General features: G+C 60.8%; 112 protein-coding genes, 1 tRNA gene and 4 pseudogenes (2 of these 117 only partly in view). 39 read left to right on the top strand and 78 right to left on the bottom strand.

Annotation, left to right across the window (positions count from 1 at the left end; translation table 11 throughout):
- The 6 genes and pseudogenes from QE453_RS14050 to QE453_RS14030 all read right to left on the bottom strand — a co-directional run.
- Positions 1-647 carry the 5' portion of a porin gene (locus QE453_RS14050; RefSeq protein ID WP_022555897.1) on the bottom strand. It extends 445 nt beyond the left edge of the window, so 647 of the gene's 1092 nt are visible here — the first part of the coding sequence; the start codon lies at positions 645-647; its stop codon lies beyond the left edge, outside the window.
- 238 nt (positions 648-885) lie between these two features.
- Positions 886-1140: a hypothetical protein gene (locus tag QE453_RS14045; protein ID WP_144115307.1), complete on the bottom strand. Its 255-nt coding sequence runs from the start codon at positions 1138-1140 to the stop codon at positions 886-888.
- Between the two features lie 18 nt (positions 1141-1158).
- Positions 1159-2253 (bottom strand): porin, encoded by a 1095-nt coding sequence (locus tag QE453_RS14040; protein WP_022555896.1) that lies wholly within the window; start codon positions 2251-2253, stop codon positions 1159-1161.
- Positions 2254-2721: 468 nt separating this feature from the next.
- Entirely contained in the window at positions 2722-2844 is a 123-nt protein-coding gene (locus QE453_RS14035) for a hypothetical protein (RefSeq protein WP_022555894.1), read from the bottom strand.
- Between the two features lie 89 nt (positions 2845-2933).
- A pseudogene (locus tag QE453_RS25265) lies at positions 2934-3050 on the bottom strand (APH(3') family aminoglycoside O-phosphotransferase); the annotation flags it as partial.
- Between the two features lie 260 nt (positions 3051-3310).
- Positions 3311-3401, bottom strand: a tRNA-Ser gene (locus QE453_RS14030).
- 163 nt (positions 3402-3564) lie between these two features.
- Here QE453_RS14030 and QE453_RS14025 point away from each other — a divergent pair.
- Positions 3565-3906: a hypothetical protein gene (locus tag QE453_RS14025; RefSeq protein ID WP_004440887.1), complete on the top strand. Its 342-nt coding sequence runs from the start codon at positions 3565-3567 to the stop codon at positions 3904-3906.
- A gap of 88 nt (positions 3907-3994) precedes the next feature.
- Positions 3995-4171, top strand: a complete 177-nt coding sequence (locus tag QE453_RS14020) for a hypothetical protein (RefSeq protein WP_004440886.1) — start codon at positions 3995-3997, stop codon at positions 4169-4171.
- Here QE453_RS14020 and QE453_RS14015 read toward each other — a convergent pair whose 3' ends face one another.
- Together QE453_RS14015 and QE453_RS14010 are read right to left on the bottom strand one after the other, a co-directional pair.
- Complete coding sequence (locus QE453_RS14015; protein ID WP_309777313.1) at positions 4172-4972, bottom strand: HpcH/HpaI aldolase/citrate lyase family protein; 801 nt, start codon at positions 4970-4972, stop codon at positions 4172-4174.
- Positions 4973-4979: 7 nt separating this feature from the next.
- Positions 4980-6197, bottom strand: coding sequence for an FAD-dependent oxidoreductase (locus QE453_RS14010; RefSeq protein ID WP_309777312.1), 1218 nt, complete (start codon positions 6195-6197; stop codon positions 4980-4982).
- A 324-nt stretch (positions 6198-6521) separates the two neighbouring features.
- On the opposite strand from QE453_RS14010, the gene QE453_RS14005 reads away from it, so the two are divergent.
- Positions 6522-6869, top strand: a complete 348-nt coding sequence (locus tag QE453_RS14005) for a hypothetical protein (RefSeq protein WP_004440878.1) — start codon at positions 6522-6524, stop codon at positions 6867-6869.
- Between the two features lie 160 nt (positions 6870-7029).
- Complete coding sequence (locus QE453_RS14000) at positions 7030-8142, top strand: pyridoxal phosphate-dependent aminotransferase (protein WP_309777311.1); 1113 nt, start codon at positions 7030-7032, stop codon at positions 8140-8142.
- A 307-nt stretch (positions 8143-8449) separates the two neighbouring features.
- Here QE453_RS14000 and QE453_RS13995 read toward each other — a convergent pair whose 3' ends face one another.
- A complete protein-coding gene (locus QE453_RS13995; protein ID WP_004440874.1) occupies positions 8450-8713 on the bottom strand; it encodes a sel1 repeat family protein in 264 nt (87 codons plus the stop codon).
- Positions 8714-9314: 601 nt separating this feature from the next.
- On the opposite strand from QE453_RS13995, the gene QE453_RS13990 reads away from it, so the two are divergent.
- The 7 genes from QE453_RS13990 (at position 9315) to QE453_RS13960 (ending at position 13208) form a co-directional block, all read left to right on the top strand.
- The gene (locus QE453_RS13990) at positions 9315-9653 is read left to right on the top strand and encodes a DUF2147 domain-containing protein (protein WP_004440872.1); all 339 of its coding nucleotides are present in this window, start codon (positions 9315-9317) and stop codon (positions 9651-9653) included.
- A gap of 159 nt (positions 9654-9812) precedes the next feature.
- Positions 9813-10409: a hypothetical protein gene (locus QE453_RS13985; protein WP_220359793.1), complete on the top strand. Its 597-nt coding sequence runs from the start codon at positions 9813-9815 to the stop codon at positions 10407-10409.
- 141 nt (positions 10410-10550) lie between these two features.
- A complete protein-coding gene (locus QE453_RS13980; RefSeq protein WP_035210174.1) occupies positions 10551-10733 on the top strand; it encodes a hypothetical protein in 183 nt (60 codons plus the stop codon).
- 10 nt (positions 10734-10743) lie between these two features.
- Positions 10744-10917 (top strand): hypothetical protein, encoded by a 174-nt coding sequence (locus tag QE453_RS13975; RefSeq protein WP_004440867.1) that lies wholly within the window; start codon positions 10744-10746, stop codon positions 10915-10917.
- A 103-nt stretch (positions 10918-11020) separates the two neighbouring features.
- Complete coding sequence (gene amn / locus QE453_RS13970) at positions 11021-12526, top strand: AMP nucleosidase (RefSeq protein ID WP_207588903.1); 1506 nt, start codon at positions 11021-11023, stop codon at positions 12524-12526.
- Positions 12527-12591: 65 nt separating this feature from the next.
- Positions 12592-12822 (top strand): type II toxin-antitoxin system VapB family antitoxin, encoded by a 231-nt coding sequence (locus tag QE453_RS13965; RefSeq protein WP_004440864.1) that lies wholly within the window; start codon positions 12592-12594, stop codon positions 12820-12822.
- A complete protein-coding gene (locus tag QE453_RS13960; protein ID WP_004440862.1) occupies positions 12819-13208 on the top strand; it encodes a PIN domain nuclease in 390 nt (129 codons plus the stop codon). The genes QE453_RS13965 and QE453_RS13960 overlap by 4 nt, the downstream gene beginning before the upstream one ends.
- A gap of 3 nt (positions 13209-13211) precedes the next feature.
- Here QE453_RS13960 and QE453_RS13955 read toward each other — a convergent pair whose 3' ends face one another.
- From QE453_RS13955 to QE453_RS13945, 3 genes are all read right to left on the bottom strand, one after another.
- A complete protein-coding gene (locus QE453_RS13955; RefSeq protein ID WP_004440860.1) occupies positions 13212-13682 on the bottom strand; it encodes an OsmC family protein in 471 nt (156 codons plus the stop codon).
- Between the two features lie 61 nt (positions 13683-13743).
- The gene (locus QE453_RS13950) at positions 13744-15117 is read right to left on the bottom strand and encodes an aspartate aminotransferase family protein (protein ID WP_309777309.1); all 1374 of its coding nucleotides are present in this window, start codon (positions 15115-15117) and stop codon (positions 13744-13746) included.
- A gap of 186 nt (positions 15118-15303) precedes the next feature.
- Positions 15304-16212 carry a diacylglycerol kinase family lipid kinase gene (locus tag QE453_RS13945; RefSeq protein WP_309777308.1) on the bottom strand — a complete coding sequence of 303 codons (909 nt, stop codon included), beginning with the start codon at positions 16210-16212 and terminating at the stop codon, positions 15304-15306.
- Between the two features lie 239 nt (positions 16213-16451).
- Here QE453_RS13945 and QE453_RS13940 point away from each other — a divergent pair, with 239 nt between their 5' ends.
- Entirely contained in the window at positions 16452-17696 is a 1245-nt protein-coding gene (locus QE453_RS13940; RefSeq protein ID WP_309777307.1) for an MFS transporter, read from the top strand.
- A 247-nt stretch (positions 17697-17943) separates the two neighbouring features.
- The gene (gene mgtE, locus QE453_RS13935; RefSeq protein ID WP_004440855.1) at positions 17944-19317 is read left to right on the top strand and encodes a magnesium transporter; all 1374 of its coding nucleotides are present in this window, start codon (positions 17944-17946) and stop codon (positions 19315-19317) included.
- Between the two features lie 225 nt (positions 19318-19542).
- On the opposite strand, the gene QE453_RS13930 is transcribed toward mgtE, so the two are convergent.
- Entirely contained in the window at positions 19543-20379 is an 837-nt protein-coding gene (locus tag QE453_RS13930; RefSeq protein WP_022555883.1) for an undecaprenyl-diphosphate phosphatase, read from the bottom strand.
- A gap of 122 nt (positions 20380-20501) precedes the next feature.
- Positions 20502-20891 carry a helix-turn-helix domain-containing protein gene (locus QE453_RS13925; protein ID WP_309777306.1) on the bottom strand — a complete coding sequence of 130 codons (390 nt, stop codon included), beginning with the start codon at positions 20889-20891 and terminating at the stop codon, positions 20502-20504.
- A 103-nt stretch (positions 20892-20994) separates the two neighbouring features.
- Between QE453_RS13925 and QE453_RS13920 the strand changes: the two genes are divergently transcribed.
- Positions 20995-22011, top strand: coding sequence for a zinc-binding alcohol dehydrogenase family protein (locus QE453_RS13920; RefSeq protein WP_309777305.1), 1017 nt, complete (start codon positions 20995-20997; stop codon positions 22009-22011).
- Positions 22012-22096: 85 nt separating this feature from the next.
- On the opposite strand, the gene QE453_RS13915 is transcribed toward QE453_RS13920, so the two are convergent.
- The 3 genes from QE453_RS13915 to QE453_RS13905 form a co-directional block, all read right to left on the bottom strand.
- Entirely contained in the window at positions 22097-22837 is a 741-nt protein-coding gene (locus tag QE453_RS13915; RefSeq protein ID WP_107340944.1) for a pentapeptide repeat-containing protein, read from the bottom strand.
- Positions 22838-23188: 351 nt separating this feature from the next.
- Positions 23189-24853 carry an electron transfer flavoprotein-ubiquinone oxidoreductase gene (locus tag QE453_RS13910; RefSeq protein ID WP_006699372.1) on the bottom strand — a complete coding sequence of 555 codons (1665 nt, stop codon included), beginning with the start codon at positions 24851-24853 and terminating at the stop codon, positions 23189-23191.
- Between the two features lie 655 nt (positions 24854-25508).
- Entirely contained in the window at positions 25509-26429 is a 921-nt protein-coding gene (locus QE453_RS13905; protein WP_112766903.1) for a cation diffusion facilitator family transporter, read from the bottom strand.
- Between the two features lie 180 nt (positions 26430-26609).
- On the opposite strand from QE453_RS13905, the gene QE453_RS13900 reads away from it, so the two are divergent.
- Positions 26610-27398, top strand: a complete 789-nt coding sequence (locus QE453_RS13900) for an SDR family oxidoreductase (RefSeq protein WP_004440837.1) — start codon at positions 26610-26612, stop codon at positions 27396-27398.
- A gap of 13 nt (positions 27399-27411) precedes the next feature.
- Here the strand turns inward: QE453_RS13900 and QE453_RS13895 are convergent, their stop codons facing one another.
- A complete protein-coding gene (locus QE453_RS13895; protein ID WP_162699447.1) occupies positions 27412-28389 on the bottom strand; it encodes a diguanylate cyclase in 978 nt (325 codons plus the stop codon).
- 414 nt (positions 28390-28803) lie between these two features.
- On the opposite strand from QE453_RS13895, the gene QE453_RS13890 reads away from it, so the two are divergent.
- From QE453_RS13890 to QE453_RS13880, 3 genes are all read left to right on the top strand, one after another.
- A complete protein-coding gene (locus QE453_RS13890) occupies positions 28804-30111 on the top strand; it encodes an Hsp70 family protein (RefSeq protein WP_309777301.1) in 1308 nt (435 codons plus the stop codon).
- 43 nt (positions 30112-30154) lie between these two features.
- Positions 30155-31054: a uracil-DNA glycosylase family protein gene (locus QE453_RS13885; RefSeq protein WP_006699367.1), complete on the top strand. Its 900-nt coding sequence runs from the start codon at positions 30155-30157 to the stop codon at positions 31052-31054.
- Positions 31055-31206: 152 nt separating this feature from the next.
- Positions 31207-31398, top strand: coding sequence for a hypothetical protein (locus tag QE453_RS13880; protein ID WP_004440829.1), 192 nt, complete (start codon positions 31207-31209; stop codon positions 31396-31398).
- 253 nt (positions 31399-31651) lie between these two features.
- Here the strand turns inward: QE453_RS13880 and QE453_RS13875 are convergent, their stop codons facing one another.
- Positions 31652-32587, bottom strand: coding sequence for a DMT family transporter (locus QE453_RS13875; RefSeq protein ID WP_004440828.1), 936 nt, complete (start codon positions 32585-32587; stop codon positions 31652-31654).
- 438 nt (positions 32588-33025) lie between these two features.
- Between QE453_RS13875 and pepN the strand changes: the two genes are divergently transcribed.
- From pepN to QE453_RS13860, 3 genes are all read left to right on the top strand, one after another.
- On the top strand, positions 33026-35674 hold the full coding sequence (gene pepN / locus QE453_RS13870) for an aminopeptidase N (protein WP_244405104.1): 2649 nt from the start codon (positions 33026-33028) through the stop codon (positions 35672-35674).
- A gap of 134 nt (positions 35675-35808) precedes the next feature.
- Positions 35809-36129, top strand: a complete 321-nt coding sequence (locus QE453_RS13865) for a carboxymuconolactone decarboxylase family protein (protein ID WP_309777299.1) — start codon at positions 35809-35811, stop codon at positions 36127-36129.
- Positions 36130-36365: 236 nt separating this feature from the next.
- Positions 36366-38702 carry a PAS domain-containing sensor histidine kinase gene (locus QE453_RS13860; protein WP_244405105.1) on the top strand — a complete coding sequence of 779 codons (2337 nt, stop codon included), beginning with the start codon at positions 36366-36368 and terminating at the stop codon, positions 38700-38702.
- Between the two features lie 192 nt (positions 38703-38894).
- Here QE453_RS13860 and QE453_RS13855 read toward each other — a convergent pair whose 3' ends face one another.
- Positions 38895-41864: a bifunctional [glutamine synthetase] adenylyltransferase/[glutamine synthetase]-adenylyl-L-tyrosine phosphorylase gene (locus QE453_RS13855; protein ID WP_309777296.1), complete on the bottom strand. Its 2970-nt coding sequence runs from the start codon at positions 41862-41864 to the stop codon at positions 38895-38897.
- A gap of 317 nt (positions 41865-42181) precedes the next feature.
- Here QE453_RS13855 and QE453_RS13850 point away from each other — a divergent pair, with 317 nt between their 5' ends.
- Positions 42182-43045, top strand: coding sequence for a MipA/OmpV family protein (locus QE453_RS13850; RefSeq protein WP_309777294.1), 864 nt, complete (start codon positions 42182-42184; stop codon positions 43043-43045).
- A 60-nt stretch (positions 43046-43105) separates the two neighbouring features.
- Here QE453_RS13850 and QE453_RS13845 read toward each other — a convergent pair whose 3' ends face one another.
- The 20 genes and pseudogenes from QE453_RS13845 to QE453_RS13750 all read right to left on the bottom strand — a co-directional run bounded on the left by QE453_RS13845 (position 43106) and on the right by QE453_RS13750 (position 62548).
- Positions 43106-44515, bottom strand: a complete 1410-nt coding sequence (locus tag QE453_RS13845; protein WP_113382151.1) for a HAMP domain-containing sensor histidine kinase — start codon at positions 44513-44515, stop codon at positions 43106-43108.
- Positions 44516-44524: 9 nt separating this feature from the next.
- Positions 44525-45283 (bottom strand): response regulator transcription factor, encoded by a 759-nt coding sequence (locus tag QE453_RS13840; RefSeq protein ID WP_004440811.1) that lies wholly within the window; start codon positions 45281-45283, stop codon positions 44525-44527.
- Positions 45284-45540: 257 nt separating this feature from the next.
- Positions 45541-47094, bottom strand: a complete 1554-nt coding sequence (locus tag QE453_RS13835; RefSeq protein ID WP_022555870.1) for a Do family serine endopeptidase — start codon at positions 47092-47094, stop codon at positions 45541-45543.
- 153 nt (positions 47095-47247) lie between these two features.
- Positions 47248-47703, bottom strand: a complete 456-nt coding sequence (locus QE453_RS13830) for a cytochrome c-type biogenesis protein CcmH (protein WP_042936866.1) — start codon at positions 47701-47703, stop codon at positions 47248-47250.
- Positions 47704-47888: 185 nt separating this feature from the next.
- Positions 47889-49880, bottom strand: coding sequence for a heme lyase CcmF/NrfE family subunit (locus QE453_RS13825; RefSeq protein ID WP_004440801.1), 1992 nt, complete (start codon positions 49878-49880; stop codon positions 47889-47891).
- On the bottom strand, positions 49877-50389 hold the full coding sequence (gene ccmE / locus QE453_RS13820) for a cytochrome c maturation protein CcmE (RefSeq protein ID WP_244405108.1): 513 nt from the start codon (positions 50387-50389) through the stop codon (positions 49877-49879). The genes QE453_RS13825 and ccmE overlap by 4 nt, the downstream gene beginning before the upstream one ends.
- Positions 50386-51549 (bottom strand): c-type cytochrome biogenesis protein CcmI, encoded by a 1164-nt coding sequence (ccmI, locus tag QE453_RS13815; protein ID WP_309778163.1) that lies wholly within the window; start codon positions 51547-51549, stop codon positions 50386-50388. The genes ccmE and ccmI overlap by 4 nt, the downstream gene beginning before the upstream one ends.
- 160 nt (positions 51550-51709) lie before the next feature.
- A complete protein-coding gene (locus QE453_RS13810; protein ID WP_037091716.1) occupies positions 51710-52138 on the bottom strand; it encodes a membrane protein in 429 nt (142 codons plus the stop codon).
- 104 nt (positions 52139-52242) lie between these two features.
- Positions 52243-53644 (bottom strand): annotated as a pseudogene (locus tag QE453_RS13805) (ATP-binding protein).
- Positions 53634-54305 (bottom strand): response regulator transcription factor, encoded by a 672-nt coding sequence (locus tag QE453_RS13800; protein ID WP_003509815.1) that lies wholly within the window; start codon positions 54303-54305, stop codon positions 53634-53636. The pseudogene QE453_RS13805 and the gene QE453_RS13800 overlap by 11 nt, the downstream one beginning before the upstream one ends.
- Before the next feature lie 91 nt (positions 54306-54396).
- On the bottom strand, positions 54397-54651 hold the full coding sequence (locus QE453_RS13795; protein ID WP_003497070.1) for a hypothetical protein: 255 nt from the start codon (positions 54649-54651) through the stop codon (positions 54397-54399).
- Between the two features lie 140 nt (positions 54652-54791).
- Positions 54792-54998, bottom strand: coding sequence for a hypothetical protein (locus tag QE453_RS13790; protein WP_004440775.1), 207 nt, complete (start codon positions 54996-54998; stop codon positions 54792-54794).
- A 30-nt stretch (positions 54999-55028) separates the two neighbouring features.
- Positions 55029-58832: a glycoside hydrolase/phage tail family protein gene (locus tag QE453_RS13785; RefSeq protein WP_309777290.1), complete on the bottom strand. Its 3804-nt coding sequence runs from the start codon at positions 58830-58832 to the stop codon at positions 55029-55031.
- Between the two features lie 17 nt (positions 58833-58849).
- Positions 58850-59284: an NlpC/P60 family protein gene (locus tag QE453_RS13780; RefSeq protein ID WP_207588866.1), complete on the bottom strand. Its 435-nt coding sequence runs from the start codon at positions 59282-59284 to the stop codon at positions 58850-58852.
- Positions 59281-60165, bottom strand: coding sequence for a DUF2163 domain-containing protein (locus QE453_RS13775; RefSeq protein ID WP_004440768.1), 885 nt, complete (start codon positions 60163-60165; stop codon positions 59281-59283). Before QE453_RS13775 ends, QE453_RS13780 begins: the two co-directional genes overlap by 4 nt.
- Positions 60162-60800, bottom strand: a complete 639-nt coding sequence (locus QE453_RS13770) for a TIGR02217 family protein (protein WP_037091534.1) — start codon at positions 60798-60800, stop codon at positions 60162-60164. Before QE453_RS13770 ends, QE453_RS13775 begins: the two co-directional genes overlap by 4 nt.
- 113 nt (positions 60801-60913) lie before the next feature.
- On the bottom strand, positions 60914-61495 hold the full coding sequence (locus tag QE453_RS13765; protein ID WP_309777289.1) for a phage tail tape measure protein: 582 nt from the start codon (positions 61493-61495) through the stop codon (positions 60914-60916).
- Positions 61496-61539: 44 nt separating this feature from the next.
- Complete coding sequence (locus QE453_RS13760; RefSeq protein WP_082074340.1) at positions 61540-61785, bottom strand: rcc01693 family protein; 246 nt, start codon at positions 61783-61785, stop codon at positions 61540-61542.
- Positions 61782-62141: a gene transfer agent family protein gene (locus QE453_RS13755; RefSeq protein WP_004440758.1), complete on the bottom strand. Its 360-nt coding sequence runs from the start codon at positions 62139-62141 to the stop codon at positions 61782-61784. The genes QE453_RS13760 and QE453_RS13755 overlap by 4 nt, the downstream gene beginning before the upstream one ends.
- The gene (locus QE453_RS13750) at positions 62141-62548 is read right to left on the bottom strand and encodes a phage major tail protein, TP901-1 family (RefSeq protein WP_309777288.1); all 408 of its coding nucleotides are present in this window, start codon (positions 62546-62548) and stop codon (positions 62141-62143) included. Before QE453_RS13750 ends, QE453_RS13755 begins: the two co-directional genes overlap by 1 nt.
- A gap of 89 nt (positions 62549-62637) precedes the next feature.
- On the opposite strand from QE453_RS13750, the gene QE453_RS13745 reads away from it, so the two are divergent.
- Positions 62638-63837: an MFS transporter gene (locus tag QE453_RS13745; protein ID WP_037091718.1), complete on the top strand. Its 1200-nt coding sequence runs from the start codon at positions 62638-62640 to the stop codon at positions 63835-63837.
- A gap of 6 nt (positions 63838-63843) precedes the next feature.
- Here the strand turns inward: QE453_RS13745 and QE453_RS13740 are convergent, their stop codons facing one another.
- The 11 genes from QE453_RS13740 to QE453_RS13690 form a co-directional block, all read right to left on the bottom strand.
- The gene (locus QE453_RS13740) at positions 63844-64239 is read right to left on the bottom strand and encodes a DUF3168 domain-containing protein (RefSeq protein ID WP_004440751.1); all 396 of its coding nucleotides are present in this window, start codon (positions 64237-64239) and stop codon (positions 63844-63846) included.
- The gene (locus tag QE453_RS13735) at positions 64236-64577 is read right to left on the bottom strand and encodes a phage head closure protein (RefSeq protein ID WP_309777287.1); all 342 of its coding nucleotides are present in this window, start codon (positions 64575-64577) and stop codon (positions 64236-64238) included. The genes QE453_RS13740 and QE453_RS13735 overlap by 4 nt, the downstream gene beginning before the upstream one ends.
- 3 nt (positions 64578-64580) lie before the next feature.
- Positions 64581-65150 (bottom strand): head-tail connector protein, encoded by a 570-nt coding sequence (locus tag QE453_RS13730; RefSeq protein ID WP_037091540.1) that lies wholly within the window; start codon positions 65148-65150, stop codon positions 64581-64583.
- Positions 65151-65320: 170 nt separating this feature from the next.
- Positions 65321-66589, bottom strand: coding sequence for a phage major capsid protein (locus QE453_RS13725; protein WP_072494178.1), 1269 nt, complete (start codon positions 66587-66589; stop codon positions 65321-65323).
- 31 nt (positions 66590-66620) lie between these two features.
- Positions 66621-67211 (bottom strand): HK97 family phage prohead protease, encoded by a 591-nt coding sequence (locus QE453_RS13720; protein ID WP_309777286.1) that lies wholly within the window; start codon positions 67209-67211, stop codon positions 66621-66623.
- A 28-nt stretch (positions 67212-67239) separates the two neighbouring features.
- Positions 67240-67560, bottom strand: a complete 321-nt coding sequence (locus QE453_RS13715) for a DUF6107 family protein (RefSeq protein ID WP_003509186.1) — start codon at positions 67558-67560, stop codon at positions 67240-67242.
- A gap of 187 nt (positions 67561-67747) precedes the next feature.
- Positions 67748-68914 carry a phage portal protein gene (locus QE453_RS13710; protein ID WP_042936777.1) on the bottom strand — a complete coding sequence of 389 codons (1167 nt, stop codon included), beginning with the start codon at positions 68912-68914 and terminating at the stop codon, positions 67748-67750.
- Positions 68915-69153: 239 nt separating this feature from the next.
- Positions 69154-69462 carry a Dabb family protein gene (locus tag QE453_RS13705; RefSeq protein WP_006700091.1) on the bottom strand — a complete coding sequence of 103 codons (309 nt, stop codon included), beginning with the start codon at positions 69460-69462 and terminating at the stop codon, positions 69154-69156.
- Between the two features lie 58 nt (positions 69463-69520).
- On the bottom strand, positions 69521-70159 hold the full coding sequence (locus QE453_RS13700; protein ID WP_309777285.1) for a hypothetical protein: 639 nt from the start codon (positions 70157-70159) through the stop codon (positions 69521-69523).
- 557 nt (positions 70160-70716) lie between these two features.
- Positions 70717-71976 carry a DNA-packaging protein gene (locus QE453_RS13695; RefSeq protein ID WP_072494175.1) on the bottom strand — a complete coding sequence of 420 codons (1260 nt, stop codon included), beginning with the start codon at positions 71974-71976 and terminating at the stop codon, positions 70717-70719.
- The gene (locus QE453_RS13690) at positions 71973-72500 is read right to left on the bottom strand and encodes a hypothetical protein (RefSeq protein WP_174150790.1); all 528 of its coding nucleotides are present in this window, start codon (positions 72498-72500) and stop codon (positions 71973-71975) included. The genes QE453_RS13695 and QE453_RS13690 overlap by 4 nt, the downstream gene beginning before the upstream one ends.
- Before the next feature lie 341 nt (positions 72501-72841).
- On the opposite strand from QE453_RS13690, the gene QE453_RS13685 reads away from it, so the two are divergent.
- Entirely contained in the window at positions 72842-74482 is a 1641-nt protein-coding gene (locus QE453_RS13685; RefSeq protein ID WP_309778160.1) for an alpha/beta-hydrolase family protein, read from the top strand.
- A 23-nt stretch (positions 74483-74505) separates the two neighbouring features.
- Here QE453_RS13685 and QE453_RS13680 read toward each other — a convergent pair whose 3' ends face one another.
- The gene (locus QE453_RS13680) at positions 74506-75345 is read right to left on the bottom strand and encodes an SDR family oxidoreductase (protein WP_309777284.1); all 840 of its coding nucleotides are present in this window, start codon (positions 75343-75345) and stop codon (positions 74506-74508) included.
- Between the two features lie 143 nt (positions 75346-75488).
- On the opposite strand from QE453_RS13680, the gene QE453_RS13675 reads away from it, so the two are divergent.
- The gene (locus QE453_RS13675) at positions 75489-75857 is read left to right on the top strand and encodes a helix-turn-helix domain-containing protein (RefSeq protein WP_004440721.1); all 369 of its coding nucleotides are present in this window, start codon (positions 75489-75491) and stop codon (positions 75855-75857) included.
- A 230-nt stretch (positions 75858-76087) separates the two neighbouring features.
- Here QE453_RS13675 and QE453_RS13670 read toward each other — a convergent pair whose 3' ends face one another.
- Positions 76088-76519 (bottom strand): Lrp/AsnC family transcriptional regulator, encoded by a 432-nt coding sequence (locus tag QE453_RS13670; RefSeq protein WP_004440719.1) that lies wholly within the window; start codon positions 76517-76519, stop codon positions 76088-76090.
- 123 nt (positions 76520-76642) lie between these two features.
- Between QE453_RS13670 and QE453_RS13665 the strand changes: the two genes are divergently transcribed.
- Positions 76643-77743: a saccharopine dehydrogenase family protein gene (locus tag QE453_RS13665; RefSeq protein ID WP_004440717.1), complete on the top strand. Its 1101-nt coding sequence runs from the start codon at positions 76643-76645 to the stop codon at positions 77741-77743.
- A gap of 143 nt (positions 77744-77886) precedes the next feature.
- On the opposite strand, the gene QE453_RS13660 is transcribed toward QE453_RS13665, so the two are convergent.
- Entirely contained in the window at positions 77887-79347 is a 1461-nt protein-coding gene (locus QE453_RS13660) for a protein adenylyltransferase SelO family protein (protein ID WP_309777283.1), read from the bottom strand.
- 171 nt (positions 79348-79518) lie between these two features.
- Between QE453_RS13660 and QE453_RS13655 the strand changes: the two genes are divergently transcribed.
- Both QE453_RS13655 and QE453_RS13650 read left to right on the top strand, forming a co-directional pair.
- Positions 79519-81237, top strand: coding sequence for a glycoside hydrolase family 32 protein (locus tag QE453_RS13655; protein WP_309777282.1), 1719 nt, complete (start codon positions 79519-79521; stop codon positions 81235-81237).
- 72 nt (positions 81238-81309) lie between these two features.
- Positions 81310-81483, top strand: coding sequence for a hypothetical protein (locus tag QE453_RS13650; protein WP_309777281.1), 174 nt, complete (start codon positions 81310-81312; stop codon positions 81481-81483).
- A 19-nt stretch (positions 81484-81502) separates the two neighbouring features.
- On the opposite strand, the gene QE453_RS13645 is transcribed toward QE453_RS13650, so the two are convergent.
- The gene (locus QE453_RS13645) at positions 81503-82888 is read right to left on the bottom strand and encodes an MFS transporter (protein WP_309778158.1); all 1386 of its coding nucleotides are present in this window, start codon (positions 82886-82888) and stop codon (positions 81503-81505) included.
- Between the two features lie 176 nt (positions 82889-83064).
- Between QE453_RS13645 and QE453_RS13640 the strand changes: the two genes are divergently transcribed.
- Positions 83065-83313, top strand: coding sequence for a hypothetical protein (locus QE453_RS13640; RefSeq protein WP_004440706.1), 249 nt, complete (start codon positions 83065-83067; stop codon positions 83311-83313).
- Here QE453_RS13640 and QE453_RS13635 read toward each other — a convergent pair.
- The 8 genes from QE453_RS13635 to QE453_RS13600 all read right to left on the bottom strand — a co-directional run bounded on the left by QE453_RS13635 (position 83310) and on the right by QE453_RS13600 (position 89565).
- Complete coding sequence (locus QE453_RS13635) at positions 83310-83480, bottom strand: type II toxin-antitoxin system RelE/ParE family toxin (RefSeq protein ID WP_234823758.1); 171 nt, start codon at positions 83478-83480, stop codon at positions 83310-83312. The two genes, QE453_RS13640 and QE453_RS13635, sit on opposite strands and share 4 nt — an antisense overlap.
- 219 nt (positions 83481-83699) lie before the next feature.
- Complete coding sequence (locus tag QE453_RS13630; protein WP_006700082.1) at positions 83700-83900, bottom strand: heavy-metal-associated domain-containing protein; 201 nt, start codon at positions 83898-83900, stop codon at positions 83700-83702.
- Between the two features lie 46 nt (positions 83901-83946).
- Complete coding sequence (gene cueR / locus QE453_RS13625; RefSeq protein WP_004440702.1) at positions 83947-84369, bottom strand: Cu(I)-responsive transcriptional regulator; 423 nt, start codon at positions 84367-84369, stop codon at positions 83947-83949.
- Entirely contained in the window at positions 84366-86951 is a 2586-nt protein-coding gene (locus QE453_RS13620; RefSeq protein WP_309777280.1) for a heavy metal translocating P-type ATPase, read from the bottom strand. The genes cueR and QE453_RS13620 overlap by 4 nt, the downstream gene beginning before the upstream one ends.
- A 21-nt stretch (positions 86952-86972) precedes the next feature.
- Entirely contained in the window at positions 86973-87380 is a 408-nt protein-coding gene (locus tag QE453_RS13615) for a YkvA family protein (RefSeq protein WP_309777279.1), read from the bottom strand.
- Positions 87381-87447: 67 nt separating this feature from the next.
- Positions 87448-88056 (bottom strand): class I SAM-dependent methyltransferase, encoded by a 609-nt coding sequence (locus tag QE453_RS13610; protein WP_045532444.1) that lies wholly within the window; start codon positions 88054-88056, stop codon positions 87448-87450.
- A gap of 34 nt (positions 88057-88090) precedes the next feature.
- Complete coding sequence (gene blaOXA, locus QE453_RS13605) at positions 88091-88915, bottom strand: class D beta-lactamase (RefSeq protein ID WP_309777278.1); 825 nt, start codon at positions 88913-88915, stop codon at positions 88091-88093.
- Between the two features lie 170 nt (positions 88916-89085).
- Complete coding sequence (locus QE453_RS13600; RefSeq protein WP_003497144.1) at positions 89086-89565, bottom strand: YcgN family cysteine cluster protein; 480 nt, start codon at positions 89563-89565, stop codon at positions 89086-89088.
- Between the two features lie 253 nt (positions 89566-89818).
- On the opposite strand from QE453_RS13600, the gene QE453_RS13595 reads away from it, so the two are divergent.
- The 3 genes from QE453_RS13595 to QE453_RS13585 all read left to right on the top strand — a co-directional run bounded on the left by QE453_RS13595 (position 89819) and on the right by QE453_RS13585 (position 95105).
- Positions 89819-92011 (top strand): transglycosylase domain-containing protein, encoded by a 2193-nt coding sequence (locus QE453_RS13595; RefSeq protein WP_035210867.1) that lies wholly within the window; start codon positions 89819-89821, stop codon positions 92009-92011.
- 330 nt (positions 92012-92341) lie between these two features.
- Complete coding sequence (locus tag QE453_RS13590; RefSeq protein WP_309777276.1) at positions 92342-93784, top strand: alginate export family protein; 1443 nt, start codon at positions 92342-92344, stop codon at positions 93782-93784.
- A gap of 25 nt (positions 93785-93809) precedes the next feature.
- On the top strand, positions 93810-95105 hold the full coding sequence (locus tag QE453_RS13585; protein ID WP_309778156.1) for a serine hydrolase: 1296 nt from the start codon (positions 93810-93812) through the stop codon (positions 95103-95105).
- A 244-nt stretch (positions 95106-95349) separates the two neighbouring features.
- On the opposite strand, the gene QE453_RS13580 is transcribed toward QE453_RS13585, so the two are convergent.
- On the bottom strand, positions 95350-96249 hold the full coding sequence (locus tag QE453_RS13580; protein ID WP_022555839.1) for a LysR family transcriptional regulator ArgP: 900 nt from the start codon (positions 96247-96249) through the stop codon (positions 95350-95352).
- A 103-nt stretch (positions 96250-96352) separates the two neighbouring features.
- Here QE453_RS13580 and QE453_RS13575 point away from each other — a divergent pair, with 103 nt between their 5' ends.
- The 3 genes and pseudogenes from QE453_RS13575 to QE453_RS13565 all read left to right on the top strand — a co-directional run bounded on the left by QE453_RS13575 (position 96353) and on the right by QE453_RS13565 (position 98201).
- Complete coding sequence (locus tag QE453_RS13575) at positions 96353-96961, top strand: LysE/ArgO family amino acid transporter (protein ID WP_004440685.1); 609 nt, start codon at positions 96353-96355, stop codon at positions 96959-96961.
- A 110-nt stretch (positions 96962-97071) separates the two neighbouring features.
- The gene (locus QE453_RS13570) at positions 97072-97659 is read left to right on the top strand and encodes a DUF1214 domain-containing protein (protein WP_006700073.1); all 588 of its coding nucleotides are present in this window, start codon (positions 97072-97074) and stop codon (positions 97657-97659) included.
- A pseudogene (locus QE453_RS13565) lies at positions 97652-98201 on the top strand (DUF1254 domain-containing protein). The gene QE453_RS13570 and the pseudogene QE453_RS13565 overlap by 8 nt, the downstream one beginning before the upstream one ends.
- Before the next feature lie 19 nt (positions 98202-98220).
- Here the strand turns inward: QE453_RS13565 and QE453_RS13560 are convergent.
- Entirely contained in the window at positions 98221-98409 is a 189-nt protein-coding gene (locus QE453_RS13560; RefSeq protein WP_004440680.1) for a hypothetical protein, read from the bottom strand.
- A gap of 553 nt (positions 98410-98962) precedes the next feature.
- On the opposite strand from QE453_RS13560, the gene QE453_RS13555 reads away from it, so the two are divergent.
- The gene (locus tag QE453_RS13555) at positions 98963-99898 is read left to right on the top strand and encodes a DUF2336 domain-containing protein (protein WP_309778154.1); all 936 of its coding nucleotides are present in this window, start codon (positions 98963-98965) and stop codon (positions 99896-99898) included.
- 73 nt (positions 99899-99971) lie between these two features.
- On the opposite strand, the gene QE453_RS13550 is transcribed toward QE453_RS13555, so the two are convergent.
- The 3 genes from QE453_RS13550 to QE453_RS13540 form a co-directional block, all read right to left on the bottom strand.
- Positions 99972-100328, bottom strand: a complete 357-nt coding sequence (locus QE453_RS13550) for a DUF1491 family protein (RefSeq protein WP_045532458.1) — start codon at positions 100326-100328, stop codon at positions 99972-99974.
- A gap of 273 nt (positions 100329-100601) precedes the next feature.
- Entirely contained in the window at positions 100602-101504 is a 903-nt protein-coding gene (locus QE453_RS13545; RefSeq protein ID WP_174150784.1) for a peptidoglycan-binding protein, read from the bottom strand.
- The gene (locus QE453_RS13540; protein ID WP_309778152.1) at positions 101476-103008 is read right to left on the bottom strand and encodes a HAMP domain-containing sensor histidine kinase; all 1533 of its coding nucleotides are present in this window, start codon (positions 103006-103008) and stop codon (positions 101476-101478) included. The genes QE453_RS13545 and QE453_RS13540 overlap by 29 nt, the downstream gene beginning before the upstream one ends.
- Positions 103009-103495: 487 nt before the next feature.
- Between QE453_RS13540 and QE453_RS13535 the strand changes: the two genes are divergently transcribed.
- Both QE453_RS13535 and QE453_RS13530 read left to right on the top strand, forming a co-directional pair.
- Positions 103496-103921: a DUF5330 domain-containing protein gene (locus tag QE453_RS13535; protein ID WP_004440675.1), complete on the top strand. Its 426-nt coding sequence runs from the start codon at positions 103496-103498 to the stop codon at positions 103919-103921.
- Positions 103922-104100: 179 nt separating this feature from the next.
- Positions 104101-104517 carry a SufE family protein gene (locus QE453_RS13530; RefSeq protein ID WP_309777273.1) on the top strand — a complete coding sequence of 139 codons (417 nt, stop codon included), beginning with the start codon at positions 104101-104103 and terminating at the stop codon, positions 104515-104517.
- 3 nt (positions 104518-104520) lie between these two features.
- On the opposite strand, the gene QE453_RS13525 is transcribed toward QE453_RS13530, so the two are convergent.
- A complete protein-coding gene (locus QE453_RS13525; protein ID WP_309777272.1) occupies positions 104521-105342 on the bottom strand; it encodes a DUF6456 domain-containing protein in 822 nt (273 codons plus the stop codon).
- On the bottom strand, positions 105335-105757 hold the full coding sequence (locus QE453_RS13520; protein ID WP_004440668.1) for a helix-turn-helix domain-containing protein: 423 nt from the start codon (positions 105755-105757) through the stop codon (positions 105335-105337). The genes QE453_RS13525 and QE453_RS13520 overlap by 8 nt, the downstream gene beginning before the upstream one ends.
- Before the next feature lie 96 nt (positions 105758-105853).
- On the opposite strand from QE453_RS13520, the gene QE453_RS13515 reads away from it, so the two are divergent.
- Positions 105854-106039 carry a hypothetical protein gene (locus tag QE453_RS13515; protein ID WP_153776748.1) on the top strand — a complete coding sequence of 62 codons (186 nt, stop codon included), beginning with the start codon at positions 105854-105856 and terminating at the stop codon, positions 106037-106039.
- Positions 106040-106239: 200 nt separating this feature from the next.
- Here the strand turns inward: QE453_RS13515 and ros are convergent.
- The 8 genes and pseudogenes from ros to QE453_RS13475 form a co-directional block, all read right to left on the bottom strand.
- Positions 106240-106669: pseudogene (gene ros / locus QE453_RS13510) on the bottom strand (MucR family transcriptional regulator Ros).
- Between the two features lie 432 nt (positions 106670-107101).
- On the bottom strand, positions 107102-107431 hold the full coding sequence (mnhG, locus tag QE453_RS13505) for a monovalent cation/H(+) antiporter subunit G (protein WP_004440653.1): 330 nt from the start codon (positions 107429-107431) through the stop codon (positions 107102-107104).
- On the bottom strand, positions 107431-107817 hold the full coding sequence (locus QE453_RS13500; RefSeq protein ID WP_006700067.1) for a cation:proton antiporter: 387 nt from the start codon (positions 107815-107817) through the stop codon (positions 107431-107433). Before QE453_RS13500 ends, mnhG begins: the two co-directional genes overlap by 1 nt.
- The gene (locus QE453_RS13495) at positions 107814-108293 is read right to left on the bottom strand and encodes a Na+/H+ antiporter subunit E (RefSeq protein ID WP_006700066.1); all 480 of its coding nucleotides are present in this window, start codon (positions 108291-108293) and stop codon (positions 107814-107816) included. Before QE453_RS13495 ends, QE453_RS13500 begins: the two co-directional genes overlap by 4 nt.
- Positions 108290-109855, bottom strand: a complete 1566-nt coding sequence (locus tag QE453_RS13490) for a Na+/H+ antiporter subunit D (protein WP_309777271.1) — start codon at positions 109853-109855, stop codon at positions 108290-108292. Before QE453_RS13490 ends, QE453_RS13495 begins: the two co-directional genes overlap by 4 nt.
- Before the next feature lie 19 nt (positions 109856-109874).
- Positions 109875-110252: a Na+/H+ antiporter subunit C gene (locus QE453_RS13485; RefSeq protein WP_004440640.1), complete on the bottom strand. Its 378-nt coding sequence runs from the start codon at positions 110250-110252 to the stop codon at positions 109875-109877.
- Positions 110252-110671: a Na+/H+ antiporter subunit B gene (locus QE453_RS13480; RefSeq protein ID WP_309777269.1), complete on the bottom strand. Its 420-nt coding sequence runs from the start codon at positions 110669-110671 to the stop codon at positions 110252-110254. Before QE453_RS13480 ends, QE453_RS13485 begins: the two co-directional genes overlap by 1 nt.
- Positions 110668-111521 carry the end of a putative monovalent cation/H+ antiporter subunit A gene (locus QE453_RS13475; protein WP_309777268.1) on the bottom strand. 1513 nt of this gene lie beyond the right edge of the window, so 854 of the gene's 2367 nt are visible here — the last part of the coding sequence; the start codon falls outside the window, past its right edge; the stop codon is at positions 110668-110670. Before QE453_RS13475 ends, QE453_RS13480 begins: the two co-directional genes overlap by 4 nt.

Genomic DNA, 111521 nt, shown 5'->3' with positions numbered 1-111521 from the left:
CCACCTATACCAGCAGTGATGCCGACGTTGTTGTCGGGTTCCTGCGAAAGCGGGAACAGACCACCGACAGCCGGGCCAGTGATTGTTGCGAACTGGCTACCAGTGCCTTCAAGCTCGTCAACCGAAATGCCTGCCCAGAAAGAACCGGTGTCATAGGTGTAGCGAATGGAGTTGAACAGCGTGTTGGAAGAAAGGAGATCCGTCTCACCGGAGAGATCGTCATCCCACCAGCTGTAGAACTTACCGACGCGCAGGCCACCAAGTTCGATAAACGCCTGACGAGCTTCCACGCCGGAAGAGCCAGACTGTCCGTTTTCTGCATCAGCACGGAATTCGATGAAACCACGCAGAGCGCCGAGCTCGGTGTCGGTACGGGTATCAACGTTAAACTGAGCGCGCGTGAACGAATTCCAATCCGAGGTACCGGACTGGTCGCGACCGAAGTTCGTCTGGAAACGAACGTAACCGCTAAACTTCAGGCAGGTTTCGGTGCCAGGAATGTAGAAGAAGCCGGTACCGAAAGCGTCGCAGACGCGAACATATTCCAGGGGCTCGGGCTCAGCAGCGACGATTGCGTCAGCGGCCTGTGCGCCGGATACTGCTGCGAGAGCCGCAGCGGAGCCGATAAGAAGGCTCTTGATGTTCATGGTTGACCTCCAGTCAAACGCTAATTTGCTAAGCAGCGGGTGGGGAGCGCAGATAGATGCGTGCCGCTTATGGAGTTGATTAGAGCCAAAACCGTGCGGCTCGGCAATCTCAATCATGACAAAAGGAAGACAGTAAGGTGTCCTTAGTTTTTCATTGTTGCGAAATAGCTACAATTCTAATAGCCGCGCCTAAAAGGCAGCGCGCATTCGTTAACAAACCGTTAATTATCGGTGCATTTCAAAACCTTAGCGAGACCCACGGATGCTTGCCCTGGCTGAGGCAGCGACTTCGAAAATCGCCAAAAATCCGGCGAACAATGTTCAGGGCCAAATATCTTGCCGTTTTAATCGTCGCATTTGCACTGGATTCGCCCTCCCGTTCAGCAATCTCGCGAATCACCATTGCACGAAAAACGGCGCCCAGTCCTTTTCTTGAGTCGATATTCCCGCAGGATAACAAAAACCCCGGCATTTCTGCCGGGGCTTCCATCACTCACAATATCAGATCAGATTAGAACGAACGCTGAAGGCGAACGAAGCCCTTCCACTGTTCCTGATCAACATCGTCTTCGTCGTAGTAGTTAACTGCGACCTTCGTGGAGAGACCCTGCGTGATCTTGTAGTCGATCGTCAGGCCAGCCTGCCATGCGTCACGGTCAGACCAGTCGTTGGTGACGATTGCGGTGCGGGTCGTGCCAACAATGCCGATACGGTCAGCAACGTTACCGAAGTACTGAGCACCGGGGGTGATGGTCAGCTTGTCGGTTGCCTTGATTGCGTATTCAGCAGCAACTGCCCACTCGGACTCAGCGTAGTAAGCGTTTGCGCCGGAAGCCCAAACACCAGCAAGACCAAGCGTGCCCGGGCCGAGGTCAGCCGTAGCGATCAGGCGAACTGCGCCTTCTTCCTGGTCGATGTCGTAGCCGCCGATGAGCTGCAGCGAAGCGCCGCCCAGCTTGGCACCGAGGCCGAGAGCGATACCAACGTTGTTGTCAGGCTCCTGCGAAAGCGGGAACAGACCGCCAACAGCCGGACCCGTGATCGTTGCGAACTGGCTACCAGTACCTTCGAGCTCGTCAACCGAAACGCCTGCCCAGAAGGAACCTGCGTCATAAACGTAACGAGCGGAGTTGAACAGAGCGTTCGTGGAGAGAACGTCAGACTCGCCAGAGAGGCCATCGTCCCACCAGCTGTAGAACTTACCGACCTTCAGGCCGCCGAGTTCGATGAAAGCCTGGTCAACAAAAACGCTCGAAGACGAGGACGAGCCGTTGTCAGCATTGCCACGGAAGCCGATGAAGCCACGCAGAGCGCCGAGCTCGGTGTCGGTGCGGGTGTCAACTTCGAACTGAGCGCGGGTGAAGGAATCCCAGTCAGAAACGCCAGACTTGTCACGACCGAAGTCGGTCTGGAAACGAACGTAACCGCCGAACTTCAGGCAGGTTTCGGTGCCGGGGATGTAGAAGAAGCCGGTGCCGAAAGCGTCGCAAACGCGAACGTATTCCAGGGGCTCGGGCTCAGCAGCGACGATGGCGTCAGCGGCCTGTGCGCCGGATACTGCTGCGAGAGCCGCAGCGGAGCCGATCAGAAGGCTCTTGATGTTCATGGTTGACCTCCAGTCAAAGTTTTTAAAAGGGTCTGGGTACTTTCGCTGAAGGACAGCATTCCCTGCCCCATTCCCGTGTTCTCAGAAGCCAAACGATCCACCGCCTCGCTTCTGGTGGTGAAAATACAAAAGGTTTCGCCGCATGCAATCGCCAACATCCGATAAATAGCATTTACGTATATGCTTCATTTCGGTTTGTTGCGGAAACAACACACACCGCCCCGCGGATGGACAAAAGCTTTTACAATACGTTAAGATTTCTGTTGAGAATCCGTTAGTTAGGGCGGTTAACAAGGTATTTCCAATCCACCGGTGTTTTCCGCGATCCCTTGCTACGCAGGCAGCGCTATAGAGATTTTTTGCCTCCGCTGCACACATCGCAGGTGCGGCCGTCATGCGGGGAACGAGCCGGCTTCGGAAACGAGCGCGAGCGGGGAGCGATTCACTGGCAATGATTCGAAAAGCGATTCACCCGCCCTGGTCGATTGCGTGCGGCGACGGTTGCTGTTCGACCGGGTCATTGCCGGACATGGCGTAAGCGATGACCGCGATGAGGATGGCGGCCGCGAGGATGGAGAGAACGAAGCGCATTGTCAGTTACCTTCCGCTGGAAGGCAGCCGAACAAGGTCGAAACACGAAATTTCACGCATTTGCGATATTTGCGGATGATTTGTAGATTAATATCCTGATATCGGTCAGCGATGCCAGCCCGGCCAATGTCAATGAAGCCCGCTATCTCACCTTTATGAATCGGAAGATTATCAAGCGAGAAATCGACATAGGTGGCAACCGAATCAGCTGTAAACGTGAACGATAAAGGCGCTAAATTGCATGCCACACCCGTACGGCGGCGCAGGCCTGTTCCGACTGGTATGGATCATTCATCAGTCTCCATACGGTCTTGACGCCTACGACAAGCCTCTCCCCCGCCTGCCGAAGGGGTGAGTGCCGTGTTCATTGTACGGAACCGGTCCATGAACTCAGTATATGTGGTGTGGGGCTTAAGAAAGGATCAGCGCTTCGACTGCCTGGTGGCGTGCGGTGATCGTCATTAAATGGCGGAGAGGATGGGATTCGAACCCACGATACGCTTTTGACGTATACTCCCTTAGCAGGGGAGCGCCTTCGACCACTCGGCCACCTCTCCGGTGCGGCCTGATTATTGCGTAAGAAAAATGATTGCAAGGCTTTTTCGCCAAGAAGCCAAAAAACCTGTTGGCCAAACGAACCGCGGGTCAAACTTTACGTCCGGTTGCGGAACTTCTTCAGGGCCCGCACGTTTCCGCCACGGTAACAAAAGAGGTGTTCTAATGGCTCAGACCAAACTGAATGTTGTCGAAGACACGATCGAAAACCAGATTGCAGAACTGCGTTCGCAGATCGCGTCCCTGTCCAAATCCGTTTCCGCCCGTGCGGAAGGTGTCGGCGAGGATGCGTCGGAGTTTCTGGATGAGGCGCGCGGCCGCGTTCGCAAGGCGGCGCATAATGTCCGGGCGCAGGGCCAGAATGTCGTGGAAGCCGTGAAGGAAAATCCAGGCACCGCCACTTCCCTGCTGACGATCGTCGGCGCACTCGGTTTTGCGATCGGTTATGCGGTGGGCACAAGCACGCAGCAGAGTTCGTCGAACAGCAGCCTTTATCGCTGGCGCTGATGACGAACGGGCATTAAATCAAGGCAAGGCGGGTTTGCCCGCCTTGCCTTTATGCATTGGCGAAAAAGCAGGAATGAAGGGGGCGAATATGCGGTTCAGCGACGATCTTGAGGCAGCATTGTCTGATTTTGCAAGGGATCACGGCATCGACAGGGACGAGGCAATCCAGCGCATCGTCCGCTCCGCCCTCATCAATGGCGGTTATCTCGCCTCCGGCGAGGAAGGTATTCCGCCGGAGAAGCTGAACGCCAGTAACGACGATTGATCAATATCCCGATCTGGACGGCGTCACTGCCGGCCCACCCTTGTAGCGGGCGGAAAGCGCACGGAGCGTATTGGCGAATTCCGTGACATCGGCTCCCACGGCGACGAACGACGCGCCGAGTTCAAGATAACGGCGATTATAGGTTTCATTGAAGGTGAGGATGCCGGCGGCCTTGCCAGCCGCGACGATTTTCACGATCGCCGCTTCGATAACCGCCTGCACCGCCGCTTCGTCAATCCTTCCCAGATAACCCATGTCCGCGGCGAGATCCGCCGGGCCGATGAAGACGCCATCCACGCCGTCCACCGCAAGAATATTGTCGAGATCTTCGATTGCCGCGCGGGTTTCCGCCTGCACCAGCAGGCAGACGCTGGCAGAGGCGCTGTCGGCATAATCCGTTATCGTATTAAAAGCGGAAGCGCGGGCGACGGCCGCTCCCATGCCGCGAATGCCGCGCGGCGGGTAATGCATGGCGCTGACGAGGGCTTCCGCCTGTGCCGATGAATCGACCATGGGCACAAGAAGCGTGCGGGCGCCAGCATCCAGAAGCTGCTTGATCATCCAGCTCTCGCCGACAGGCACACGCACCACCGGCTCGGCGGCAGAGGTGGCAAGCGCGCGCAGCTGGTCGATGATGCTGCGCAGGTCGTTCGGCCCGTGCTCACCGTCGATCACCAGCCAGTCGAAGCCAGCCGTTCCGGCGATTTCCGCCGCAATGGCCTCGCCCATGTCGAGCCACAGGCCAATCTGCGGCTTGCCGGCATGAATGGCGGTTTTGAAACGGTTTTCGGCAGCGGGCATGATATCCTCAGGAGAGCAGTAATTTCAGATCGGCGGACGGATCCGCCAGGATTGTGCGGTCGGGTTGGGCGGCTGTATCGAGCAGTTTCTTACCCGCAACATAGGCCTTGGCGTCATTGACGGCATCGACAGCCACGAAGCGGCCATCACGGAAATACCAGATGGACCAGCTGCCTTCCCTTGCGCCGGGCCTCAAAATCGTCTCGTCGTAACCGAGGTTGAAGCCGGCGATCTGCAGCTTCACATCGTACTGATCCGACCAGAACCAGGGTTTCGCGTCGTATACCGCTTCCATGCCGGCCAGTACGGCGGCGGCCGCCTCAGCCTGATCGACCGCGTTCTGGACCGATTCGATCCTCACCTGCTGGCCGCGCCAGGGCAGAAGCGCGCAATCGCCCACCGCATGAATGGCGGGGTCGGATGTGCGGGTATATTCGTCAACCACGATGCCGTTACCAACATCGAGACCCGATTCGCGGGCAAGCCGGTCGTTCGGTGTCACGCCGATGCCGACGATGACGAAATCCACGTCGATCGTTGAACCATCCGAAAGTTCGGCCGCAGCAACCCGCCCGTCCATGCCGACGAGGCGCACGAGGCCGGTTTTTTCGCGGATGGAAACGCCCTGGGCCTGATGAATGCCGCGCATGATATCCGCAGTTTCCTTCGCCGCCACGCGCTGGAGAATACGGTCGGCCATTTCGATCAGCGTCACCTCGAGGCCAAGCTTGCGGGCAACGGCGGCAGCTTCAAGGCCAATATAACCGCCGCCAATGACCAGCAGCCTGCGGCCCGGCTTCATCTCCTCCGTCAAGCGGTCGGCGTCGCGCCTGTCACGGACGGTAAGCACGCCGTCGAGATCGCCACCGATGCTGGCGGGCAGCAGCCGGGGCGCGGCCCCGGTCGCAAGAACCAGCCGGGCATAAGAAAGCGTACTGCCATCCTGCATGCGCACGGTCTTGCCGGCGCGGTCTATCTCCTCCACCCAGGTGGAAAGCCGGATATCGACATTGTTTTCGGCATACCATTCTTCCGGGCGGAACATCAGCCGGTCAAAACTCATCTCGCCGAGGAGGTATTTTTTGGAGAGCGGCGGCCGCTGATAGGGGTAGGCATCTTCCGAGCCTATGATGGTGATGGCACGCTCGTCCTTCAGCACACGGAGCTTCGACGCCAGCGCAAAAGCGGCCTGCCCCGCCCCGACGATTACCAGCCTTCCAGTCACTTTCCACTCCCAGGACAATCACAGCCGGCCGATGACGCCCGAGGCTGCGAAGCGATATTGCGCGATCAGGCGTAACGCCAAGTACGGCCGGCGTCAACCGCACGAGGCTCCAGCCCTGTGCAAGCGTGCCCGATTATCAAAACGGGCGCCCCGCCTTCTGCAACCAGTCGAGATAATGTGCGTTTTAAACAGGCGAAACACGGGTTGCGTACACAAAGCTGGCCCATGTCGATACGGACTAGAGACAATTGCGGATATTTCCTTCACGCCCTGGCAAGGAAGCCGCGTTAAAATCAGACGGAAGAGGCAATCCGGGAGGTTGTCATGGCTCTACATATGGATATCGGTCAAAACGTCCCGCAGGACGAGATGTATGAGAAATTTCAGATCGACCGGCCCGGCAAGATCACCTTCATAGGGCACCACCTGAGCGCCAAGGACACCATGCGCTGCCTGGTGCGCACCATTTCGCTCTACGGCGCGGAGCTGGATGTCAGTGCCGATCTGGAAATGCCGGTCAACTTCTATCTGGAAATTCTCGGTATCCGCGACGAAATCGGCTGCACGCTTATCCGCCGGGAAGAGGAAAAAGTGACGATCGGCTTCAACATGCTGATCGATGCCGAATTTCTGCACCATGTCCGCCGGCTGAGCTTCGAGACCAGCGTCTGAGCGGCAACCGCGCGTCAGCCCGCCGATCTTTGCGTTGTTCCGTGGCGAACCAAAAATCTGTTGCCAAACACTCATGGAACCCCCGGGCGCGGCTTGCGTCCGGTTTTTTTGCACCTATTGTGAGCCGGGTTTTCAAACACAGGTCCCGGAACTTCTGTCAATGTCCGCTTTTTCACGCCTCACGCCGCTTGCCGCTTCGCTTCCCTCCACCGTTCCCTTCGTCGGCCCGGAGGCCATAGAAAGGAACCGCGGTTTGAAGGTGGAGGCGCGAATCGGTGCAAACGAAAGCGGCTTCGGCCCCGCCCCATCAGTGCTTCTGGCGATGCGCGATGCGACGGCTGAAACCTGGATGTATAGCGATCCGGAAAATTTCGAGCTGAAGGAAGCGCTTGCCATCCACCACGGGGTTTCGCGCGGTAACATCGCCATAGGCGGCGGAGTGGACGGATTCCTCGGTGAAATCGCCAGGCTGATCGTGGAACCAGGCACGCCTGTTGTCACCTCTTTGGGAGGCTACCCCACCTTCAATTATCACGTGAACGGTTTTGGCGGAAAACTGGTGACCACGCCCTATGTAGACGACCACGAAAACCTCGACGGGCTTCTCGACCTCGTTCACAGGGAAAACGCGCCGCTCGTCTATTTCGCCAATCCGGACAATCCCATGGGAAGCTGGTGGGATGCGAGCGAGGTGGTGGCATTTGCCCGCGCGTTGCCGGAAACCTGCCTGCTCATTCTGGACGAGGCCTATTGCGAAACCGCGCCCGCAAGCGCGGTGCCCGCTATCGACGCGCTGATCGGCCAGCCCAATATACTGCGCATGCGCACCTTCTCCAAAGCCTACGGGCTCGCTGGCGCCCGCGTGGGGTACGCCATCGGTACACTTGGCAATGTCGAAGCCTTCGACAAGATCCGCAACCATTTCGGCATGGCGCGTATTTCTATCGCCGGCGCTTTGGCAGCGCTCAAGGACCAGGCCTATCTGCATGAGGTGGTTGGCAAGATTTCCGAGGCACGGGATCGTATTTCCGCTGTCGCCCGCAATAACGGCCTTTCACCGCTGCCCTCCGCTACCAATTTCGTTACCATCGATTGCCACCGCGACGGCGCCTATGCGCGCGCCATCGTTGACGGGCTGATGGACCATGGGGTTTTCATCCGCATGCCGGGCGTGGCCCCGCTTAACCGTTGCATCCGCGTGAGCGTTGGGCCGGGTGACAAGCTCGATCTGTTCGAGCAGGCATTGCCGAAGGTTCTCAAGGCAGTCGGGTAAGCTCCCAACCCACCCTCATTCCTGTGTTCGTCACAGGAATGAGGGTTGGAAAGTGCCGCGCGTTACACGCATCGAATCAACATCCTCCCGCAAGCCCCTGCGCGAGAATCATTTTCCGGCGAAGACACATTGCAGAACATAAGAAAACCGCGCCGGCCTTGTTCCTGCCGGTCGCGGTTCGATGTGTCAGCGCAAAAGCTTCGATTCGGAGCCCTCGCCGCGTTCCCCTTCGGGTTTTACTTTCGTTTGGCCGGTCGTCGGGACTGGAGGGAACCGGACCGGCAATCTCATGGGTCGCGGGGATGGATCAGTGCATCGTCATCCAGTCGCGGGCGGCGCGAAGGGCTTCGGCCAGTTCCGCTTTCGTCATGTTGCGGGCGAGATCCGCACGGAGAGAAGCCGCTCTTTCCGATCCGCGGATCGCGGCGATGTTAAGCCATTTGTGGGCCGCGATCAGGTCCACCTTGCAGCCCCGGCCGGTCGCATAGACCAGGCCGAGATTGCAAAGGGTGTCGGCGCGGGTTTCGCCACCGGCAGCCATTTCGATATCACTGATGTCAAAGCGTGCCATTGTTTTAATCCCTGTCGTTCTACCTGTTTTCATCGTGCGCCTTCTTGCCGAGGCGTCTTCCGGACTGCCGTCTTTTGCGGCTTTTTTGTCCTTCCGTCCGGCAGGTTTTCCCTGCGCTTTTGATGAGTTCACTATGCCACGAGGCTTTCAACGCTCGCTTAAAAGGCATGATTAATGTGCCGCAAACAAACTGCAAACGATTGGTAAAATTGGGTTTTTGTTAAATATCATTGCCTGCGGAAATTAAGGACTTTCCGGTGAATTTTACGAAAGCTTTACAATTGGATTTAAACCCTTCCTTCACCACGATAAGAACCGCGATTTTCGAAACTACTCTCCTTCGCCCTTCCCGCACACGCCAACGCTGCACCGGCACCGCAAATTTCTGTTTCCTTTTACGTGAACGTCAAATACTATCCGCCCTGCCCGTCACGAGGATAAAACGGGCACGGAAGAGCGCGGTGGGAGGAGCAATCGTTGCACCGCACGGCGGCCGCCGGCCAGAGATGGTGGAGGCATGCCGAAGGGAGTTTGATCTGCGCATCGCGTCCTTGGCCGTTCCGGCCTGGGAAAAGCCTGCGCGAATTTCGGGAGGAATTTCATGAAGCTTATGATGACGATTGCAGCTGCCCTGTTGATGAGCGGCAATATTGCCTTTGCCGCCGAGGCGATCGAAGGCAACTGGAAGACGGCCAGCGGCGAAACCGCCGTGATCGGCCCCTGCGGCGGCGCTTTCTGCGTAACGCTGAAGACCGGCAAGCATGCCGGAAAACAGATCGGCAAGCTTTCGGGAAAGGGAAACAGCTACTCGGGTGAGATCACCGATCCCGCCAATGACAAGACCTATAGCGGCTCCGGCACCGTTTCGGGGAATTCGCTGAGCATGAAGGGTTGCGTGCTGAAGGTTCTGTGCAAATCACAGACCTGGACACGGCTGTAATACAGGGAACGGCAGGCGGGCTTTTGTCCCCCAGCCTGCCGTCTCGCGACGCAGAGCGCGGTGGCTGCCAGGAATCGCGTGCAGGCTGCGAACAGACGTCGCATGGAAACCATATATCCGTTTATTATCGCTGCATCCGATGCCAATGAGAGCAACGATATGCGCCCCACCCTTTCGACAATTCTGATCGCGGGCACCTCGCATGTCGGCAAAAGCACGCTGGCCGGCCTGCTCAGCGAAAGGCTGCGCTGCGAGGCGATATCGACCGACAGTCTCGCCCGCCATCCGGGGAGGCCATGGCCGGGTATTCCGGTGCCGGTTGAGGAATATTACACACAGCTGTCGGCGGATACGATCCACTGGTTTCTCAAGGTCCATCACCAGAACATCTGGCCGCTGATCCGCGCGATGATTGACAGAAGATCCGGCACAGGGACTACGACGATCTTCGAGGGCGCCGCCCTGCGACCGGAGTTCATATCGCCTCTCCTCGACAGCACGGTGGCGGGCGTATTTCTTCATGCCGACAATGATTTTCTTCTCGAAAGAATGCGCTCTGAAGCACGCTACCAAGATGCAAAGGCGAAGAGGCAGCGGATCATGGACGCCTTCATCGAACGCTCGCTACGTGAGAACACCGAGATGCTGGCATCCGCGCAGGAACACCGGGTGCCGATTGTCGACGTGACTCAAGGTGAAGAATTGGAGAAACTGCTAACCGATCTTGCGCCAGGCGCGGACATCCCTCTGTCCTGAAGCTGGACATGCGCACCACTGCGGCATCAATCCGCCATGTCACCGCCCGTTAACATCCCTGAACACCATATGAACCGGGGCCTCAGGGTCCGTTCAGTCCGACTATGGCAAAACTCTGTCCATCAACTCCGATAAAGGGGAATGGACATGACAAAGCTGATCAGCCGACTGGCAATCTTCGCGTTTCTCATGGCGATCTTCGCCATGTCCTTCGCCTCGCTCGTCGTTAATCCGAACCGCAGTTTCCAGCGCGTGAATGCCGGTGCGGCAATCGCCTGCCAGCACGGCCCGGCGCCCGCCGCCAATTGCCCCGTCGTATTGTGAGGACCGGCCAATGACCACCAGTTTTTCCAACGGCCTGTTCTCCGCACTGCGGCTGATGCTGATGGCCTCGATCTTTCTCGGCCCGGTGGCCGGACTTGCGGTTTACAAGGCCGATCCCCGCCCCGCCTCCAAAGGCGCCGGCTTTGTGCTGCTGATGAGCCTGCAGCGCGGCGCGCTCGGCTGAGTTTCTGCCGCGCCAGCATTGTCCGGCTGCATTTTCGCGTTTCTTTTCAGTTTCTTCGTATTTCTGTCGCTTGCCTGTCGAAATTGGCCTCTTATAATGGGCCATGACAATAGCAAAACCAACGATTCCGCCCCTTACCTTCATCAGTCCAGAGCCTTTCGCGCCGCAAACATTCACGGACCCGAAAGAAGCTGTTGCGGCTTTGAGCGCGCTCTACGAACGCAACACAGCGTTCCTGATCAAGTCCTTCACAGACCTTGCCAAGGGCGCGCCGATTGCCGGGCGTTACCGCGCCTGCTACCCCCAGGTCAGCCTCGAGACCGCCACTTTCGGCCATGTCGATTCCCGTCTTTCCTATGGCCACGTAACCGCGCCCGGCGTCTATACGACAACGATCACACGGCCTGAGCTTTTCCGCCACTATCTCAAGGAACAGCTGGGGCTTCTTATGAAGAACCACGGCGTTCCGGTCACGGTGTCGGAATCGGCTACGCCCATTCCGCTGCATTTCGCTTTCGGCGAAGGCGCGTATGTCGAGGCGGCGGCGGCTTCGTCGCTGTCAGACGTGCCGCTGCGTGATCTCTTCGATACGCCCGATCTCAACAATACCGACGATCTCATCGCCAATGGCGAATATGATCAGGTGCCGGGCGAGCCGGCGCCGCTAGCGCCCTTTACGGCGCAGCGCATCGATTATTCGCTGGCGCGCCTCAGCCATTATACGGCGACGAGCGCCAGCCATTTCCAGAACTTCGTGCTGTTCACCAACTACCAGTTCTATATCGACGAATTCGCTGCCTGGGCGAGGCAGATGATGAAGAATGGCGGCGAGGGTTACACGGCCTTTGTGGAGCCGGGCAACATCATCACCCATGCGGGTTCCGACAAGCCCGAGACGGACGCGGTGCTGGCCCGACTGCCGCAGATGCCGGCCTATCACCTGAAGAAAAAAGGTCATGCCGGCATTACGCTCGTCAATATCGGCGTCGGCCCCTCCAACGCCAAGACGATCACCGATCACATCGCCGTGCTGCGCCCGCATGCCTGGCTGATGGTTGGTCATTGCGCCGGCCTGCGCAACAGCCAGCGGCTGGGCGACTATGTTCTGGCCCACGCCTATGTGCGCGAGGACCACGTGCTTGACGACGACCTGCCGGTCTGGGTACCCATCCCGGCGCTTGCCGAAGTGCAGCTGGCGCTGGAAGGTGCAGTCGCCGAAGTCACGGGTTACGAGGGCTTCGAACTGAAGCGCATCATGCGCACCGGCACCGTCGCTACCATCGACAACCGCAACTGGGAGCTCCGTGATCAGGCCGGTCCCGTCAAGCGCCTGTCGCAGTCCCGCGCCATCGCGCTTGACATGGAATCCGCTACCATAGCGGCCAACGGCTTCCGCTTCCGCGTGCCCTACGGCACTCTGCTGTGCGTTTCCGACAAGCCACTGCATGGCGAATTGAAGCTGCCAGGCATGGCGACGGAATTTTACCGCACCCAGGTCGCCCAGCATCTGCAGATCGGCATCCGCGCCGTGCAGAAGCTTGCCGCCATGCCGACGGAAACGCTGCACTCGCGCAAGCTCAGAAGCTTCTACGAGACGGCGTTCCAGTAAAAAGAGATATCGCAGAAGCATGCCTTGGTGTATGATTTTGAAAATCGATACACCAAGGATTATCCATGCGTACGAATATTGATCTTGATGACGCCTTGATCGCCGAAGCGATGGAAATTACCGGCCTTTCGACAAAAAAGGCGACGGTGGAGAAGGCGTTGCGCGATCTTGTAGAGAATCTCGGACGACGCAAAGCGTTGGAAGAACTGAGAGGCATCGGCTGGAGTGGCAATCTGGACGATGTGCGCCGTAGCTGGAGCGTGGACGACATCGAAGCGCAAGACGCCGCGGAATGATAGTCGTCGATACTTCTGTCTGGATTGACTGGTTTCAGAATAAATCCACGCGCCAAGGTAGGATGCTAAATGATATCGGCGATCTGACCGACGTCATCATCGGCGACATTATTCTCCTCGAAATCCTGCAGGGCGAACGCAACGACGATCGGGCGGCGGCGATACATGACCGGTTAAAGCGCTTCGGTTTTGTCTCGATGCTCACGCCAGAACTTGCCGTGAAATCCGCCGCTAACTATCGGAAACTTCGAAGCGTTGGGAAAACCGTGCGTAAAACTCCCGACCTCATCATCGGCACCTACTGTATTGAGCACGGCCATAAGCTGCTGCAAAACGACCGAGACTTTCAGCCGATGGCCGATCATCTCGGTCTGCAACTGGCATGAGTCTCAAACCACCTTCACGGTCCCCTCCACCCGCACCGGAAAATTCACCGACCGCGCGATGAAGCACTTGTCGTGCGCGTCATGGTGCAGCGCATCCGCCCGGGCGGGATCGCCCTTCGAGATGGTGATGACCGGTTTCAGCACCACTTCGCTGAACTGCCCGGCGCCATCCTTTTCCATGACGAGCGTGCCTTCGGCATCGTCGACATAGTCTTCGACGATGATGCCGTTGACCGAGCAGAAATGCAGGTACCAGAGCTTGTGGCAGGCCGAGAGCGAAGCGACCAGCAGGTCTTCAGGATTCCAGCGGGCGGGATCGCCACGGAAGGCCGGATCGGACGAGCCGGCTATATCAGCCTTTCCCTCGGTGGAAATTGTGTAGTCGCGTTCGTAGTCGCGATAGCCCGACGTGCCCTTGCCACGATTACCCGTCCACGTCACCTTCACGGCGTAATGGTGTTCCTGTCCTGCCATTTCAGTCCTCCCTTGGCATCTCTTTTCGCATTCTTTAACGGAAAACCGGTGTCCACTTTCCCTAGAAATGCTCGCGCGTATCACGCAGGTGGTCGAGCCCCTTGCGCAACGTCTCTATGATCTCATCCACTTCCGAACGGCTGATGGTCAGCGCCGGCGAAGCCAGCATTCGGTCGCCCGTTGCGCGCATGACGAGGCCGTTTGCAAGGCAATGATTGCGCACCGTTATACCAACATCGTCCGGCTTGCCGAAGCGTCTGCGGGTCGCCTTGTCCGCCGTGATCTGCAGTCCACCCATCAAGCCGACATTGACGGCTTCGCCCACCAGTTCGTGGTCCTCAAGGCTTTTCCAGCCCTCGGAAAAATAAGGGCCGATATCGTCGCGCACCCGCTCCACCAGACCCTCCGCTTCGATGATGCGAAGGTTTTCCAGCGCGGCGGCGGCGCAGACGGGATGTCCGGAATAGGTGAAGCCGTGGTTGAAATCACCGACCTCGGACAACATCACTTCTGCCACCCGATCCGACACGACCACGCCGCCAATCGGCAGATAACCCGAGGACAGGCCCTTGGCGATGGGGGCAAAGTCCGGCTCCACGCCGAAATACTGGTAGCCGAACCAGGAGCCCAGGCGACCGAAACCGCAGATCACCTCATCGGAGACGAGCAGAATATTGCGCGCTTTGCAGATACGGGCGATTTCCGGCCAGTAGGTCTCCGGCGGGACAATGACGCCACCGGCTCCCTGAATCGGTTCGGCCACGAAAGCAGCAACGTTTTCCTCGCCCAATTCGTCGATTTTCTCATTGAGTTCGCGAGCCACCTTCAGGCCGAATTCGGCCGGAGAAAGATCGCCACCCTCGGCATACCAATAGGGCTGGCCAATATGGGCGACGCCATCGATGGGCAGGCTGCCCTGCTCGTGCATCCACTTCATGCCACCCAGCGAGGCCCCGGCCACCGTCGAGCCGTGGTAGCCGTTGCGGCGGGCGATAACCTTCGTCTTCGCGGGATGGCCGAGGGCCTTCCAGTAGACCCGCGCCATGCGGAACCAGGTATCGGTGGCTTCCGAGCCGGAATTGGTAAAGAATACGTGGTTCATGCCAGGCCCGGCGTGAGAAGCGATCTTCTGCGCCAGCAGCGTCGCGGGCGGCGTGGTGGTGCCGAAAAACGCGTTGTAATAGGGGAGCTCGTTCATCTGACGCCGTACCACATCGGCGATCTCGCGGCGTCCGTAACCGATATTCACACACCAGAGGCCGGCGAAGGCGTCGAGATATTTCCTGCCGGTGCTGTCGTAGATGAACACCCCTTCCGCGCGCTCGATGATGCGGGTGCCGGCGGCGTTGAGCTTGCCCATGTCTGAAAAGGGATGGAGATGATGGGCGGCATCGATGGCAGCAAGGTTGGAGAGGGGGTTGGAGATTTCATTCATGACAGATCGCACTCCCATAGAAGCGACAGCGCGCACGCCATCGCACCCGCCGACCATGGCCGGGCGGCTTCGATTTGGCAAGACTGGAGGTTTTCAGGGGCTAGGGAGGATACGGCATCGCCGCCTGTTTTTCTCCCCGCCAGCAGAAGAACAGGCGGCGATGGCCTAATTCACGGTCGGTTTGCGCTAAGCGAAGAACGCCCGCCCCACCAGCACCTTCAACTCGCCGGCGTGCACTTCCAGTGCCACGTCGCGTTCCATCGGCAGCAGCTCGCCATCGATGACACAGCGGACATCATGGCGTTTCCTGGGAAAATGCAGTTCCACATCCGTCACGGTCATGGCTGTCACGGCGGCATTCTGCTTGAACTTGCCGCGCAGAATATCCAGGGCGAGTCTGGCGACACCGGACGGACGTAACGGATCGGTGAGATAAAAACCCAGATGGCCGCCGGAGACGTTATCCGCCACCAGCAGCGAATTCTGGCCGAATTCATTGTTGGAGACGGAAATGGCCGATACCTTTCGATGCTGCGTCCGGCCATCAACGGTGTATTCCACCTCGAAGACAGGCGGGTTGAGGATGACGCTGATGGCGGCGCGGATGCTCGCCTTGATCTTGCCGAGACGGGAGGCAAAGGCGAGATTGTTTCGATAGCGCACCATGCGCGAATGCAGGCCCGCGGAAAACTGGTGGACAAAGAGGCGGCCATTGGCGCTGGCGATGTCGACACTGGCAATCTCGCCATTCGCCAGCGTTTCCAGCGCCTGACGAATGTCGAGCGGCAGCTTCAGCGAGCGGGCGAAGAGGTTCATGGTGCCGGCCGGCACGATGCCGAGCGCGATGCCCTGTTTCCAGGCAATGCCGGCAGCCGCCGAAATGGTGCCATCTCCGCCGCCGGCAATGATGCCTTCAATGCCCGGCTCCTCGGCGGCGCGTGCCATTTCCTCGACGACGTCCTTTCCGGAGACAAGACGGCAATCGATCACGTGTCCGGCGCGGGTGAAGACCTCGCGGGCATGATCACAATAGGCTTCCATGTCGGTAGTGCGAAATGTGCCGCCGTCACGATTGAAAATTGCAATGAGCTTCATGTTTCCAACCCGGTCCCGTAACATTCGCAGCCGCGCGTAAATGCCTGGCCTTATATAGAGTTCCGAACACCATCGCGTGAAGATCGTCTTTTGCCGAGAATCGCTCTACCGCAACGCATCATTTCATGTTAGAGGTCACTTAAGGTCATTTTCATGACCGCGCATCTCCAGTCAGGGCAGACCGCTCCCATACGGTCTTGCCCTTTTTTCTGTGGGCCCTTCCCGCTTTTCAGGTCACGATGAGCCATTCGAACATCTCCGAAGCCCGCCCTGGCGGGGAGAATGAAACCGTTTACACGGCTGCGCCTGCCGTGGTCCTCTCCCCACTTGCCATTGCGCTTATAGAGCTGGCGCTGGCTGCCGGCGGTTTTGGCATCGGTACCGGCGAATTCGCCATCATGGGCCTTTTGCCCGACGTCGCCTCGACCTATGGCGTCACGGTGCCGGAAGCGGGTTATGTCATCACCGCCTATGCGCTGGGCGTCGTCATTGGCGCGCCGATCATCGCGGTTCTCGCCGCGCGTATCACGCGCCGCACATTGCTTCTCAGTCTGATGGGACTTTTTGCGGCTGGAAACATCCTGAGCGCCGTCGCGCCGGATTTTGTGAGCTTCGCCATTCTGCGCTTCATCACCGGCCTGCCACATGGGGCCTATTTTGGCGTTGCGGCGCTCGTGGCGGCCTCGATGGCGCCAATCCACAAGCGCGCCCGCGCCGTTGGCCGCGTCATGCTCGGTCTCACCATCGCCACCCTGCTCGGCACACCGCTCGCCACCTTCTTCGGCCAGCTACTGTCCTGGCGCGCGGCCTTCATGCTTGTCGGCGGCATCGCACTTCTGACGGTGGCCCTGCTTTGGCTGTTCCAGCCGCGTGACAGGGTGGAAGAAGGCGCCAGCGTATGGCGCGAACTCGGCGCCTTCCGCCGCGTACAGGTATGGCTGACGCTCGCCATTGCTGCCGTCGGCTTTGGCGGCATGTTTTCGGTCTTCAGCTATATCGCGAAGACCACGACTGACGTGGCGATGATGCCGGTTTCTACGGTCTCCATGGTGCTGGCGCTGTTCGGCATCGGCATGAATGTCGGCAATGTCGTCGGCTCACGGCTCGCCGATATCTCGCTCAACGGCACGATTGGCGGCATGCTCGCCTTCAACGTGGTGGTCATGGCTGTTTTCGGCATGACGGCGCAGGATCCCTTCATGCTCTGCCTTTGCGTCTTCCTGATCGGCTGCGGTTTTGCCGCCTGCCCGGCCGTACAGACGCGGCTGATGGATGTGGCGCAGGATGCGCAGACGCTGGCTGCCGCCTCGAACCATTCCGCCTTCAACATCGCCAATGCGCTTGGCGCCTGGCTCGGCGGCCTCGTCATCGCCATGGGCTTCGGTTACGCCTCGACGGGTTATGTGGGCGCCGTTCTTTCCCTACTCGGGCTTGGCGTTTTTCTTGTTTCCGTCACCGTAGAGCGGCGTCAAAAGGCGGCTTGACCCGGCCCTTTCGAAGCTTACGGAAAATTCACAATCGGGCGCTTGACTCTTTCCGGTTTCAGGCGCAACACGGCCTTACGCGCATGCCTTGGGCACGGCGCGGATTTCAACGGAGCATCATTAGATGTCTAGCGACAGTAGCAGTCGATTGCCTTTGCCGAGACCGGCGAACGTGAACTGATCCGACCGCTGTCGGCTCACCACCGCGTTCGCCGTGATCGGCGAATCGACGGAAAGGTGAGCAATCATGAACTTCCACAACCTCTCCCAGAGGGCCAGCAAGGCCGCACGCCTTCTTCGTAGCGGAAATGCCGGCTCCACCACCATTGCCGAACGCGTCGAGCACCTCAACACGCTGGATGTCGGCGCCGCCGCAGCCGCCCTTCTCGCCATGCCGCAGGCAAAGGCCGTCGCCATTCTCGACCGGCCGGAACTGCATGGTGCCGCCGCGATCATAGCCGATATTCCGGTCGAACAGGCCGCGCGCCTCGTCAACCTGATGTCGGACGACCGCGTGGCAGATGTCATGGCGGAAATGGCCGAAGAGCCGCGCGCCAAGCTGTTTGCCCGGCTGGACCGCACCACGGCGCTCTCCATCAAGCACCTGATGGGTTACCCGCCGCGCACGGCCGGCTCGATCATGACCACGGAATTCGTTAGCGTGCCGGACAATTGGACGGTGGAACAGACCCTTTCGCACATCCGCGTCGTCGAGCGGTCGCGTGAAACGGTCTATGCCATCTATGTGCTGGCCGAGGACGGGACGCTAACCACCGTCGTGACGCTGCGCCGCCTTTTGACCGGCGAAGCGGGCGCCTCCATTCTTTCGGTCGCATCCAAGGAAGGCATTGTCTGTGCGAGCCCCCTGATGTCACAGGAGGATGTCGCGCGGCTGATCCGCAAGCACGACCTCCTGGCGCTGCCCGTCGTGGATGACCGCTCGCATATCCTCGGCATCGTCACCGTTGACGACGTGATCGACACCATGATCGCCGATACCACGGAAGACGCCCACAAGTTCGGTGGTATGGAGGCGCTGGGCAAGCCCTACATGACGATCGGCTTTCCGGACATGATCCGCAAGCGCGCCGGCTGGCTCGCAGCACTGTTCCTCGGAGAAATGCTGACGGCCAGCGCCATGCAGCATTTCGAAGGCGAGCTGGAAAAGGCCGTGGTGCTGACGCTGTTCATACCGCTCATCATGTCTTCGGGCGGCAACTCCGGTTCGCAGGCCACCTCGCTCATCATCCGGGCGCTGGCGCTGGGCGAACTGAAGCTTTCCGACTGGTGGCGGGTGCTGCTTCGGGAAATCCCGACGGGCCTGACACTCGGCTGCATTCTGGGCGCCATCGGCTTCCTGCGGCTCACGGTCTGGCAGCAGGCTGGCTTCTACGACTACGGTGAGCACTGGCTGCTCGTTGGTGCCACGGTTTTTGCGGCCCTCGTCGGTATCGTCACTTTCGGTTCGCTCGCCGGCTCCATGCTGCCCTTCGTGCTGCAGCGTCTGCGGCTTGATCCCGCCAGCGCTTCGGCCCCCTTCGTCGCCACGCTGGTGGATGTCAGCGGGCTCGTCATCTATTTCTCGGTGGCGCTGGTGATCTTGAGCGGTACATTGCTCTAAACACAAAGGCCCGTTCGAAAGAGCGGGCCTTCTACATTTCGCGGCACGTCATAATCTCTCCTCCGTCATGCCGGACTTGATCCGGCATCCAGCCACGGCGCGTCTGCGCCGTGAGAAGGGTCTTTTGCGATCAATGACTTGATCGCGCTGGACCCCGGATCTAGTCCGGGGTGACGGCGTGCGGATGATGCAACTCTGCCAAAAGCATGGTTCCTGGAAAGCCCCTCACCCACCTGCGTTGATCACGCCCGTTCCCAGCAGCCCCAAAAGAATGACGCCGATGACCACGCGGTACCAGACGAAGGGCATGTAGCTTTTGGTCGAAACCAGCTTCAGGAAAACGACGATAACGGCGTAACCGACAATGAAGGCGATCAGGGTCGCGAGGCCTGTCGGGCCCCAGCCCACCGGATTGTCTTCGCCGATGCTTTTGAACAGCTGGTAGAAACCGGAGCCGAAGACGGCGGGTACGGCGAGCAGGAAGGAATAACGGGCCGCCGCCTCGCGGGTATAACCCAGAAGCAGGCCGGCGCTGATGGTGCCGCCGGAACGCGAAACGCCGGGGATGAGCGCCATGGCCTGCGCGAAACCGAAGAGGATACCATCACGCCAGATCAGCTGGTTGAGCTTGTAGCGCTTTTTCCCGATCCTGTCGGCGACGCCAAGAACGATACCGAACACGATCAGCATCACGGCAGTAATGTAGAGGTTTCGGAGCGAATGCTCGATGGCGTCCTTGAAGAGAAGGCCGAGCAGCACGATGGGCACGGAGCCGACGATGATCAGCCAGCCGAGACGTGCATCGGCCTTGTCATAGGGGCCGAGACGAAGGTTTTGCCGGAGCCAGGCGGCAGCGATCCGCATGATGTCGGACCAGAAATAGACCAGCACGGCCATTTCCGTGCCGATCTGGGTAATGGCGGTGAAGGCAGCGCCGGGGTCGGCGCCGGAGGGCAGGAACTCCCCGGCGATCCTCAGATGCGCGCTCGACGAAATTGGGAGAAACTCCGTAAGTCCTTGCAAAAGACCGAGAAATCCGGCCTCCATCCAACCCATGCTCATGTGCTTTGATGTCCCTGCTGCGAATCGAGATGGCAGCATTATGCATCAATCGGGGCAAATCCGTGTTGCATCGCACCATGAAAAATGATGTCCACGGCACGTGCTCTTACCCGTGATTTCTTTCAGGCCGCCTTCTCCGCCACCTGCGGAAGCTGCGTGTATTTCGCGCCGTTTTTGCAGACGACGTGCGCATCGCCCCAGCTTTTCAGTGCCGAAATCACCTGTCGCATCGTCTCGCCAAGCGGTGTCAACGCATAATCCACGCGCGGCGGCACGACGGGGAAAACGGTCCGCGAAATCAAACCCGCCTCCTCCAGTTCCCGTAGCTGCTTGGTCAGCATGCGCTGGGTGACACTTGGAATATGGCGGCGCAGTTCGTTGAAGCGCAGTGTCCCCTCATTGATGAGGTGATAGAGGATCACGCCTTTCCATTTGCCATCGAGAAAACTCAGGGCCGATTCCACCGGGCAGCCGGGAAAGTTGCCGGTGAGCTTGGCGCGTGGTCGCGACATCACAGTATCCTTTTTGTATGTATCATCACAAAATGTGCATTCTTGCGATCGTTGTTCATATGTATCAAGTAAGAGGCACGCAAACAAGCAAAGGAGACTTTTCATGCGCGCCATCGGTTACAGGACGAGCCAGCCCATCACTGCCAAGGATGCCCTCATCGACATCGATCTGCCCCAGCCGGAAGCGAAGGGACACGACATTCTGGTGGAGGTGAAAGCCGTTTCGGTAAATCCCGTCGATACCAAGGTGCGTCGGAACCAGTCGCCGGAAAACGGCGATGCCCGTGTCCTCGGCTTCGATGCAGCGGGTGTGGTGAAGGCCGTTGGCGACAAGGTTTCGCTGTTCAAACCGGGTGATGAGGTGTTTTACGCCGGCGTCATCAACCGTCCCGGCTCCAACAGCGAATTCCATCTGGTCGACGAGCGCATCGTCGGTGCCAAGCCGAAGTCCTTGAATTTCGAGGAAGCCGCCGCGCTGCCGCTGACCGCCATCACCGCGTATGAGACCCTATTCGACCGGTTGCGGGTGAATGAGCCGGTTCCGGGTGCAGCCAGCGCCGTTCTCGTCATCGGCGGCGCGGGCGGCGTCGGTTCCATCGCCGTTCAGCTTCTGCGGGCGCTGACCGACCTGACCGTGATCGCGACTGCCTCGCGGCCGGAAACGATCGAATGGGTAAAGGAACTCGGCGCGCATCACGTCGTGGATCACAGCAAACCCATCGCGCCGCAGGTGGAAGCGCTTGGCCTTGGTGCGCCGGGCTTCGTCTTCTCCACCACCCATAGCGACATCCACGCGGCCGACAGCGTGGCGACCATCGCACCGCAGGGCCGTTTCGCCCTGATCGACGATCCGGCTGGCGGTTTCGACATCATGGCGTTCAAGCGCAAATGCATATCCATCCATTGGGAAATGATGTTCGCCCGCGCCGTTTTCCAGACGCCTGACATGATCGAGCAGCACAAGCTGCTCAACCACGTGGCCGAGCTTGTCGATGCCGGCAAGATCAAGACGACGCTGACCGAGGTTTTCGGCACCATCAATGCCGCAAATCTTATCAAGGCGCATGCACTGATCGAGAGCAACAAGGCCAAGGGCAAGATCGTGCTTTCGGGCTTCTGATCGCCGATGAAGCGTTCGCATGGCGAACGCTTCCCTTCCGCTTACGGCGAGGTTCGGGCCGCGCGCAAAACCGCGCGGCCTTTTATCACTCGTCGTCGGGATCGTCCGGGCACGGCCAGGAGGCGGGCGCCGTCAGGCCATTCGGCAGTTTGGTCTTGGCGTCGCCGCAGGCGATGTCGATCTGTTTCTGGTCAAGGCCGGTGGCCGTGGAAAGATCGACCCCCTCAATCCGAGTCAGCAGCAGGAAGGCGCTGGTGAAATCGACAGGGCCACCCAGCTTCGCGCCACCGAACCGGGCCCGCGACAGGTTGGTGAGCGAGAATTTCGAGCCGTTCAGCGTTGCGCCCTCGAAATCGGCGCGGCCGAGTTCAGCCTTGGTGAAATCCGTGCCGTCCAGCTTGGTGTTTTCGAATTTGGTTCGCTGCATTTCGGCATTCACGAATTTCGCGTTGGTGGCGTCGGCGGCGGAAAAATCGCTTCGATAGGCTTCCACCTTCGTCAGATTGGCGCCCTGAAGGTTCGCCTCGCCAAGGGCAGCGCGGATGAGCTTGGCCTTCTCAAGGTTAGCGCCCTTCAGCGACGAACCGCGCAGATCCGTATAAGTGAAATCCGTACCGTAGAGCATCGCCGAGTCGAGATTGCTGCCGCCCAGCATCAGGAGGCGCTTGTTGCATTCGCGCCAGTCTATGCCGGCCATGGCATCGGAACGACAGCTCGCGGCAGCCACCGGATTGCCAGTGAAAGAAAAGGCAGCCATCGCAAGCGCCGCGACGCTGCCAGCCAAGCCTGTCTTCCGCACGATATTCAGCCTTTGAAAGCCGGACATTCCTTCACTCCCTGCCGTCTGGCGACGGCACCTAGGACCATATGCACGTTCAAGGCGTTATCGCATTCACTGCCCGCGATCCACAGGCCACATGATGCTACAACACCCCAACATCCTATATGTAAGAAATCGAAGAGCAATCCACAAATACTGACGGGAAAGAGGGCAATGGCGCTGCTCTGGTGCCGTGGCAGACACAATGAACCAGGCGGACCGACGAGCTGCATGACCGCGACGAGCTTTCGCCGACGGAAACGGCGCCCCGCAGAGTATCCGTCCACCTATCGTAAAATCACCCGTTGCAGATGCTCGGGACAAGCCCGAGCATCATGAGGCAGGATCGCTTCACCGTCACATGTTGGCGTAAACCGGCCCCTCGCCGCCCTGCGGCGGCACCCAATTGATGTTCTGGTTCGGATCCTTGATGTCGCAGGTCTTGCAGTGCACGCAGTTCTGGGCGTTGATGACGTAGACTTCCTGGCCGTCCTTCTCCACCCACTCATAAACGCCGGCTGGACAATAACGCGTGGAGGGACCGGCAAAGACGTCGTGTTCGGAGCGCTTCTGCAGCTCCATGTCCTTCACCTGAAGATGGACCGGCTGGTCCTCTTCATGGTTGGTGGACGACAGGAAGACGGAGGACAGGCGGTCGAAGGTCAGAACGCCATCCGGCTTCGGATAGGCGATCGGCTTGTGTTTGGAGGCGGGCTCCAGGCTCTGCGCATCCGTCTTGCCGTGCTTCAGCGTGCCGAAGAAAGAGAAACCGAACAGCTGGTTCGTCCACATGTCGAGACCGCCGAGGCCGACGCCGATGAGCGTGCCGAACTTCGACCAGAGCGGCTTGACGTTGCGGACCCGCTTCAGGTCCTTTCCGATATCGCCTTCGCGCCATTCGGCCTCGATCTCGGTAACCTCGTCATGGGCGCGGCCGGCGGAAATCGCCGCGGCGATCTTTTCCGCCGCGAGCATGCCCGAGAGAACCGCATTATGGCTTCCCTTGATGCGTGGCACGTTGACGAAGCCGGCGGAACAGCCGATCAGCGCGCCGCCCGGGAAGGTGAGCTTCGGCACTGACTGGTAACCACCTTCCGTGATGGCGCGCGCGCCATAGGAAATGCGCTTGCCGCCCTCGAACGTATCGCGGATCGCCGGATGCGTCTTGAACCGCTGGAATTCCTCGAAGGGATAGAGATAGGGGTTCTTGTAATTGAGATGCACCACGAAACCGACGGCAACGAGGTTATCTTCCAGGTGATACAGGAAAGAGCCACCGCCGGTCTTGAAGCCGAGCGGCCAGCCGAAGGAGTGCTGCACGAGGCCCTGCTTGTGCTTCTCCGGCTTGACCTGCCAGAGCTCCTTGATGCCGATGCCGAATTTCTGCGGCTCGCGATCTTTGGACAGGTCGAATCTGGAAATCAGCTGCTTGGCGAGCGATCCGCGCACGCCCTCGCCGATCAACACGTATTTGCCGTGCAGTTCCATGCCACGGGTGAAGTTCGGGCCCGGCTCGCCATTCTTCTCGATGCCCATATCGCCGGTGGCAACGCCGATGACAGCGCCTTCGTCGTTATAAAGCACTTCCGTGGCGGCAAAGCCCGGATAGATCTCGACGCCGAGCCCTTCCGCCTTTTCCGCCAGCCAGCGACAGACGAGGCCAAGCGAGACGATGTAATTGCCATGATTGTTCATCAATGGCGGCATCATGGCGTTCGGCAGGCGGATGGAGCCCGCCGGCCCCAGGAACAGGAACTGGTCGTCCTTGACCTCGGTCTTGAAGGGATGCCCCTCCTCGTCGCGCCATCCCGGCAGCAGCCTGTCGATGCCGATGGGGTCGACCACGGCGCCGGAGAGGATGTGGGCACCGACTTCCGCGCCCTTTTCCAGCACGACGACCGAGAGCTCCGGCTCCACCTGCTTCAGCCGGATTGCGGCGGCAAGACCGGCCGGACCCGCACCGACGATAACAACGTCGAATTCCATCGCTTCGCGTTCGGGCAGTTCCATCGCTTCCGTCATTTCCATCCTCTCAGATCGCCGGTCCCATCCGGCTGTTGTTATCGTCTTTTCCACACCTGCGACGCACCGCCTGCGCCGGACAAAAAGTCCATCCGCGACACCGTATCCATCAGCATCCGTCTTTGCAAAGCGGCACGCCTTTGTCGAGCTTCTATAGCGGCAAAACATGTCGCACGCCAGTCAATTGTCAGACAACCTGATGATTGTTTATTACTTTTACGTTCACGTAATAATGAGGATATGATCGACGGGGGAATGCGTCAAGGGTTGCGGGCATTGGGCAGGCATAGCCCGCCTATAATCAGGCGGCCAAAAGCGATTGATGGGCGGGCCGATCGCATGACAAGGGAGATCGCGACCGCATCTGCGTCAATATGGCCGGTGTCGGACGCAGCGGTTTTGAGCTAATATTCCCAAGAAATATATCGTCACGTCATAGCTGGAATATCTGAAATGTGGGACTTCTTCCCTATCGTCTTCTTGCCGTTCAAAATTCTCGTATTGGGAACGGGCATGTTCTTCGCCATCAAATGGCATCATGATCAGGCGAAGAAGGAAAACGAAACCAAGGGACCGTAAGCGCCGCCAGTTTTAAAGGCGCGGGCCGCTTGGCCCACCCCCGGGGACGAAGCAGATCTTGCTTTCCACACCCCGCTCAAACAGCCCATTCTTCATCCGTCGTGAACACGATCGTCAGCCAACGGTCACTCCCCTCGCCGCCTATCGCTTCGCCGATCTCGTCGCGGATCGCATCCCATTCCTCAAGGCGCCGCGGCGGCCAGTTTCTGGGAACAATGAAGAAGAGTTCGATCTGGCGGCCGCGGCCAACCCGGGCCACATAGGAGTAATGCGAGGAAAAGCCGAACTTCGCCACGACCTCCCCCGCCACCCTGTCGACATGCTGTTTGAACTCCAGCGGGGTGACAAGAAGTATGTCGGCCAGCGCCTGTTTCACATTGCCGAGCGGCATGGGAATGATGACGAGGCAGACCAGCGCCAGCACGGCCGGGTCGACATAGGGCGACAGCCATGCCTGCGACGTTCCCGTCAGCCCGTAACCGATGGCGAAAGCGATGAACAGCGCCACGCTCAGCAGCGCGCTCATCAGCCAGCTTTTGGCGTCCAGCGCCACGAAGGCGGATTTCAGCCGTTGGTTCTGCCGTTTGACAAACCATGCCATGGCGAGCGAGACGGCGAAGCTGACGAAGGTGACGATGATGGCGTAATCGAACTCGATCGACCGGCCGCCATCCATCAGGCTGTCGATGGCATTGATGAGCGCGTAAATCGCCGCCCCCATCAGAAGCGTGCCGTTGAGTCCGAGCACCATTGGCTCCAGATGCCAGAAGCCCATGGTGAAGCGCTCCACCAGCCGGCCGCCCGGCCTGGGTGCCGCGGCGGCGGAGATCAGCCGCGCCACGAGCAATGCGAGCACCGTCATGAAAGCATCCGTCAGGGCGTAGACACCGTCGAAGACGACCGCGAAGGAGCCGGAAAACAGGCCCGCCCCGATGCCGAACAACGCCAGCAGAACCGTGACGGCAATCGAGAATTTCAGCAAAGATTGTTCTGTCATGACACTTGTTCGACCTTCAAAACCGGGCCCGCCTTCACAGGGGGATTTTGCTTTTCCTCGAATCGAGAAAACGCCTAACTCTCTGTTTCGGCGCATTTCCAGACGGAAAACCGGGGTCCACTTTTCCTGGAAATGCTCTATAAACACCACATACAGCACTCACAAGACAGGACAAAACCCATGGATTTCGGCATTTCCGGCAAACGCGCCCTCGTTCTCGCCTCTTCACGCGGCCTTGGGCTTGGCATTGCGACGGCGCTGGCAAAGGAGGGTGCAAATGTCCTTCTCGTCGGCAGGAGCGGTGAAAAGCTGGAAGCGAACTGCAAGGCCATCAACGCCCTTGGCAAAGGCAAGGCCGACTGGGTTTGGGGTGATCTTGCCGACGACAATTTTGTCGAGGCCATGGTTCAGGCCGTCAGGGAAAAGCTCGGCGGCATCGACATTCTCGTCAACAATACCGGCGGCCCGACGCCGGGCCTCGCTCAGGAGATGACGGCGGAGAAGCTGGATACGTTCTTCCAGTCGATGGTGCTGCGGGTCATCACGCTGACCAATGCGCTTCTGCCCGGCATGAAGGAGCAGGGTTTCGGCCGCATCCTCACCGTCGCCTCGTCAGGCGTATTCGAACCGATTGCCAATCTTGCCCTTTCCAACACGTTGCGCGGCGCGCTTGTGGGCTGGAGCAAGACGCTGTCCTCCGAAGTGGCCGGTTTCGGCATTACCTCAAACCTGCTTCTGCCCGGCCGCATCCACACCGACCGCATCGATGAGCTCGATGGCGCCAATGCAAAGCGTCTCGGCAAGAGCATCGAGGAAATCCGCGAGGCCTCGGTCAAGAGCATTCCTGCAGGCCGCCTCGGCACGGTGGAGGAGTTCGCTGCCGCCGGCGCTTTCCTCTGCTCGGTGCCCGCAAGCTACATCACCGGCACGATGCTCAGGGTGGATGGCGGCGCGGCAAAGTCGAACTGACGACTGGGTGCTGTCACGACGCCGTTCCGTAAATCACGTAGCGGTTCCGCCCGGTATTCTTGGCTTCATAAAGCGCGGTATCGGCGTGGCGCAAAACGTCGCTTGTACTCTCCCCGGGATTGGCAAAGGCGATCCCGGCGGAGCAGCTGTAGCGAAACTCGGGCATGTCGCGCAGAGGGGCTGCATCGGCCAGTGACGACAGGAGCTGCCGCATCAGGCTTTCGGCGCCGTGCATGCGCGAGCCACTGAGCACCAGCAAAAACTCTTCCCCGCCAATCCTGCCGAGAAGGTCGTCACGCCCGGCAGCGGCGGACAGCCGTCCTGCAAAATCTTTCAGCACGAGATCGCCGTAGGCATGGCCGAAGCGATCGTTGACGCTCTTGAAGTGGTCGATATCCATGATGATGACGGCGAGCGCCTGCGCCTTGTTGGGCCCAAGCAGGTGGTTGAGCGCATCCATGGCGTAACGCCTGTTTCCGAGCCCGGTCAGCTCGTCGCTCAGGGCGGATTTCAGCGCCCTGTCCCGCTCCTGGCGCAGATCGCGCAATTCGATGCCAAGTTCGGAAACATCCGTGACGACGCATAGCATCCAGCCTCCCGGCAGCGTGGTCTCGGTCGTCAGTATCCAGCGCCCGTCATTGAGACTGGTCTCAATGGTCCGGAACGGCAGCTTGCCGCGCCTCGTCTTGGCCGAGCGCAGCCAGAGTTCGAAATCCGATGTCTCGATGGCCGTACCGGTCGCGTTGCGAAAACCACTGCGCATCAGTTCCACCCAGCTCGGAAAATCTCGCTGTTCGATACCGAGCGCGGCGCGGAAGGCGCTGTTGGCGAACCGCAACTCATCGCTGCCATCAAACAAAGCGTATCCCTGCTGCGATGCTTCCAGAAGGGCCATGAGCTGCCGGGAGAAAACGCCCATATCGCCTTGAACGACACCGGCATCGTCCGGCGCTGCATCCTCCACTGCATGCTGGCTGATTTTGTGGGGCATATAATTTCCAAAACTAAAAACGACCGAAAACCAAATACAGCATGTCCATATGGACATTCCGAAATTTAATAAATATTTACGCCCGACAGCAAAATGGATACGTCTTCGATCCGCTTACTTCGACAAAGCTGGCTTTAACAGAATTCCCTTAAAGCCGTCGCCTAGAACTACACTGTTCTTTCTTAAAGGAATTGTAATCCCGTTTACCGTGCGTTGCCAGGATTGCCGCAACTTTGCGACTGGCACGCGGGCACGGGCGTTCGACCGAAAAAAGACCCACGGCGCTTGCCATTCCGCCCGCCCTGTGCAATCAACCGCCCTCCTCTGACATCGGGGTGCCAAGAGCATCCCTTATTTTCACGCCGGGCCATCCAAGGCCGGGCGGGTTCTTCTATCGACACAAGGAATATGGCGATGACGCAAAAGCGGGCTCTCGGCCTCGATTTCGGCACGACAAATACGGTCATGGCTCTTTCCGACAATGGCGGCGCAAGCCATTCCATGCGCTTTACCAGCAGCGCCGGTACGGATGACAGCATGCGCACGGCCCTCTCCTTCATGAAGGATGCCGGCCTCGGCGCGGCCGCCCTGCATGTGGAGGCGGGCCACGCCGCTATCCGCCAGTTCATCGACAATGCCGGCGACTGCCGTTTCCTGCAGTCGATCAAGACGTTTGCGGCCTCCCCGCTGTTTCAGGGCACGTTGATCTTCGCCAAGCGGCAGAGCTTCGAGGATTTGATGGAAGTGTTCCTGCGCAAGCTGAAGACCTATGCCGGGACGGAATGGCCCGATGATGTATCGACTGTCATTGCCGGCCGGCCGGTGCGTTTTGCCGGCAGCAATCCGGACGAGACGCTGGCGCTTGCCCGATACAACGAGGCGCTGAGCCGGGCCGGTTTTCCCGAAATCCACTATGTCTATGAGCCGGTGGCGGCCGCTTATTATTTCGCGCAAGAATCGGAAAGCCTGAAGAAGGACGCCAACGTGCTGGTGGCGGATTTCGGCGGCGGCACCACCGACTATTCGCTCATCCGTTTCGAAACCCATGCCGGCAAGCTTTCCGCCACCCCCATCGGCCATTCGGGCGTCGGTGTTGCGGGCGATCATTTCGACTTCCGCATGATCGACAATCTGGTGTCGCCGGAGATCGGCAAGGGCAGCAAGTTCAAGAGTTTCGACAAGGTGCTGGATGTGCCCTCCGGCTATTACGTGAATTTCGGCCGCTGGAACCAGCTGTCGATCTTCAAGACCTCGAAGGAATTCACCGATCTGAAGTCGCTGGTGCGCTCGGCGCTGGAGCCGGAAAAGCTGGAAATGTTCATCGACCTCGTTGAGCATGACGAGGGCTACCCGCTCTATCAGGCTATTTCCGCCACCAAGATGGCGCTCTCCTCGGCGGAAGAAGCGGAGTTCAACTTTGCGCCGCTCGGCAAGGCCGGACGCAAGATGGTGAAGCGCAGCGATTTCAACAGCTGGATCGCCGAGGACCTTGCCAAGATAGAAGAAGCGCTCGACGAGGTTCTGGAAAAGACGCAGGTTGCGCCAGGTGCGATCGACAAGGTGTTCCTGACCGGCGGAACCTCCTTCGTGCCGGCGGTGCGGGAGCTTTTCACCCGCCGTTTCGACGCCGACCGCATCGAAAGCGGCGGCGAGCTGCTTTCGATTGCCCATGGTCTGGCCATGATCGGCGAAAGCGGCGATATTCAGCGCTGGACAGTGTGATTTGCGGGTTCCCCGGGCGGGGAACATGGGGTAATTTCCGCCCATGATCGCCGCTCAAGACCTCTCCCCGGCCGAACTCGCCGCCCTCCTGCATTTCCATGCGGATGCGGGCGTCGACTGGTTGCTGGAAGAGGCGCCCGTAGACCGTTTCGCCGAATTTGCCGCCGCCCGCCCTGCCCGGTCCGCGCCTGTTCAGGCGGCGGCGACATCTGCACGGCAGACTGAAAGGCCCGCGGATCGCGGCGCCGATGTGCCGCAGCGGCAGGGAGCAACGCGCAGTGCTCCCGCGCGCGGAGCGCCGGCAAGTCCAGCCGTTCAGCAGAATGTCGCCATGCCGGATGAGCAGGCGGTGGCAGCGGCGCGTTTTGCCGCAGAAAGCGCGAGATCGCTTGCCGAACTGAAAACCGCGCTCGAGGGTTTTTCGGGGTGCAACCTCAAGAACAGCGCCCGCAATACGATCTTCACCGAAGGTGACGCTTCCTCGGGCATCATGGTCATCGGCCCCATGCCGGATGCGGATGACGATCGCGAGGGCCTGCCCTTTGCCGGCAAGACCGGCCTGCTGCTTGACCGGATGCTGGCGGCCATCGGCCTTGAGCGCAGCACCATCATGCTCGGCAATGTGGTGCCGTGGCGGCCACCGGGCAACCGCCCGCCGACCCAAGCCGAAATGGATATCTGCCGCCCCTTCATCGAGCGCCAGATCGCCCTTGCGGAGCCAAAACACCTGTTGCTTCTGGGCAACTTTACCGCACGTTTCTTCTTTGGCGGCACCGGCACGATCCATACATTGCGGGGACAGTGGCGTGATGTCGCAGCCGGACACCTTGTTTTGCCGGCGCTCGCCAGCCTGCACCCCCAGGAACTATTGAACGCACCGGCCAGTAAGTCCTTGGCATGGCAGGATTTATTGATGTTTCGGGCAAAGATCGCCGAAGGCTGATTGCCTCATTCGTGCTCAATGTAAATGAATTATGAAAATAGCCATGCGCATTACGCATAACAGCGGCGCATTTGGTCAACTTGCCGAATCCATGCTGCGCTGCGATATACGGCCATGTCTTGGGAGGAATTTCGGTTAAAGGAACCAAGGCAATGACCACTCGCTTCCGTCCGGTGCATTCCGGCTTTGAATCGCTCCGCCTGGCGGGCCTCGGCCCTCGCTCCAGTCAGGGCTACCATCGTTTCGGCGCAGCCGCTAACGAACAGTTGACCGCACGCGCTGCCATGCAGCAGGTCCGCGTGACGCGTCCCTCGGCAGTCTTCGCGGATTTCCGCGAGCGCTGAGAAGCACTCAGGCCGGCTTACACCGGCTTACAGATATGATTGCGCGCTGGCGTCTTTCCTCGGGAAGGCGCCTTTTGCTTTTGTGGGTGTACGATCATAAGTCTCCGTCATGCCGGACCTGATCCGGCATCCAGCCAGCCCAAGTCCTTGGGCTGAAAGAACTCCTTCGCCGCGCGGACGCGCGTCGGCTGGATCCCGGCTCAAGGCCGGGATGACGGAAGCGGTTGCCCTGAAACACCGGCAATAGCGCTCCTCACCCCTGCGGCGTCGAGGCCTTGCGCGCCGCGCGTCGCGCCAATCCCAGCTGATGTTCACGGAAAATGATGAAGATGCCGGCCAGGATCACGATCGCCGTGCCGATGAGCATCGTCAGCGTGGGTATGTCTCCGAAAAGGACGTAAGAAACCACGATGCCGAAGACGATGGAACTGTATTCGAAGGGCGCGATGACCGAGACCTCGGCGTGCCGGTAACTCTCCGTCAGGAAGATTTGCGCGACGCCGCCGCAGATGCCGCTGGTTATCAGAAGCAGGGTCTGCGTCACTGTCAGCACGCTCCAGCCGAAGGGAACGCTGATGAGCGACAGCAGGGTGGCGGTGAGCGAAAAATAAAGCACGATGGTTGGCGTCTTTTCCGTTTCCACCAATTGCCGCACCTGGATCATCGCCAGCCCGCCAAGGGCGGCACCACACAGCACGGCAATGGCGCCCAGCCCCTCACCCGCGGCAAACCCGCCTTCCCTGAGAAGCGTCATCTTCGGCCAGAGAATGACCAGCACGCCGATCATTCCCACGAAGACTGCACTCCAGCGATAAATGCGCACCTTCTCATGCAGGATAAAGGCGGCAAAAACCACCGCGAGAAGTGGCGAGGCATAACCGATGGCGATGAATTCCGGCAGAGGCAGCATGGTCAGCCCGTAAAAGCCGCAGGCCATTGAGAGGATTCCAAGAAAACCGCGCTTGAAATGGCCGAGAAGATTGTTGGTGTGCAGCGCACTTGCGAGCGCGTGAAGCCAGGCAAGATAAACGACAATCGGAATGATGGCGAAAGCCGAACGAAAGAAGGTGATCTGGCCGGCCGGCACATCCCCCGCGGCCTTGATACAGGTCTGCATGACAAGAAAAAAGCCAACCGAAATCAGCTTCATGCTGATCCCGCGGAAGGGATTCATCGGTTCGGCGTTCATTAGCAGTTACTCATATCGGCTGCGCAGACACGCCATCGGGAGGTTTCATGCGGGGGAGACGACGCGGGGGAATTGGATTTGCGCAAGGCTAGAGCATTCCTCCGGCGCTTTACAACAAAAATTGTGATTTATCCCTGAATTCGGTTGATGGCGTGGAGAAATCGAAGCCTCGCAAGGCAGGCGCGAAGGCAAAAAGTGGCACGCGCTAAAATTTGAAGAAAATAAAATATAATTTCAGCAATCGTTCAACATTTGCTGCGATGGTCCGTTGGTCCGGCAGCGGGGAGGATCGTCTGCATGGCCGGCAAAGCCTTCCATGGCGGGACAGAATGTCCTCCGACGCGCACATGATCGTGACGAATATTCTACCCATTTTACATCCGGGCCTTATGACGACATGATGCCGGGAAGACCACGCAAAGTTATTCAGGGACAGTCATGCGAACAGACACGGGCCAGATCGTTCACCTGGCGGATTACCGCCCCACCGATTTCGTTCTGGAGCGGGTGGATCTCACCTTCGAACTCGACCCTAAAAATACTAAGGTCGAAGCCCGTCTGATCTTCCACCGGCGCGAAAGCGCCGACCGGCATGCACCGCTGGTTCTTGATGGCGACGAGCTGAAGCTTTCCAGCCTGCTGCTCGACCAGGTGGAGCTGCCCGCCGCTCAATATGAGGCCACACCGGACAGCCTGACCATCCGCGACCTTCCCGCTGAATCTCCCTTCGAGATCTGCGTCACCAATTACATCAACCCGCAGGTCAATACGCAGCTGATGGGGCTTTACCGCACCAATGGCGTTTATTGCACCCAATGCGAAGCGGAAGGTTTCCGCCGCATCACCTATTTCCCCGACCGTCCGGATGTTCTGGCGCCTTATACGGTGACGATCATCGCGGCAAAGGAAGGTAATCCGCTGCTGCTCTCGAACGGCAATTTCCTGGGCGGCGGCAATTACGACGAAGGCCGTCACTTCGCGGCCTGGTTCGATCCGCATCCGAAACCGAGCTACCTGTTCGCTCTCGTTGCCGGCGATCTCGGCGTGGTGGAAGATACTTTCACGACCATGTCCGGACGGGAAGTGGCGCTGAAGATTTATGTCGAGCACGGCAAGGAGCCGCGCGCTGCCTATGCCATGGATGCGCTGAAGCGTTCGATGAAATGGGACGAAGAGCGCTTCGGCCGCGAATACGACCTCGACATCTTCATGATCGTCGCCGTGTCGGATTTCAACATGGGCGCGATGGAGAACAAGGGTCTCAACGTCTTCAACGACAAATTCGTGCTGGCCGACCCGGAAACCGCCTCGGATGCGGACTATGCCAATATCGAGCGCATCATTGCGCATGAATATTTCCACAACTGGACAGGCAATCGTATCACCTGCCGTGACTGGTTCCAGCTGTGCCTGAAAGAAGGCCTGACGGTCTATCGCGATCAGGAATTTTCCTCCGACATGCGCTCGCGGCCGGTGAAGCGCATTGCCGATGTGCGCCACCTGAAGTCGGAGCAGTTCCCGGAGGATTCCGGTCCGCTGGCACATCCGCCGCGCCCGGATACCTATCGCGAAATCAACAACTTCTACACGACGACCGTGTATGAAAAGGGTGCCGAAGTCACCCGCATGATCGCCACGATCCTCGGCGCTGAAGACTTCAAAAAGGGCATGGACCTCTATTTTGAACGCCATGACGGCGAAGCGGCAACGGTTGAGGATTTTGTCAGGAGCTTTGCCAATGCCAGCGGTCGCGATCTATCGCAATTCTCGCTGTGGTACACCGAGGCCGGCACGCCGCTAGTCTCCGTTTCGTCCGCTTACGATGCCGGCAAGGCCACTTTCAGCTTGACGCTGGAACAGACGACCGCGCCGACCCCCGGCCAGCCGGTGAAGCAGCCACGCCACATTCCGCTTTCGCTGGCGCTGATCCTCGATAATGGTCAGATCGCCGAACCGCAGGCCGTCGAAGGCGGCGAGTATCGCGACGGCGTACTTCATTTGACCCAGCGCAACCAGACCTTCTCCTTCTCCGGCATTTCCTCGCGGCCGGTGCTGTCGATCAACCGCAGCTTCTCCGCGCCGATCAACCTGCATTTCGAGCAGAATGCTGCCGACCTGGTGCAGATTGCCCGGCATGAGACGGATATGTTCGCGCGTTTCCAGGCGCTGACCGATCTCGCCCTGCCCGTGCTGATCGCCGCCACCAAGGCGGTGCAGAAAGGCGAAGACGTCCGCACCGATGCCGACCTGATCGCGACGCTCATCGAAATCATCGGCGACGACGCGCTTGAACCGGCGTTCCGGGCGCAGGCACTCGCCCTGCCCAGCGAGACCGATATCGCCCGCGAACTCGGCGGAAACACGGATCCCGATGCCATCCATAAGGCGCGCAACGCCACGATCACGGCGATTGCGACAGCCGGCCAGGACACACTGCGGCGGCTTGCCGACGATGCTGCCAATGGCGAGGCCTACAGCCCCGATGCCGGAAGCGCCGGGCGGCGTTCACTGCGCAACGGTGCGCTGACCTTCCTCGCCTTTGCCGAGGGAACGCCGGAGCGGGCGGCGAAGGCCTACGCCGGCGCCACCAACATGACCGATCTCGCCCATGCACTCAGCGTGCTGACGCAGCGCTTCCCCGACAGCGCGGAAACGAAGGACGCGCTTGCCGCTTTCGAAAAACGCTTCGCCGACAATGCACTGGTGCTCGACAAGTGGTTTTCGCTGCAGGCCGCCATTCCCGGCGAAGGCGCGCTTGATCGTATCAAGGCACTGATGAAATCGAAACATTTCATCGCCACCAATCCGAACCGGGTACGTTCGCTCGTCGGCACGCTCGCCTTTTCCAATCCTACCGGCTTTCACCGTGCCGATGGCGCCGCCTATCGGTTCCTCGCAGAGCAGATCATCGCCATCGACAAACGCAATCCGCAGCTTGCCGCCCGCATTCTCACGTCCATGCGCTCCTGGCGCTCACTTGAGGCAAGCCGCGCCGACCATGCGAAAGCAGCGCTTTCCACCATTGCCGAGGCGAAAGGCCTCTCGACGGATGTAAGCGATATCGTCGGGCGTATCCTGAAGGGCTGACTTTCCGCCGAAGCTCCGACATTCTGACCCATTCCGCGACGCCGTCTTGATTTCCATCAAGGCGGCGTCGTGCATCATGCAGCATCCTTCGTGCGAAGGGCCGCGGTTGGCCCGGGATCAGACAGGAACCTCAGATGACGGATATGTCCAGAAAAAGCGCTTCGTTTCAGCGTTTCATCAGCGATGCTCCAGACCATAAGGCGGCGTGGTTTCAGGCCGTGCAGGCTCTCGGGGCCGCGTCCACGCTCGACGTGAAGACACAGAGCCTGATCTACATCGGCATTCTTGCCGCCCTCCGCCTGGAAAGCGGCATCGGTTTTCATGTGATGGAAGCCAAGTCCCACGGTGCGAGCCGCGACGATATCATCAGCGCGGTGCTCACCGGTCTCCCTGCCGCCGGAAATGGCGTGATCAGCGCGCTTGGCCCTGCTCTCGATGCCTTCGACGGAGCCTGAAACGTTACACGCGGCATTCCCAAGCAGCCGGAATTGAAGCGCCGGCTCACTGTTTTTCTTCATGAATCCCGCTTTCGCCGAAGCGGAAGCAGACTGTCCCGAAAAAATACGGAGTCGGTTCAAGGGGTTAAAATTCTTTTAACTTTTGCCTCTGGACAGGGCGAATCGCATTTGATTCATTAGAGATATTCGAGCGGCGGCGCTTCGAATCACGGGGACATCTAAAAGGCGGGACAATGACGAACGTGCGGCGGGCGACTGCGGGCGATGAGCGGCCGTATGCCAAATTTTCTGATCTAGCGGCCTGGGGCGAAAAGCTTTCCAGTGACCTGATGGGTTTGATGAGCGGCGCGGAACGGCCCATGCCGCAGGTCGAGACCCTGCTGAAGCGCCTCATTCCCATTCTCATCCTCGCATTTCTGGTGGTCGTGGCGGCCTCGCGCATGCTGGGCATCGTCGCCGAATACAGCCGCATGGAAGAAGCCGCCCGCCACTCCACGGCTTTGACGGCGCTGACCGCCAAGGCGGCCCTGCTGAACGACGGCACTGTTTTCACCTCGCAGGACCGCACCCGCGCCGAGGCAAGCCTTGTCGCCGCGTTGCCGCAGGGAAGTCTTGCCGATGGTACCATGGTGCTGCTGTCGGGCAGCAACGGTCGTATTTTTGCCGGTTCCGGCAAGGAGGCAATGCTTTACATTGGCACCTCCCTGCCTGCCCTGCTGCCGGAAATCGCCATCGTGCAGCGTTTTCCCGGCGCTCCCGGAACCATCGAGACCAATATAGACGGCCAGCAGCATTACGCGACGATGATCCCCTTCGGAAACGATGGTGCCATGGTCATCGCGGCGCGGTCCCTGCAGCCGATCCGCTCTTTCTGGCGCAGCGAAATCGCCATGAATGTCACGCTGTTCGCGGGCATTTCCTCCATCCTGCTCGTGGTGCTCTATGCCTATTACATGCAGGTGAAGCGCGCCCGCGATGCCGACGACATCTTCGCCGAATCCAACCTGCGGGTGGAGACGGCGCTCTCGCGCGGCCGTTGCGGCCTGTGGGATTTCGACCTTTCCACCCGGCGCATGTTCTGGTCCGGTTCGCTTTACGAGATTCTCGGTATGCCGCCCAGGGCGACACCGCTCTCCTTCTCCGATGCGGCGCGAATGATGCATTCCGAAGACGGCAATCTCTATGAGCTCGCCCGGGCTGTCGGCTGCGGCAACCTGCGCCAGATCGACCAGATCTTCCGCATGCGCCACACCAAGGGCCATTATGTCTGGTTGCGCGCCCGCGCCCAGGTCATCCGCACCAATAACGGGCCGCGCGTCATCGGCATTGCCATGGATGTCACCGAACAGCACCGCCTTGCACAGCGCTATGCCGAGGCCGACCAGCGGCTTGCCGACGCCATTGAATCCACGTCCGAAGCTTTCGTGCTGTGGGACAAGAACGACCGTCTCGTCATGTGCAATACCCATTACCAGAAGGCCTATGGCCTGCCGGACAGCGTGCTGGTGGCAGGCACGGAGAAATCCACGGTTTATGCCGCAGCAGCCCGGCCGGTCGTCGAACGTCGCGTTGCCGATCCCGATCAGTCCGGCCTGTCCCGCACCACGGAGGTGCAGCTTGCCGACGATCGCTGGCTGCAGATCAACGAACGCCGCACCCGCGATGGCGGCCTCGTCTCAGTCGGCACCGACATCACGCTTCTGAAGCGCCACCAGGAACGGCTGCGCGATTCCGAGCGGCGACTGATGGCCACCATCGGCGATCTCTCCGCCTCGCAGCACAAGCTGGAGCGCCAGAAGACCGAGCTTTCTGACGCCAATGCCAACTACCTTGCCGAAAAAGAGCGCGCCCAGGCCGCCAACCGGGCGAAATCGGAATTCCTTGCCAATATGAGCCATGAGCTGCGCACGCCGCTCAACGCCATCCTCGGCTTCTCCGAAATACTGCTGAACGAGATGTTCGGCCCCGTGGGTTCTCCCAAATATTCCGAATATGCGCGCGACATCCATGACAGTGGCAAACATCTGCTCAACGTCATCAACGATATTCTCGACATGTCGAAGATTGAGGCGGGCCATATGCGCATCAACCGCGAGACCATCGATCTCGCGCCGCTGATCGAAGAGACCCTGCGTCTGACCGCCATCCAGGCCGAACAGAAGAACATCACCGTGCAGCAGAAGGTCTGCGCCGGCCTCACCATGCAGGGCGACCGCCGCGCCATGAAGCAGATCATGCTCAACCTGCTCTCCAACGCCGTGAAATTCACCGGCGACGGCGGCAGCATTGCGCTGCGCACCCATGTGCATGAGGCTGCGATGATACTCACCATCGCCGACACCGGTATCGGCATTCCGACACAGGCGCTGGAAAAGATCGGTCAGCCCTTTGAGCAGGTGCAGAGCCAATATGCCAAGAGCCAGGGCGGCTCCGGTCTCGGGCTTGCGATTTCCCGCTCGCTGGTGAAGCTGCATGGCGGAACGATGAAGATCCGCTCGTGTGAGGGGCGTGGGACGGTGGTGACGATTATTATTCCGCATGCGGCGGGGGGTTGTGGGACGGTGCATTGAAGCTTGGTGGGCGTGGTTCACCCCCCTCTGCCCTGCCGGGCATCTCCCCCACAGGTGGGGAGATAGATATGCGGCAAGGTTTTGCCCATCTCGACGTTAGAGAATGAAGTGGCGATAGCGCATCTTGCCGATCTCCCTCCTTGTGGGGGAGATGCCCGGCAGGGCAGAGGGGGTAAGCCACACCCACCGACATCACCCCCCATTCTTCACCACCGCCACAAACGCCTTCCGCACCGCCTTCGCCAGCCGCTTCACCTCTCCCTCAAGCGTGGAAATATCAGGGCAATCACCTGCCCGGCACACAAGATCGATCAATCCCGCTGGCGCTTCCTTCGGATTGAACGCCCCATCGATACAAAGCCGAACGATCTGCGATATTTCCGTATAAAGCCCCATCGCCGCCATGCAGTCATCGAAGGCCTGCGGCTCCATGACCGGAGCGGCGAGCGCCTGGAGCGCTTCTGCCGTGTTGCGCCCCGGTTCGTGCGCGGCAAGCCCCTTCGCAGGCCCTACCAGCGCCAGATATTGGGCGATGAATTCGAGGTCGATCAGGCCGCCATTGATGAGTTTGAAGTCCCAATTATTTTCCGGCGGTTTTTCCTGCTCGATGAGGCTGCGCATTTCCAGCACATCGGCCGAGACCTTGGCCACATCCCGCTTTTGCGACAGGACGGAAGCAATGATGCGGCGCGCATCTTCCATCAGCGAGGCATCGCCGCAGATCAGGCGGGCGCGCGACAGCGCCATGTGTTCCCAGGTCCAGGCCTCCTCACGCTGGTATTTTTCGAAGGCGGAAATGCGGGTCGCCACCGGCCCCTTGTTGCCGGAGGGGCGAAGCCGCATGTCGACCTCGTAAAGCACGCCTTCTGCCGTCGGGGCCGACAGGGCGGCAATCAACCGCTGGGTCACGCGGGTGAAATAACGCACCACATCGAGCGGTTTTGCGCCGGTCGATTCATGGGCGGCATCATCATAATCGTAAAGCAGGATGAGATCGACATCCGATCCGGCCGTCAGCTCGAAGGAGCCGAGCTTGCCCATTCCCATCACGGCGACACGGCCACCGGGATAGGGCCCATGTGCCGCCTCCATTTCCGCCAGCACCGCATTCAACGCCGCCTCGATCACCAGATCGGCAAGATGGGTGAAAGCACGGGCGGCGACTTCGCCACGGATCGCGCCGGTCAGAAGCCTGACGCCGATGAGGAAGCGCTGCTCGGCGGCAAAGATACGCAGCCGGTCGAGAATATCCTCGTAATGGCGGGCATTGGAGAGGAAACTGCCCATGCGGTGGGCGAGATAGTCTCGTGTCGGGATGTCGCTCATCAAAGCCGGGTCCAGCATGCCGTCAAAGACATGCGGGCGGGCGGCGATGATTTCGGCCAGACGCGGCGCGGAGGACATGATCGTTACCAGCAGGTCGAGCAGCGCCGGGTTGTTGCCGAGCAGCGAGAAAAGCTGGATGCCTGCCGGCAGGCCGGAGAGGAAATTGTCAAAGCGCAGCAGCGCCTCGTCGGCCCGCTTGCTCTCACCAAAGGCGCGCAGCAGGTCCGGCGTCAATTCCGTCAGCCGCTCGCGGGCCTCGACCGACTGAGTCGCCCGGTAACGGCCATTGTGCCAGGTGCGGATGACGCGGGAGATATCCTCCGGCCGCTCGAAACCGAGGGCGGAGAGCGTCTTTAACGTATCGGGATCGTCCTTCTGACCGGTGAACACCAGATTGCCGGCCTCGCCTGACAGTTTCACTTCCTGTTCGAACAGCGCCGAATAACGCCGCTCCACCAGCCGCAGCACCTCTTCCAGCTTTTCCGAGAAGGCCTTGGTATCCTCGAAACCCAGCATGAAGGCGATGCGCTTCAGTTCGGCTTCGGTATCGGGCAGCACATGGGTCTGCTCATCGCGCACCATCTGGATGCGATGTTCCACCTCGCGAAGGAACCAATAGGCATCCGTCAGGCTGTCACGGGTCTCGGCGTCGATCCATTTCGCCTCGGTCAGCGCCGCCAGCGCCTCCTGCGTTGCGCGCACCCGCAGCGCCGGCATTCGGCCGCCGGCGATCAGCTGCTGCGTCTGGGCGAAAAACTCGATCTCGCGGATGCCGCCGCGCCCGAGCTTGACATTGTGGCCCTTCACCGCAATCGCGCCGTGGCCCTTATGGGCGTGGATCTGCCGCTTGATGGAATGAATATCGGCAATCGCCGCATAATCGAGATATTTGCGGAAGATGAAGGGCGTGAGCTCGCGCAGGAAATTCTCACCCGCCTTGATATCACCCGCCACCGGCCGTGCCTTGATATAGGCAGCGCGCTCCCAGTTCTGGCCCCTGCCCTCGTAATAAAGCAGGGCCGCTTCCACGGGGATGGCGAGCGGTGTGGAGCCCGGGTCTGGCCGCAGCCGCAGATCGGTGCGGAAGACATAACCATCGGCCGTGCGCTCCTGCATGATGCGGACCAGACGGCGCATCATACGTCCGAAATTCTCCGTCGCGTCATAGGGGTCGTCCATGATCCCGGCGGAGGGTTCGAAAAACACCACGGCGTCGATATCGGAGGAATAGTTGAGTTCGCGGGCACCGAGCTTACCCATGCCGAGCACGATGAGGCCCGATCCTTCGCTGGGGGCGGCAACATCCTTCAGTTTCAGCTTGCCACTCTCATGGGCCGACAGCAGAAGATGATCGATGGCAGCGGAGAGTGCTGCATCCGCCATGTCGCTCAGCCAGCGGGTCGTGTCACGCGCAGTGAAGATTCGGGCGAGATCGGCAAGTGCCGCGACGAAGGAGAGCCGCCGTTTGGCGATCCGGAGCCTCGACATTACCTCGTTTTCGCTCGGTATGCCGCCGTCCTCTCCCGGTTTCCAGCAATCGCGCGCCTGACGCACGAGATCGGCGAGCAGTGGCTCCAGAGGTTTTGAAATGGCCAGTGACAACAGCCCCTCATCGGCCGCCGCCATGTCGCGCAGGTAGGGGGAGAGCGTGAAGGCCGCGGCAACGAAGTCTTTCAGGGCGCTTTCGTCGGCAAGCAGCGCGGCCACCGCCGGCTCGCTTCTGCCGATGTCTTTCAGAGTGGAGAGCACGGATTTCAGCTCGGTCTGCGTATAGGGGCGGATCACGCCCGCCAGCACGTCATTCAGCCGCCTTTCGGCGCTTTCCGGTTTCGTCAATGCTTCTCTCCCTCTCCCGAGCCCGTTTGTCCTTCGGCCATACCGGATTTTCAGGACGGGCCGCTCTCCCACGGTAGCCATCCTGCCGTTGCATCACCGAAGCCTGCAGGCACATATCACCTGCGTTGTAACAAATGCGGCGCGCTTTGCGATCAGGAAAACCGCTTTTGCCGAATTTTCCGAAACCCTGCTGGCGCGACCACGGTTTCGGCGGCGCATCGCAATGCCGCGTAATGTCTCCGCAATTGTGCCCACGTAGCGTTCTCCTCAACGAAACCCGACTCCCCGGTTTTCAAACACGCGGTGCTGCAACGGATATGATCATGAAACAGATTTTTACAATGAAATGGCAAAAGAGCCTGTGCGCCATGGCGCTTTGCCTGACGGCGCTGCCGGTGGCACAAGCGGTCTACGCGCCGGTTTTCGCCGCCGATATCGGCAAATCGGACCGCATGGCCGATCCGCAGGCCGGTTTCGATAATTCCCGCTACAGCAGTTCCAGCGACTGGAAAATCACGCTCGGTGTCGGCGCCGCCTATGCCCCGAAATATGAGGGGTCGGACAAGCTGGAGGCCGGCCCCGTGCCGCTGGTCTCCGTCGCCTATGGGGACATGTTGAGCATTGATTTCAGCGGCGTCACCGTCAACCTGCTGAACAGCAACGGCTTCCGGCTGGGAGTGAAAGGCGGCTGGGAGCCCGGGCGCAAGGAAAAGGACGACAGGAAAAACCTGCGCGGGATGGGCGATATCAAGGCAGGCGGCGTCATTGGCGGCGTTATCGCCTATGACGCTGAACCCTTCGAAATCTACGCCAAGGTCGACAAGACCATCAATGGCAGCGAGGGCCTGACAGCCACGATCGGCGCCAGCGTTTCCCATAAGGTCGACCAGTTCATCCTCGGAGCGGACCTCTCCGCCACCTGGGCTGACGACAAGCACATGAAATCCTATTTCGGTGTGACCTCGGCGCAATCCGCCCGTTCGGGCCTGCGTCGCTTCGACGCCAAATCCGGCTTCAAGCGCGTCGACGCCAGCGCCTCCGTCACCTACCTGATGACCGAGAACTGGTCGATCACCGGCACCGGAGGCGTCGGTTTCCTGCTGGGCGATGCCAAGGACAGCCCGCTGTCCAAAAAAGATATCCAGCCGTTTGCGATGGTGGGCCTGGCCTACACGTTCTAACGCGAGGATTGTCGTCTGGCGGGGCACAACTCCCCGCCGGAATACACTCGCCGGCTCTCTTCAGCGGCTATTGTCTGGAAAAACCATGGAGACTGTCAGCCCCGGGCAGGCGGCGTTGGAGGCGTCGGTGTCCGAAAGCTCCAGCGACCCGCCATGCAGTTCCATCACCGCCTCCACCAGCGACAGGCCAAGGCCCGTGCCGGGCTTGGAGCGGCTTTCATCCAGCCGCACGAAGCGTTTCAGCACCTCGCCGCGCTTGTCGGCAGGAATACCGGGACCATTATCGGCAACGGAAAGCAGGATTGCGCCAGGGGCCTTTGCCAGACGAACGACGAGTTTTTTGTCACCCTCGCTTTCGCAGGCATATTTCATGGCGTTGTCTATCAGGTTCGAAAGCGCCTGGCCGATCAATTCACGGTTGCCCTTGACGATGAGGCCCTGTTCGATTTCGGTTTCCAGCGCGAGCCCCGCATCCTCGGCCACCGGCTCGTAGAGTTCGGCGCTGTCTTCGGCAATCGCCGAGACGTCCACTTCAGTCATTTCGGCGGCGATGGAACCGGCCTCGACACGGGAAATCATCAGCAGCGCATTGAAAGTGCGGATGAGCTGGTCGGACTCGGCGATAATGCCTTCAAGGGCTGCGCGGCGTTTCGTTTCGTCATCATCGTCCAGTGCCGCGGCGGCCTTGTTGCGCAGGCGCGTCAGCGGCGTCTTCAGGTCATGGGCGATATTGTCGGAAACCTGCCGCAGGCCTTCATTCAGCTTCTCGATGCGGCCCAGCATGGCGTTAAGCGAGCCGGACAGCCTGTCGAACTCATCGCCGGAGCGGCCCTGTGGCAGACGCTGCGAAAGGTCGCCGGCCATGATCTTCTTGGTTGCCGCCGACATGCGGTCGATGCGTTTCAGTGCATTGCGGCCGATGCCGAACCAGATCAGCAGGGCGCCGCCGCTCATGATGGCGAGCGCCACCATCAGGGCATTACGCACCAGGGCGCGGAATTTGGTCGGCTCACCGAGGTCGCGGCCGATCAGGATGCGCAGCCCGTTGTCCAGAACGAAAACATTGGCCGTGGCAAGATGCTGCACGCTGTCGCCGCTCTCGGAATAACGCTCATAACGGAAGGGAAAGCCGGTCCAGCCTTCCTTGTCGAAAACACCGGGCTGCACGGAGGCGACGTTGCCGGCCAGAATTTCACCATTCGGCCCAGCGATGATGTAAAGGCTCGCTCCCGGCTGGCGGGCACGGCGCTCCATCATCCTCAGCAGCGGATTGATACCGCCGCGATTATAGATGCGCTGCACATCCGAGACTTCCTGCAGCACAGCGTCACGCGTCTGCTGGTTCAGCAGCCTTTCGGAAAGCGCAGTGACATAAAAAACAAGGAACGCCGCGCAGAGTGCAAACAGCAGGATATAGAGCGCCGAAAGGCGCACCGCTGTCGACCTGAACAATATTCTGAGGCGGGCCATTTTCGGCAATCAGCCCTCGTCCTTCATCATGTAGCCCGCGCCGCGAATGGTCTTCAGCAGCGGCTTCTCGAAGTCCTTCTCGATCTTCGAGCGCAGACGGGAAACATGCACGTCGATGACATTGGTCTGCGGATCGAAATGGTAATCCCAGACATTTTCGAGAAGCATCGTGCGGGTCACCACCTGGCCGGCATTCTTCATCAGATATTCCAGCAGGCGAAATTCGCGCGGCTGAAGGAGGATTTCCTTGCCACCCCGGCGCACATCGTGGGACAGGCGGTCCAACTCGAGATCGCCGACGCGATAGATCATGTCCTGCTCGGGCTTGCCCTTGCGGCGGCCAAGCACTTCGATACGGGCGAGCAGTTCGGAGAAGGCATAGGGTTTCGGCAGATAATCGTCACCGCCGGCACGCAGGCCGGTCACGCGGTCATCCACCTGCCCCAGCGCCGAAAGGATAAGAACCGGCGTCTCGATGCCGCGGCGGCGCAGTTCGCTGATGACGGAAAGCCCGTCGCGGCGCGGCAACATTCGGTCGATCACCATGACGTCGTAGACATTCTCGCAGCCCATGAACAGGCCGCTTTCACCATCGCTAGCGTGGTCGGCGACGATCCCGGCTTCGCGGAACGCCTTGGTCATATAGGCCGCAGCCTCGAGGTCGTCTTCAATGACAAGAATCTTCATGTGCGGGACAATAGCGCCCTCGCCCTTTTCCGCACAACCGGAAACAGATGCGACAGACATTTCCTGAACCTTGTTTTCCATGAGGTTTCCTCCGCGATACTGCCTGGACCGGCGTTGCGGGTCCTTTCTTCTCCCCGCCGGGGAAGGGTCGGATGAGGGGGCAAGCGCGCTCCTATCGCTACCCTTGCCCCCTCATCCCGCCGCCGCGACCTTCTCCCCCTCGGGGAGAAGAAACAAGTGGCACGCGCTCATTCCATATGTTCTGCCTCGTCCTATAGGCGAGACACATTCCTTAGCGACGCCGGCTCCCGAAAGAACCGGCATCGCCTTTCAGCCTATCAACCCTGGTCGATATCCAGAGCGATGAAGCGGCTGCCGTCATCCGTCTGGATCTGGAACAGCGCCTTGGAGCGTCCGTCTTTCTTCGCCTGCTCGAGGATCTTCTCGATATCGGCGGCGGATGCGACCTGCTGGTTGTTGACCGAGGTGATCTTCTCACCCGTCTTCAGGCCACGGGCAGCGGCATCGCTGTCAGGGTCGACATCGGTGATGGCAAGCCCGTTGCCGTCATCGGCAGGGGCCACCGTCAGGCCGAGGCTGGACAGCACCTTCTCGCTGGAAGACTGACCGCCCTTGTCGTCGTTCTGGCTCGGGGTCGCCTTGGAGGCATCGTCGCTGGCGAGATCACCGAGCGTCACCGTGACCGACTGAGACTTGCCACCGCGCCACAGCGAGATTTCCACCTTGCTGTTCGGCGCCATGCCGCCGATGCGGCGTGACAGGTCGCGGGCATCCTTGACGGGTTCGCCGTTGACGGCGGTGATGATGTCACCCTGCTTGATGCCTGCCTTGTCGCCCGGCGAGCCGGACTGCGGCGAAACGACCAGAGCGCCCTTGGCTTCGGAAAGGCCGAGCGATTCGGCGATGTCCTTGCTGACGGGCTGGATCTGCACGCCGAGCCAGCCGCGCTCTACCTTGCCGTCCTTCTGCAGGTCGGCGATCACGTCCTTGGCGACCGATGCCGGAATGGCGAAGGCGATGCCGACATTGCCGCCCGAGGGCGAGAAGATGGCGGTGTTGATGCCAACCACTTCACCGTTGAGGTTGAAGGCGGGACCGCCCGAGTTGCCGCGGTTCACGGCGGCGTCGATCTGCAGGTAGTCGTCATAGGGGCCGGAGCCGATATCACGGCCACGGGCCGAGATAATGCCGGAAGTCACCGTGCCGCCAAGGCCGAAGGGGTTGCCAACGGCGACGACCCAGTCACCGACGCGGATCTTGCTGTCATCGGCAAACTGAACGTAGGTGAACTTGCGGTTCACATCGACCTTGAGGAGTGCCAGATCGGTGCGCGGATCGCGGCCGACGAGCTTGGCGTCGAGTTCGGTGCCGTCATTCATCACGATAGTATAGGCGGAGCCGTCATCGACGACGTGGTTGTTGGTGACGATGTAACCATCTTCGGAAATGAAGAAGCCGGAGCCCTGAGCGACGGGGCGCAGCGGACCCTTGCCGTCACGGTGGCGATTGGGGCCGCGGTCGGAGCGATCCTGGTTCGGGCCGCCGAATTCCTTGAAGAAGCGCTTGAGCGGATGGTCATCCGGAAGCTGGTCAAGGCCACGGCCACCGAAATTAAAGGAGAAATTGCTGGAATCATCGGAAGCGGGCTGCACGTTCGACTGAACGCGAACGGAGACGACGGCGGGTGATACCGCATCGACCACATTGGCGAAGCTCGGAACCTGCGGCGCAGTCACCTCGACGGGGGCCGCAAAAGAGTGGAGGATAGGTGCGGCAATGCCGGTGGAAAGCATCAGCGCCGCAAGGCCGCCAACCGTCGTGGCCTTCAGGGCTGTCTTCAGCGAGGAATGGCCGTTTTGCGAATGAGACATGGTGTACCTTCTTTCTTCATTCAGACTGGAACCCGTGTGACCGGGGAAGCGGTGGATGATGAAGATATAGGAGGCGACACCTTACGGCGAAGTGTCTGAGGAATGAAAAATCCGTAATGTTGAAAAAGAACCGTGGGAAAAAATGAAAAACAGTTATTTTTCAATGAGGTTGCGAATTCTTTCTTCTTCATCCGCGCTCAGTTTTTGTGGCTGTTCAAGGGTGGCGCGGCGACGCGAAAAGACGAAGACGGCGAAAATTCCCACGAGCGTGAGGCCGATGGGTGCGCCCCACAAAAGCACGGTGCGCAGGCTGAGGCGCGGTTTGAGAAGCACGAATTCGCCATAGCGCGACACGACATAATCGATGACCGCCTTGTCGCTGTCACCCTCGACCAGCCGTTCGCGCACCAGAACGCGCAGGTCACGCGCCAGTTCGGCGTTGCTGTCATCGATCGACTGGTTCTGGCATACCATGCAGCGAAGCTGGGAGGTGAGGTTGCGGGCTCGCTGTTCGAGCACGGGGTCCTTGAGGACTTCATCCGGGTTGAAGGCGGAAGCGGGAAATGCTGAGACAAGCACAGCGAAGAGAAGCAGAAAACCCGCCAGCATCCGAGGCAATCCCGAAAGAGTGCGGCGCATTTCTTCTCCCCGCCGGGGAGAAGGTGGCCCGAAGGGTCGGATGAGGGGGCCCACGCCAGCCATAACTCTCAGTTTATGCGGCTTCCCCCTCATCGCCTCGCTTTGCTCGGCACTTCTCCCCGTGGGGGAGAATAAACCTGCCGCACGCTCCACACTCATTCCGCCGCCTCCGGCATTGCAGCCCGCACCGGCTTCGCCTTGCGATTCGGCGCCCCCACTCTCAATCGCCTGTCCGAGAGAGAAATGAACCCGCCCGCCATCATGAACAGCGTGCCGCCCCAGATGCACAGGATGAAGGGTTTCCACCAGATGCGCACCACCATGCCGCCATCGGCCATGGGGTCACCAAGCGAGACATAGAGCTGGCTGAGACCGAAGGTCAGGATACCGGCTTCCGTCGTCGGCATGCGCCGGGCCGTGTAAAGCCGCTTGGACGACCAGACATCCGCAACTTCCACGCCTGCCTTGCGCACGGTGAAATGGCCGCGATCCTCGGTGAAGTTCGGTCCGACGGCGTGGCGGATGCCGTCGAAGGTCAGGCTGTAGCCGCCCGCTTCCGCCGCCATGCCCTCTTTCATTTCCAGCACCGTCTCGGTCTCATAGGTGGTGACGATGACGATGCCGAGAACGGTGATTCCAAGGCCCATATGCGCCAGCGCCGTGCCGAAGGCCGAGCGCGGCAGGCCTTTGAGGCGGCGAAACGCAATACCGAAAGCGAGCTTGCCGAAATTGGCGCGATACCAGAGATCGGCAAATGCGCCGAGGATCAGCCAGAAACCGGCAGCGATGCCGAGTGCGGCCAGTACCGGGCCGCCATTTTCAATGTACCAGAGCGTCAGTCCCGCCAGAGCGGCGAGCGCTGCCGCCACATAGAGCCGCTGGAATGCGCCCAGGAGATCGCCGCGTTTCCAGGCGAGCATCGGCCCAAACGGGGTGACGATCAGGATCGGGATCATCAGGAGGCCGAAGGTGAGATTGAAGAAAGGCGCGCCGACCGAGATTTTTTCGCCTGTCAGCGTTTCCAGAATGAGCGGATAGAGCGTGCCGATCAGCACGGTCGCGGTGGAGACCGTCAGGATCAGGTTGTTGAGAACCAGCGATCCCTCACGCGAAATCGGCGCAAACAGCCCGCCGGCTTTGAGCGACGGCGCACGCCATGCAAAGAGCGCGAAGGCGCCGCCGATGAAGACGGTCAGAATGCCGAGAATGAAGATGCCGCGGCTCGGATCGGTGGCGAAGGCGTGCACGGAGGTGAGAACGCCTGAGCGAACGAGGAAGGTGCCGAGCAGCGACAGCGAAAAGGTCATGATCGCCAGAAGCACGGTCCAGATTTTCAGCGCCTCGCGCTTTTCCATGACCAGCGCCGAATGCAGCAGCGCTGTGCCGGCAAGCCACGGCATGAAGGAGGCGTTTTCCACCGGGTCCCAGAACCACCAGCCGCCCCAGCCGAGTTCGTAATAGGCCCAGTAGGAACCCATGGAGATGCCGGCGGTCAGGAAGGTCCAGGCGGCGAGCGTCCATGGCCGCACCCACCGCGCCCAGGCGGCATCGATACGGCCTTCCAGCAATGCGGCAACGGCGAAGGAGAAGCAGACGGAAAAGCCGACATAACCGAGGTAAAGCAGCGGTGGATGAATGGCGAGGCCGAAATCCTGAAGGATGGGGTTCAGATCCTGCCCTTCGGCCGGCACCGGCTCCAGCCGCAGAAACGGATTGGAGGTGAGCAGGATGAACAGCAGGAAGGCGACGGAAATCCATGCCTGCACGGCAAGAACATTGGCTTTGAGCGTTTCAGGCAGGTTGCGGCCGAAGGTGGCGACGAGCGCGCTGAAAAACACGAGGATGAGCAGCCAAAGCAGCATGGAGCCCTCGTGATTGCCCCATACACCGGTCAGCTTGTAGATCATCGGCATCAGCGAATGGGAGTTTTCCCAGACGTTGCGCACGGAAAAATCCGAGACGGCATAGGCCCGCGTCAGCGCCGCGAAGGACAAACCAACGAGCAGGAACATCAGCACCGAGCCGAGCGAAGCGATGTCCATCAGCGCCCGGTCGTTGCGGCGCGCGCCGATGACCGGCAGCGTGGACACGATCAGCCCCACGCCAAGCGCCAGCACCAGAACGTAATGGCCGATCTCGTTGATCATTTGGTTGCTCCGGTCTTGTCAGTCGAAGCCGTGCCGGCGGCCGGCGTTGCGGCCGCGGGTTTCTCTCCCTCTGCGCCTTGCTGCCACAGACCCTTGTCCTTCAGCCGGTCGGCAACTTCCTTCGGCATGTAGTTCTCGTCGTGTTTGGCAAGCACGCTGTCGGCCACGAAACCGTGGGTCGCGGCATCGAACGTGCCTTCGGTCACCACGCCCTGCCCTTCGCGGAAGAGATCGGGCAGGATGCCGGTATAGCTGACCGGCACAGTCGCTTCGCCGTCCGTCACCGTGAAGCTCACCGTGCGGCCCTCGCCGCGCTTGATCGACCCTTCCGCCACCAGCCCGCCAAGGCGGATGCGCGTGCCGGGGTTGACGGGCGTTTTTTCCAGATCGGCCGGCATGTAGAAATAGGCGATGGACTGGCCGAAGGCGAACATGACCAGCAGCACGGCCGCCACGATGAAGCTCATGCCGCCGCCGATGATCGCGAGTCGTTTCTGTTTGCGGGTCATTGTGTCACTCCCTGCGGCGCGGCATCCTGTTTCCCGTTCATGCGGATCGGTCCGGCGGAAACGCCGAGTTCCTTCGCCAGCGCCAGAAGCTGCCTGCCCTGCTCACCCTCCGGCGGAAAAGCTTTCAGCCCCGCCCGCAGCGCCTCTCCGGCCTTGGCTTCGTTCTTCAGCACAGAATAGGCACGCACGAGCCGCATCCACCCTTCGAAATCGGCCGGGTTATCCTTCAGCTTGGCGTCGAGGCTCGCCACCATACCTTCAATCATCGCCTGCCGGTCGGTCGCCGTCATGTCTTTTGCCGCCGCCATGTCCTCGGTCGTCGGGCCGGGTGCGGCAGGCTTCGTTTCGCCGCCGGTCCGGGCAATATGCTCGCGCACCAGGGGCAGCCATGGCGCGCCAGCCGGGGCGTCTGCCGCCAGCTGAGTGAAGGCCGCGCGTGCTTCCTCCGCCTTGCCGGCCTGTTCCAGCGACAGCGCGAGATAGAAGCGGGCACGCGGGTTGCCGGGTTTAAGCTTTTCCGCCTCGGCAAATGCATCCCGCGCCGCCTCGATGACGATACCGTCATTGCCGGCCACGAGCGTTTCGCCAAGGCCCGTCAATCGTTCGGCGCTCGGGCCCAGAATGCGAAGCGCATTGCGATAGGCGAGCTCGGCGTCGCCAAGCCGCTGCATCTTGAAATAGATCGGCGCCAGAATTTCCCATCCCGCGCCATCATCCGGGTTCTGCGCCAGATGCCTTTCGGCCCTTGCGACCAGCAGATTCATGTCGTTGCCGGGCTTTTCAAGGCGTGCCTCGAGCGGCATGTCCGGTACCTCCGGACTGCCGTTCCAGATGTAGAGACAGAGACCCAGCGCCGGCAACAGAATGGTGATCAGGCTGGCGGCGAGATTGTGCCGGCGCGGCCGGGTTTCCTTGCCGGGTTGCTCCTCCGCTTCGGCGGCGGCAAGCAGACGGCGGCCGATTTCGGCGCGGGCATAATCCGCCTCGGTCTGCCCGATCAGGCCGGCGGCGCGCTCGCGGTCCAGTTCGGCCAGCTGGTCACGATAAACGGCAACCTCACCGTCACGGCGCGTCTGCGGCGCCTCGGTCTTCCGCATCAGCGGGTACATCAGGACGATGGCAACAGCCGCCGTCAATATCGCAACGACAATCCAGAACATAAGGCTCAATTACTCGAATGCGCGGCACATGGAAACATGAAGCGCAGGGATGACGCGAATTTGAGACATCACGCCGCACCGCAGGCCCTTCCCCCGGCTGCACCGCCATGCCTCTCTTGTCATCGCAAAGGGCCCGTGACCTTGATTTGCGTCAAACCGGTTATGTCAGCGGCGACCAGCTTCCATCGGCATTGCGGCAGGCTGCGCCACGCGCCCGGGTCTCGCGTCCGTCTACCGTCAGGGTGTGCGAATATTGCCGGCAGTTCTGGTTGCCAACCTGATAGGGCGCATTGGCGACCACCTGGCCCCTGGCGTCATCGCCCGTCCAGGTGACAGGCGTGCCGACCGGGGCCGTTTCCAGCGCCTTATATTCGGCCTCCAGCGCCTTTGTCTGGTCACCCCTGTCAAGCTGCACGCCGCTTCGCCCGACAATACCGCCTTCCAGATTGGCAAGGAAGGGCGTGGAGGGCTGTGACGAACGGCCGAAAAGACCGCCGCCTGCCGGGCGGGTGCCCGTGGTGGTGCAGGCGCTCAGCATGGAAACGCACAGGATCGAGAGAAGTGCCGGGCGTGACACCAGCGAACGCATCGTCACGGAGCGGCAGCCATCATACACGTCAACCAAACCCTGTCCTCTTTCCTACCGCATTGCATCAATATACCAGCGTTGAATTTCTTGCCTTTTTTCTCGGCTCACGCAAGCTCTTTCGAAAGGCCGGGCAAAATCAGATCTGCCTTCAACCCGCCGATGGCGCTGCGCGACAGCGAAAAGCGGCCATGGTACTCTGACACCACCTCTGACAACGATCGACAATCCGAGGCCCGTGCCGGGGCGGCTCTCATCCAATCGCCGCCCACGCTTCATCGCTTCGCTGATCTGTTCCGGCTCAAGTCCCGGCCCATCATCCTCCACCGTCAGCTCCACCCAGGCGCGACGGGCGATTTCGGCGTCGGAGGATGGGTGCGTACCGGTCGCCAGCGTAATGACCACACGCGTCTGTGCAAAACGCGCGGCATTTTCGAGAAGATTGCCGACGACCTCTTCCAGATCCTGCTGCTCCATGCCGAGTACCGCGCCCGGTTGCTCGAAATTCAGCACGAACTGCTTGTCGGGGTTCAGGCGGCGCATGACGCGCACCAGCCGTTCCAGCGCCGGTTCGGCCTCCACGCGGGCAAGGATGGAGCCGCGCTGGGCGGCGATGCGGGCGCGGGAGAGATAGGATTGCACCTGCGCCTGCATGGCGTCCGCCTGCGCCCGCACCAGATCGCCGTGCTGCGGATCGAGCGTGCGGGCTTCGTTCAGGAGAACGGCAATCGGCGTCTTCAGTGAATGGGCGAGATTGCCGACCTGCATGCGCGCGCGCTCCACAAGCCTTCGGTTGCTATCGATCAGTGCGTTGACCTCGTTGGCGAGCGGCTGAATTTCGCGCGGGAATTCGCCTTCGAGGCTTTCCGCCTCTCCGCCCCTGATCTTGCCAAGTGCGACGCGAGCCTGATCGAGCGGCCGCAGACTGTAGAGAATGGCAAGACCATTGACGACAAGACTTCCGACACCAAAAACGGCAAGCGCCAGATAGAGGCTGTTGGAGAAGTCCCGCACATCGTCTTCCACGACGTTCAGATTGCCGGAGACACGGAAACGCGCTGCACGCCCCTCGCCATCCAGCACGACTTCGGTTTCCGCCACCCGCACCTGATTGCCGGCCTCGTCGGTGACGGCATAAAAGCGCTCGTAGCGGTTGTCGAAGGGGGCGTCGAGAATGCTCGGCACCGGAAGGGTGGAAACGCCGAGCGAGGAAGAGACCAGCGGCGCGGTCTGGAAATTTCCGAGCGGCTCGACAACCCAGTACCAGCCGGTATCGGGCTGCGAAAAGCGCAGATCGCCAAGCTGCGGGCTGCCGGCCAACGTATTTTCGTTGGAAATCGTCACGGAATTGATGACGTTATAGAGCTGTGCCCTGAGAAGATCGGTGAAGCTGCGCTCCACGCCCTGGCGGTAAAGCGTCGAGATCACGACGGCGATCACCACCAGCGCCAGCACCGACCAGAGCGAGGCGAGCAGCAGGACGCGGGCGGTGAGAGAATTACTTCGCATCTGCCGGCGCTTGCATCCGGTAACCGAGACCACGGATCGTCTCGATCAGATCAACCCCGAGCTTCTTGCGAAGACGTCCGACAAATACCTCGATCGTGTTGGAATCGCGGTCGAAATCCTGATCGTACATATGCTCGACCAGCTCCGTGCGCGATACGACCTCACCCATGTGATGCATGAGATAGGACAGGAGCCGGAACTCGTGCGAGGTGAGTTTCAGCGTCGTGCCGTTGACGGTCGCCTTGGAGGACTTTGTGTCGAGCCGGACCGGGCCGCAGACGAGTTCGGAAGAAGCGTGGCCGGCCGCGCGGCGGATGAGCGCGCGCACGCGGGCAAGAACTTCCTCGACATGGAAAGGCTTCGTCACATAGTCATCGGCGCCGGCGTCGATGCCCGCCACCTTGTCGCTCCAGCGGTCGCGGGCGGTCAGGATGAGAACAGGCATGGCCTTTCCGGCCGCGCGCCATTTTTCGACGACGGTGATGCCATCGAGTTGCGGCAGGCCGATATCAAGAACGATGGCGTCATAGGGCTCGGTGTCACCGAGATAATGGCCTTCCTCGCCGTCGAATGCCTGATCGACGACATAACCGGCCTCCTTGAGAGCATCGGTCAGCTGACGATTGAGATTGGCATCGTCCTCAACAACGAGAATACGCATTGTCCGCCCTTTCCTGTTCCCGGCCCGCGCGCGTGGCCGGTCATGCTAGATGTCTCGGATCGTTTTCCGATATTTCGGCGATGCGGGCAAGCTACATCGGCACGCGCATCGTCACCTTGCGCGGGCGCTCGCCATTTCCCTGGACGAGAACGGTGACGACACAGGACTGACCGTCGCCGGAAGGATAGACAGAAAGAAGCTGGCCGCCGGTTTCGCGTACAACGCGGGCCACGGCCGCGCCGCAGTCGCTGGCAGCGAGAATGTAGTGGCCCTGCAAATCAGCCTCGGGCGCCGTGAAACCGGAAAGCCCGGCTGCAAGCGTCGCGATGATGAGAGGTGATGCCATTCTACAAACTTCCACAAAAAAAACGGGTGCGTCTTGAACCGTATTGTGACCGAATATGTAGCGCAAAGCGTCTGAATGGCAAATGAATGCCGCCCCCGCAGCGGGAAGACGGAACGGGAGCGGCGCTTGCGCGAGCTGCGTCAGCGGATCGCACGGGTCGCCGAAAGGCGGCCGTAAAGCGCGATGAGACCGCCAATTCCGCCGGCCACGGTCATCAGGCCGTCGGCCAGCTCACCGTGAAGTCCGGCGGGCAGATCAAAGCCGGCAATGGTGAAAAGCGGGGCGAAGACCGCAATCAGCGCGCCCCATATCGTGCGGGATTGATACCACGGTTTGGTACTGTCCATCTTGTCGTCCTTTGCTTTGTTTTCAGGCATTTATGAAAGCGGGAGAACGGCCTGTGCCGCCACTCCCAGGGGCACCGCGCGGCCGAGCTGGCGGACTCGCACGGAAATGTGATCCCGCAGCGCCGGAAAATCTGTGAGTTCGGCTGTTGCTGGATAAAACCAGAAGGGTTCCGAGACGTCGGCGGTACGCCGCACCTCGTCGCCGTCCATCACCTCCACCCGATAACGTTCGAAAGCTTCATCCAGCGGAATTTCGCTTGCGTCCCAGCCATCGGCGTCCATCCGCCCCCGGCGTTTCCAGCTGATGAGAATGCCATCCGTTTTTCGCAGGCCGGCAAGATGCACCGGCGCAAGCGGCGTCAGCGCCCGAAATCCGGTCTCGACGGAGAAAGGCCCGACCGGCGCGCCGGCCTGTTCCGCTGCCTCGACAATCCAGTTCATTCGCCGGCCACGCTCTCCGGCGAGCAGACCGAGCGGCTGTACCGCGGCATCCAGAACAACCACCGGCGCCCCTGCCGGCGCACCGATGACCAACGCGTCTTCCGTGCCGGCAAGGCCGCGCAGGAGAACAGAAAGCCGCCAGCGCGACCGCGCGGTTTCCTCTGCCTTCGCGAAAGCGACGATTTCCCAGACACCATTCGCCGCCCTCACGGCGATGCGGTTCTCGCCGTTCATCACCGAAAGCGGTTCGGCCGATGCAACTTCGCCGAAAGGCAGATCGAGCACGATGGTATTTGCACGGTCGAAGCGACCGGAGGGTCCAGGCTTCAGCGGCATTGCCAGCGTTGCGATCCTGGCCGGACGGTCGAGCGTCACGCGCTGGCCGTATCCTTCCGTGCCTGATGAGGCCGAGACGACGATGTGCCGCCAGGGTTTCGCGAAGGCGGCAACTCGCGCCGACTGCTCGGCCGCCGCACCGTCCTGATACGGCAGATCGAGAAACAGCACTTCCGGCGCGAAACCCTCGCTGCCGCTTGCGCCATGGGCACGTCGCTCGTCCGCCACACCGGCAAAAGTTGACAAGGCCGGGGAAAAGGCCCGCGCCTCCACCTGCCGCACTGCGCCATCCTCGATACGGCTGACCATGAACCGACCTGCGGGCGCCTGCGGAAAGGCATCCGTGGAGAGACGGATGCAGTCGCCCGGTTCCAGCGCAATCTGCCCCGGCGGCAGGGCAAAACGCAGGCTGCGCCGTGCTTGGCGGCTGTCGCGCAAGGCCGCCTCGATCGCCGCTTGCGCCGTTTCCGAAGATAGAGCGGCGTTGAGATCGAGCCGCATGACACGGCTGCCGGCATTCTCCACGCGCCGCGAACGCACGCTCGCCTGCTCGTAGTCCAGCGCCGGGTTGAACGAGGTCAGAACGGCTTCCGCGGGGAAATCGCTGTCGTGGCCGCGATTTTCCGACCACAGCGGTTCACCCTCCAGATCGGCGAGAATGGAAAGATCCCGAACGGGCGTGACAGCCCCGTTGCGGGAGCGGAAACGCAGGGTACCTGCATCCTCCGCCACATCCAGCTGAAATGCCGCGATCAGCGGCTCCAGCAGGCTGCGGGCCGAAGTTACCTCGCCTTGCACATAACCGATGAGATCGCCGCTGATGGCGGAGACGTCGAAAGCGGAAAAGCCGTGATCCGTCAGAATGGCGGCGATGGTGTCGGCAAGCGTCGCCGTTCCCAGCCGGCCGTTCAGCCAGTGGCCCGTGCGCCAGTTAGCGCCATCGCTCCACGTCGCACCGTTTTGCGGAAAAGCCGGGAAAGGTCGCGCATCCCAGGTCCACAGATAGATCCGGCTCGTATCCACCATCGCGGCATCGCCATTTTCCCAGTGCCCCAGATGCGCCTCCAGAAAACGCCGCTGCTGGCTGTCCGCCCTGCTTTTGCGGGAAAAATGGGGAAAGGCGTTTTCCGCCGATTTCGGATCGGGAAAGACATTGGGGCGTGTCGCGCTCTTGTCCACCGCCGGGCAGCCGAGTTCCGTAAACCAGATGGGCTTCGAGCCCGGCCTCCATGCGGTTGGCGTGGTGCTCTCCTTCCCGCCGGGCCGATCGTAATGGAGATTTTCCCACCAGTTTCGAAGGTCCTTGTAGCGGAATACCCATGGCTTTGCCGTTGTGCCATCGGCAATGGGGGTTCGCCGCCGGGCCGTGCGGTCGGCTTCGCTTGCATAAAACCAGTCGAAACCCTCGCCAGCCGTAACGGCGCGGCGGAAGGCCACAGCGTCATCCGGGCCGGTCATGCCGTCAGGATTGCCGTTTGCGGCATCTTCGTCGCGCCAGTCGGAGAGCGGCATGTAATTGTCGACGCCAATGGCGTCGATGTCTGAACTCGCCCAGAGCGGATCGAGATGGAAGAACACGTCCCCCGAGCCGTCGGCCGGCTGGTGACCGAAATATTCGCTCCAGTCCGCAGCATAGGTTAGTTTCGTCGCCCTTCCGACGACAGCCCGTACATCGCGCGCGAGCCGCACCAGCGCCTCCACGAAGGGAAAGGCGCCGTTGTCATCGCGCAACCCCGTCAGCCCCCGCAGTTCGGAACCGATCAGGAAGGCGTCGACGCCTCCCGCTTTTACCGAGAGGTCGGCGTAATGCAGCACCATGCGTCGATAGCCCTCGGCGCGGGAACAGAAACGATCGATCTCCAGCCGCGCACCCGCGGTACGATCGGCCGATCCGGGCCTCCCGGGTGCGGGAAAGCAGGTGATGCGCCCCCGCCAGGCATAGGCGTCCTGTTCGGCCTTGCCATAGGGATCCGGCAGCCGGTTGCCCGCCGGCACGTCCATCATCACAAAGGGATAAAGGCAGACCTTCAGGCCCCGCGCCTTGAGGTCGGCTATCGCCTGCATCACGCCTTCATCATTCGGCGTGCCGCCATAGGCGGGACCGCCATGATGATGGCTGACCGGATGCGCCCCGGCGCGTGTCAGGCCGGCAACGGACCACGGCGTCGTCTCGCCCTCCCGGTCCCCCACTTCAACACCCGGCAGGATGCGGCATTCGCCCGCCCGCATATCCGTGCCGAACCAGCTCACCACCAGCGCCACGCTTTGAAGAGCGGGGCAAAGCGCCTGCAATTCATCGATGGCAGCGCGCCAGTCCGTCTCGGCCGTCAGGCCGTTACGGTTCATCACGCGGCTTTCACCCATGCCCGTATGCTCGGAAACCGGCACCGTTGCGTAACCATGTTCGGTTGCGCCCGGAATGACGGTCACGGCGCGGATCGACTTCTCCAGCCCGCCGACCGGCCGCGCCACCTCGAACTGCATGAGCGGAATGCGGTTGCCATAGGCTTCAAGCGGCAGGCGCTCGATGACGACATAAGCGAGGCCGCGAAAGGCGGGAGCATTGCCGCTCCCCTGTTTCGCCTCGATCAGCGGATCGGGCAATTGCGTTGCGCTGCCGGGATAAAAGCGCATCTCGATGCCGGTCAGGTCAATTTCGCGCCCATCGGCCCAGACGCGCCGCACGAGGGCCGCCTCCCCCTCGCAGAGACCGATGGCGAGATTGGCGAAATATCGATAGGTCTCCGCCCTTGGGCCGCGGTTGCCTTTGCCACCACGTCTCTGCACGACACGGCTTTCTTCGAAACGTGTCGCCCAGATCAGGGTGCCGCCGATCCTCGCCGTACCGTAAAGCCGGTTTATCGCGGCGCCTTCATCCGCACCAGGAATACGCGCGGCCGAGAGCCGTGCCCCGGACACGGTACGACCGTCCGAAAGCAAGGCGCGATCCAAGGCGTTGCCAGCCAGCGCGCCGGCCGCACGCCCGATGATCGCTCCCACGGGCCCGAAAATACCGCCGAGTGCCGCACCTGCTGCCTGAAATAGTATGGTTGCCATGCCTGCCTCAAAAAATCTCAGGGATCGGGAAATCGGAAAACGCCGGCGATGCGCCGTTTCCAGCATGGCACCAAGGCGGAACGCACCACCGCCGCCTGCTCATAAGCGTGGATGAAATGCCGGGATTCCGCGAGGATGCCGAGATGTTTGGCCGCCGCATCGGCCCGCCAGCGGAACAGCAGCAGGTCTCCGGGCTTTGCCCCGTCCAGGCCCGAAACGCTAGGAAAATGCCGTTGCACGGCCGCCATCAGCCGGTCCTCACCACAGCGCTCGGCCCAGTCAGGCGCATAGGGCGGCGGAAGTTCCGGTTCGCTGCCGTAGAGTTCGCGCCAGACGCCTCGGATCAGGCCGAGACAATCGCAGCCAACGCCCCTTAGCGACGCCTGATGCCGATAGGGTGTGCCGATCCACGGCTCGGCCAGCGCCAGCACCTTGTCTCCCGTCTCGCTCATGGGAACAAGGCCCCGCCGTCGTGGGTGTGACCGCCGCTGGCATAAGAATAGGCGAAATCCGCCCCTGGAAGATGGGGAAAGCCCCTGAAATTCAGCTGATTGGCGAATGTATGCCTGCATGTGGCGAAGCTCTTGTCGCAACCGGCCGTGACGGAAAAGCTGTCTCCCGGCAACGGCGCCTCATCCGGTGGAAGCCAGAAAGAAAGAAGCACGCCGCCATTGCGCTGCTCATGGCCATCGAGATCGAACCCGCGCCCTGCAAGCGGACCGGTGAGAAAACGCACCTTTCCCCCGTTGAAAAAACCATCCGGGAAAGCATCGAGCCCGGTTGCGACGAGATTGCCGGCCGCGTCCACCGCCACCACCCGGCCATTGCCGGTGAACCGCGCCAGAGCAACGCCGCAGCGTGCGTCTCCCAGCGCGGCATCGCAGCGCCGTCCATAAACCCGCCCCTGCGGCTGGCTGAGGCGATGGGCGAAACTGCGCAGCTCGGCGCGAAAGGACCCCCCCGCCCGGGCTACGTCGCCGATCTCGCGCAGGGAGAGAAGCACATGCTCTTCCGGAGCCTGCCAGTTGACGAGGTAAAGCTCCACTCTCGCTCCGTCGAAACGGCCGGCGGCAAGATCCTCTTCCGAAATCGCCTCGCTGGAAAAACCGCCTGCCACTTCACCTGCGCCGGCGCCGAGCCCGGTTTCGCTGTCATTATCGCTGGCCGAAAAACCGCTGGCGGCCAGAAAGGCCGTGCCGGCGAAGAAAAGCGCCTCGTCATGATCGGTGAAGCCGATTTCGGCGCCATCCTTCAACGTCACTTTCCAGCAATGGCAAGTGGTCGTGGCATCGCTTTCAAGATGCCCGGCAAGGGCGGGAGCGATCGTTTTCATGGCAGGATTTCCATCAGCGGAATGGCGGGAATTCGCCCGGCTTCGAAGGCGGTGAGGTTGATGTCGATGCGGTCGGTCGCGAACCGTACCGGTACATCGAATTCATAGCCCGCACGGACCACCGCACCGGCGGGCGGAACCTTTCCGGAACCGAATGTCACCATACCGGTCGCGTAATCGCAGGACACATCCGAAGCGGATACGGGGACACCCTCGACCGATACGAGGACGGAGCCCTCGGCAGGTTTTTCCACCCGGCGGGTGAAGAAGCCACCCGCATCGGCATAGGTCTTGACCAGTTGAAACCGCACCGTGACGCCATCACCCACGCCGATCCTCTGATCGGTCGATGCCGGCGTGTCTCCCGGCGGGCAGGATTTGAAGTCCACGGGATCGCGAAAACGAAAGCCGTAAAGCTCGCCGCGCCGCGCTTCGAAAAAGGCCAGCACCTCATAGAGATCGGTGAGCGAGCGGATGCCCGAGCCGGCGTCATAGGCACGCCTGGCATTTCGCCAGCGCTGATTGCGGCTTTCCCGCCCATTGGAAAGATTGACGATGTCGGTCCGTCTCACCGGGCCGCCGCTCACACCGAGCGCCAGCCGCAGCGGAAACCGCACTTCATGAAATGCCACCATGTCGTTGTTCCTGGATTCATTTCGCTGTTTGGGGTGTGCCGGCCGCAGGCCCTCATCCTTCGCGGTTTGTCCATGCTCGGCAGGCCGGTCGGGACAGGGACAAGGTCTGCATATTACAATCCACGCTGGCCGCGCCCGACGCTGCGCGCCAGCATTGCGGCAATCTGGCCTTCGCTTTTGCGGAAGCTTGTCGCATCCGTCGCCGTGACGTTGAAAATGATCTGGGACCCGCCGCCGGCGGAAGGCGCCGCAACACCGAGTGCACCATCCGGGCCGCGCTTCAGAGGCAATATGGCTTCCGCCCCTGCTTCTCCCATCAGGCCAAGCCCGCCGCCCATGGGAAAAAACGCCGGGCTGGAGACGACACCACCCTCGGCGAAAGGCGTGACGCTGCGCCCCGGCATCCCGCCATCGGCGAAGGCGAAGAGCGAGCCGCCGCCGTTCAACAACCCGCCGACGGCATTGCCAATCATGGCCTCAAAGGGTTTGAGCCCGGCGGAGAGCGCGATGCCCGACAGCCGCTGCCCAAGGCCGCGCAGCACATCGTCCAGCCCTTTGCCGCCTGTCGTTGCCGCCTGCAGTGCAGACGTCAGCGCCGCTCCGAACCGTTCGGAGCGGCGTTCGAGATCGCCCATCACTTCGGACAGGGCTTCCGCCTCCTCCCGATTTTCCGCGATCGATCCTTCACCCGCCATCGTACCTGCCTTTCCGATTCAAACTGGAGCTTCAAGTGTTTGAATTAAAACATCTTCGCGAAACGATGATCGGATGCGTCCCTGTCGGGAAAACGCCGCATCATCGCCTCCATCTCCTGTCGATCGGGGCAGTGTGAACCGGAGCGCACGCCGCCCGTCATGGCGAAAAACTCTCTGGGCGTCAGCCGCCAGAAGACTTCGGAAGAAAGCCGCAGCAGGCAGAAACCCGCATGGAGAACCGCATCCCAGGGAAAGGGGCGCGGCGTCGCATCGCCTGCTGCGGCATTCAGGGGTCCCGCGGCGTCTCCCCTTTCAAACCGCCGAAGGTGGCGGTCAGAAGTTCGGCGACGATGGCGGCATGGCCGGCAATGCCGCCCTCCACCGTGGCGCTGGCAACATCCTCATCCGAAAAAACATTGCCGGCGCCCCGCAACCCCGCGCCGATCACCCGGATCATGTCGGTGGCCTTCATGCGTCCGCTCGCAAAACGTTCGGCGAGCGCTGTCAGGTCATCGACTTCGAAGGCGGTTTCGAGCTCGGCAAGCGCGCCGAGCGTCAGGCACAATATGCGCCTTTCGCCGTCGAACAGCGCTTCGATCTCGCCGCGATGGCGGTTCGCCCGCCCGTAACGCAACCCTTGCGGCATCACAGCGCTCCAAAGGTCAAAAGACCGGCCGATTCCAGCGCGATCTCAAATTGCACTTCGCCATCGTGACGGCCGGAATACTCCAGCGCCACGATCTGGAACGGCCCGACAATCGTGCCGAAATCGGGTATGACGATCTGCCAGCCGGGAATGGTGCCCGCGAAAAACGCGCCGCGCACGAGCGCATCGCTCGCCGCATCCTTGAATATGCCTGACGCCGTCAGCGCGGCCCTTTGCACGCCGGCACCCGCCAGCAACTCGCGCCAGCGCCCGACGCTTTCCCCATCGGTAACGTCCACCGCCTGGGCGTTAAAGGCCAGCCGCCGCGTTCTGAGCCCGGCAACAGTGACATATGTTCCGGCATTGTTGAATTTCAGCAGAAAATCCTTGCCCTTCTGCGCCACCATCCTGTTTCCTTCCGTTTCGATTGCGGTTGCAGGGTGTTGCGGGCCTGCGACCAAAAATGTTCCTTGCCCTCGCATTGTGCGATCTTGCCATGTCCGATGCTGCTTCCCCGACGTTCCGTACACGCCTTATCGGCGTGCTGGCGCTTGGGCAGGTCGTCAGCTGGGGTTCCGGTTTCGACATGCTGGCCATTCTCGGTCCACGAATGGGCAGCGAACTCGCCATCGCCAACGAAGTCGTTTTTGCAGGCCTGACCGTGATGATGACCATCAGTGCGCTTTGCGGGCCGCTGCTCGGGCGGATGCTTGTGCGCCACGGCGCAGCGCCGGTGCTGGTCAGCGGCACCCTGCTTTTTGCCTGCGGCTTTGCGCTGCTTGCTTTTGCAGGCGGCGTGACAAGCTATCTGCTGGGCTGGGCGGTGATGGGCTTTGCCGGCGCGTGCGGGCTGACAACGGCGGCACACACCGCCGTGGTGGAGCGCGTCGGGGCGGAAAGCGGTCGATCCCTGACGCTGCTGATGGTCTTTACCGGCCTTTCGGCGGCCGTGTTCCTGCCCGTTACAGCCTTTGCGGAGCAGCATCTCGGCTGGCGCGGCACCCTCATCCTCTACGGCTGTCTGCAGCTGTTCCTGCTTCTGCCGCTTTACCTCTTCGTTCTTCCGAAGAGAAAGGGCGGCAATCCAGGCCAGCGCCCGCATCCTGGCGAAATCCCGGCCTCGCCGTTGGATACGCGGCGCGCCTTCCTGCTTCTGGCGGCAATGACCACGCTCAGCGCCTTCACCGCCTTTGGCTTCTCGCCGCTTCTGCCTTTGCTTCTCGTGCATTCAGGCGCATCGCAAGCGCTTGCAATCCAGCTGGCATCGGTGCGCAGCGTGCTGGCGATTACCGCGCGCGGGCTAGATTTCCTGCTGGGAAAACGCGGCAATCCCTTCATCACCTGCCTGATCGGCCTCTGTCTTCTGCTGACATCCTTTCTGGTCCTGCTCGTCTTTTCTCCGGCCATACCAGCCTTTGCCGGCTTCATCGCCCTGTTCGGGTTTGGCGCGGGTGTGCTGACGGTCAGCCGCGCCGTTCTGCCGCTTGCAGTGTTCTCTCCGCAGCAATACGGCCTTCAGGCCGCACGGATTTCGCTTCCGCAAAATCTCGCCATCGCCTTTGCACCTGTCATTTTCAGCATGGCGCTCGATCGCGGCGGTGTGGCGGCGATGCTTGGCATCGCTTCCATCCTGATCACCCTTTCGCTGCTGCTGCTGATCCTGCTGTGGAAAACCGTGGCCGGCCAGAAAGCGTAGGGCCCTTCATTCCGTTACCGCCCTGAACCGCATTTCAAGGACGAAGTTCCGTGACTTCGCCTCACGGCGGGAGCGGCTGGACAGCATGTGCATGTTGACGAGCGAAAAGCCGACGAGCGGCAGCGCGGCGTCATCAAGCAGCGCTTTTACCCTTGCGGCGATCTCACCCGTGGATCTGCGGCGATTGGCATCACCCCAGATTTGCAGCGTCAGAAAATGCTCCTCCGCGCTTTCCGTCGCCGTCGAATAATCGCGGGTCTCGACCTCGTCGAAGACAATACATGGCAAAAGGCCACGCGTCAGAAGCCGGTCGACGATGCCGCCGGGGTTGAGGTCTGCCAATTCGGCATCGCCAGCGAGCTTTGCGACGATCGCCTGAAGAAGCGGGTTCGCGGCGCTCATCGGTTTTCCTCTTCGCAACGGCAGACGATGAAGCGGCGGGTTTCGTCGGGATCCATCGCCGTTCGGATGTTGAGGATGCGCGCCCCCTTGCGAAAGCGCATCCCGGTGCCGATGTCGATGTCGTTGCGCCAGGCGAGCCAGACACGATGGGTAATCGTCGCCCCCTCGGCCGAAGCCCGCTCGTGCGAGGCTTCGGAAACCGGCTCGATGGCGCCCCACAACGCGCGCACGGCCTTCCAGCTTTCGGCGGCGCCGCCCTGTCCATCAGGCGTTTCCGACCGCACTTCCAGTTCCAGTCGCGTCGTCAGCCTGCCAGGATCAAGAAAGACGAGGTTCATGGCCTAAAGCCCCAGACGGCAGAAAGGAGACACCAGCCGCTCATAACCAGCCGGAACGGCGGCCGGCTGGTTTTCCGGCGCGACGGCGCCGCGAAAGGCGAACATCTGCGCCACATGCATCAGCATGGCGCGTTTCAGCGTATCGGGCACATCCGTCGCGGCCTCGCCATGACCGGCGGTGAAATCGATCTCGATGCCATTCAGCTCCCGTTCCGGGGCCGGCGGTTCGCGCAGCCACAGCCGTGCCGGCCGCGCCGCGCCGTCGAGCAGCTTTTCGGTGGCGGTGATGTCTGCCGCGTGCCCCTGCCCGTCGAAAACCAGAATCGTTTCGATGGCTTGCACCGGCGTCTTGCCAATCAGAATCACGCCCGTTTCGGGCCACCGATCAAGATAAAGCCGCCAGGTCTGGCGCAGGAGGCACAGCCCGGTGGTGCGTTCCAGATGCTCGCGGGCCGCGCGTATCAACGCGGCAAGCAAGGTGTCCTCGTCACCGCTGTCGAGACGCAGATGCGCCTTGACGTCGGCAAGGGTCAACGGCTCCGCCTGCGGCGGATGGATGAGGGCATAGGTCATGGGGTCTCCGGAGATTAGGGCGAGCAGCTGTGTCTTTCGCCTTCTTCCCGCCGGGAGAAGGTCGCGGCAGCGGGTTGAGGGGGCAAGGGTCGGGGTAAACCGAGAGCTTGCCCCCTCATCTGCCCTGTCGGGCATCGGCGGGGAGAAGAAACGCGCGGCACCGTCGAGGTTCAATTCACCCCGAACTTCACCAGCTTGATCGCCTCGAAATTCTGCACGCCGCCGCCCACGCGTTTGGTGGTGTAGAAAAGCACATAGGGTTTGGCCGAATAGGGATCGCGCAGGATGCGGACGCCGGTTCGATCAACGATGAGGTAACCGGCGCGGAAATCCCCGAAGGCGATGGCGAAGCTGTTGGCCGCCACATTGGGCATGTCCTCGGCTTCCGTCACCGGAAAGCCCATCAGCGAGGCGGGCTGACCGACGGCAGCCGGCGGATGCCAAAGATAGGCGCCGGTCGTGTCCTTGAAGCGTCGAAGCGCACCCTGCGTCTTGCGGTTCATCAGGAAGGTGCCGTTCTGGCGATGGCCGGCTTTCAACGCATAGATGGCGTCGAGCAGCACGTCCATGGGACCGGCGGAGGAAAAGCCCGCCGATACGCCGGTCGCGACATAACCGATATTGCCCCAGCTCCAGTCGTTATTGGCAACGGTCGTATAGGCGAGGAACCCCCTGGGCTTGTTGATGCCATCGCCGCCAACGAAAGCCGCCGCCTCCTGTTCGGCGAATGCGATGTCCACCTCGGAGGCGATCCACGCCTCGATATCGACCGCCGCGTCGTCCAGCAGGCCCTGGGTGGCGGCAGGCATGGCGTAAAGCTCCATGGTCGGGAAAGAAAGCTCCGACAGTTTCGGCGTCGCCGTTTCCGGCCGCGCCGCCGTTTCCGAAACCCAGCCGGTGGCGAGCCCGCCGGCGGCGAAGGGTTTTTTCAGCACGGCAGCGGAAACCTGTCGCACCGTGGCGAGCGCCCGGACAGGCGAAATCGCCGTCATGCGCCGGCCGATCTCGCCATCCGTCTCGGTCGGAAGAAGAAAGCCGCCGTCCGCCCCGGCCGAGCCGGCAAAGGCCTTTGCCTCGAGATCACGCAGCGCGGCTTCCTCGCCCCGGCGGATATAGGCCTCGAAAGCGGTCTTGTGCTCTTCGGCATCCTGCGACAGCGCGTCCTTCCGGCCGAGCGCGGGCCGCGCCTTCTTCAAAGCCAGATCGTCCATGAGCCTGCGGTTGTCGTCGAGCGCCCTGTCGATTCGGTCGAGCTTGTCGCGGGTCACGACATCAGCCCCCATCTTGCGCTCGATATCGGCAAGCCGCTGATCGTTGGTCTCACGGAAGGCTTCGAAGGCCTCCATGAACTCGTCGAAGGCGGCCGTCATCGTATCGGGGACGGCCTTCAGCTGCGGCGCAACCGTCATCGGGGCCGGTGTCGTTGTCTGTTCTGTCATGTGGTTTTCCTTGTTGCGGTTTGTCCGGAAATCAGCGTTTGAAGGCGGTATCGAAAAGCGAACGGGCGGCGCGGCGCATGCTGCGCACCAGTTCGGTGTCGCGGTCGCGGAAGAAGCGGGCATGCTTGACATCGGAGACGCGAGCCGAGGGAAGCATCGGAAAAGTCACGACGGAGATCTCCCAGAGATCGGCCTCCAGAATGCGCCGGACGCCGGCGCGGGCCGCCTTGCCGGAAAGCCCTTCCCTACTCGAACGAACCGTGCGGAAACCGATGGACAGCCCGTCCAGAGCGCCGGTCTTCATCAGCGAATGGACCTCCCTCGACCGGGCGACGCCGGGCGAGAGGATACCCTCGACATAAAGGCCACGCTCATCCTCGCGGATGGTGCGCCAGGCGCCGATAGGCTGGGCCGGATCGTGCTGGTAGAGCATGCGGATACCGGACGCACCGCGCTCCTCGATGGAGCGGCGGAAGGCGCCGCGCTCGATCACATCGCGGCCGAGATCGATCTCGCCAAAAACGCTGGCGTAACCGGAAAAAGTGCCGTCGCCGGCAATGCCGCGCAGTTCCAGATTGGCGAATTTACGCGTGGCGGGACGCGGCCCGCAATAGGCGTGCATGGGTAACTCCTGCGATGTGAGGGGAATATCAGGCGCGCGGACGGGCGCTGTAACGGTCGGCGATGCGCACCAGCACGCCCAACCCCCACCAGGCCCCCATGCTGGCGGCGGCGGAACCCGCCACCATGATTTCGCGACCGGAGAGCGCACCGGCAATATCAAGCTGCTGCACGATCCACAGGCCGATAGGCCCGCCGAAGATCATGCCGCAGGAGACGCCGGTGATAAAACGGCTCGCGGCCTCGCGTTTGCTTTTCGGCAGGAGATAAACGAGCGATACACCCGCGCCCGCCACGGCGCCGGTGATGCGGGCGGCCCAGATGCCGGCCTCATTGGCGAATTCAGACATGGGTAATCATTCCGTTCTAGGATGTTGTCATCGGGCGGACGCGCCGCGTCGCACGCAGCCGCTTCCTGCGCGCCTGCACCGGGTGATTTTACGAATCTTCGGAATCGCTTGGACGGATGAGCTCACAAAGAGAATCCGCTTCTTCAGACAATGCTTGAACCGTCAAAGCGAAAGAAACGCCGTCCCTTCAATAACCGACGGCCTCGCGTTTTTCCTCGTCGCTCAGGAACGAGGCTGCGCCGATGCGTGTCCAGAGCGCGTCCCGCTCGCCCGCGAGCCCGGCAATCCGGTCGAGATCGGCTTCCAGTCGCAGGCCCACGCCGAAGATCGGCGCAAGCCAGCCGCAAAGCCTCGCCGCCGTGCGGTTGACGAGCGGCAGCACGGTGAGGCGATAGAAGGCGCGGTTCGCTTCCTGATAATTCGCATAGGTATTGTCACCGGGAATGCCGATCAGCATTGGCGGTACTCCGAGTGAGAGCGCGATATCGCGGGCCGCGCCGTTGCGGGCTTCCAGAAAGTCCATGTCGCGCGGCGATAGTCCCATCGCCTTCCAGTCCAGCCCGCCCTCCAGAAGCAGCGGCCGGCCGGCATTCATGGCGCCCTGATAGCCCTCCTCCAGCTCGCGCTTCAGCCGTTCATATTGTTCGGCGGAAAGATTGCCGCCTTCCCGCGGCTGATAGACCAGCGCGCCGGAAGGCCGGGCGGAATTATCGAGCAGGCGCTTGTTCCACTGGCTGGCGGCATTGTGAAGATCAAGCGCCGCGCCGGCGGAGGCGAGCGGCGCGAACCCCACCCGGTCATCCAGCGGATGGAACAGTTTGAGATGCAGCAGCCCCAGCCCGTCCCGTTCGGCGGCGATGCGCCGCGTGGCCCGGCCTTCGGCGCGGTAATCATAAGCCGCCGGCCAGCCATCCGGCCCTTCGACAATGCTGAGCCGGTCAGGCCGGAGAAGATGCAGTTCACGCAGCCGCCCGCCGACCACAAGCGGCTCGACATAGGCGTTTCCGGCCAGCATGAGGTGGCCATAAAGCGCCTCGAAGAAATCCGGCCCGCCCATGTGGGCGCCCGGCCTCGCCAGAAGCGCCAGCAGCGGATGATCGCCTATCTCGTCATCGCCGTCGTAAAGCAGCCAGTTCACCGACGCGGCCGCTTCCGCCACCATGCGGGCAGCCCGGTGGGCTACGGGATTCTTCATGAAACCCTCACGGGCAAGCGCGGCATAGGACCGGCCGGACCAGAAGGCCTGCCCGCCCTGCATGGCCACGGCCATGAAGCCGCCAGCCATTTTCCGGTTTTCGGGCATGGCGTTGCCATCCGCCGGGCGCTTGCGCGGCAGGGAAAAGGGAAATCGCATGACGGTGTCCTTGTTTGTGATGTTCCTCATCCCTGGCTTGTCACAGGGAACCAGCCAGCCCAGCTCTTTGGGCCGAAGAAAGTCTTGTCGTCGCGCAGACACGCGTCAGCTGGTTTCCTGCGACAGGCACAGAAATAAGGGATGCCGGGACTCAAAACCCAAACGGAAAAAGATTTTTTTCGCCGGCTCTCGGCAGACGACGGGCAGATGCCCGTCACTTGCGCAGCTGAACCGAACCGTTACCGGATCGGTGCTTTTACTGCCGTATCGCTGTCGAAATCGGCGGCGACGCGGGTTTCCCGCAGCGGCTTCACCGTGCGGGTGGAAAGATCATAGGCGGGATCGGCCTTGTAGGCCGCCAGCGCCGCTTCGTTTTCGAACTCGCCATAAACGATGAAATCGACGGAATTGCCCCATTGGTCCTTCTTCACATTCTCGCCGATTTCCAGCTTCAGCGCATGCGGAATCGCGGTAAGGCCGGAAAGGCCCTTGCGGACGGCGTCGCGGTTTTCCTCGGGAACGGTGAAAAAGACGATATGGCGGATCACGGTGTCACCTGTCATGCGAAATTCGAAGGCGGCCTTCTCGGCGCTGCGTAACGGGTTATCACCTGGGCCGCGCCGGTTCAATCCGCGCCGCAAGAAGCGCCCGATGAAATGCGCGCCCATAATTGCCCACCAGGCCGGCCCGGTCGCTGCCATTGATGATGGCGCGCGCCGCATCCCAGTCTTCGCGCTCTGCACCGAAGAAATCCGCAAGACGTCTGCCGGTGAAGCTGCCGGCCACCATGCCCCGGATCAGGATAGCCGTCGCCACGTCCGCTTCCATGGCGCGCGCGGGGCGGCCGGTTAGATCCACCCCGGTCAGCACCGACATGGTCTCATAATTGCGGCGATGGGTCAGCTGAACGAAGCCGCGTCCCAGCCAGCTTTTCCCTTCCGCATCACGCCGCCAGTAGGGCCTGCGGACCATCGGCAGACGGCCGGCGGCAAAGGCGCGGTCGAGCCGTGCGATCGCTTCGGCATCGGTTGTCGCCAAAGTCTCGCGCACCGGCTGCATGGTTGCCGCGGTCTCGTGGAAAGCAGTCGCCAGCATATAAGCCAGCCACCGGGGATCGCCGCCGGGCAGCGCCGTCGCAAAGCCCGACAGGATCGTCTTCATCCCGGCAAGCTGCGCCGTCTGCAGCCGCCCGCCGAACAGGGATTTCCGCACCGACGCGACGAATCGCGCCTCGTCAAAGACCATGGCCTGCTCCTGATATGACACTTGATATGACTTGGGGTTCATGACCCCTGACGTCCGTCAGGACTAAATCGATTTGAAAAAACCTTAATCGATTTTAATCCTCGGACCGGGGTTTTGGAGTAAAAAATTCCTTGAATTCCGGAACCTTAGCGCGCTAACTCCATTTACCGCGCAATCCTGCAGCGTTAACCATTCAAGGAGGAATGCCACCATGACAGCGACAATCCCCCAGACCGTTTATGACCGTCTCGAAAACGAGTGGCGCCAGATGCGTGAAACCGGCTCCCAGCCGAAGCCGGCGCAATCTCCGAAGAAATAATATTTGCCCGCCGCCCGAAATCGGGCGGGTACTTCACTTTTTCTTCTCCCCGCTGGGGAGAAGATGGCCCCAAGGGTCAGATGACGGGGCAAGGTGCTGACATCCATGCTCTCGCGGCACATTTTGACCATTGCCTCTTGATCCCGCGCTGCAATCCTTCTGCCCAACGGAAGAAGAAACAGGCGGCACGCTTGAGGCGTTATTGGCTCTAGGTCTCTGGAGCCACTAAATCACCATCTCACATCCCCCGCACCTTCGGTTCGCTGGTCACCATCGTCGTCAGCGCAGTGATCGCCCAGACGAGTGCGTCCAGCCTGTCCGGCGAGCGCCCGGTCGACAGGCCTTCCGGTCCGAAATCCGTCATCTGGTCCTCAAGCTTTTCAAATCGCGCGGCGTGGCGCACCCTTCCCTGCTCATAGAGCGCGGCGACCGGTTCGGCGCGGGCGAACTTTCCGCGGCTTGCCCGCACCAGCGTCAGCGGCAGGTTGGCCTCTACGCTCTGCAGCATGGCGCGCACCATCTCGCCGCCTTGATTGACCTCTGCCACGACGCGGTCAGCCTCGTGGCGGCGGAAGGCGGCGACGACGGCGCGAGCCCAGCCGGCCGGCGTCTCGCCTTCCACCGAACAATCCGCAAGCACCGTGAGACGCCCGGCCATGCCCAGTCCCGCCACGACGATGCCGCAGCAGGAATTTTCACCACTGCCGGCCGGCGGATCGACCGACACCACGATCCGCGAAAGCGGCGCAGCCGCAACCTCAACGATCGCTTCCAGATCGGCGCGTTTCCATAACGCGCCCTCGCGCTCATCGATCAGTTCGCCGCCAATTTCCTGACGGCCGAGCCGCGTGCCCCCGTAGCGGTCCTGCATGGCTTTCAGAAAACCGGGAGAAAGGTTCCGCGCGTTCATGGCCGTCGGCATCCGGGCCACCCGGCTCGAAGGATCGGCCAGAAGCGCCTTCAGCAATGGAATGGGCCGTGGCGTGGTCGTCACCAGCTGTCGTGGCAATTCACCCAGACGCAGGCCGAACTGCAGCATGTCCCAGGTTTCCTGTGGATATTTCCATTTGCCCAGCTCGTCCGCCCAGGCCATGTGGAACTGCGGCCCGCGCAGGCTTTCCGGGTCTTCCGATGAGAACACCTGCGCCATCGCCCCGTTGGGCCAAAGCAGCCGCCGACGCGACACCTCGAAGGCGGGACGATGGCGGCGGGCAATACGGCAAATGCCGGAAATGCCGTCGATCATCACCTCCCGGGCGTCACCCAGCGTTTCGGCAACCAGCGCGATGCGCAAATCCGATTGCCTGCCGGCGGACGCGACGGCGTGAACCCACTCCGACCCGGCGCGGGTCTTGCCGGATCCGCGTCCGCCGATCAGAAGCCATGTCCGCCAGTCGCCCTCCGGCGGTTGCTGCGGCAGGTTGCCGATGAAACGCCAGTCGCGCAGAAGGTTGAAGACCTGCGCCGGCAGATGGGGTCCGGTCGACATATCCGTCATGTGTCGGTTTCTGCGAAGGGGCTGCAAGCGGGATCGGTTGCCATCTTTGCGCGGCATTTCTGTTCAGCCAGTTCATCGATGCGATTGAGGAAATGCGCCACCGCCGCTTCGTAGTCCCCGACATCGGTTTCGTCTTCGCTGAAAAGAGCTTCCCTTTCTTCCGCCAGCACCCGTTGCAAAGCGTCGATCCGCTGCAGCGTGCGGACGATCAGCGACAGCTGGTCCGTCGCAGCCTTCACATCGGCGCGCGCCAGCTTGCCCGAAGCATCCTCCGCCGTCGCCAGCAAGGCCGCTTCGCTCACTTGGCGGAGATTGCGGTACAGGCAGAACTGCTCGCGCATCTCCTCCGTCAGCTCATTCAGCAATTGCCGCAGGCTGCCGTTGCGCGCCGCATCTTCGGCGGCCAGCCTGTCGGCCCGCGACTTCGTCTCGGGCGCGGCTTCCGGCATGTCGTCAGCCGCATAGGCGGGCGTTTCCGGCCAGACGCTGTAGAGCGCCGGATCGCAATTGCTGGACGTTGTCATGGGATTGGCCTGCGAGAGAAAGAACAAATAAAGAGGGGCCGCGAACAAGGCAAGTTTGCTTGCACCTCACTCACCCTCATTCCTGTGACAAGCACAGGAATGCGGGTGGTGAACAAAGCGCTACGGGCAGTCCCAAGGACAACCATTGCCGTTCAGCCGCAAATCTCCGACTATAGCCAAACACTATCAAACCACCGTCACGGTGTAAAGGATTATTTTCCTATTGCTATGATTTTTATCCTGATCACGGGATTTGCACCCTCGTCCGTCACATATTACACTTAGCATCAGGCGGTGAGTAGAAGGGACAAGTCAAGTTGGTAAAACAATGGGTTGAGCGGTTGTTTGCGGGTCTTTCAGCAACCGGCATCGTCTTTGGCACGGTTCTCTTCTGCGCTTCTCTCACACCATCGCTCCTGCCGCGAACATGGCTGATGCAAGGTGTGCTGTGCGGGTTTTCTTTCGCGATCGGTTACATGATCGGCGTCGCCCTTCATGCGATCTGGGCTTATCTGGAGCTGCCTGAACCCTCGCGTCATAATGTCCGCGGCGTTCGGTTTCTCATTGCGCTTGCCGCCGCGATTACGGCGATTGCGTTTCTGTGGCAGGCGAAAGACTGGCAGAACTCCATTCGCGTGCTGATGGAGCTCGATCCGCTCCCCAGCGCGCACCCCACCAAGACAGGCGCCATCGCCATACTGGTGGCTGCCATTCTCATCGGCGCCGGCCGGCTGTTCCAGCTGATCCGCCGTTTCTTTGCGACGCGCAGCCGGCATTTCCTGCCGCGCCGGCTGGCCAATGTGCTCGGCATCGCCGCGGCCATCATTCTGTCCTGGATGCTGCTCAACGGGCTGATCTTCGACATCGGCCTCAGATTTGCCGATTCCTCGCTGAAACAGGTGGATGCGCTGATCGAACCCGATGTGCCGCGCCCGTCCGATCCGCTCAAGACCGGCAGCAGCGCCTCGCTGATGACATGGGAATCGCTCGGCCGTCGCGGCCGCGAATTTGTCGCTGAAGGCCCTCATGGCGCAGACATCTCCGCCTTCACCCACCGCCCGGCCAAGGAGCCGCTCCGGGTCTATGCAGGCCTGAACTCCGCCTCGACCCCGGATGAAAGGGCATCTCTGGCGCTTGAGGAACTGAAACGTGTCGGCGGCTTCGAACGCAAGGTGCTCCTGGTGGTCATCCCCACCGGCACCGGCTGGATCGATCCGGAAGCGCTCGATACCGTCGAGTATCTGCATGACGGCGATATCGCCAGCGTTGCCGTGCAATATTCCTATCTCTCAAGCTGGATAGCCTTGCTGACGGAGCCGGATTACGGCGTCGAGACGGCGCGCGCTCTGTTTGAAGCCGTTTATGGCTACTGGACCACCTTGCCGAAGGAAAAGCGGCCGAGGCTTTATCTGCACGGCTTGAGCCTCGGTTCGCTCAACTCGCAGAAGTCCTCCGATCTTTACGATGTGCTCTCCGACCCCTTTCAGGGCGCGCTGTGGAGCGGCCCTCCTTTTTCCAGCCCGACATGGCGCATGGCCACCAATGGCCGGGTGAAGGGTACGCCGGAATGGCTGCCGCGTTTCCGCGATTCCTCCGTCATCCGCTTCGCCAACCAATATACCACCGCGCATATGCCTGATGCGACCTGGGGGCCGATGCGGATCGTTTATCTGCAATATGCCAGCGACCCCATCACCTTCTTCGAAGCCGCCTCGCTTTACCGGCGGCCGCAATGGATGGTGCATCACGGGCCAGACGTTTCCACATCCTTCCGCTGGTTCCCGGTCGTCACCCTGCTGCAGCTCAGCCTCGATGTTGCTGCCGCCACCACGGCGCCGATCGGATATGGCCATGTCTATGCGCCGGAACATTACATCGATGCCTGGACGGAGGTGACGGCGCCGCAGGGCTGGAATGCCGAGGATATGCAGCGGCTGAAGATGTTCTTCAAGGCCCGCCGCGGCTCCACCGATCCGGCTTAAGCGCGGCGGGCTCTTGTTGAGTCTCAGCCTTTAAGCCGGTCCAGATTGTCGGCGATATAGGTCTCCAGCGAACGCGGCGCATGGCCGGTCAGCGTTTCCACGTCGCCGGTCACCACCGCCGTCCAGCCCTCACGAACGGGATGGAAGATCGAGGCGAGGAAGGACGCGTAGTCCTGCGGCACACCTGCACCCGTGAGGATGCCGATAAAGACCTCGTCCGAAACGGCGGCATAAAACACTGGCTTGCCGATAGCCTGCGAAATCAGTGCTGCCGCTTCGCCGTAGCCAACTGCCCTTGGTCCGGTCAGATTGAAGGCCTTGCCGTCAAAGGCCGTGGATGTCAGCGCGGCGGCAGCGCTATCGGCGATATCGCGCACATCGATGAAGCTTGACTTACCCTCGCCCGCCGGAACGGCGATCTGGCCGTGGTCGATGCCGGCTTTCCAGTAGCTGTGGAAATTATCGGCAAACCAGTTGGGACGCAGGATGACGTAAGGCGTGCCTGACGCGATGATCTTCAGCTCGATCTGGCGATAGGGAATGGAATCGTCGGCATCGACGCCGAGAACGCTGAGGAACACGATCTTCACCTTCCAGCGCGCGGCCTCCTCGACAACGGGCGTCAGCGCGTCGATGGCATCCAGACGCCCGCCGGAAAGAAGCAGGAACAGGCGGTCAACACCGTCGAAGGCATCCGCATAAGTCGATGCGTCGGTATAATCAAAACGCACCCCTTCCGCGCCGTCCGACGCCCTGCCGCTGCGCGACGCCGCCTTCACTCTTTCGCCCTTGGCCACCAGTTCCCTGACCAGCGGCGTGCCGATGGTGCCGGTTGAACCGATTACGAGTATCTTGCCTGCCATCTCAAATCTCCTTAGTATCTAATAGAAACCATGTTTCGAAAACACAGATACTGCGTTAGAGAAATCATGAAAAGAGAGCACTTTTCGGTTAGCTGGTTTCCTCGCGGAAACCGGCATAGCCTTGAAACAACAGGGTGAAATCGATGGCAAATATCTATGACGTTTATGAGGACCGCTGCCCGACACGCATGGTGCTCGACAGGATCGCCGACAAATGGGCGCTGCTGATCCTCGACAAGCTGCGGCGTGATGCCGTTCGCTTCAACCTGTTACGGCGCGAGATCAAGGGCATATCGCAGAAGGTGCTGTCGCAGACGCTGAAGAAGCTGGAGCGTGACGGGCTGATTTCACGGCAGGCCTTTCCAACGGTTCCTGTCACCGTCGAATATTCACTGACGCCGCTGGGGCGCACGCTGACGGACACCGTGGCGGCGCTTGCCCATTGGGCGGAGGGCAATATGGACGCGGTGATGGCGGCACAGAAGGCTTATGATGAGCGGACGGTGGTTTAGACGGCTTCGCTTTCGCGTAGCGAGAGAAACATAGGAGTGGCAATCCTTTGTTGTTTCGTTTTGCAGACCATCGCTTCCGTCATACCGGACTTGATCCGGTATCCAGCCAGCCCAAGTCCATGGGCTGAAAAGACTCTGTTCGCCGCGCAGACGCACATCGACTGGATGCCAGATCAAGTCCGGCATTACGGAAGTGGGTTTCGCTTATCTTCCACTCTTTCAAACGCTTCTTACCGCGAGATCCGCGTCGACAGAATGATCGATGACAGCGTGCGCTCTACTCCGTCGAGCGCGCCGATACGGTCGATCAGCCGGTCGAGATCGAGAATCGAAGGGGCGGCCAGAATGGCGATGAGGTCAAATGTGCCGCTCACCGAATGCAGCGTCGTCACTTCCTTGATGGCGGCAAGCGCCGCAGTCACCGCTGGCAGAGCCTTCGGCCCGATGGTGATGAGCACATGCGCGCGCACCAACCCGGAAAGATAACTTTCCGAAAGCCTGAGGCCATAACCCGCGATCACGCCGTCTGCCTCCAGGCGCTCGATGCGGGCCTGCACCGTGGTGCGCGAAAGGCCGAGCCTGCGCGCCAGTTCCGCCACCGGCATGCGGGCATTTTCGGAAAGCAGCGCCAGCAGCGCCCGGTCCTTGTCAGTGATCGTCATAGTGATCAATCCTGTCGTCTTATCGTTCAATAATAACGAGCGATCTGCACATAGTGAAGCTCCGAATCGCAGTGAAACCGCAATATGATTGTGCCCTAAGAATTTTTCTGCGGGGAACAAAACATGAAAAACATCGTCGTCATAGGTGCGGGCAACATCGGCTCGGCCATCGCCTGGATGCTGGCCGCCACAGGCGATTATCGCATCACGGTTGCCGATCGCTCGGCCGACCAGCTGGCCAATGTGCCTGCTCACGAACGCGTCGACACCGAGATCGTCGACATCACCGATCGTCCGGCGCTGGAAGCACTGCTAAAAGGCAAATTCGCCGTGCTGTCCGCCGCCCCCTTCCACCTGACGGCGGGCATTGCCGAAGCGGCCGTTGCCGTCGGCACGCATTATCTCGATCTGACCGAGGACGTGGAATCCACCCGCAAGGTCAAGGCATTGGCGGAAACGGCGGAGACGGCGCTCATCCCGCAATGCGGCCTCGCGCCCGGCTTCATTTCCATCGTCGCCGCCGATCTTGCCGGCAAGTTCGACAAGCTGGACAGCGTGCGTATGCGCGTCGGCGCCCTGCCGCAATATCCGTCCAATGCGCTCAACTACAACCTCACCTGGAGCACGGACGGGCTGATCAACGAATATATCGAGCCCTGCGAAGCGATCGTCGAAGGCCGCCTCACCGCCGTTCCGGCGCTTGAGGAGCGTGAAGAATTCTCGCTCGACGGCGTCACCTATGAGGCTTTCAACACGTCAGGCGGTCTCGGCACGCTCTGCGCCACGCTGGAAGGCAAGGTGCGGACGATGAATTACCGCACCATCCGTTATCCCGGCCATGTGGCGATCATGAAGGCGCTGTTGAACGATCTCAACCTGCGCAATCGCCGCGATGTGCTGAAGGACCTGTTCGAGAACGCCCTTCCCGGCACCATGCAGGATGTGGTCATCGTCTTCGTCACCGTCTGCGGCACCCGCAACGGCCGCTTCCTGCAGGAAACCTACGCCAACAAGGTCTATGCCGGCCCCGTTTCCGGCCGGATGATGAGCGCCATCCAGATCACAACCGCCTCAGGCATCTGCACGGTTCTCGATCTGCTTGCCGAAGGCACGCTGCCGCAGAAGGGCTTCGTGCGGCAGGAGGAAGTGGACCTGCCCAAGTTCCTCGATAACCGGTTCGGCCGGTATTATGGCGCACATGAGCCACTGGCTCGGGTGGGGTGAGTTACCGGCCTCAATTTATTCCGTCATACCGGCCTTGAGCCGGTATCCAGCCAGCCCAAGTCCTTGGGCTGGAAATACTCTATTCGCCGCGCAGACGCGCGTCGGCTGGATGCCGGATCAAGTCCGGCATGACGGTGAGGTCGTCACGTCCCGCAAAACGTCCGAAATACCCGCTCATGGCTCATCGGCGGCTGCATATAGACGAAATTGTCCGGCCGCTCCTCGAAGGGCGTCGCAATCGCCTTCAGCATGGCGTGAAAGGGCTCGAAATCATCCTCCTCCACTGCCGCCTCGATCAGTTCCTCGATACGGTGGTTGCGTGGGATGATCGCCGGATTAACTGACAGCATCGCCGTCGATCTTTCGGAATCGGAAATCCCCTCCCGACCGGCTCTTTCCCGCCAACGGGCGAGAAATTCGTCCGCGCCCGCAATATCGATGAACATGCCGCGGAATGGCTCGGCGTCGCCATTGACGGCATGCGAAAGACGACGGAAGGTCAGCGTATAGTCCGCTTCCGATGCCTGCATCAGCGCCAGCAGCCCCTGCACGAGGTCCATATCGCCCTCTTCCTCCGCCGTCAGACCAAGTTTTGCGCGCATGCCGGCAAGCCAGCGTTTGGGAAAGGCGGCAGCGAAATCGGCGAGAACCCCATTGGCGAGTTCAGCGGCCTTTTCCACCTGCGGATCGAGCAGCGGCAGCAGGCATTCCGCCAGCCTTGCGATGTTCCACTGGGCGATGCCGGGCTGGTTGTTATAGGCGTAACGGCCCTGCGCATCGATGGAGGAAAAAACCTTGTTGGGATGATATTCGTCAAGGAAGGCGCAGGGGCCGAAATCGATGGTCTCCCCGGAGACCGCCATATTGTCGGTATTCATCACGCCATGGATGAAGCCCACCATCATCCAGCGGGCGATGAGGTCGCATTGCCGTTGCGCTATGCCCTGCAGCAGGGCGAGATAAGGATTGTCTGCCTCTTTCACCTCGGGATAATGCCGATCAATGACGTAATCCGCGAGGTTTCTGATCGCCTCATTGTCTTCCCGCGCGGCGAAGAACTGGAACGTGCCGACCCGGATGTGGCTTGCCGCGACACGGGTGAAGACGCCGCCCGGCAGGCCGACTTCACGCTGCACCCTTTCGCCGGAGAGGACAGCCGCCAGCGCCCGGGTTGCGGGAACGCCCAGCGCAAACATCGCTTCCGAAACGATATATTCGCGCAGCACAGGGCCAAGCGCGGCGCGCCCGTCACCCCTGCGCGAGAACGGCGTCGGGCCGGAGCCTTTCAGCTGGATATCACGCCGTTTGCCGTTCCTGTCGATCACCTCGCCCAGAAGAATCGCGCGGCCATCGCCCAGCCGCGGTACGAAACCGCCAAACTGGTGGCCGGCATAGGCCATGGCCAGCGGTTCGGCTCCCTGAGGCACGACATTGCCCGAAAAGATCGCCGCCAGTCTTTCATCGTCAAGGCCGGTGACGTCGAGACGAAGCTCGTCGGCAAGCCCACGGTTGAAGGTGATGAGGCGCGGTGCCTTTACCGGCGTCGGCAGCACCGCGGCGCTGAAACGCTCCGGCAGGCGGGCATAGGAATTGTCAAATTTCATCACGGATAAACTCCCTGCTTTGCCTCTATATGGGGCCGGAGGGTGGCGGATGCGAGCGATAAATGCCGAAGCTCCGCTCCTTCGCCTCATTCAATTTTGCGCAATGAACTTTCCATCGCCATCATCGTTCCTATGCTTGATCCGCAGAATGCCGAAAGGAAAGGAAAAGCAATGACCGTCGTTGAAGCCGTAACCGCCGAACCGGAAAGCGCCATCCGTACCATTCACACCGATCTGCCCGTCAACGCCACCTTTCATGTCTGGCTGAAGGCAAAAAAAGCCGGCGAGCCGGGTGCGGTTTCCTTCTCCAATCAAAACGGAAAATTCGCTGAAGTTTCAAGCGTCAACACCGAAGAGTACGGGTTTCGGATCTATCAGGTTTTTGGCGGCGGCCATGTGGAGCTGAGTTACGACACGGTCACCACCGCCGTTTCGGTGATTTATTGGTTCACGGCATCGGATGTACTCGAAACCGGCATCACGGTTGTTCATACCAAGCCTGACAATGCCGCGCCGGAACTTCCCGGGAGCTACCACTTCCGCCCGCCCTTCGGCTGGATGAATGATCCGAACGGCTTTGGCCGCTTCGAGGGCCGTCCGCATCTGTTTTATCAGCATTATTCGCACGGGCTGCGGTGGAACACCATGCATTGGGGACATGCTGTCTCCTCCGATTATCTTCGCTGGCGGCATCTGCCGATCTTCCTTTTTCCGTCAGAAGACCTGACCACCCGGCCGGACAAGCGCGGCGGCGCCTATTCCGGCTCCACCATTCCGCTGGTGGAAGGCAGCGGCATCCGCGTGTTCTTCACCGAGCAGGTGCAGGACCGCATTCCCGAACAGCAGATACAGCTCACCGCCACCTCTTCCGATCTCATCATGGCAGGGCAGGCAGACGTCATTCTGGGCCATCGTCCGGACGGACAGGGGCTGACGCCGGATTTCCGCGATCCTTACGTCTTTCGCGGTCCCGATGGCTTGTGGAAAATGGTGCTCGGCAGCCAGAGCGAGGGCGGCGGTGTCATCCTGCTTTACGAAACGCTCGACCCCACGGCTGCTTCCGGCTGGACCTATGTGGGCAAGCTGTGGGTGGAAACGCGTTATAAAACCACAGCCATCGAATGCCCCTGCCTGCTGCCGCTCGATGGCCCCGCCAATGCCCGTTCCACGCGCTGGGTGCTGATCTACGGACTGATGCACTCGGAAGACCCCGAGACAGGCCGCAAGAACCTGACAATGGCCGATGTGGGCTGGTTCGACGGCAAGGTCTTCACCAAGGAATCCGGTCAGGAGCTCGATTTCGGCACCGATAATTATGCCTTTCAGGCCTTTCTGGACGGGGATAGCATCATCGGCATCGGCTGGCTGGCCAATTGGGCCGACGCCAATCCCGAGATCGATTTCCCCACCTCCATGACGTTACCGCGCCGGATCACTTATGTGAATGGCGAGCTTCTGACCCCACCCATCGGCGCGGCCGAAAGCCTGCGCAGCCACATTCTCGACCGCACCCGGCTTGCGGCCGGCGAGCGTGTCACCTTCATCAACGGCGCAGTGGAGATATTGATCGAGCTTGCGTCGCCCGGGGTGCCCTTCGAACTCGCGCTTGATCACCCGACGGTCACGCTCGGTCTCGTCAGCGACGAAACGGGCATCTGGATCCGCCACGAGGATGGGCGGGAGGGCCCCTCCCCACATTACATTGCCAAAGGCGCAAGGGCCTCGCGCGTCCGTATCTTTCTGGATTACGGCTCTATGGAGGTTTTTGCCAATCGCGGACGGTATGTCGGCACGAAACGCATCGAGGGCTTCGAGCCCGTGCGCGCCGCTCTTTTGAAGGCCGAGCCCGGGGCGGTGGTCCACGCCACGACCTGGGCGCTGCGTCCCTAAGGAACCTTTTGGCGGATTGGGTGGTTGATAGACCAGAAACGCCCGAAAAATTCCGCCGAAAGGAGAAACGGCATGACCAAAAACCGCGACACCAGCGATCCCATCCTGTTTCCGACGGAAGCCAACCAGAACAAGACCGAGAAGAAGCGCGCCGGAAAGGGTATCGTCATCGTCATCGGCGCGATCGCCGTCATGGCCTTTGTGGTCTATCTGACGGCGATCACCATCGCCACTACCCAGTCCTGACCAGGCCGCGGCGGGGGCGCTAGCGCTCGCCGCGCAGCCCCCTTGCCGTGAAGATCGCCAGCAGCGACACCACGACACCAAGCCCGTAAAGATATGTCATCGGCATCGTCACGTCTGCCCGATCGATTTGCGTCACCAGATCGGTCGCAGCGGCAACAGTGCCGCTTGCACCCGCACCGGCGGCGGCTCCCAGTGTCGCGACCGTGGGGAGCAGCGCGCCCGTCATCTTGCGTTCCTCCTCCGGTGCGGCGTCCATGGCCGCCTGGCTGATACCTGCCCATGACATGCCGAAAGCCGATCCTATCAGGATTTGCCCAAGCAGCATTTCGACCGAACTGCCGGTCGAAAGCCCGAGCCCGAGCAAAATGCAGCCCGGCACCATCTGATAAGGGCCGTAATGCAGGCAAACCTCGCGCAGGCGATCGGAGCGCAGGCTTCCGATCAGCATTGCCACCAGGCTCCAGGCGAGCGGCATCGTTACCACGATAAAACCGGCGAAGGTGGGTTCATGACGCCAGAGATTAATGGCGACATAGGCCAGATAGACGCTGCCGAGAGCGTGGGCGTAGGACATCAGGAACAGCACCCAGAAGCCGCTGCCGAGCACCGTCTTCAACTGAAAGGAATCCTTCGGAAACAATCCAACGGAAGGCCGTGTACCGGCGCGGAGCGAGGCCCACAGGAGTGCTGCACCCGCCAGCAGGGACAGGGCGCGCAGGCTCGCATCCTCGAAGGCAGAGGGAGCGGAAAACGCCAATGCGCCGATGAGGCAGAGCGCCAGCGGCACCAGCGGTCTGCGCGTCGTCACCACCGGTCGCTCGGCGGAGACGGCGATGGCGGTATAGGCCACGAGCAACAGAATCAGGGGTGCCGACAACAGGAAGGTGGCGCGCCAGGAGATATGTTCGGTTGCGAAACCGCCTGTGAGCGGGCCGATGAACGAGGCGACCGCCCAGATCGCCGCCTCGATGGCGAAGACCTTCGGCAACAGGCCGGAGCGGAAACCGGCGGGAATGAGGCTGTAGCACACGGCAACGATCAACCCGTCCGCCAGACCCTGCAAGGCGCGACCGACGACGACCCACAAGAAGTCGTCGGCGATTGCCGAAAGGAGGGAACCCAGAGAAAAGATCAGGCAGCACAGCAGCAGGACCGTGCGCGCGCCGAAACGTTCGCGAAACAGCACGGCGGTGACGCCGCCAGCGACGGAACCCACGAAATAGAGACTGTAGGCCCAGCTGTAAAAGGCCGCTCCGCCGATTTCATTCACGGCCACCGGCAAGGCCGTGACGACCGCGAACTGGTTGAAAGCGTGCAGGCCGATACCGGAGGAGATGACGGTTAAAAGCGAGAGATTGGCCCCGCTCAACAATTCACCCCAGCCGTTTTTCTCCGTCATTTCCATACTCGTCAAAGCCGCATCCTTTCGATTTTCGCGATACGGCGGGCAAACTAGAACCTCAAGCGCCATTGAGGTCAAGACAGCTTTTTCGCGCCATTCAATCCGAGGGAATTCGCAGGCGACAGGAACCCTGCGCGTTTCCGCTCGTTTGCCGAATAACCGATAGAAAGGATACCGTCATGGACCGCAAAAAAATCCTGCCCTCGAACGAAGACGCCATGGATGAAGACCTGCTCGACCTCGACATCGACGCCCTCCCCGCCAAGGGAGAAATTCCTCAATTCATCGAGCAGGAAATCGAGGAAGAAGAGGCCGAGAGCGAGGACGACCCCTATCAGGAAAGCGACGAGGCCCTGCCCGACGATGCGGAGGAACGGGTGATCAACCGCAATCCCTCGCGCGAGGGCGGGGCGTTCGACGAGGTTTAACCGCTTGTCAGGCCGGATACGACGCGTTTCAACATGTGGCGCTGATAATCCTGCCCACCGAAGAAGATGGCGAGAACACGCAATGTCTTCTCGCCGTCATCAACATCGAAATGAAAGATCGCCTGATTTTTCGTGACCCGACGAAGGCCGGGCAATAGTTCAGGCATCAATGTCCCGCGAAACGGTGCCTTGCCGAGGGTTTGCATATCCGCCTCAATAGCGCCGATGCGCAGGACCGCCCGCTCGAATGCCTCCGGCAGCGTGTCGCCAAGGCCGCGATAGGATTGAATGAGATGGTCGAGACGGACATTGGAGTTCTGCCTTCAAAGGAAAAATGATGCTACTCAGCAGCATATCTTTCCTTTTCATTCCAGGAACGACGTGCGTCAGCCCGCCCGTTCCGGCGAGTAACCGGCCTCGCGGATTGCTTCCTCCGCGGTTGCGGCGTCACCCGTTACCGTAAGCCTATGCGTGGAAAGATCGATATTGACGGCGGCGTCGGGAAGAACGTCCGAAAGTGCGCCGCGCAGGGTCTTTTCGCAATGGCCGCAGGTCATGTCCGGGATGAGGAAGGTGGTTGGGGTCATGATTTCTCCTATTGCTCGGCGCCGATATTTTCGCACCGGCATTCTTTCAGTGGGTTCTGGCGGGCTTGCTGTCTGTCTTGTCGGCACCCGCGAGATCGTCGAGGATGGGGCAATCGGGCCGGTGGTCGCCGCCGCAGCAATGGGCGAGATGGGAGAGGGTTTTCACCATGCTCTTCATTTCGGCGATCTTCTGTTCGAGATCGGCGATGTGGACAAGCGCGATTTCCTTTACCGCCGAACTCTCACGGCTCTTGTCCTGCCAGAGTTTCAGCAGCGTCTCAGTTTCCTCCAGCGAAAAACCGAGCGTGCGCGCCCGTTTGATGAAGCGCAGGTTGTGGACATCCTGCTCTCCATAGACGCGGTAATTATTACCGGTGCGCGCGGCGGGGGTGATGAGGCCGATCTGCTCATAATAACGGATCATCTTGGCGGAAACGCCCGATGCCTCCGATGCCTGGCCGATATTCACGATTTCACCTCCCGATGAGCGACCTTCGCCCGTTTCAACCGCAGTGCATTGGCGAGAACAAAGACGCTGGACAGCGCCATCGCCCCCGCACCGATCATCGGCGACAGCGTGATGCCGAAAGACGGATAAAGCACGCCCGCCGCAACCGGTATCAGCGCCACGTTGTAACCGAAGGCCCAGAACAGGTTTTCCTTGATGTTGCGCATGGTCGCGCGGCTCATCTCGATGGCGTTGACCGCGCCAAGAAGATCGCCGCCAACCAGCACCACATCGGCGCTTTCGATGGCGACATCCGTGCCGGTGCCGACGGCAATGCCGATATCGGCCTCTGCCAGTGCCGGCGCATCATTGATGCCATCGCCGACGAAAGCCAGCACCTTGCCGTCTGCCCGCATCTCATGGATCGCCTTTACCTTGCCATCAGGCAGCACTTCCGCAACCACACGGGAAATACCGACCTGCCGGGCTATGGCGTTTGCCGTACGCTCATTGTCGCCCGTCACCATAGCCACTTCGATGCCCATCGCCTGCAACGCCTTGATGGCGGTGACACTTGACGGTTTCAGCGGATCGGCGACGGCGATTGCAGCCGCCAGCCTGCCGTCGATGGCGGCATAAAGCGGCGTCTTGCCTTCGTCGCCCAGCCTTGCGGCAGCTTCGGCGAAGACATCAACCGAATGACCCAGTTTGGCCATGTAACGATCCGCACCGACCTCGACCTTGCGGCCATTGACGGTGGCCGCGATGCCGTAACCCGTCACGCTTTCGAAGTTCTCGACGGTTGGGGGTTCAAGTCCCTCTCCCGCTACCACCCCCCGATCTTCCGCAGCCCTGACGATGGCTTCGGCAATCGGATGTTCCGAGCGATCCTCGACGGCGGCAACCAGCGCCAGCACGTCGTTATCGACAAATCCTTCCGCAACCACGAGATCGGTCAGTTCCGGGCGGCCCTTGGTGACGGTGCCGGTCTTGTCGACCACGACGATCTCAGCCGAGCGCAGTTCCTGCAGGGCCTGTCCCTTGCGGAACAGCACGCCCAGTTCCGCTGCCCGGCCGGTGCCGACCATGATGGAAGTCGGCGTGGCAAGACCCATGGCACATGGGCAGGCAATGATGAGTACGGCCACCGCATTGACCAGCGCGAATGTATAGGCAGGTTCGGGACCAAAAATCGCCCAGACGATAAAGGTCAGCACCGCAATCGCAATGACGACGGGCACGAACAGCGCGGTAACCCGGTCGACCAGCAGCTGGATCGGCAGCTTGGAGCCCTGCGCCTCCTCCACCATGCGGATGATCTGCGACAGCATGGTATCGGCGCCCACCTTGGTCGCCTTGAACTTGAAGGCCCCGGTCTTGTTGATGGTGCCGCCAACGACCGCTGCGCCAACCGTCTTTTCCACCGGCACCGGTTCGCCTGATATCATGGATTCATCGACATAGGACGAGCCTTCGACAACTTCGCCATCCACCGCCAGCCTCTCGCCGGGACGGATGACGACGATATCGCCCATCACCAGATCGTCAGGGGAAATATCGATGGTGGCACCATCGCGCTCTACGCGGGCGGTCTTCGCCTGCAGGCTCATCAGCTTGCGGATGGCGTCTCCGGTGCGGCCGCTGGCGCGGGCTTCGAGAAGCCGTCCGGTCAGGATCAGCGTCACGATGACCGTTGCCGCTTCATAATAGACGAACTGCGCCTCTGCCGGCAGCAGGTCGGGCGCGAAGGTCGCCACGACGGAATAGAGATAGGCGGCAGTAACGCCCAACGCCACCAGCGAGTTCATTTCCGGCGCGCCGCGCAGCAGGGCCGGAAAACCGGTCTTGAGGAAGCGCAGACCCGGTCCGAAAATCACTGCCGTCGCCAGCACGAAATAGATGTAATAGAGGTTCTGCGTGTCGATGATGCCCATCAGCCAGTGGTGCATCGGCTCATAAAGATGGCCGCCCATTTCCAGCACGAAAAGCGGTGCCGTCAGGATGGCGGCGATCGTCAGGTCGCGTTTCAGCGCGCCCTCTTCGCCCGCATGGTGCATATGGTCATGGCCGCCGCTTTCACCGGCCGTCGCCATCTGGCTGTGGCCGTGGTGATGCCCCTCGTGCCTGTTGTGGGATTGATGGGCGGAATGGTCGTGCGGCTTTGGCGTCGCCAATGCAAAGCCGGCAAGTTTTGCCGTTTCCACCAGCGCGTCCCGTTCACGCCGGCCGCCGATCGTCTCCACGGCGGCCTTGCCGGCTGCGGTATCGACAGTGGCGTTAATGGTGGTTGCGACGGCTTCCAGAACGGCCTTCAACCGCGCCGCATCCGCATCGCTGTGCAGACCTTCGACGGTAAATTCATGCCGATCCGGTGCAATATCGTAACCCACCTTCTTGATGGCAGCGCCAAGCGTTTTGGCTGAGAAACCTTGAGCCGGCTCGACCGTAAGCTTCTTCGTGGCGAAGTTCACGGAACTCGACATGACGCCGGGCACCTTGGCCGCGGCCGTTTCCACCCGCTGCACGCAGGAAGCGCAGGTCATGCCTTCCACGGGAATGGAAACCGGTTGATTTGGATGGGCGTGTCTGACTGTCTCGTTCATGGGAAATCCCCTTTCGAGACCCTATGTAGGGCTTCCCATGATGGGAAGGTCAAGGAATAAGAAATTTTTTGCCGCAAACAAAATCGTGAACGACGCCGCCAGCCACAGGGCGATGAATATGGCAGCAGCCACGCGGCTGACGGGACGGGATTGCGCGGCCGCGGCCGTCAATCGATGTTCCGCCAGCAGTGGCGGCGGCACAAGACGCACCGCAAGGAGGATGCCGAGCGGGACGATGACCAGATCGTCGAGATAACCGATGACGGGAATGAAATCCGGGATGAGATCGATCGGTGAAAGCGCATAGGCGGCGACCAGCATCGCCACCACTTTGGCCAGAAGCGGCGTGCGGGGATCGCGTGCGGCAAGATAAAGGGCGTGAACGTCACGCTTGATGGATTTCGCCCATCGCTTGAGCTTTTCGAGCATGGGAAAGTCCCTGAAACATCCGGCCTGTCGATCCTATGCGTGATCCCCGGGGACTATGCAATGGTCTCTATGATACGATCCGCCTGGCGAGATAAATCGTTGCCCCACCGCATTGCGGATCGTTGACGACCTGATCCAGAAGCCGGAATCCATGCGTGGCCAAAAGGCCTTCGTAATCTTCACGCGCGAGGCTGGCGTGATAAAGTGGCTTGCCCTGAAGGGTACCGATTGCTTCGCCTTGCACTGGCCCGGCAGTGAACATCAGGGCCGCACCTTCATTGGCATGCTGGCGGAAGATACCGAACATCCGGCGCTGATCCTCGGGATACAGGTGAAAAAAGCTGTGCCAGGCAATCAGCCCATCGAAACGGCGGCCGAGGGCCAGTTCGCGCATATCGGCAACCACCCAGAGCTTTTCCGGAAAGCGGCTGCGGCAAAGTTCGATCAGCGGCAGCGACGCATCGATGCCCGTGAGATCATAACCGTTGGAGATGAAATAGCCAGCGATCGGCTCACCCGAACCGCAGCCGATATCGAGAATGGAGCCGCCATCGGGCAATAGCGAGGTGAACCTGTCCAGCCAGGGTTTTTCAACAAGGGAACGACCGCGCTGATTGTCAAAATCAGCACCGTGCTTGGTATAGAGCTTGATGACATCGCGAGAGGCATCCGACATATGCTGATGTCCTTTCCCGTGTGAGGGCCGTCGCCTACCTGTGCACGGCGAGCCGCGGGATATCGCGCAGGAAGGCATCGCGCACGGCGGGGCCGAGCGGCTCGTTTGACGGCTTGTCGGAAACACGCAGCCTTGCGAAGACGATGTGCTGGCCTTCACGCTCCGCCCAGCCGACGAACCAGCCGAAGGGGCGGTTGCGGTCGGGGTTGCCCTTTTCGTCACGCATGTAGCCGGTTCCGGTCTTGCCGTGCACGGCCCAGCTTTCCGGCGCATCGAAGACCGGTACGATGGCGCGCGTCTTGGCCTGCGCATCGCGGGAGAAAGGCAGATTGCCGGCAAGCAACCGGCGAAGGAAACCGACCTGCTCCACCGGCGAGATGGTGAGCGACGCCCCCAGCCAGGAATGGGTAAGTCCATTGTTTTTGCCGGGCTCGCCCGATACATCGGCATTACCGTAACCGAGACGCTTCACATAGGCGGCGAATTTTTCCGGGCCGAGGCGGCGGGTGATTTCGCGGGAATACCACAGCACCGAATCCTGCTCCCAGATGGTCGGGTCGACCGTCTTGCGATCCGAGGCGCGCGCCTCCGTGCCAGGTTTCCAATCCCAGGCGGGCGATTTTTCATCCTGGAGAATACCGGCATCGTAACCGATCAGCGCCAGCGGCACCTTGAAGGTGGAGGCTGGCGCCACCCGCTGGTCGCAGGCGCCCTGCTGGTTGATGATGGCGCCGGTCTCGATTGATGTGACCAGCGTGCATTCGAAGGCCTGGGGCTGTGGCTGGGCGTCAGCGGAAAACGGCAGGAGCCCCGGAAGGGCAAGGCATGAAAGAAAGATGGCGGGCAGCCGGTAGCGCATGCGTTTTGATGTCCCTCGTCCGCTTTTGCGGATCAATTGCCGGAATGGCCGGAAGCTGTCTTTGATTTCAGACAAGTCATAGCCCGAAACCGTGACACGTTTTCGGATGACATGCCTTTAGGAGGCTGATGGGGCAGGAATAGGACCAAAACGAAAATTGCCGTTTTTCATCACGTCCGCTCCTTTTCTCCCGCCCTTTCGCCGACCGTCAGCGGCCAGTCGACCACATAATCCTCGAAGTCGTCAACATCCACATCGGCCTCGCTGACGGTGCGGCCGCGCGCGGAAATGCCGGCCTGATGCACTGTTTCGGTATCGCCGGAGACGAGATAATGCCACCAGTAGAGATCCTTGCCATCGCGCACCAGCGCATAGGCGCAGGTGGGCGGCAGCCAGCCGATCTCGTGAACCTTCTTCAGGTCAAGCTGGATACAATCAGGCACGGTGGCACGGCGGTTCTCGTAATCCGAGCATCGACAGCTCTCGCCGTCGAGCAGCACGCAGCGGACGGAGGTGAACACCACTTCGCCGGTGTCCCAGTCCTCCAGCTTGTTGAGACAGCACAATCCGCAGCCGTCGCACAGGCTTTCCCATTCCTCGCCGGTCATCTCGGTCAGCGATTTGGTTTTCCAGAACGGCGCGTCATTCATCGTTAACATTTCCGTTTCATTTTGATCTCTTGGACGGGAGTGTTTAACCGGTCCCTAATCCTTTATATCGTATCGCCAAGGGCTGGTTTGTACGATATTTTAGCATATTGGCAGGCGGCGAAGGGGTCATTGGCCCGCGAAAGGCCGCCACGTCAAGCACTTCCGACATAACCATGCCACGGTTTTGCGTCGGGAATGGGTTGAAGCGCAGAATATCGACGGTCGCATTGCCTTAAACAGGAAATATCGCCAGGTGCAGGAAGAAAAAGACGATAAAAAAGGCCGCAAAAAACGGCATATCCTGCTCCGGATCGATAGCTTCATCGACTCCGGCCTGTGGACGGCTGCGGCAAGGCTGGTGGATTTCTGGGAAGATGTCACCATCGCCTCGCGCAAGCTGCATGTCCGCGGCTGGAAGAAGCTCCTCGTCAATCTCACCTGCGACGCGCTGACCTTTGGAACGGCGGGATCGGTCGTGCTTCTGGCGCTTGCCATGCCCGCTTTCGAAGAAACCAAGAAGGACTGGCGTTATCGCGGTGACTTCGCAGTCACCTTCCTCGACCGATACGGCAACACCATCGGTCATCGCGGCATCATCCATGAAGACAGCGTGCCGATCGACCAGATGCCTGATCATTTCATCAAGGCGGTGCTGGCGACCGAGGACCGGCGCTTTTTCGACCATTTCGGTATCGATTTCATCGGCCTTGCCCGCGCCATGAGCGAAAACGCCCGCGCCGGCGGCGTGGTGCAGGGCGGCTCGACGCTGACGCAGCAGCTCGCCAAGAACCTCTTCCTCACCAATGAACGCTCGCTGGAGCGCAAGATCAAGGAAGCCTTCCTCGCGCTGTGGCTCGAGACCAACATGTCGAAGAAGGAAATTTTGAGCCTTTATCTCGACCGCGCCTATATGGGCGGCGGCACCTTTGGTGCTGCTGCGGCCGCGCAGTTTTATTTCGGCAAGAACCTCACCGACGTGACGCTTTCGGAATCCGCCATTCTGGCCGGGCTTTTCAAGGCGCCAGCGAAATATGCACCGCATGTCAACCTTCCGGCGGCGCGTGCCCGCGCGAACACCGTGCTTTCCAACCTCGTGCAGAGCGGGCTGATGACCGAGGGGCAGGTGGTCGGCGCGCGCCGCAACCCCGCCACCGTCATCGACCGCGAAGACGTGAAGGCGCCGGATTATTTCCTCGACTGGGCTTTTGACGAAGTGCAGCGGCTGGCCGCCGCGGGCAAGTTCAAGGATCACACCGTCGTCGTCCGCACCACCATCGACACCGGCCTGCAGCAGGCGGCCGAACAGGCGATGGAAATGGGCCTGCGCGAACTCGGCGAAGGGTATCGCGTCAAGCAGGGCGCGATGGTGATGATCGAAAATGGCGGTGGCGTGCGCGCCATGGTGGGCGGCCGCGACTATGGCGAAAGCCAGTTCAACCGCGCCACGGCGGCGCTGCGCCAGCCGGGTTCCTCCTTCAAGGTCTATACCTATTCGGCCGCCATGGAAAAAGGCATGAAGCCGGAAACGCTGATTTCCGACGCGCCGGTAACATGGCGCGGCTGGTCGCCGCAGAATTACGGCCGCTCCTATGCGGGTAAGGTGACGCTGCAGATGGCGCTCGCCAAGTCCTACAATACCGTGCCGGTCCGGCTCGCCAAGGACGTGCTCGGCACGCAGGTCATCGTCGATACCGCCAAGGCGATGGGTGTCGCCACGCCGCTGCGCAGCGACAAGACCATCCCGCTCGGCACATCGGAAGTGACGGTACTGGATCAGGCCACCGCCTATGCCGTTTTCCCGGCTGACGGCATGCAGTCGCGCCGCCACGGCATCGAGCAGGTGCTGGATTACGAGGGCAATGTTCTCTACGATTTCAGCCATGACGAGCCGCCCGCCAAACGCGTGCTGTCCGTAGACGCCAATTCGAAGATGAACCAGATGCTGGTGACCATTCCTGTGATGGGTACGGCGCGGCGCGGTGCGCTTGACAATGGCATCGTTTCCGGCGGCAAGACCGGCACTTCACAGGCCTATCGCGACGCCTGGTATGTGGGCTTTACCGGCAACTACACCACCGCCGTCTGGTTCGGTAACGACGATTTCACGCCGATGAACAACATGACCGGCGGTGCGCTGCCCGCCATGACCTTCAAGCGGCTGATGGACTATGCCCATCAGGGCATGGAGCTGCGCCCCATCCCCGGCATCCAGAACCCGCTGCCGACCGGCGCCCGACCGCAGCCTTCTGCGGAAGTGGCAGCCGCAGCCAGCAGCACACCCGCCCTGCCGGCCCTCACCCGTCCCCGTTCGCTCTCGGCCGAGGCGACACGTGTAATCCGCTCCATCGGGCGGAAGATGAAGGAAGCCACGGCGCTGAATGTGACGACGCAGAAGGTGGCGGATGCCGCCATCCGAGATAGCAAAGACGAAGCCGCGCGGCGTTAGGGCGTTTCGGGATACTTATAAGGTATCGTGAGACTTTAGAAGGAATAACAGGCGGAATCCTGCACGTTTAAACAATCTCTGGTTGCCTCCATGACCGGGATGGTCGATCTGCCATCGACGAAAATGAGGTGCGAAACCAATCCAGGCTTCTCCTGCCTGCGAATAATATAATAGTATTTTACGCAAGCTGCCTTTATCCGAGCCTTTAAAGACGTAATATTCCTCAATATTGTTTCTACACTCCAAGATTGAATGGACCTAGCCAGTCAATTCATGTCTAAGTGGGTGCGGTTATCTCTTGTGCGATAACAGCGCGCCCCGGAGGACGGCATGAATGATGCGGCGGAAACGCGCGCGGCGGCGGTTGCTCTCCTCGCCGGACTGTGGTTTGCAGCGGATGCGGCACATGCGCAGGACCCCATGCTGCTGATCGACGAGCCGGGTTTTGAATTGCGCCTGTATTTTCAAGCCGGCATCAATGCCGTTGCCGAACAGAACCTGTTCTGGAACTTTGCCGATCGATTTGCGCCGGACGCCGGCTTCGACAGCGACACGCGCTGGCTTGAGGGCTATTTGATGCCCGGCATCGGTTTTACCGCCGACGCCGGCGACCGGCTTCAGGTCTATGGAAAAATCTCGGCCGTTGCCTCCGGCACGCTCGGCACCGACGCCTTCGATGCCGGTGGCACGGGCGCCGTGACACTCGAAGACGGCTATCTCGGCCTGCGCTCGAAGGCGGAGAGCGGCCCGTTCTTCGATATCTCCCTGGGGCCGCGTCCGTTCAAGACGGGAACGGGCATGCTGATTGCCAATGGCGGATCAAGCGGTTTTGAGCGTGGTGCGTTGAAACTAGGGCCGAGAAAGGCTTGGGAGCAGGCGGCGATCCTCCGGCTCGGCAAGGATGACCTGACGGCCACGGCCTTTTTCATCGACGCGAATGAATTATCCGACAAGGACAGCGGGACGAAGATCGTGGGAGCGGATCTGCGTTATGAACCGCAAGAGGGTCGATATTTCGGCGTTACATTCGGCCATGTGCCGGAATCCGGCTCGCCTTACCCCCGGGCCGCGCCTGGCGGCCGCGGCGCACCGGTGATCGTGCCGGGTGCGCGCGAGGGCTTGAGCTTCATCAACGCCTATACCCGTACCAATCCGTTCGATGTGCCATTGCCGGGATTTTTCATCGGCGGCGATATCGCCTATCAATGGAATCCCGACATCGACCTTGCAGCCTGGGGCGGCCGCGCCCAGATCGGCTATGCTTTCGAAGATGTTTCATGGATGCCGACGATCGCCTACAGCTTTCAGACCTTCTCCGGCGACGATCCTTCAACCTCGCGTCTCGAACGCTTCGATCCGCTGTATTACGAGGGCAATCCGAGCGCATGGTCGACGGGCACGAAATCTTCCATGATGTTCCTGAATTCGAACGTCAATGCCCATCAGATCAGCCTGCAGGTGAAGCCAACGGAGGCCGATACATGGACGCTCCGTTACGCGCATATCCGCGCCAACGAGTTGGATAGCCCTATCCAGTTTGGACAGGGCACGCGGCTCGACGACATTGACGGCACGCCCACCCCGGTTGCGGGCGTCGGTAACCGCCATCTCGCCGATGATCTCTATCTGGAATATTCGCGCATCATCAATGCCAATACCTATCTCACCGCCGGCGTCAGCATTTCATTCCCTGGCAAGGGCATGGATTCCCTGACGGCAGAGCATTCGCCGAACTGGCTTGGAGGTTTCGTCAATGTCATCGTCAATTTCTAGAACCCTGCCCGTCCTTCTTGCAGCCATGGTGCCTGTTCTGGCTTACCCCTATGCCGCTGCCAGTCAGCAAGCCGCGCCGCTTTCAGCCGAGCAGTCGGACCCGCTGAAGCTCGGCTGGATGCAGGGCTTTCCGCCGCCGGAAGACAAGATCATCCGCTTTTCGGACAGCGACTATTTCAACTTTCCGAAATTGCGCTGGACAGTGTGTCACTTCCGCCAGCTGATGCCGACGGTCAATGTCAGCCGTGGGCTCGGCGCGCCAGCGGCCCTTGAGCGCAAGCCCGACCCCGCCATCGACGCCGTGACCTTCCGCCCGACCGGCGGTGAGCAGGACATGACCTGGCTGCAATCGCTATCGGCCAACTATACCGATGGCATCGTCGTGCTGCACAAGGGAGTGCTTGTCTATGAGCGCTACTCCGGCTGCCTCAACGATACGGGGCAGCACGGGGCGATGTCGGTAACGAAATCGCTGACCGGGCTTCTGGGCGAGATGCTGGTTGCCGAAGGGACGCTGGACGAGAATGCCAAAGTCGCGACCGTCGTTCCCGAACTTGAAAAAAGCGCGTTCGGCGATGCGACGATCCGGCAGGTGCTGGATATGACGACCGGCCTGCGTTACAGCGAGGACTACGCCGATCCTAATGCCGACGTATGGACATATTCCGCCGCCGGCAATCCGCTTCCCAAGCCCGAGGGTTACGAAGGCCCTCGCAGCTATTTCGACTATCTGAGGACGGTGGTGAAGCAGGGAGAACACGGTTCCGCCTTCGGGTACAAGACGATCAACAGCGATGCGCTTGGCTGGATCATTGCCCGCGCCTCGGGAAAATCGGTGGCAAAGCTGCTTTCCGAGCGCATCTGGAGCCGGATGGGCGCCGAACAGGACGCCTATTACACCGTCGATTCCACCGGCACGCCTTTTGCCGGCGGCGGGCTGAATGCCGGCCTGCGCGACATGGCGCGCATCGGCCAGCTGCTACTGGACGGCGGTATGATGGGCGGCGAGCGGCTCATTCCCCAAAAGGCGATCGACACCATCCGTCAAGGCGGCGACAAGGCGGTTTTCGCAAAAGGCGGATATCCGGCGCTGCAGGGTTGGAGCTATCGCGCCATGTGGTGGGTCACCCACAATGCCAACGGCGCTTTCATGGCGCGTGGGGTGCACGGCCAGGCGATCTATGTCGATCCCGCCGCTGAAATGGTTATTGCCCGCTTTTCCTCGCACCCCGTCGCGAGCAACGCCGCCAACGACGCGACATCGTTACCGGCTTATGAGGCTGTGGCGCGTTATTTGATGGAACAGGCGGGGAAGCAGTGAGGGCGAGGCGGTGAAGCCAGTGCGAATCGACTGAAGTTTTCTGTCGGAGTGTGTGGCTCACCCCCCTCTGTCCTGCCGGACATCTCCCCCTCAAGGGGGGAGATCGGCAAGACGCGACATCGCCACTTCATTCTCTAACGTTGAGATAGGCAAAACCTTGCCGCATACCGATCTCCCCCCTTGAGGGGGAGATGTCCGGCAGGACAGAGGGGGGTAAGCCGCAAGCTCCACGCTCCGCGATGCCTCACACCAACAACGTCGCCCTAGCCGTCCCCACCACCATATCTGTCAACCCCGCCAGCCTTTCCGCCGCAAGCCGGTTGACCTGCCAATAGAGCGGGATATCGAGCGGCGTGCCGGGAACGACCTCCATCAGCCGCCCTGCCTGCAAATGCTCCCCCACCAATTGAACCGGATTGAGCCCCCAGCCCATGCCGGCAAGGCTCGCCTTCACAAATCCATCGGTCGAAGGCAACCAGTGCGTCGGGTAGGGAATGTCTTCACCCAGCACCTCCCTTACCCAGCTCGCCTGCAGCCGGTCCTTCTGGTTGAACGTCAAGCCCGGCGCGCAGGCGAGCGTCGCTGATGTTACTCCTTCGGCAAAATGGCGGGTCATGAAATCCGGGCTGGCGGTCGCGTGATATCTGAGTACACCGAGCGGCGTTACCCGGCACCCCTGCACCGGCTTGTCATGGGCGGTCACGGCGGCGAGCACCCTGCCCGCGCGCAGCCATTCCACCGTGTGATCCTGATCGTCGACGGCGATATTAACGAGATAATCGCTGCTACCGGTGAATTTCGACACCGCATCCAGAAACCATGTGCCCAGGCTGTCGGCATTGGTGGCGATGTTGAGCGTCACCCGCTCCTGCGCCGCTCCCGCGTCCGCCAAGGCCGGTAGCTGGCGGAACAATTCGCTTTCCAGCATGCCGACGTGATCCATGTGACGGCAGAGCCACTCACCCTTTTCCGTTGCAACGCAGGGGTTACCGCGCACGATCAACACCACGCCCAGCCGCTCCTCCAGTTGCTTGATACGCTGGGAAACGGCCGATGGCGTGACATGCAGTGCCTGCGCCGCCTTTTCAAAGCTGCCGGTCTGAACAACCAGCGCCGCAGCGCGCATCGCGGGATAGTCCAACATTAGTAGCTCTTATTCTGACTGAGATTGTTTAATTTGATTAATCCGTCATGGAGAAATATCCAAGCCCTGCTTCATATCATTTCGACAAAGAGCGGTAGCGGGCGTGGACATCCAGATCTTCTTTACCGGCCTCACCATGGGCCTCAGTCTCATCGTCGCCATCGGCGCGCAGAATGCCTTTGTGCTGAAACAGGGGCTGGCGCGCTCGCATGTGTTTGCCGTCTGCGCCACCTGTGCGATATCGGATGCGCTGCTCATTACCGTCGGCGTGTTCGGTTTCCAGCGGATCAGCGCCATCATGCCGGCGCTTGATCCCATCATGCGTTATGCCGGCGCCGCCTTCCTCATCTGGTATGGTGCCAAAAGCCTGCACTCGGCTTTGCGTTCGTCGGAAGCGCTGTCAGTGGCCGAGCGACGGGAAGCGAGCCTGTGGCAGACGCTGGCCATTTGCCTGGCCCTCACCTTCCTCAATCCGCATGTCTATCTCGACACGGTCGTGCTGCTCGGCACGATTTCCACGCAGTTTCCCGGCTTTGAAAAGACCTTTGCCGCAGGGGCGGCCACCGGCTCGCTGCTGTTCTTCTTTTCGCTGGGCTACGGAGCGCGCTGGCTGCGACCGATCTTCGAAAAACCTTCCGCCTGGCGCATCCTCGAAGGCGTCATCGCCATCACCATGTGGGCCATCGCCTTCAAGCTCGTCATGGGCGCATAGTCCAGGAATTTCGCGCTCCAGTCACTTTCACGAGGACTAAACAAGCCGCGCCATTTTCCAAACAGGGAATCAGTGATAGTCCTCGACCTGTTCATAAACGGGAAAACAGCGTGTTCCGAGTTCCATTCCTTGTCGGCATCGCCCTTCTGATCGCCTTTGGCGGCGGTATTGCCGCAACGCTCGCGGCGCTTGAAGCGACCTCCGGTTTCGGTTCGATCCGCATCGGTTCCTGGGACGCGTTTCCGGAAGCGCAGACGATCGAGGCCGATCCTTATGCCAAGTCGCACCGCGCTGACGCCGGCAAGCTGCTTTACGGAACGGCGGAGGGGCTGGCCTTCACCGCGTCCGTCGACAGCGAGGGCCAGCGCCTGAGCGGCGAATGCCGCTACCGGCTGGCCGGGGCTGTGCCACCAGCACGTTTCTGGACGCTTTACACCGCCGATCAGCAGGGCAACGTGCTGGCTGAGGATGCCGGACGGCCATTCGCGCTCAATTCCCGCACGCTTCTGCGCAGCGCCGATGGCGGCATAGACATCACCATTGCTCCGGATGCCCAGACCTATAACTGGCTCGCGGTGCCTCAGGGACAGACCTTCAAGCTCGTCCTGACCCTGCTCGACACGCCTGTGGCCGGCAGTTCCGGCCTGATCGACATTTCCATGCCGCTGATCCGCAAGCTGGGGTGTGGCAATGCTTAGGGTCCTGCTCGCCATCGTCACCGGTCTCGTCGGCGCGGCCGTGCTGCATGTCATCATTCTCCTGGCGATACCGCACTTCAGCAATCGCGACGCCTATACGCGGGCAGTGGCGGAAGGAAAACCGCACCTGTTCCATCTGCTTGAAGAAACGACGGAAAAAAAGACGCTGGGCAGCGGCGATCCCTTCATGCGCGGTGGCCGTATGCACCTTCAATATTGAGGAACAGCCGATCCGGCTGACCGCCATCGGGGCCGTGCCCTTCTGGTCCGTGGCGGTTTACGACAAGGCCTCGAACGAGGTGTTCAGCATGAATGACCGCACATCCGCCGCCGGCGTCATGGATATTCTGGTGGCAGATGCGGTGCAGATCGCCGCCATCCGCAAGGCGCAACCGCCCGCGCTTTCACAGGCAATTCTGGCGGAATCGGATCAGACGGAAGGATATGTGGTTTTGAGGACCCTCGTACCGCAGCCGAGTTTCGGCGAAGAGGCGGAACGGTTCCTGAACGAGGCAAAGTGCCAGCCGACGCCGTGGAAATAACGGCGGCTTATTTTATTAATCAGGATTTCAAGGCGGTTTCCGGTGCGGATTTGCCCTTGCGCGCAACCTTGCCTGCCGGCTCGCTGTCGCGTTTCTCATAACGAACGCCGGTGAACAGAACCACTTTCGCGGGGCCGATCATCGTGCTGACCACGCCTGCGGGACGCAGGCTTCGTCGGGCGTCAACAAGTGGAATAATGTCTGCCATGCTCTTCTCCTCTTCGGGAGTCAATGTTGCCCATGGGAACCGCGCAAGCCTCGTCTTGCGTCGGGAATTTCATCACCATCACATTGCGCATAATCCAGCCCACAGGCTGGTTTTCGCATATCCCTGAAAACCATCGCGGGTTTTAACGCTGGGCTATGCGGACATTCAGGCATCAGACACCGGTTCGGCTCTTATTCCGGATTTCAGAATAACATGGAATCCTAATACTGCCCATGAAATTACAAACAGACAGAGGTTAATGATCCGTTAACCCTAATGACCGGGTGGCGTTTTCTCCTTTGCCGAGCCACACCCGTTGAAAACAAAGGCGAGGCCGCAAAGTTCCGCGGCATTTTCCCCACCACACGATTTTAAAATTTGCCTGTTGATATTGGCGGTTTCTCTCTTGGCGGCACCCATAGTTAACAGGACGTCAACGGATTTGCTCTAAATTGAACCGATATTGTGTTTGCGTTTGTTGGGTAGTGCGTTGACCGACCGGTTTCGAGAACTTGAGAGGCCAAGAGCCGTGAGGAAGAAAGATGTGGTGCTGATGGCCACCGTGACGAATTTCGAGAATGTTCCCCTTCCGTCAAAAACGGATCTCCGGCAATTCGCCGAACTTTTCATGCCGCTTTTTAATGCCTCCACCGATGAAGCCAAGCGGGAGGCAATTGCCGCCCTTTCGCAGCACCCGAACGTGCCTTCCGCGGTTGCCTTCTTCATTGCCTGCCAGCCGATTTCGCTTGCGGCTCCTTTCCTCATTGCCTCGAAGTGCCTCGACGACGACACGCTCATCACCATTGCCCGCACGCAAGGGGCCGCCCACGCACGCGCCATCGTCCGGCGGGAGGACCTCTCCCCCACTGTCATCGACGCGCTCGTGGGCCTGCGGCACATCGAAGACCTCAAGCGACCGCAAGAGGAAACGCCTGCCACTGAACCGCCGGCAGCGGTGAGCATCGAAGCGCCGAAGGCGGAAGTGAAGACGGACAACATCGCCGCGGCTTCCGCGCTCGAAGAGGAAATGCGCCAGCGGATCAAGCAGATGGCGCGCCATCTCAACCGCCCGGAAAGCGATGTCCTCGGCCTTCGCCGCCTCAGCGAGGTGCAGGACGCGCTGCTGGTGCGTTTCGCCCGCGAACGCAATGCGCGGCAGTTCGCGGTGGCGCTGGCAGATTCCCTCTCCTCCAGCTACTGGCTGTCGGAGCGCATCATGCTCGATATATCGGGCGCGCAGCTTGCCACCACGCTGACCGGCCTCGGCATGGAATTTTCCGAGGCCGCCTTCGTCTTGCAGTGCTTCTATCCGCATCTTTCCGCCGCGGAAGGCGATATGAGCCGGGCGGAAGCCCTGCTCGACCGCCTAGACACCGTGGAATGCGAAGAGCGGTTGGAAAGCTGGCGGCGGGCCGACAGCTATACACATGGCCGCGAACGGCCGAGCCGCAATAACCCGGCCACGCAGAGAACGGGAACGCAGGGTTAAGCGGGCTGGCCTTGCATCTTCAGTAGTGCGAGGTCATTCGCGGATGGAGAACCGGATTCCACTTTCCCTGGTTCTAGGCTTTGGGCTGATCCACCAGCGTCAGCAACGTTCCGATGTCATCGGTTTCGATCTCCACGACCCACAGGTCGCTGTCGAACCGCCGCTCCCTTTCCAGCAGGGCAGCACTTTCCTCGCCCTCGACACCGGCCAGACGCGTTTCGAAACGGCGCTCGGCGCGGATGATGTCCTCGTCCTCAGCGAAACTTTGCGGGGCGGGTCCATAGAGGTTCTCGCGGCCGTCACGCAGCCGCTGGCGAACGAAGATAGCGCCCGCCTCCTCCGCACCCTTCTTTTCGACAGCGGCAAATCCACCGGCAGCGAAGACGCGGCGGATGAGGGCTGAGACGAACATTTCGGATTTGAGGCGCATGGGTTTGCTTTCGATTTTTGCGCTGCCTAGGTGGGTGGGGTTTCGATGTTGATTTTTAAGCTGACGAAGGTGTGCGTGGCTTTACCCCCCTCTGCCCTGCCGGGCATCTCCCCCTCAAGGGGGGAGATCGGCAAGCGGATAAGTCTCGCCCATCTCAACACTTGCGAATGAAGTGGTGGTAGCGCCTCCTGCCGATCTCCCCCCTTGAGGGGGAGATGCCCGGCAGGGCAGAGGGGGGTAGAGCCACACACGCCCCACGCTGCTGTCAAAGCCTCAAAGCGCCCCGATAGACTTCAGCTTCTTCAGTACAGCCTCGCTCGGCTCACCGGTTTCCGGCAAGCGATAGTGTTTCTCGAAAGCACGGATGGCATTGCGGGTCTGCTGGCCGGCCACGCCGTCCACCTTCACATCGGCATAGGCGATATTGATCAGCCCCTGCTGGATCTTGGCGATGAGATCGCGGCTTGCGGGTTTCGCGGCGCTGTTGAGGGAGACCGGTTCGGCCTTGGGATGCGGCGCTTCCGCCTTGCGAATGGCGGCGGCAACGGGGTCGATTTCGACACCGCCGCTGCTATCGGCAGGCCGGTCCTTCGGGATCGCGGCAACCGTTGCGCCATCGATCCTGAGCGCCGCCAGCACCCGGCTTGTCGGCTCGCCGGTCTGTTCCATGCCGAGCGTTTCTTCAAAGAACATAATGGCGGCGGCCGTCTTCGGTCCCATGCGACCGTCCGCCTCGCCCTCATAAAGCCCGCGCTTCTTCAGTTCGCCCTGAATGTCGGCGACGATCTGCTGCGGTTTCTGGCTTTCGGCGACGGGTTGCGCCGACGTTTCGGCCGCAGGCTGCTGCTGTGCCGTTTCCGTTTCTGCCGGGCGCTCTATGCGGAATGTGGTGACGTTGCCATGGGTGCCGAGTGGTTCGGCCGGGCGATAACCGGCAATGCCGTTCGGGTTTTCCGCATCGCGCGTGCGCAGGAAGGGCGACGGGTGCACACCAGGCTGGTACCAGAGCGCGTTGGCGGCGACAAAACCGAAGACGACCGCGAAGGCACCGCAGCCGCCCACCAGTTTCGGATGGCGCAGGATTTCGCGCCCGATGGCCGAAACCACCAAGGAAACAATCCCGGCGCCAATCTGGGCCGTTGTTTTCTTAGGCGATTTTCGCTTTCGCGGGGCCATCCTCACCGTCCTTTCTCATTTTCGCGGCCATGTCGCCAAGCTGCCGAATGCGCGGTGGGAACTCCACCATGCTTTCGGCGTCAGCGCTTTCGCCCCCACCCGCCATGCCGGAACCATCGGCAGGCAAAGTGATCGTTACGACCGTCCCCTCGCCGGGCTTGCTGGCGATGGCGAATGTGCCGCCATGCAGAGCCACGAGCCCCTTGACCAGGGACAATCCCAGACCCGTGCCTTCATAGCGACGGGTATATTCATTCTGAACCTGCATGAAGGGCTGGCCCAGCAGTTCAATCTTGTCAGACGCGATGCCGATGCCGGTGTCGCTTACCGTCAATTTCAGCATTGCGCCTTCGCGCGCAGCGTCGATCGATACCACACCACCGGCATCGGTGAATTTTATGGCATTGCCGGCGAGGTTAATGAGAACCTGACGGATGGCGCGCTGATCGGCCGAGATTTCACCGATGCCGCGCTGGATGCGGCTGGTCAGGGTCAGGCCCTTTTCTTTCGCCTGAAGGCCGAGCATCGCTTCGCACGACGAGATGGTTTCCGCAATCGGGAAGCTTTCCATCATCAGCTCGTAACGGCCGGCCTCCAGCTTGCTCATGTCGAGCATGGTGTTGACGACGGACAGAAGATGGGCGCCAGACTGGCGAATGAGGCCGACATATTCCCGCTGACGGTCGTTCTCCAGCCGTCCGAAATACTCGCCGGCGAGAATATCGGAGAAACCGAGGACGGCATTGAGCGGCGTGCGCAGTTCATGGCTGACGGCAGCGAGGAAACGCGACTTGGCGTCATTGGCGGATTCCGCCTCGGCTGCCTTGCGGGCGACATCGCGGCGCAGACGCTCCATCTCGGTAATATCGGTGAGCTGGGCGACGATGCGGCGCAGGCGACCTGTCGCGCCGCGAACGGCGGTCATCTCGATACGGGCGTGCATGAATTGCGCCTGGCGCGATTTCGCACCGGTCTCGAAGCGGAGTTCGGCGGTTGCCCTGTCCTCACCCTGCCGCAGGACGTCGAAAGCCTGCATCAGTTCGATACGATCGGAGACATAGACATATTCAACGAGGATATGTCCTTTGCTGGCTTGAAGGTCGGCCGGGAATGCCGCGCAATCGCGACCGGACACGTGTTCGACGAAGCCGGTTTCACCGATCACCAGCACCAGACCCGGCACCTGCGATGCCGCGATCAGATCGTCGTTCACCGAGGAAACCGAATGAGCGGATGCGCCGTGCGCAGAATGGGAGAAGGCGATCAGCAGGGCGGCGGCGGCCAGAAACAGCGCCAGCACCAGGGCCGCACCGATGGGCAGCGCGATGGCGGGGCTGACGACGAGGCTGAAAATGGCTGGTACAACCACAAGGCCGACGGCGCTGAAGGCAATCAGCCAGCGCAGGCGCGCAACGGTCCCGGCGCGCCTTTCGGCGTCCTCTTCCATGCGCGCAAGCCATCTGCCCGCTGCATGGTCGACCAGTGCGACCGCTTTTTCTCTCATATTACGCAATACCAAACCCGAATCCTGAAGGCGGTTCCAACGGCTCCGACAATAGAAGGCGGCGGCTTAAGGAATGGATAAAAAGAATGGGCTGAAAAGCCCGTCAAATGCGTGACAGTCCCATTACGGGGCATTTCCAGGAAGCTTTGCCAATCATGGTTAATGACGGGTAAGCGACGGATTTCGCTTCATTTTTGCCATCGCGTTAACTTTTGCGGCAGAGCTTTTCGCCGCTTTCGCCCGGAACGCGCGCCCTCTGTCGCAATTATGCTTAACATGGACCGTTAAAATGCGAGTGAATTGATGGCCGCCGTCCCGATCCGAGGAGAATAGATACAATTTGAATTAAATTACGCCGCTTTTTGCAATCGGCTGTTCGCCGGTCGTCTGTAGGTTGTTCACAAGCCCGAAAAACGGGACAAAGGCCGATGACCCGAAACCGGGCGGGGCTTTCGAAAACAAAGATCATCTGGCAGGGTGTCTGACAATGTGGTTTCTGATCAAAGGAACATTCTGGTTTTCGCTGGTACTGGTGGCGCTGTCCTATTTCGGCAGCAGCAACGATCCGGCCAAGGAACCTTCGGCCTTCGATATTCCCAGCGCCGTTTCGGCTGCCGGCGAGGCCTATCGTTATGTCAGCGCCATCTGCATCGAAAAGCCCGATGTCTGCATCAAGGGCGCCGAAACCTTCCATGCGCTGGGCGAAAGGGCAAAGGAAGGGGCAAAGGTTGCCTATGAACTGCTGGACAAGCAGCTTGCCTCCGGGGACAAGCCCGCCGATGTTGCCGACGTTGCGGCGGAAGCCGAAAAGCTTGCAGCGGCACCCGTTGTCAGCGTCGAGTTTCCCGCAGATGCCGACATGCTGAAGACCGGCACCGTCATTCCCCTGCCGCAGAAGCGCCCTGCTCCCTGATCCTGCCGGCCACCGCGCCCGCCTTTATTGCGGATGGAGATTTCCTTCCGCCACTGCCTGCCAAACTTGCCCACGGAACCTGTTTTCCGTGGGCTTTTTCGTGGGCTATGGTTCAAAACCGACCGCACTTCACCTATATCGTGACGAAGACCTGCAATAACGGATGATACGGCGCACAAATGGCCTCTCTCGACACGATCCTTGACGACTTCGCTTTCCTCGATGACTGGGAGGATCGCTATCGTTATGTCATCGAACTCGGCAAGGCGCTGCCCGATCTGCCGGAAGACAAGCGCACGGCTGAAAACAAGGTTCAGGGGTGCGCCAGCCAGGTCTGGCTCGTCAGCCATAGCGACGGCGCCGAAGACCCTCTCCTGACCTTCGAGGGCGATTCGGATGCGCATATCGTGCGCGGCCTCGTCGCCATCGTGCTTGCGGTCTATTCCGGCAAAAGGGCCTCCGAAATCGCCGGTCTCGACGCGATCGAGGTATTCGACAAAATAGGGCTCGTGGAACATCTGTCGTCGCAGCGCGCCAACGGCCTGCGCTCGATGATCAAGCGTATCCGCGAGGAAGCCCGGCTGCTTACCGCCTGAGATTTATCGCGTCATCGATGGGCGATAATCAGCATCGCCCCAATGGTGTTCTTTCCTGCCTGCACGGGTTGCAGGCGGCGCGTAGTGGCGCGCCAGCGCCAGCAATGCGGCACGCAGCAGCAATTTTGCCGAACGCGCCGGCCATTGCCTCTCGCGTTCCACCGTCTCCAATCCCTTTTCGAAACAGCAGATATCGATAGCGACGCCAGATAACTCAGGCCCCATCGCCTCGGCTGCGCGGGAAAACCGTGTTCTTGCGGCCATTGCTGCCTCGGTGAGTTCGAGCGCGCCTCCCGCCTCACCCTTTGTGCGGCTCGCCGTTCTGGGTTCCCATGTCGCCGTCACCCTGGGATTGAGGTGGCCGCGATGAAAATCGGCGGCCAGCCGCTCCCCCGCCTCCAGCGCATCCGGTGGAAAGAATGCCGCGCCGTCGCGCTCCTTCAGCCTTGAAAGGCTGATCAGCTGCGAGGTGTTGAGGTTACGCCTGGCCGACTGCTTCGCATCGCCGATATCCACGACAACCGTCTGCATATCGCGATGCTGCTCCTGAAAAATCTCGTCGCGGTCTTTTGCCATTGCGCGTTTCAGGTAGGAGGCGAGCGGCGGCGCCGCATGAAGGGTGTTTTCCCGCTGCTCGACCAGCCCGGACGAAACGGCAAGCCGCACCGTCGCGGCCGGAAGCCGTAGTGCGGGATGCCCTGCCCGCCCGCGGCGCAGCACAATATCGCCCCCCTCCGGGGACATCTCGGCTGCGCCGGCGGCGATGCACCGCAGCAGCCGCAATAGATGAGGATCGGAGGAGGCAGCCGGTTTCGTCTCAGTCATCCCGGCCCCCTGTCATCACGTTGACGATACTGCCGGTAAGCCGCTCGAGCGTGGCGACAAACTCGTCAAATGCCGGTTCGTCCCGTCGGTCCTCGACCACCTGGCAGGCATGGCCGACCGTCGTCCTGTCCCGGCCGAAGCAGGGTCCGATATCCGACATGGGAATGCCAAGCTGCACATGGCACACATACATGGCGATCTGGCGGACGTGGCACTCCATGCGCCTGATATCGCGGCGCACCGGCGTTCGCTCACCCGTCAATCGCACCATCTCCCCGGTGAGTTGCCGCACCAGACGGCAAAGACGGGAAATGTCATCCCGCCCGCCCGCAGACGGCCACGAACGAAAGGGACGATCACGCACCCGCAGGCAAGGCCGCGCGGCAGCAGGCAGAAACACGGTATCCGACGGCATATGCAACTCCTCTACGAATAGGAATTAATTCATACACCTGAGGAAAGGCTTGGGGAAGCGCAAATTTTGCGATGGAGTTCAGGCCATTGAGATAGCTTGATTTTCTCGAAAGTGATGGACGTAATTGAGGATTTTTTTCCTCAGTCGATATTGCGCGAGACGAAAAAAAAGCCGATCTCCACGCTGGCTGGGGCGGTGATGATTTTCCCTGGAGACTGGATGATGGCAAGCAGCGGCGCCCGCAGGCTTTCGCCGCGTAGCATCCGGCGTGCAGCGCAATAAGGTTCCCTATCGCGGAGGGGTTGTTTCTCACGGCGCGGATACGACGTTGATGGCGGCCTTATGATGCTCGGCTTCGTTCCCGGGGAACGGCACGCCAAGGCATGGTCTTCAATCCCGAAAACAAAATCGGCCGGTCTAAGGACCGGCCGTATTAACTTGCGACTTCCGGCTTTCACTGCAAGCCGGATTGTCTTCGAAAATCAGCGGTTGGCCTTGCGGCGCTGACCGAGACCCATTTCCTTGGCGAGCCGCGAGCGGGCTTCGGCATAGGCGGGCGCAACCATCGGATAATCGACCTGCAGGTCCCATTTTTTCGCGGTATTCTTCCGGCGTCATGCTGTGATGCGTCGTGAGATGGCGCTTGAGCGACTTGAAGGAGCCGCCGCATTCCAAACAGACGATATGATCGTCCTGAACCGACTTGCGGACAGAGACGGCCGGCTTCTGCTTTTCAACATTGACCGCTACCGATGCCGGCGCGGACGTTCCGCTGAGCGCCGTGTGAACATCCGAAATAAGGCCGGGAAGCTCCGTTACCGGGACGACGTGGTTGCTAACATAGGCAGCCACAATATCCGCCGTCAGTTCGACCAGCAGATCCTGGGCGTTACCGTATGCAGTTTCCGTCATTTAAGTATCTCCTGTTAGTGATCCCCTGACGCGGGCGAACGCCGCATCGAGCGATGTGAAGTTACCGGTGCCCCCACCTTCGCCCTGTTGAAACCAACGTGAAATCTACCCCTAGATTTCAAGCGAAAACCGGAAACGTATTGGTCCGAGATTCAACTTATGACCCGCGACATGGGCAGCAATGGTCCTGAGACCCGTAGATTAGACATTAATAAAATGCCTATGCCGACTATGAAGAGGCTAGATGCAAATCGCGATTAGCAACTTTACACTTAATTTGGATAACAGCAAAACAGCAAAAGTCAAATTCCTGCTGTGAATTTTTTAGTTCAAAACAGTCTAATCGGAATACAAAAAATTACGGGTAATAAAATACTATGCCTAGTAGTAATTGAAAACGCGCACCCCCTATTATTAGGGGGTAATTCAACTTCAAATTTTCTTGAGGTCATCAACTACCGATTTAACGGAAAGCGGATAACCTGCCTTGTGCGCAGCCATTGCAAGAAGATGCGCGGAAACCGGCGCCGTCAGAACGAAAAAGAAGAAACCGGCGAGCGCCCGAGCCAGCGTCGATATATCCATAGAGTGGATGCCTACCGCCAGAAGCAGCAGGCCGGAGCCGACCGTCCCCGCCTTGGATGCGGCATGCATGCGGGTGTAAACATCAGGCAGGCGATTGAGCCCGATTGCGGCGATCAGTGAAAAGGCGGCACCCGAGATCATCAGCGCCGCAACCAGGATAGCAACGATCCAACCCATTACCGCCTTCCCTTTTCTTTTCCGCTATTCACCTGAATTTTCGAGGGGTTCTCAGCGAATTCAGACCGGCGTGCGCCATCCAGAACCCCTTTCGGGCCGCGCCCGCCATCCGGTCCGCGCGACAGCACGAAGCGCGCGAACGCCACCGTGGCCAGAAAACCGACGAGCCCGAGGGCAATGGCAATGTCGACATAGAGATTGAAGCCGGTGCGGATGGCAATGACCGCAATGAAGCCGATGGCGATGCCGACCAGCATGTCCAGCGCGACGATACGGTCCGGCAAGGTGGGACCAACGACAACGCGGTAGACTGTCAGCAAAAAGGCCACAGAGAGAACAACCAGCGCAAGTATATTTGCAAATGAAACTATCTGTTCCGGAGTCATTGCTGAAACGCCTCCATGATCTTCTTTTCGAAGCCGTTCTTAATGTCGTTTTTTGCGGTTTCGATATCGCTGCAATCGATTGCGTGCACGTAGAGCATCTTTCTGTCAGAGGAAACATCGACGGAAAGCGTGCCGGGCGTGAGCGTGATGAGATTGGCGAGCAGCGTGATTTCGAAATCCGTGGTTACGGTCAGCGGATAGGCAAAAATGCCGGGTTGAACGTCCAGTTTCGGGCGTGTCACCATCACGGCAACCTTCCAGGCGGAAAGCGCAAGCTCCTTGAAGAACAACAGCACCAGCGACAACACGCGGCCAAGACGCAGCCAGTGATTGCGCCCGCCGGGAAGCTGGTGGCGGATAAGCCAGAGCGCCAGCGTGGAGACGATGAGGGCGAAGATGATGTTTGCCAGCGTCAGGCTGCCCGTTACCGCAAGCCATACCGCCACGAACAGCAATTGCACGACATAGAGGCTCATGGCTTGCCTCCTTCTGGAAAGACCGAATGGATATAGGCTTGCGGGTTCCCGAGCCCGGCTGCGGCATCCTGGCTGAGATCAAGCAGGCTTTCGGGAAACAGGCCGAAGAACACGACCAGCAGCGTCAGCGCGACCAGCGGAGCGACGGAGGGCGCCGCGGCGGGCAAGGAAGGTTGTGGCAATGGCTTTGCCGCCGGACGCCAGAAACACAGAAGGAAGACCCGTCCGAAGGCGATTGTGGCGATGAAACCGGAGAGGAGAATGGCGGCGGCCAGCCACCATGCGCCGATATCGATCGCCGATTTGACCAGGACCGCCTTCGGCCAGAAGCCGGAAAAGGGCGGCAGGCCGGAACCGGCGAAAAACAGCGCGAGCGCAAGCGCCGAAAACCACGGAGCCTGTCGGTAAATGCCGCCAAGCGCGGTGAGGCTGAAACCGCCGCCGAGACGGGCGGCGTGGCCTGCGGCAAGGTAGAGCGCCGTCATCAGCACCATGGAATGCAGCGCGTAGAAGATCGCGCCCGAGACGCCTGACGGCGTGCCGATGGCGATGCCCGCCATCATGTAGCCGATGCCGGATATGACGATATAACCGAGCATCCGGCGAATATCGTTCTGGGCGAGCGCACCCATGGCGCCGAGCACCATTGTCAGCGCGGCAGAAGCGGCGATGACGATGCTGAGTTCCTCACGCTCGACCGGGAACAGCATGACCATGACGCGCAGCAGCGAATAGATGCCGACCTTGGTGAGCAGTCCACCGAACAGGGCGGAGACGACGATGCGCGGCGTGTGATAGGAAGCGGGAAGCCAGAAATTCACCGGAAAAGCCGCCGCCTTCATGGCGAAGGCAAGCGTGAAGAGGCTGGCAAGCGTCATCAGCGGCGCGGTTTCGCGCAGTCCGTTTGCCTTCAACGCGATATCGGCCATGTTGAGCGTGCCGAAGATGGCGTAGAGATAACCCACCGTGATCAGGAAAAGCGTCGTGCCGATGAGGTTCAGGACGACATATTTCAACGCGCCGTCGATCTGCTCCCGCGTCGAGCCGAGCACGATGAGGCCGAAGGACGAGATCAGCAGCACTTCGAACCAGACATAGAGGTTGAAGATGTCTCCGGTCAGGAACGCGCCGGTAACGCCGGCCATCAGCAGCATCAGGAAGGGATAGAAGCCGTAACGTCTGCCGCTGGCGTCAATATCGCTGCCGGCGTGAATGGCGCCGGCCAGCGCGACGATGGCGGCCGCGAGTGACAGCAACGCGCCGGTGAGATCGGCCGTGAAGGCGATGCCGAAGGGCGGCAGCCAGCGGCCCATGACCATGGTGAACGGCCCCTGCGTGGCAACCTTCCATAAGAGCGCGGCATCGAGAACCACGAGGAGGGCCAGCGCGGCGATGGCGACCAACGCATGGTAGCGAATGGCGTGGCGCATCATCATCAGCACCGCGCCCACGCCGATGCACAGCGCGATCGGAAGAATGATCAGCCAGTCCGGCAGCGGCACGGGCGCCATGACGAGCGCGGCGGAAAGATCGGTAACTGCGGAAGTAGGGGATGAAGCCATGTCGTTTCAGCCTCGCCGCTCAATAACCGAGCGGCGGCAGGGGCTCGCCTGCCGGTTCTGCGGTGCGCATTTCATCGGTATCGTCGGTCTGCAACTCCTGAAACGCGCGCCATGTCAGGACCAGCAGGAAACAGAAGAATGAAAAGGAAATCACGATCGCCGTCAGGATGAGCGCCTGCGGCAGCGGATTGGCAGCCCCTGCGGGCAACGCGTCCATGCCCGCCGGAATGATCGGCGGCACCTCCCGGGTGAGCCGCCCCGCCGTGAAGAGCAGCAGGTTGACCGCATTGCCGAGAATGGCGATGCCCAGCAGCACGCGGATGCTGTGACGTGACAGCATGAGGTAGATCGCGACCGAGAAGAAGACGCCGACGAGAATCGAGAAGATCGCTTCCATCAGTCGCTTTCCCTTTCTTCCAGCGCCAGCGCAATGGATGTGATGGCACCGACCACGACCAGATAGACACCGATATCGAAGGACATGACGGTGGAGAGCGCCAGTTCGACGCCGAAGAGGTTCGGGTAGACCCAAAGCCCGGTCATGAAGGGCGCGCCGGCGACAATGGAAACGAGGCCGGAGAGCATCGAAAGCAGGAGCCCTGCCCCGGCAATCGCCAGCGGGTGAAAGAAGATTGCGCGCCGCACCGCCGCCACGCCATAGGCGATGCCGTAGATCGCCAGCGCCGAGACCGCGATCAGGCCGCCGATGAAGCCGCCGCCCGGCTCGTTATGGCCGCGCAGCAGGACGAAGATGGAAAACAGCACCATCAGGCTGGTGACGACGGGCGCCACAGTGCGCAGAATGAGCGTGTTCATGCCCGCGCTCCCTTCTTTTTGAACCTTTTCGCCGGCTCCTTGACCGCGGCAGGGCGGATACGGATCAGCGCCAGGATGGCAAGGCCCGTTATCATCACGACAGCGATTTCTCCCAGCGTATCCGTGCCGCGGAAATCGACGATGATGACGTTGACGACGTTCGCTCCATGGGCGATGACCTTGGAATAGCTGTTGTAGAAATCGGTCAGGCGATTGTCGAAGCTCACCTGCGTCGCGCGCATCAGGTAAAGCGCAAAGCCAGTCCCGCAGGCAATTGCAATGCTGCTGTCCAAGAGCTTCTGGCCAAGGCCGCGATGGTCGGATGGCGACAGGCGCAACCGCGTCATCACCAGCGTCAATATGACGACGGACAGCGTTTCCACCATGAACTGCGTGAAGGACAGGTCCGGGGCGCCGAACAGCAGGAAGATGACTGCCACCGCGAAGCCCTGGATGCCGAGCGCGATGATCGCCGTCAGGCGGCTCGACGCCGTCAGCACAGCGATGAGCCCCGCCACGGCAATGGCGATGAAGGTCAGTTCATGGATCGGCGCATCCCGCGGCCATGACGGCATGGACGGCAATTCGCCATAGAGGAACAGCGGCACGAGCAGCACGGCGGCGATGACAGCGAAAGTGGCGGTAACGTAAAATTCGAGACGGCCCGGCTGGATCAGCCGGGTGATGTGGAACGACATTTTCACCAGCATTTCGATGATGACGTCAAAGCCTCGGTCCGGCCCTGCCCCCAGCGCCCTGAAGGTGCGATCGATGAGGCCACGGACAGCGGAAAGCTGCGTATAAAGGACGATGCCGAGTGCGATGGTGAGCAGCGACAGGCCGAGCGGCA

This window comes from Agrobacterium sp. SORGH_AS_0440 (assembly GCF_031453135.1).
Taxonomy (GTDB): domain Bacteria; phylum Pseudomonadota; class Alphaproteobacteria; order Rhizobiales; family Rhizobiaceae; genus Agrobacterium; species Agrobacterium pusense.
This window is presented reverse-complemented; position numbering and strand designations above follow the sequence as displayed.

Excerpts from the sequence above, each read along its gene's own strand:
- QE453_RS14040 (WP_022555896.1), bottom strand. The coding sequence starts at position 2,253 with ATGAACATCAAGAGCCTTCTGATCGGCTCCGCTGCGGCTCTCGCAGCA.
- QE453_RS14035 (WP_022555894.1), bottom strand. The coding sequence starts at position 2,844 with ATGCGCTTCGTTCTCTCCATCCTCGCGGCCGCCATCCTCATCGCGGTC.
- QE453_RS14025 (WP_004440887.1), top strand. The coding sequence starts at position 3,565 with ATGGCTCAGACCAAACTGAATGTTGTCGAAGACACGATCGAAAACCAG.
- QE453_RS14020 (WP_004440886.1), top strand. The coding sequence starts at position 3,995 with ATGCGGTTCAGCGACGATCTTGAGGCAGCATTGTCTGATTTTGCAAGG.
- QE453_RS14015 (WP_309777313.1), bottom strand. The coding sequence starts at position 4,972 with ATGCCCGCTGCCGAAAACCGTTTCAAAACCGCCATTCATGCCGGCAAG.
- QE453_RS14005 (WP_004440878.1), top strand. The coding sequence starts at position 6,522 with ATGGCTCTACATATGGATATCGGTCAAAACGTCCCGCAGGACGAGATG.
- QE453_RS14000 (WP_309777311.1), top strand. The coding sequence starts at position 7,030 with ATGTCCGCTTTTTCACGCCTCACGCCGCTTGCCGCTTCGCTTCCCTCC.
- QE453_RS13995 (WP_004440874.1), bottom strand. The coding sequence starts at position 8,713 with ATGGCACGCTTTGACATCAGTGATATCGAAATGGCTGCCGGTGGCGAA.
- QE453_RS13990 (WP_004440872.1), top strand. The coding sequence starts at position 9,315 with ATGAAGCTTATGATGACGATTGCAGCTGCCCTGTTGATGAGCGGCAAT.
- QE453_RS13985 (WP_220359793.1), top strand. The coding sequence starts at position 9,813 with ATGCGCCCCACCCTTTCGACAATTCTGATCGCGGGCACCTCGCATGTC.
- QE453_RS13980 (WP_035210174.1), top strand. The coding sequence starts at position 10,551 with ATGGACATGACAAAGCTGATCAGCCGACTGGCAATCTTCGCGTTTCTC.
- QE453_RS13975 (WP_004440867.1), top strand. The coding sequence starts at position 10,744 with ATGACCACCAGTTTTTCCAACGGCCTGTTCTCCGCACTGCGGCTGATG.
- amn (WP_207588903.1), top strand. The coding sequence starts at position 11,021 with ATGACAATAGCAAAACCAACGATTCCGCCCCTTACCTTCATCAGTCCA.
- QE453_RS13965 (WP_004440864.1), top strand. The coding sequence starts at position 12,592 with ATGCGTACGAATATTGATCTTGATGACGCCTTGATCGCCGAAGCGATG.
- QE453_RS13960 (WP_004440862.1), top strand. The coding sequence starts at position 12,819 with ATGATAGTCGTCGATACTTCTGTCTGGATTGACTGGTTTCAGAATAAA.
- QE453_RS13955 (WP_004440860.1), bottom strand. The coding sequence starts at position 13,682 with ATGGCAGGACAGGAACACCATTACGCCGTGAAGGTGACGTGGACGGGT.
- QE453_RS13950 (WP_309777309.1), bottom strand. The coding sequence starts at position 15,117 with ATGAATGAAATCTCCAACCCCCTCTCCAACCTTGCTGCCATCGATGCC.
- QE453_RS13945 (WP_309777308.1), bottom strand. The coding sequence starts at position 16,212 with ATGAAGCTCATTGCAATTTTCAATCGTGACGGCGGCACATTTCGCACT.
- QE453_RS13940 (WP_309777307.1), top strand. The coding sequence starts at position 16,452 with ATGAGCCATTCGAACATCTCCGAAGCCCGCCCTGGCGGGGAGAATGAA.
- mgtE (WP_004440855.1), top strand. The coding sequence starts at position 17,944 with ATGAACTTCCACAACCTCTCCCAGAGGGCCAGCAAGGCCGCACGCCTT.
- QE453_RS13930 (WP_022555883.1), bottom strand. The coding sequence starts at position 20,379 with ATGAGCATGGGTTGGATGGAGGCCGGATTTCTCGGTCTTTTGCAAGGA.
- QE453_RS13925 (WP_309777306.1), bottom strand. The coding sequence starts at position 20,891 with ATGTCGCGACCACGCGCCAAGCTCACCGGCAACTTTCCCGGCTGCCCG.
- QE453_RS13920 (WP_309777305.1), top strand. The coding sequence starts at position 20,995 with ATGCGCGCCATCGGTTACAGGACGAGCCAGCCCATCACTGCCAAGGAT.
- QE453_RS13915 (WP_107340944.1), bottom strand. The coding sequence starts at position 22,837 with ATGTCCGGCTTTCAAAGGCTGAATATCGTGCGGAAGACAGGCTTGGCT.
- QE453_RS13910 (WP_006699372.1), bottom strand. The coding sequence starts at position 24,853 with ATGACGGAAGCGATGGAACTGCCCGAACGCGAAGCGATGGAATTCGAC.
- QE453_RS13905 (WP_112766903.1), bottom strand. The coding sequence starts at position 26,429 with ATGACAGAACAATCTTTGCTGAAATTCTCGATTGCCGTCACGGTTCTG.
- QE453_RS13900 (WP_004440837.1), top strand. The coding sequence starts at position 26,610 with ATGGATTTCGGCATTTCCGGCAAACGCGCCCTCGTTCTCGCCTCTTCA.
- QE453_RS13895 (WP_162699447.1), bottom strand. The coding sequence starts at position 28,389 with ATGCCCCACAAAATCAGCCAGCATGCAGTGGAGGATGCAGCGCCGGAC.
- QE453_RS13890 (WP_309777301.1), top strand. The coding sequence starts at position 28,804 with ATGACGCAAAAGCGGGCTCTCGGCCTCGATTTCGGCACGACAAATACG.
- QE453_RS13885 (WP_006699367.1), top strand. The coding sequence starts at position 30,155 with ATGATCGCCGCTCAAGACCTCTCCCCGGCCGAACTCGCCGCCCTCCTG.
- QE453_RS13880 (WP_004440829.1), top strand. The coding sequence starts at position 31,207 with ATGACCACTCGCTTCCGTCCGGTGCATTCCGGCTTTGAATCGCTCCGC.
- QE453_RS13875 (WP_004440828.1), bottom strand. The coding sequence starts at position 32,587 with ATGAACGCCGAACCGATGAATCCCTTCCGCGGGATCAGCATGAAGCTG.
- pepN (WP_244405104.1), top strand. The coding sequence starts at position 33,026 with ATGCGAACAGACACGGGCCAGATCGTTCACCTGGCGGATTACCGCCCC.
- QE453_RS13865 (WP_309777299.1), top strand. The coding sequence starts at position 35,809 with ATGACGGATATGTCCAGAAAAAGCGCTTCGTTTCAGCGTTTCATCAGC.
- QE453_RS13860 (WP_244405105.1), top strand. The coding sequence starts at position 36,366 with ATGACGAACGTGCGGCGGGCGACTGCGGGCGATGAGCGGCCGTATGCC.
- QE453_RS13850 (WP_309777294.1), top strand. The coding sequence starts at position 42,182 with ATGATCATGAAACAGATTTTTACAATGAAATGGCAAAAGAGCCTGTGC.
- QE453_RS13845 (WP_113382151.1), bottom strand. The coding sequence starts at position 44,515 with ATGGCCCGCCTCAGAATATTGTTCAGGTCGACAGCGGTGCGCCTTTCG.
- QE453_RS13840 (WP_004440811.1), bottom strand. The coding sequence starts at position 45,283 with ATGGAAAACAAGGTTCAGGAAATGTCTGTCGCATCTGTTTCCGGTTGT.
- QE453_RS13835 (WP_022555870.1), bottom strand. The coding sequence starts at position 47,094 with ATGTCTCATTCGCAAAACGGCCATTCCTCGCTGAAGACAGCCCTGAAG.
- QE453_RS13830 (WP_042936866.1), bottom strand. The coding sequence starts at position 47,703 with ATGCTGGCGGGTTTTCTGCTTCTCTTCGCTGTGCTTGTCTCAGCATTT.
- QE453_RS13825 (WP_004440801.1), bottom strand. The coding sequence starts at position 49,880 with ATGATCAACGAGATCGGCCATTACGTTCTGGTGCTGGCGCTTGGCGTG.
- ccmE (WP_244405108.1), bottom strand. The coding sequence starts at position 50,389 with ATGACCCGCAAACAGAAACGACTCGCGATCATCGGCGGCGGCATGAGC.
- ccmI (WP_309778163.1), bottom strand. The coding sequence starts at position 51,549 with ATGTTCTGGATTGTCGTTGCGATATTGACGGCGGCTGTTGCCATCGTC.
- QE453_RS13810 (WP_037091716.1), bottom strand. The coding sequence starts at position 52,138 with ATGCGTTCGCTGGTGTCACGCCCGGCACTTCTCTCGATCCTGTGCGTT.
- QE453_RS13800 (WP_003509815.1), bottom strand. The coding sequence starts at position 54,305 with ATGCGTATTCTCGTTGTTGAGGACGATGCCAATCTCAATCGTCAGCTG.
- QE453_RS13795 (WP_003497070.1), bottom strand. The coding sequence starts at position 54,651 with ATGGCATCACCTCTCATCATCGCGACGCTTGCAGCCGGGCTTTCCGGT.
- QE453_RS13790 (WP_004440775.1), bottom strand. The coding sequence starts at position 54,998 with ATGGACAGTACCAAACCGTGGTATCAATCCCGCACGATATGGGGCGCG.
- QE453_RS13785 (WP_309777290.1), bottom strand. The coding sequence starts at position 58,832 with ATGGCAACCATACTATTTCAGGCAGCAGGTGCGGCACTCGGCGGTATT.
- QE453_RS13780 (WP_207588866.1), bottom strand. The coding sequence starts at position 59,284 with ATGAGCGAGACGGGAGACAAGGTGCTGGCGCTGGCCGAGCCGTGGATC.
- QE453_RS13775 (WP_004440768.1), bottom strand. The coding sequence starts at position 60,165 with ATGAAAACGATCGCTCCCGCCCTTGCCGGGCATCTTGAAAGCGATGCC.
- QE453_RS13770 (WP_037091534.1), bottom strand. The coding sequence starts at position 60,800 with ATGGTGGCATTTCATGAAGTGCGGTTTCCGCTGCGGCTGGCGCTCGGT.
- QE453_RS13765 (WP_309777289.1), bottom strand. The coding sequence starts at position 61,495 with ATGGCGGGTGAAGGATCGATCGCGGAAAATCGGGAGGAGGCGGAAGCC.
- QE453_RS13755 (WP_004440758.1), bottom strand. The coding sequence starts at position 62,141 with ATGCCGCAAGGGTTGCGTTACGGGCGGGCGAACCGCCATCGCGGCGAG.
- QE453_RS13750 (WP_309777288.1), bottom strand. The coding sequence starts at position 62,548 with ATGGTGGCGCAGAAGGGCAAGGATTTTCTGCTGAAATTCAACAATGCC.
- QE453_RS13745 (WP_037091718.1), top strand. The coding sequence starts at position 62,638 with ATGTCCGATGCTGCTTCCCCGACGTTCCGTACACGCCTTATCGGCGTG.
- QE453_RS13740 (WP_004440751.1), bottom strand. The coding sequence starts at position 64,239 with ATGAGCGCCGCGAACCCGCTTCTTCAGGCGATCGTCGCAAAGCTCGCT.
- QE453_RS13735 (WP_309777287.1), bottom strand. The coding sequence starts at position 64,577 with ATGAACCTCGTCTTTCTTGATCCTGGCAGGCTGACGACGCGACTGGAA.
- QE453_RS13730 (WP_037091540.1), bottom strand. The coding sequence starts at position 65,150 with ATGACCTATGCCCTCATCCATCCGCCGCAGGCGGAGCCGTTGACCCTT.
- QE453_RS13725 (WP_072494178.1), bottom strand. The coding sequence starts at position 66,589 with ATGACAGAACAGACAACGACACCGGCCCCGATGACGGTTGCGCCGCAG.
- QE453_RS13720 (WP_309777286.1), bottom strand. The coding sequence starts at position 67,211 with ATGCACGCCTATTGCGGGCCGCGTCCCGCCACGCGTAAATTCGCCAAT.
- QE453_RS13715 (WP_003509186.1), bottom strand. The coding sequence starts at position 67,560 with ATGTCTGAATTCGCCAATGAGGCCGGCATCTGGGCCGCCCGCATCACC.
- QE453_RS13710 (WP_042936777.1), bottom strand. The coding sequence starts at position 68,914 with ATGCGATTTCCCTTTTCCCTGCCGCGCAAGCGCCCGGCGGATGGCAAC.
- QE453_RS13700 (WP_309777285.1), bottom strand. The coding sequence starts at position 70,159 with ATGGTCTTTGACGAGGCGCGATTCGTCGCGTCGGTGCGGAAATCCCTG.
- QE453_RS13695 (WP_072494175.1), bottom strand. The coding sequence starts at position 71,976 with ATGACGGATATGTCGACCGGACCCCATCTGCCGGCGCAGGTCTTCAAC.
- QE453_RS13690 (WP_174150790.1), bottom strand. The coding sequence starts at position 72,500 with ATGACAACGTCCAGCAATTGCGATCCGGCGCTCTACAGCGTCTGGCCG.
- QE453_RS13680 (WP_309777284.1), bottom strand. The coding sequence starts at position 75,345 with ATGGCAGGCAAGATACTCGTAATCGGTTCAACCGGCACCATCGGCACG.
- QE453_RS13675 (WP_004440721.1), top strand. The coding sequence starts at position 75,489 with ATGGCAAATATCTATGACGTTTATGAGGACCGCTGCCCGACACGCATG.
- QE453_RS13670 (WP_004440719.1), bottom strand. The coding sequence starts at position 76,519 with ATGACGATCACTGACAAGGACCGGGCGCTGCTGGCGCTGCTTTCCGAA.
- QE453_RS13665 (WP_004440717.1), top strand. The coding sequence starts at position 76,643 with ATGAAAAACATCGTCGTCATAGGTGCGGGCAACATCGGCTCGGCCATC.
- QE453_RS13660 (WP_309777283.1), bottom strand. The coding sequence starts at position 79,347 with ATGAAATTTGACAATTCCTATGCCCGCCTGCCGGAGCGTTTCAGCGCC.
- QE453_RS13655 (WP_309777282.1), top strand. The coding sequence starts at position 79,519 with ATGACCGTCGTTGAAGCCGTAACCGCCGAACCGGAAAGCGCCATCCGT.
- QE453_RS13650 (WP_309777281.1), top strand. The coding sequence starts at position 81,310 with ATGACCAAAAACCGCGACACCAGCGATCCCATCCTGTTTCCGACGGAA.
- QE453_RS13645 (WP_309778158.1), bottom strand. The coding sequence starts at position 82,888 with ATGGAAATGACGGAGAAAAACGGCTGGGGTGAATTGTTGAGCGGGGCC.
- QE453_RS13640 (WP_004440706.1), top strand. The coding sequence starts at position 83,065 with ATGGACCGCAAAAAAATCCTGCCCTCGAACGAAGACGCCATGGATGAA.
- QE453_RS13635 (WP_234823758.1), bottom strand. The coding sequence starts at position 83,480 with ATGCCTGAACTATTGCCCGGCCTTCGTCGGGTCACGAAAAATCAGGCG.
- QE453_RS13630 (WP_006700082.1), bottom strand. The coding sequence starts at position 83,900 with ATGACCCCAACCACCTTCCTCATCCCGGACATGACCTGCGGCCATTGC.
- QE453_RS13620 (WP_309777280.1), bottom strand. The coding sequence starts at position 86,951 with ATGAACGAGACAGTCAGACACGCCCATCCAAATCAACCGGTTTCCATT.
- QE453_RS13615 (WP_309777279.1), bottom strand. The coding sequence starts at position 87,380 with ATGCTCGAAAAGCTCAAGCGATGGGCGAAATCCATCAAGCGTGACGTT.
- QE453_RS13610 (WP_045532444.1), bottom strand. The coding sequence starts at position 88,056 with ATGTCGGATGCCTCTCGCGATGTCATCAAGCTCTATACCAAGCACGGT.
- blaOXA (WP_309777278.1), bottom strand. The coding sequence starts at position 88,915 with ATGCGCTACCGGCTGCCCGCCATCTTTCTTTCATGCCTTGCCCTTCCG.
- QE453_RS13600 (WP_003497144.1), bottom strand. The coding sequence starts at position 89,565 with ATGAATGACGCGCCGTTCTGGAAAACCAAATCGCTGACCGAGATGACC.
- QE453_RS13590 (WP_309777276.1), top strand. The coding sequence starts at position 92,342 with ATGAATGATGCGGCGGAAACGCGCGCGGCGGCGGTTGCTCTCCTCGCC.
- QE453_RS13585 (WP_309778156.1), top strand. The coding sequence starts at position 93,810 with ATGGTGCCTGTTCTGGCTTACCCCTATGCCGCTGCCAGTCAGCAAGCC.
- QE453_RS13580 (WP_022555839.1), bottom strand. The coding sequence starts at position 96,249 with ATGTTGGACTATCCCGCGATGCGCGCTGCGGCGCTGGTTGTTCAGACC.
- QE453_RS13560 (WP_004440680.1), bottom strand. The coding sequence starts at position 98,409 with ATGGCAGACATTATTCCACTTGTTGACGCCCGACGAAGCCTGCGTCCC.
- QE453_RS13555 (WP_309778154.1), top strand. The coding sequence starts at position 98,963 with ATGGCCACCGTGACGAATTTCGAGAATGTTCCCCTTCCGTCAAAAACG.
- QE453_RS13550 (WP_045532458.1), bottom strand. The coding sequence starts at position 100,328 with ATGCGCCTCAAATCCGAAATGTTCGTCTCAGCCCTCATCCGCCGCGTC.
- QE453_RS13545 (WP_174150784.1), bottom strand. The coding sequence starts at position 101,504 with ATGGCCCCGCGAAAGCGAAAATCGCCTAAGAAAACAACGGCCCAGATT.
- QE453_RS13540 (WP_309778152.1), bottom strand. The coding sequence starts at position 103,008 with ATGAGAGAAAAAGCGGTCGCACTGGTCGACCATGCAGCGGGCAGATGG.
- QE453_RS13535 (WP_004440675.1), top strand. The coding sequence starts at position 103,496 with ATGTGGTTTCTGATCAAAGGAACATTCTGGTTTTCGCTGGTACTGGTG.
- QE453_RS13530 (WP_309777273.1), top strand. The coding sequence starts at position 104,101 with ATGGCCTCTCTCGACACGATCCTTGACGACTTCGCTTTCCTCGATGAC.
- QE453_RS13525 (WP_309777272.1), bottom strand. The coding sequence starts at position 105,342 with ATGACTGAGACGAAACCGGCTGCCTCCTCCGATCCTCATCTATTGCGG.
- QE453_RS13520 (WP_004440668.1), bottom strand. The coding sequence starts at position 105,757 with ATGCCGTCGGATACCGTGTTTCTGCCTGCTGCCGCGCGGCCTTGCCTG.
- mnhG (WP_004440653.1), bottom strand. The coding sequence starts at position 107,431 with ATGGGTTGGATCGTTGCTATCCTGGTTGCGGCGCTGATGATCTCGGGT.
- QE453_RS13500 (WP_006700067.1), bottom strand. The coding sequence starts at position 107,817 with ATGACTCCGGAACAGATAGTTTCATTTGCAAATATACTTGCGCTGGTT.
- QE453_RS13495 (WP_006700066.1), bottom strand. The coding sequence starts at position 108,293 with ATGAGCCTCTATGTCGTGCAATTGCTGTTCGTGGCGGTATGGCTTGCG.
- QE453_RS13490 (WP_309777271.1), bottom strand. The coding sequence starts at position 109,855 with ATGGCTTCATCCCCTACTTCCGCAGTTACCGATCTTTCCGCCGCGCTC.
- QE453_RS13485 (WP_004440640.1), bottom strand. The coding sequence starts at position 110,252 with ATGGAAGCGATCTTCTCGATTCTCGTCGGCGTCTTCTTCTCGGTCGCG.
- QE453_RS13480 (WP_309777269.1), bottom strand. The coding sequence starts at position 110,671 with ATGAACACGCTCATTCTGCGCACTGTGGCGCCCGTCGTCACCAGCCTG.